General features: G+C 70.7%; 102 protein-coding genes, 3 tRNA genes and 1 pseudogene (1 of these 106 only partly in view). 42 read left to right on the top strand and 64 right to left on the bottom strand.

The genetic code is table 11. The features are described 5' to 3' along the window. Window positions 1-82: 82 nt before the first annotated feature. The 3 genes from AA23TX_RS42335 to AA23TX_RS42325 are packed head-to-tail and all read left to right on the top strand — an operon-like array spanning window position 83 to window position 7,193. A complete protein-coding gene (locus AA23TX_RS42335) occupies window positions 83-1,996 on the top strand; it encodes a hypothetical protein (RefSeq protein WP_155548553.1) in 1,914 nt (637 codons plus the stop codon). Then, on the top strand, window positions 1,996-4,833 hold the full coding sequence (locus tag AA23TX_RS42330) for an ATP-binding protein (RefSeq protein ID WP_155548552.1): 2,838 nt from the start codon (window positions 1,996-1,998) through the stop codon (window positions 4,831-4,833). Before AA23TX_RS42335 ends, AA23TX_RS42330 begins: the two co-directional genes overlap by 1 nt. Next, a complete protein-coding gene (locus tag AA23TX_RS42325) occupies window positions 4,830-7,193 on the top strand; it encodes a hypothetical protein (RefSeq protein ID WP_155548551.1) in 2,364 nt (787 codons plus the stop codon). Before AA23TX_RS42330 ends, AA23TX_RS42325 begins: the two co-directional genes overlap by 4 nt. Before the next feature lie 7 nt (window positions 7,194-7,200). Here AA23TX_RS42325 and AA23TX_RS42320 read toward each other — a convergent pair whose 3' ends face one another. Beyond that, on the bottom strand, window positions 7,201-8,106 hold the full coding sequence (locus tag AA23TX_RS42320) for a LysR family transcriptional regulator (RefSeq protein WP_155548550.1): 906 nt from the start codon (window positions 8,104-8,106) through the stop codon (window positions 7,201-7,203). An 86-nt stretch (window positions 8,107-8,192) separates the two neighbouring features. On the opposite strand from AA23TX_RS42320, the gene AA23TX_RS42315 reads away from it, so the two are divergent. Continuing rightward, the gene (locus AA23TX_RS42315) at window positions 8,193-9,521 is read left to right on the top strand and encodes an aspartate aminotransferase family protein (protein WP_155548549.1); all 1,329 of its coding nucleotides are present in this window, start codon (window positions 8,193-8,195) and stop codon (window positions 9,519-9,521) included. Between the two features lie 671 nt (window positions 9,522-10,192). Beyond that, a pseudogene (locus tag AA23TX_RS51300) lies at window positions 10,193-10,243 on the top strand (hypothetical protein); the annotation flags it as partial. Between the two features lie 116 nt (window positions 10,244-10,359). Here AA23TX_RS51300 and AA23TX_RS42305 read toward each other — a convergent pair. From AA23TX_RS42305 to AA23TX_RS42295, 3 genes are all read right to left on the bottom strand, one after another. Further along, complete coding sequence (locus tag AA23TX_RS42305; protein WP_155548548.1) at window positions 10,360-11,709, bottom strand: cellulose binding domain-containing protein; 1,350 nt, start codon at window positions 11,707-11,709, stop codon at window positions 10,360-10,362. Continuing rightward, window positions 11,706-13,337 carry a glycosyl hydrolase family 18 protein gene (locus AA23TX_RS42300; protein WP_155548547.1) on the bottom strand — a complete coding sequence of 544 codons (1,632 nt, stop codon included), beginning with the start codon at window positions 13,335-13,337 and terminating at the stop codon, window positions 11,706-11,708. Before AA23TX_RS42300 ends, AA23TX_RS42305 begins: the two co-directional genes overlap by 4 nt. Window positions 13,338-13,723: 386 nt before the next feature. Beyond that, a complete protein-coding gene (locus tag AA23TX_RS42295; protein ID WP_155548546.1) occupies window positions 13,724-13,996 on the bottom strand; it encodes a hypothetical protein in 273 nt (90 codons plus the stop codon). Between the two features lie 1,114 nt (window positions 13,997-15,110). Between AA23TX_RS42295 and AA23TX_RS42290 the strand changes: the two genes are divergently transcribed. After that, complete coding sequence (locus tag AA23TX_RS42290) at window positions 15,111-15,422, top strand: ribbon-helix-helix domain-containing protein (protein WP_230863052.1); 312 nt, start codon at window positions 15,111-15,113, stop codon at window positions 15,420-15,422. Between the two features lie 363 nt (window positions 15,423-15,785). On the opposite strand, the gene AA23TX_RS42285 is transcribed toward AA23TX_RS42290, so the two are convergent. The 5 genes from AA23TX_RS42285 to AA23TX_RS42265 all read right to left on the bottom strand — a co-directional run bounded on the left by AA23TX_RS42285 (window position 15,786) and on the right by AA23TX_RS42265 (window position 20,442). Next, window positions 15,786-15,859 (bottom strand) — tRNA-Arg (locus tag AA23TX_RS42285). Between the two features lie 46 nt (window positions 15,860-15,905). Then, window positions 15,906-15,995: transfer RNA gene (locus AA23TX_RS42280), tRNA-Ser, on the bottom strand. 65 nt (window positions 15,996-16,060) lie between these two features. Continuing rightward, window positions 16,061-17,776, bottom strand: coding sequence for a phosphatidylglycerol lysyltransferase domain-containing protein (locus tag AA23TX_RS42275; protein WP_155548545.1), 1,716 nt, complete (start codon window positions 17,774-17,776; stop codon window positions 16,061-16,063). A 37-nt stretch (window positions 17,777-17,813) separates the two neighbouring features. Next, window positions 17,814-19,793, bottom strand: a complete 1,980-nt coding sequence (locus tag AA23TX_RS42270) for an acetoacetate--CoA ligase (protein ID WP_155548544.1) — start codon at window positions 19,791-19,793, stop codon at window positions 17,814-17,816. A 19-nt stretch (window positions 19,794-19,812) separates the two neighbouring features. Next, the gene (locus AA23TX_RS42265) at window positions 19,813-20,442 is read right to left on the bottom strand and encodes a dienelactone hydrolase family protein (RefSeq protein ID WP_155548543.1); all 630 of its coding nucleotides are present in this window, start codon (window positions 20,440-20,442) and stop codon (window positions 19,813-19,815) included. Between the two features lie 145 nt (window positions 20,443-20,587). Here AA23TX_RS42265 and hisC point away from each other — a divergent pair, with 145 nt between their 5' ends. Beyond that, the gene (gene hisC, locus AA23TX_RS42260) at window positions 20,588-21,643 is read left to right on the top strand and encodes a histidinol-phosphate transaminase (RefSeq protein ID WP_155548542.1); all 1,056 of its coding nucleotides are present in this window, start codon (window positions 20,588-20,590) and stop codon (window positions 21,641-21,643) included. On the opposite strand, the gene AA23TX_RS42255 is transcribed toward hisC, so the two are convergent. After that, window positions 21,633-22,406: a sulfite exporter TauE/SafE family protein gene (locus AA23TX_RS42255; RefSeq protein ID WP_155548541.1), complete on the bottom strand. Its 774-nt coding sequence runs from the start codon at window positions 22,404-22,406 to the stop codon at window positions 21,633-21,635. The two genes, hisC and AA23TX_RS42255, sit on opposite strands and share 11 nt — an antisense overlap. A gap of 69 nt (window positions 22,407-22,475) precedes the next feature. Beyond that, window positions 22,476-23,411, bottom strand: a complete 936-nt coding sequence (locus AA23TX_RS50580) for a VOC family protein (RefSeq protein ID WP_230863109.1) — start codon at window positions 23,409-23,411, stop codon at window positions 22,476-22,478. Window positions 23,412-23,454: 43 nt separating this feature from the next. Between AA23TX_RS50580 and AA23TX_RS42240 the strand changes: the two genes are divergently transcribed. The 3 genes from AA23TX_RS42240 to AA23TX_RS42230 are packed head-to-tail and all read left to right on the top strand — an operon-like array spanning window position 23,455 to window position 26,514. Next, window positions 23,455-24,144 (top strand): FadR/GntR family transcriptional regulator, encoded by a 690-nt coding sequence (locus AA23TX_RS42240; protein WP_155548539.1) that lies wholly within the window; start codon window positions 23,455-23,457, stop codon window positions 24,142-24,144. 33 nt (window positions 24,145-24,177) lie between these two features. Continuing rightward, window positions 24,178-24,993, top strand: a complete 816-nt coding sequence (locus AA23TX_RS42235; protein ID WP_230863108.1) for a class I SAM-dependent methyltransferase — start codon at window positions 24,178-24,180, stop codon at window positions 24,991-24,993. 27 nt (window positions 24,994-25,020) lie between these two features. Further along, entirely contained in the window at window positions 25,021-26,514 is a 1,494-nt protein-coding gene (locus tag AA23TX_RS42230; RefSeq protein WP_155548537.1) for an adenylate/guanylate cyclase domain-containing protein, read from the top strand. Here AA23TX_RS42230 and AA23TX_RS42225 read toward each other — a convergent pair. Then, window positions 26,502-27,491, bottom strand: a complete 990-nt coding sequence (locus AA23TX_RS42225) for a beta-ketoacyl-ACP synthase III (protein ID WP_155548536.1) — start codon at window positions 27,489-27,491, stop codon at window positions 26,502-26,504. The two genes, AA23TX_RS42230 and AA23TX_RS42225, sit on opposite strands and share 13 nt — an antisense overlap. A gap of 212 nt (window positions 27,492-27,703) precedes the next feature. On the opposite strand from AA23TX_RS42225, the gene AA23TX_RS42220 reads away from it, so the two are divergent. From AA23TX_RS42220 to AA23TX_RS42210, 3 genes are all read left to right on the top strand, one after another. Then, window positions 27,704-28,177 (top strand): Lrp/AsnC family transcriptional regulator, encoded by a 474-nt coding sequence (locus AA23TX_RS42220; protein ID WP_155548535.1) that lies wholly within the window; start codon window positions 27,704-27,706, stop codon window positions 28,175-28,177. A 39-nt stretch (window positions 28,178-28,216) separates the two neighbouring features. Further along, on the top strand, window positions 28,217-29,434 hold the full coding sequence (locus AA23TX_RS42215; RefSeq protein WP_155548534.1) for an MFS transporter: 1,218 nt from the start codon (window positions 28,217-28,219) through the stop codon (window positions 29,432-29,434). Between the two features lie 154 nt (window positions 29,435-29,588). Then, the gene (locus AA23TX_RS42210) at window positions 29,589-29,993 is read left to right on the top strand and encodes an SsgA family sporulation/cell division regulator (RefSeq protein WP_155548533.1); all 405 of its coding nucleotides are present in this window, start codon (window positions 29,589-29,591) and stop codon (window positions 29,991-29,993) included. Between the two features lie 97 nt (window positions 29,994-30,090). Here the strand turns inward: AA23TX_RS42210 and AA23TX_RS42205 are convergent, their stop codons facing one another. Continuing rightward, window positions 30,091-31,194, bottom strand: a complete 1,104-nt coding sequence (locus AA23TX_RS42205) for a S1 family peptidase (RefSeq protein WP_155548532.1) — start codon at window positions 31,192-31,194, stop codon at window positions 30,091-30,093. A 447-nt stretch (window positions 31,195-31,641) separates the two neighbouring features. Between AA23TX_RS42205 and AA23TX_RS42200 the strand changes: the two genes are divergently transcribed. Continuing rightward, window positions 31,642-34,551 carry an ATP-binding protein gene (locus AA23TX_RS42200; RefSeq protein WP_155548531.1) on the top strand — a complete coding sequence of 970 codons (2,910 nt, stop codon included), beginning with the start codon at window positions 31,642-31,644 and terminating at the stop codon, window positions 34,549-34,551. Window positions 34,552-34,658: 107 nt separating this feature from the next. Further along, entirely contained in the window at window positions 34,659-35,267 is a 609-nt protein-coding gene (locus AA23TX_RS42195) for a hypothetical protein (protein WP_155549427.1), read from the top strand. 14 nt (window positions 35,268-35,281) lie between these two features. Here AA23TX_RS42195 and AA23TX_RS42190 read toward each other — a convergent pair whose 3' ends face one another. The 4 genes from AA23TX_RS42190 to AA23TX_RS42175 form a co-directional block, all read right to left on the bottom strand. After that, window positions 35,282-35,992 carry a G1 family glutamic endopeptidase gene (locus AA23TX_RS42190; protein WP_155548530.1) on the bottom strand — a complete coding sequence of 237 codons (711 nt, stop codon included), beginning with the start codon at window positions 35,990-35,992 and terminating at the stop codon, window positions 35,282-35,284. Between the two features lie 227 nt (window positions 35,993-36,219). Further along, window positions 36,220-37,275, bottom strand: coding sequence for an ABC transporter substrate-binding protein (locus AA23TX_RS42185; protein ID WP_196425836.1), 1,056 nt, complete (start codon window positions 37,273-37,275; stop codon window positions 36,220-36,222). A 1-nt stretch (window position 37,276) separates the two neighbouring features. Then, window positions 37,277-38,164, bottom strand: coding sequence for an ABC transporter permease (locus tag AA23TX_RS42180; protein ID WP_155548529.1), 888 nt, complete (start codon window positions 38,162-38,164; stop codon window positions 37,277-37,279). After that, the gene (locus AA23TX_RS42175; RefSeq protein ID WP_155548528.1) at window positions 38,154-38,960 is read right to left on the bottom strand and encodes an ABC transporter ATP-binding protein; all 807 of its coding nucleotides are present in this window, start codon (window positions 38,958-38,960) and stop codon (window positions 38,154-38,156) included. The genes AA23TX_RS42180 and AA23TX_RS42175 overlap by 11 nt, the downstream gene beginning before the upstream one ends. A gap of 191 nt (window positions 38,961-39,151) precedes the next feature. On the opposite strand from AA23TX_RS42175, the gene AA23TX_RS42170 reads away from it, so the two are divergent. After that, on the top strand, window positions 39,152-40,732 hold the full coding sequence (locus tag AA23TX_RS42170; RefSeq protein WP_155549425.1) for a sensor histidine kinase: 1,581 nt from the start codon (window positions 39,152-39,154) through the stop codon (window positions 40,730-40,732). Beyond that, complete coding sequence (locus AA23TX_RS42165; RefSeq protein WP_155548527.1) at window positions 40,729-41,388, top strand: response regulator; 660 nt, start codon at window positions 40,729-40,731, stop codon at window positions 41,386-41,388. Before AA23TX_RS42170 ends, AA23TX_RS42165 begins: the two co-directional genes overlap by 4 nt. A gap of 1 nt (window position 41,389) precedes the next feature. On the opposite strand, the gene AA23TX_RS42160 is transcribed toward AA23TX_RS42165, so the two are convergent. Together AA23TX_RS42160 and AA23TX_RS42155 are read right to left on the bottom strand one after the other, a co-directional pair. After that, window positions 41,390-42,016 carry a hypothetical protein gene (locus tag AA23TX_RS42160; protein ID WP_155548526.1) on the bottom strand — a complete coding sequence of 209 codons (627 nt, stop codon included), beginning with the start codon at window positions 42,014-42,016 and terminating at the stop codon, window positions 41,390-41,392. A 122-nt stretch (window positions 42,017-42,138) separates the two neighbouring features. Next, entirely contained in the window at window positions 42,139-42,957 is an 819-nt protein-coding gene (locus AA23TX_RS42155; RefSeq protein ID WP_155548525.1) for an SDR family oxidoreductase, read from the bottom strand. Window positions 42,958-43,098: 141 nt separating this feature from the next. Here AA23TX_RS42155 and AA23TX_RS42150 point away from each other — a divergent pair, with 141 nt between their 5' ends. Both AA23TX_RS42150 and AA23TX_RS42145 read left to right on the top strand, forming a co-directional pair. Next, entirely contained in the window at window positions 43,099-43,905 is an 807-nt protein-coding gene (locus AA23TX_RS42150) for a trypsin-like serine peptidase (protein ID WP_155549424.1), read from the top strand. Between the two features lie 7 nt (window positions 43,906-43,912). Further along, the gene (locus AA23TX_RS42145) at window positions 43,913-44,137 is read left to right on the top strand and encodes an RNA-binding S4 domain-containing protein (RefSeq protein WP_155548524.1); all 225 of its coding nucleotides are present in this window, start codon (window positions 43,913-43,915) and stop codon (window positions 44,135-44,137) included. Here the strand turns inward: AA23TX_RS42145 and AA23TX_RS42140 are convergent. Next, window positions 44,134-45,075 (bottom strand): Ldh family oxidoreductase, encoded by a 942-nt coding sequence (locus AA23TX_RS42140; RefSeq protein WP_196425835.1) that lies wholly within the window; start codon window positions 45,073-45,075, stop codon window positions 44,134-44,136. The two genes, AA23TX_RS42145 and AA23TX_RS42140, sit on opposite strands and share 4 nt — an antisense overlap. Window positions 45,076-45,177: 102 nt before the next feature. On the opposite strand from AA23TX_RS42140, the gene AA23TX_RS42135 reads away from it, so the two are divergent. The 3 genes from AA23TX_RS42135 (at window position 45,178) to AA23TX_RS42125 (ending at window position 46,495) form a co-directional block, all read left to right on the top strand. Further along, window positions 45,178-45,459, top strand: coding sequence for a DUF2277 domain-containing protein (locus AA23TX_RS42135; RefSeq protein WP_155548522.1), 282 nt, complete (start codon window positions 45,178-45,180; stop codon window positions 45,457-45,459). A gap of 31 nt (window positions 45,460-45,490) precedes the next feature. Then, window positions 45,491-46,330: a patatin-like phospholipase family protein gene (locus AA23TX_RS42130; protein WP_196425834.1), complete on the top strand. Its 840-nt coding sequence runs from the start codon at window positions 45,491-45,493 to the stop codon at window positions 46,328-46,330. A gap of 78 nt (window positions 46,331-46,408) precedes the next feature. Further along, window positions 46,409-46,495: transfer RNA gene (locus AA23TX_RS42125), tRNA-Ser, on the top strand. A 36-nt stretch (window positions 46,496-46,531) separates the two neighbouring features. Here AA23TX_RS42125 and AA23TX_RS42120 read toward each other — a convergent pair. After that, the gene (locus AA23TX_RS42120) at window positions 46,532-47,005 is read right to left on the bottom strand and encodes a MarR family winged helix-turn-helix transcriptional regulator (protein WP_196425833.1); all 474 of its coding nucleotides are present in this window, start codon (window positions 47,003-47,005) and stop codon (window positions 46,532-46,534) included. A gap of 507 nt (window positions 47,006-47,512) precedes the next feature. On the opposite strand from AA23TX_RS42120, the gene ypfJ reads away from it, so the two are divergent. Continuing rightward, the gene (ypfJ, locus tag AA23TX_RS42115; RefSeq protein ID WP_155548520.1) at window positions 47,513-48,442 is read left to right on the top strand and encodes a KPN_02809 family neutral zinc metallopeptidase; all 930 of its coding nucleotides are present in this window, start codon (window positions 47,513-47,515) and stop codon (window positions 48,440-48,442) included. Between the two features lie 50 nt (window positions 48,443-48,492). Here the strand turns inward: ypfJ and AA23TX_RS42110 are convergent, their stop codons facing one another. Beyond that, window positions 48,493-50,037, bottom strand: a complete 1,545-nt coding sequence (locus AA23TX_RS42110; RefSeq protein ID WP_230863049.1) for a M28 family metallopeptidase — start codon at window positions 50,035-50,037, stop codon at window positions 48,493-48,495. A gap of 82 nt (window positions 50,038-50,119) precedes the next feature. Between AA23TX_RS42110 and AA23TX_RS42105 the strand changes: the two genes are divergently transcribed. Next, complete coding sequence (locus AA23TX_RS42105; RefSeq protein ID WP_155548519.1) at window positions 50,120-51,097, top strand: NAD(P)H-quinone oxidoreductase; 978 nt, start codon at window positions 50,120-50,122, stop codon at window positions 51,095-51,097. Here the strand turns inward: AA23TX_RS42105 and AA23TX_RS42100 are convergent. Beyond that, window positions 51,094-52,293, bottom strand: coding sequence for a cysteine desulfurase-like protein (locus AA23TX_RS42100; protein ID WP_155548518.1), 1,200 nt, complete (start codon window positions 52,291-52,293; stop codon window positions 51,094-51,096). The genes AA23TX_RS42105 and AA23TX_RS42100 overlap by 4 nt on opposite strands. A 134-nt stretch (window positions 52,294-52,427) precedes the next feature. Here AA23TX_RS42100 and AA23TX_RS42095 point away from each other — a divergent pair, with 134 nt between their 5' ends. Then, complete coding sequence (locus tag AA23TX_RS42095; RefSeq protein ID WP_155548517.1) at window positions 52,428-52,982, top strand: bacterial proteasome activator family protein; 555 nt, start codon at window positions 52,428-52,430, stop codon at window positions 52,980-52,982. A gap of 153 nt (window positions 52,983-53,135) precedes the next feature. Here AA23TX_RS42095 and AA23TX_RS42090 read toward each other — a convergent pair whose 3' ends face one another. The 3 genes from AA23TX_RS42090 to AA23TX_RS42080 are packed head-to-tail and all read right to left on the bottom strand — an operon-like array spanning window position 53,136 to window position 56,002. Beyond that, window positions 53,136-54,278, bottom strand: coding sequence for an epoxide hydrolase family protein (locus tag AA23TX_RS42090; protein ID WP_155548516.1), 1,143 nt, complete (start codon window positions 54,276-54,278; stop codon window positions 53,136-53,138). Between the two features lie 3 nt (window positions 54,279-54,281). Further along, the gene (locus tag AA23TX_RS42085; RefSeq protein WP_155548515.1) at window positions 54,282-55,259 is read right to left on the bottom strand and encodes a PseG/SpsG family protein; all 978 of its coding nucleotides are present in this window, start codon (window positions 55,257-55,259) and stop codon (window positions 54,282-54,284) included. Beyond that, a complete protein-coding gene (locus AA23TX_RS42080; protein ID WP_196425832.1) occupies window positions 55,256-56,002 on the bottom strand; it encodes a cytidylyltransferase domain-containing protein in 747 nt (248 codons plus the stop codon). Before AA23TX_RS42080 ends, AA23TX_RS42085 begins: the two co-directional genes overlap by 4 nt. A 41-nt stretch (window positions 56,003-56,043) precedes the next feature. Between AA23TX_RS42080 and pseB the strand changes: the two genes are divergently transcribed. Together pseB and pseC are read left to right on the top strand one after the other, a co-directional pair. Continuing rightward, window positions 56,044-57,027 carry a UDP-N-acetylglucosamine 4,6-dehydratase (inverting) gene (pseB, locus tag AA23TX_RS42075; RefSeq protein ID WP_155548513.1) on the top strand — a complete coding sequence of 328 codons (984 nt, stop codon included), beginning with the start codon at window positions 56,044-56,046 and terminating at the stop codon, window positions 57,025-57,027. Continuing rightward, entirely contained in the window at window positions 57,020-58,153 is a 1,134-nt protein-coding gene (pseC, locus tag AA23TX_RS42070; protein WP_155548512.1) for a UDP-4-amino-4,6-dideoxy-N-acetyl-beta-L-altrosamine transaminase, read from the top strand. The genes pseB and pseC overlap by 8 nt, the downstream gene beginning before the upstream one ends. On the opposite strand, the gene pseI is transcribed toward pseC, so the two are convergent. Genes pseI through AA23TX_RS42050 form a run of 4 tightly spaced genes read right to left on the bottom strand, consistent with a single transcriptional unit; the run spans window position 58,150 to window position 60,774 of the window. Continuing rightward, on the bottom strand, window positions 58,150-59,199 hold the full coding sequence (gene pseI, locus AA23TX_RS42065) for a pseudaminic acid synthase (RefSeq protein WP_155548511.1): 1,050 nt from the start codon (window positions 59,197-59,199) through the stop codon (window positions 58,150-58,152). The genes pseC and pseI overlap by 4 nt on opposite strands. A 26-nt stretch (window positions 59,200-59,225) precedes the next feature. After that, window positions 59,226-59,678, bottom strand: a complete 453-nt coding sequence (locus tag AA23TX_RS42060; protein ID WP_155548510.1) for a GNAT family N-acetyltransferase — start codon at window positions 59,676-59,678, stop codon at window positions 59,226-59,228. A gap of 2 nt (window positions 59,679-59,680) precedes the next feature. Next, on the bottom strand, window positions 59,681-60,115 hold the full coding sequence (locus AA23TX_RS42055; protein WP_155548509.1) for a hypothetical protein: 435 nt from the start codon (window positions 60,113-60,115) through the stop codon (window positions 59,681-59,683). A gap of 32 nt (window positions 60,116-60,147) precedes the next feature. Next, entirely contained in the window at window positions 60,148-60,774 is a 627-nt protein-coding gene (locus AA23TX_RS42050) for a glycosyltransferase family 29 protein (protein ID WP_155549421.1), read from the bottom strand. A 144-nt stretch (window positions 60,775-60,918) separates the two neighbouring features. On the opposite strand from AA23TX_RS42050, the gene wzm reads away from it, so the two are divergent. Genes wzm through glfT1 form a run of 3 tightly spaced genes read left to right on the top strand, consistent with a single transcriptional unit; the run spans window position 60,919 to window position 63,602 of the window. Beyond that, a complete protein-coding gene (gene wzm / locus AA23TX_RS42045; RefSeq protein WP_196425831.1) occupies window positions 60,919-61,872 on the top strand; it encodes a galactan export ABC transporter permease subunit Wzm/RfbD in 954 nt (317 codons plus the stop codon). 6 nt (window positions 61,873-61,878) lie between these two features. Then, a complete protein-coding gene (gene wzt / locus AA23TX_RS42040; protein ID WP_155548508.1) occupies window positions 61,879-62,694 on the top strand; it encodes a galactan export ABC transporter ATP-binding subunit Wzt/RfbE in 816 nt (271 codons plus the stop codon). Continuing rightward, entirely contained in the window at window positions 62,694-63,602 is a 909-nt protein-coding gene (glfT1, locus tag AA23TX_RS42035) for a galactofuranosyltransferase GlfT1 (RefSeq protein WP_196425830.1), read from the top strand. Before wzt ends, glfT1 begins: the two co-directional genes overlap by 1 nt. Here glfT1 and AA23TX_RS42030 read toward each other — a convergent pair. The 9 genes from AA23TX_RS42030 to AA23TX_RS41990 form a co-directional block, all read right to left on the bottom strand. Beyond that, window positions 63,596-64,564, bottom strand: coding sequence for a hypothetical protein (locus tag AA23TX_RS42030; protein ID WP_155548506.1), 969 nt, complete (start codon window positions 64,562-64,564; stop codon window positions 63,596-63,598). The genes glfT1 and AA23TX_RS42030 overlap by 7 nt on opposite strands. Then, entirely contained in the window at window positions 64,554-64,967 is a 414-nt protein-coding gene (locus AA23TX_RS42025) for a hypothetical protein (protein ID WP_155548505.1), read from the bottom strand. Before AA23TX_RS42025 ends, AA23TX_RS42030 begins: the two co-directional genes overlap by 11 nt. Further along, a complete protein-coding gene (locus AA23TX_RS42020) occupies window positions 64,960-66,294 on the bottom strand; it encodes a hypothetical protein (RefSeq protein WP_155548504.1) in 1,335 nt (444 codons plus the stop codon). Before AA23TX_RS42020 ends, AA23TX_RS42025 begins: the two co-directional genes overlap by 8 nt. Window position 66,295: 1 nt before the next feature. Beyond that, window positions 66,296-67,102, bottom strand: coding sequence for a WXG100 family type VII secretion target (locus AA23TX_RS42015; protein ID WP_155548503.1), 807 nt, complete (start codon window positions 67,100-67,102; stop codon window positions 66,296-66,298). 13 nt (window positions 67,103-67,115) lie between these two features. Continuing rightward, window positions 67,116-67,616 carry a YbaB/EbfC family nucleoid-associated protein gene (locus AA23TX_RS42010; protein ID WP_155548502.1) on the bottom strand — a complete coding sequence of 167 codons (501 nt, stop codon included), beginning with the start codon at window positions 67,614-67,616 and terminating at the stop codon, window positions 67,116-67,118. Between the two features lie 102 nt (window positions 67,617-67,718). Beyond that, window positions 67,719-69,221, bottom strand: a complete 1,503-nt coding sequence (locus tag AA23TX_RS42005; protein ID WP_155548501.1) for a hypothetical protein — start codon at window positions 69,219-69,221, stop codon at window positions 67,719-67,721. 10 nt (window positions 69,222-69,231) lie between these two features. Beyond that, complete coding sequence (locus tag AA23TX_RS42000) at window positions 69,232-69,807, bottom strand: DUF3558 family protein (RefSeq protein ID WP_230863048.1); 576 nt, start codon at window positions 69,805-69,807, stop codon at window positions 69,232-69,234. 3 nt (window positions 69,808-69,810) lie between these two features. Beyond that, entirely contained in the window at window positions 69,811-70,227 is a 417-nt protein-coding gene (locus tag AA23TX_RS41995; RefSeq protein ID WP_155548500.1) for a hypothetical protein, read from the bottom strand. A gap of 123 nt (window positions 70,228-70,350) precedes the next feature. Beyond that, entirely contained in the window at window positions 70,351-71,115 is a 765-nt protein-coding gene (locus tag AA23TX_RS41990; protein WP_155548499.1) for an ESX secretion-associated protein EspG, read from the bottom strand. A gap of 105 nt (window positions 71,116-71,220) precedes the next feature. Between AA23TX_RS41990 and AA23TX_RS41985 the strand changes: the two genes are divergently transcribed. Continuing rightward, window positions 71,221-71,466 (top strand): hypothetical protein, encoded by a 246-nt coding sequence (locus tag AA23TX_RS41985; protein ID WP_155548498.1) that lies wholly within the window; start codon window positions 71,221-71,223, stop codon window positions 71,464-71,466. 53 nt (window positions 71,467-71,519) lie between these two features. On the opposite strand, the gene AA23TX_RS41980 is transcribed toward AA23TX_RS41985, so the two are convergent. Next, complete coding sequence (locus AA23TX_RS41980) at window positions 71,520-73,439, bottom strand: glycosyltransferase (protein WP_155548497.1); 1,920 nt, start codon at window positions 73,437-73,439, stop codon at window positions 71,520-71,522. 8 nt (window positions 73,440-73,447) lie between these two features. Beyond that, entirely contained in the window at window positions 73,448-73,918 is a 471-nt protein-coding gene (locus tag AA23TX_RS41975) for a GtrA family protein (protein ID WP_196425829.1), read from the bottom strand. 125 nt (window positions 73,919-74,043) lie between these two features. Here AA23TX_RS41975 and dprE1 point away from each other — a divergent pair, with 125 nt between their 5' ends. The 4 genes from dprE1 (at window position 74,044) to AA23TX_RS41955 (ending at window position 77,543) form a co-directional block, all read left to right on the top strand. Next, window positions 74,044-75,414, top strand: a complete 1,371-nt coding sequence (dprE1, locus tag AA23TX_RS41970) for a decaprenylphosphoryl-beta-D-ribose oxidase (protein ID WP_155548496.1) — start codon at window positions 74,044-74,046, stop codon at window positions 75,412-75,414. Further along, window positions 75,411-76,166: a decaprenylphospho-beta-D-erythro-pentofuranosid-2-ulose 2-reductase gene (gene dprE2 / locus AA23TX_RS41965; protein WP_155548495.1), complete on the top strand. Its 756-nt coding sequence runs from the start codon at window positions 75,411-75,413 to the stop codon at window positions 76,164-76,166. The genes dprE1 and dprE2 overlap by 4 nt, the downstream gene beginning before the upstream one ends. Window positions 76,167-76,256: 90 nt before the next feature. Then, window positions 76,257-76,871: a VC0807 family protein gene (locus AA23TX_RS41960; RefSeq protein WP_155548494.1), complete on the top strand. Its 615-nt coding sequence runs from the start codon at window positions 76,257-76,259 to the stop codon at window positions 76,869-76,871. 51 nt (window positions 76,872-76,922) lie between these two features. Further along, window positions 76,923-77,543, top strand: a complete 621-nt coding sequence (locus AA23TX_RS41955) for a VC0807 family protein (protein WP_230863047.1) — start codon at window positions 76,923-76,925, stop codon at window positions 77,541-77,543. On the opposite strand, the gene AA23TX_RS41950 is transcribed toward AA23TX_RS41955, so the two are convergent. The 5 genes from AA23TX_RS41950 to glf form a co-directional block, all read right to left on the bottom strand. After that, the gene (locus AA23TX_RS41950; RefSeq protein ID WP_155548492.1) at window positions 77,525-79,042 is read right to left on the bottom strand and encodes a hypothetical protein; all 1,518 of its coding nucleotides are present in this window, start codon (window positions 79,040-79,042) and stop codon (window positions 77,525-77,527) included. The genes AA23TX_RS41955 and AA23TX_RS41950 overlap by 19 nt on opposite strands. Window positions 79,043-79,113: 71 nt before the next feature. Further along, a complete protein-coding gene (locus AA23TX_RS50575) occupies window positions 79,114-79,533 on the bottom strand; it encodes a hypothetical protein (RefSeq protein WP_230863046.1) in 420 nt (139 codons plus the stop codon). 367 nt (window positions 79,534-79,900) lie between these two features. Beyond that, window positions 79,901-80,887 carry a decaprenyl-phosphate phosphoribosyltransferase gene (locus AA23TX_RS41940; RefSeq protein ID WP_155548491.1) on the bottom strand — a complete coding sequence of 329 codons (987 nt, stop codon included), beginning with the start codon at window positions 80,885-80,887 and terminating at the stop codon, window positions 79,901-79,903. Beyond that, a complete protein-coding gene (locus AA23TX_RS41935) occupies window positions 80,884-81,402 on the bottom strand; it encodes a phosphatase PAP2 family protein (protein ID WP_155548490.1) in 519 nt (172 codons plus the stop codon). The genes AA23TX_RS41940 and AA23TX_RS41935 overlap by 4 nt, the downstream gene beginning before the upstream one ends. Beyond that, on the bottom strand, window positions 81,395-82,618 hold the full coding sequence (gene glf / locus AA23TX_RS41930; RefSeq protein ID WP_155548489.1) for a UDP-galactopyranose mutase: 1,224 nt from the start codon (window positions 82,616-82,618) through the stop codon (window positions 81,395-81,397). The genes AA23TX_RS41935 and glf overlap by 8 nt, the downstream gene beginning before the upstream one ends. 79 nt (window positions 82,619-82,697) lie before the next feature. Between glf and AA23TX_RS41925 the strand changes: the two genes are divergently transcribed. After that, window positions 82,698-84,707: a DUF6541 family protein gene (locus AA23TX_RS41925; protein ID WP_155548488.1), complete on the top strand. Its 2,010-nt coding sequence runs from the start codon at window positions 82,698-82,700 to the stop codon at window positions 84,705-84,707. Window positions 84,708-84,843: 136 nt separating this feature from the next. On the opposite strand, the gene AA23TX_RS41920 is transcribed toward AA23TX_RS41925, so the two are convergent. Continuing rightward, complete coding sequence (locus AA23TX_RS41920; protein WP_155548487.1) at window positions 84,844-85,740, bottom strand: LLM class flavin-dependent oxidoreductase; 897 nt, start codon at window positions 85,738-85,740, stop codon at window positions 84,844-84,846. A 96-nt stretch (window positions 85,741-85,836) separates the two neighbouring features. On the opposite strand from AA23TX_RS41920, the gene AA23TX_RS41915 reads away from it, so the two are divergent. After that, on the top strand, window positions 85,837-86,634 hold the full coding sequence (locus AA23TX_RS41915) for an HAD family hydrolase (protein WP_155549417.1): 798 nt from the start codon (window positions 85,837-85,839) through the stop codon (window positions 86,632-86,634). Here the strand turns inward: AA23TX_RS41915 and AA23TX_RS41910 are convergent. From AA23TX_RS41910 to AA23TX_RS41895, 3 genes are all read right to left on the bottom strand, one after another. Beyond that, the gene (locus AA23TX_RS41910) at window positions 86,631-87,359 is read right to left on the bottom strand and encodes a lysophospholipid acyltransferase family protein (RefSeq protein WP_155548486.1); all 729 of its coding nucleotides are present in this window, start codon (window positions 87,357-87,359) and stop codon (window positions 86,631-86,633) included. The genes AA23TX_RS41915 and AA23TX_RS41910 overlap by 4 nt on opposite strands. A gap of 1,166 nt (window positions 87,360-88,525) precedes the next feature. Beyond that, window positions 88,526-90,115: a glycan biosynthesis hexose transferase WsfD gene (gene wsfD / locus AA23TX_RS41900; RefSeq protein WP_230863045.1), complete on the bottom strand. Its 1,590-nt coding sequence runs from the start codon at window positions 90,113-90,115 to the stop codon at window positions 88,526-88,528. Beyond that, entirely contained in the window at window positions 90,112-91,761 is a 1,650-nt protein-coding gene (locus tag AA23TX_RS41895) for a DUF8728 domain-containing protein (RefSeq protein ID WP_155548484.1), read from the bottom strand. Before AA23TX_RS41895 ends, wsfD begins: the two co-directional genes overlap by 4 nt. 163 nt (window positions 91,762-91,924) lie before the next feature. Between AA23TX_RS41895 and AA23TX_RS41890 the strand changes: the two genes are divergently transcribed. Next, window positions 91,925-93,811, top strand: a complete 1,887-nt coding sequence (locus AA23TX_RS41890; protein ID WP_196425828.1) for a DUF6541 family protein — start codon at window positions 91,925-91,927, stop codon at window positions 93,809-93,811. Between the two features lie 78 nt (window positions 93,812-93,889). Here AA23TX_RS41890 and AA23TX_RS41885 read toward each other — a convergent pair whose 3' ends face one another. From AA23TX_RS41885 to AA23TX_RS41855, 7 genes are all read right to left on the bottom strand, one after another. After that, entirely contained in the window at window positions 93,890-94,858 is a 969-nt protein-coding gene (locus AA23TX_RS41885) for a lysylphosphatidylglycerol synthase transmembrane domain-containing protein (RefSeq protein WP_155548483.1), read from the bottom strand. A 107-nt stretch (window positions 94,859-94,965) separates the two neighbouring features. Next, window positions 94,966-96,207, bottom strand: coding sequence for an acyl-CoA reductase (locus tag AA23TX_RS41880; RefSeq protein ID WP_155548482.1), 1,242 nt, complete (start codon window positions 96,205-96,207; stop codon window positions 94,966-94,968). Beyond that, a complete protein-coding gene (locus tag AA23TX_RS41875) occupies window positions 96,204-97,256 on the bottom strand; it encodes a LuxE/PaaK family acyltransferase (RefSeq protein WP_155548481.1) in 1,053 nt (350 codons plus the stop codon). The genes AA23TX_RS41880 and AA23TX_RS41875 overlap by 4 nt, the downstream gene beginning before the upstream one ends. Continuing rightward, window positions 97,253-98,647 (bottom strand): AMP-binding protein, encoded by a 1,395-nt coding sequence (locus AA23TX_RS41870; protein ID WP_155548480.1) that lies wholly within the window; start codon window positions 98,645-98,647, stop codon window positions 97,253-97,255. The genes AA23TX_RS41875 and AA23TX_RS41870 overlap by 4 nt, the downstream gene beginning before the upstream one ends. Next, window positions 98,644-99,375 (bottom strand): SDR family NAD(P)-dependent oxidoreductase, encoded by a 732-nt coding sequence (locus AA23TX_RS41865; RefSeq protein ID WP_155548479.1) that lies wholly within the window; start codon window positions 99,373-99,375, stop codon window positions 98,644-98,646. The genes AA23TX_RS41870 and AA23TX_RS41865 overlap by 4 nt, the downstream gene beginning before the upstream one ends. Beyond that, window positions 99,368-99,610, bottom strand: coding sequence for an acyl carrier protein (locus tag AA23TX_RS41860; RefSeq protein WP_196425827.1), 243 nt, complete (start codon window positions 99,608-99,610; stop codon window positions 99,368-99,370). Before AA23TX_RS41860 ends, AA23TX_RS41865 begins: the two co-directional genes overlap by 8 nt. 11 nt (window positions 99,611-99,621) lie before the next feature. Beyond that, window positions 99,622-100,341 (bottom strand): acyl-ACP--UDP-N-acetylglucosamine O-acyltransferase family protein, encoded by a 720-nt coding sequence (locus AA23TX_RS41855; protein WP_155548477.1) that lies wholly within the window; start codon window positions 100,339-100,341, stop codon window positions 99,622-99,624. A 149-nt stretch (window positions 100,342-100,490) separates the two neighbouring features. Here AA23TX_RS41855 and AA23TX_RS41850 point away from each other — a divergent pair, with 149 nt between their 5' ends. Both AA23TX_RS41850 and AA23TX_RS41845 read left to right on the top strand, forming a co-directional pair. Then, window positions 100,491-101,597, top strand: a complete 1,107-nt coding sequence (locus AA23TX_RS41850) for a DegT/DnrJ/EryC1/StrS family aminotransferase (protein WP_155548476.1) — start codon at window positions 100,491-100,493, stop codon at window positions 101,595-101,597. Then, complete coding sequence (locus AA23TX_RS41845; protein ID WP_155548475.1) at window positions 101,594-102,550, top strand: Gfo/Idh/MocA family protein; 957 nt, start codon at window positions 101,594-101,596, stop codon at window positions 102,548-102,550. The genes AA23TX_RS41850 and AA23TX_RS41845 overlap by 4 nt, the downstream gene beginning before the upstream one ends. On the opposite strand, the gene AA23TX_RS41840 is transcribed toward AA23TX_RS41845, so the two are convergent. Genes AA23TX_RS41840 through AA23TX_RS41830 form a run of 3 tightly spaced genes read right to left on the bottom strand, consistent with a single transcriptional unit; the run spans window position 102,547 to window position 105,207 of the window. Beyond that, the gene (locus tag AA23TX_RS41840) at window positions 102,547-103,932 is read right to left on the bottom strand and encodes a M20/M25/M40 family metallo-hydrolase (RefSeq protein ID WP_155548474.1); all 1,386 of its coding nucleotides are present in this window, start codon (window positions 103,930-103,932) and stop codon (window positions 102,547-102,549) included. The two genes, AA23TX_RS41845 and AA23TX_RS41840, sit on opposite strands and share 4 nt — an antisense overlap. Before the next feature lie 55 nt (window positions 103,933-103,987). Next, on the bottom strand, window positions 103,988-104,704 hold the full coding sequence (locus tag AA23TX_RS41835) for a hypothetical protein (RefSeq protein WP_155548473.1): 717 nt from the start codon (window positions 104,702-104,704) through the stop codon (window positions 103,988-103,990). Further along, a complete protein-coding gene (locus AA23TX_RS41830) occupies window positions 104,701-105,207 on the bottom strand; it encodes a SigE family RNA polymerase sigma factor (protein ID WP_155548472.1) in 507 nt (168 codons plus the stop codon). The genes AA23TX_RS41835 and AA23TX_RS41830 overlap by 4 nt, the downstream gene beginning before the upstream one ends. A 119-nt stretch (window positions 105,208-105,326) precedes the next feature. Between AA23TX_RS41830 and AA23TX_RS41825 the strand changes: the two genes are divergently transcribed. Continuing rightward, on the top strand, window positions 105,327-105,917 hold the full coding sequence (locus AA23TX_RS41825; protein WP_155548471.1) for a hypothetical protein: 591 nt from the start codon (window positions 105,327-105,329) through the stop codon (window positions 105,915-105,917). A gap of 201 nt (window positions 105,918-106,118) precedes the next feature. On the opposite strand, the gene AA23TX_RS41820 is transcribed toward AA23TX_RS41825, so the two are convergent. Genes AA23TX_RS41820 through AA23TX_RS41805 form a run of 4 tightly spaced genes read right to left on the bottom strand, consistent with a single transcriptional unit; the run spans window position 106,119 to window position 110,045 of the window. After that, entirely contained in the window at window positions 106,119-106,742 is a 624-nt protein-coding gene (locus AA23TX_RS41820) for an acyltransferase (protein ID WP_155548470.1), read from the bottom strand. Further along, on the bottom strand, window positions 106,729-107,925 hold the full coding sequence (locus AA23TX_RS41815; protein WP_155548469.1) for a glycosyltransferase family 4 protein: 1,197 nt from the start codon (window positions 107,923-107,925) through the stop codon (window positions 106,729-106,731). Before AA23TX_RS41815 ends, AA23TX_RS41820 begins: the two co-directional genes overlap by 14 nt. 32 nt (window positions 107,926-107,957) lie before the next feature. Beyond that, entirely contained in the window at window positions 107,958-108,887 is a 930-nt protein-coding gene (locus tag AA23TX_RS41810) for an NAD-dependent epimerase/dehydratase family protein (protein ID WP_155548468.1), read from the bottom strand. Between the two features lie 24 nt (window positions 108,888-108,911). Continuing rightward, window positions 108,912-110,045 (bottom strand): DegT/DnrJ/EryC1/StrS family aminotransferase, encoded by a 1,134-nt coding sequence (locus tag AA23TX_RS41805; RefSeq protein ID WP_155548467.1) that lies wholly within the window; start codon window positions 110,043-110,045, stop codon window positions 108,912-108,914. A 127-nt stretch (window positions 110,046-110,172) separates the two neighbouring features. Between AA23TX_RS41805 and AA23TX_RS41800 the strand changes: the two genes are divergently transcribed. Continuing rightward, window positions 110,173-112,688, top strand: partial view of an AfsR/SARP family transcriptional regulator gene (locus AA23TX_RS41800; RefSeq protein ID WP_155548466.1) — the 5' portion only. It continues 595 nt past the right edge of the window; the window shows 2,516 of its 3,111 coding nt (coding positions 1-2,516); the start codon lies at window positions 110,173-110,175; its stop codon lies beyond the right edge, outside the window.

Below are 112,688 nucleotides of genomic sequence, written 5' to 3'. Positions count from 1 at the left end.
CGGGGGACCACTGTCACTTTTGTCGGTCCCTCGGGGCACAATCGTGCGGCAACCGGGCGAATGGCGGACTCCGGAGGGGCCAGTGCAGGGGCGGGACGTTGCGGTCGGCGGCACGACCGAAATGTGGGAACGGCTCTTCGGGGCACGCGAAAACTGGGGCTGGGAGTTCACCCCGCCGGCGGCGGTCACCGTGAGCCCGGAGGCGGCGGCACCGCCGGTCGCCGAGCAGGTGTACGCACCGCACGACTACCAGTTCCGGCAGAAGCGCAGCAAGCGCGCGTGGCTGGGGCTGCTGGGCTGGCTCGCGCTCACGTTCGTCCTCGTCGTGCTGGTCGGCGGGATGATGGACGCCGTCTCGAAGACGATCCCGCTGGCCGCCGAGATCACCACGACCGTCGTGCTCGGCGTCGGCATCCTGCTCGCCGTCGTGCACTTCTTCCGGACGCGGCGGCGGTTCACCGTGATGAAGCGCGGCTACGAGTCCGACTACAACCGCGCGCTCGAGTCGTACAAGCAGGCCCACTTCGCGTGGGAGCAGCGGGTCGCCGAGCACGACCGCCGCGAGCGCGAGCGCTTCGGCTCCGCGATGCTGTGGCAGCCGGTGAAGCTCGGCTCGCGGCCGAACCGGATCGACGTCTTCGGCGGGACCGAGGACGGCTGGGCGAGCCTGCTCGCCACCAGCGGCGCTGCCCAGCTGGCCGGCGGCGCGTCGATGCTGCTGCTGGACCTGACCGACATGGCCGTGGGCGACGACCTGGCGATCGCCGCGGCCGCCAGGGGCTACGAGGTCGCGGTGCACGAGCTGCCGCGCGACCTCGGCGCGTTCGGCCTGCTCGCCGACCTCGACCCGCACGAGCTGGCCGAGGTCCTCGCCGAGGCGATGTACAACCTGAACCGGACGGCGCTGGGGCAGGACCTGCGGGGCCTGCACGCCGACCTGCTCACCACCGTCGCCGAGCGGCTGAGCGGGCCGGTCACGTTCACCAAGCTCGTCGCCGGGCTGCAGGTGCTGCGCCGGGTGTACGACGCGGGCTCCGACGAGACGCTGTCGGCCGAGGAGCTGCGGAAGCTCAACTCCTACGTGGACACCGTCGGCAACACCGAGCAGGTCCGCAACGAGCTGATCGCGCTCGAAGGTGAGATCCGCGGGCTGGCGCGGACCGAGGGCGCCGTCGAGGGCGCGCCCGCCGGGTTCCGCGCGAGCTGGCCCTCGCGCGGCCTCTCCGTCGTCGCGACCCGGACGAAGATCGGCCGGCACAAGCGGTTCCTCGACCACGTGGTCTTCCACCGCGCGCTGCAGGAGCTGCATTCCCGCGACACGACCGGCCGTGAGGTGCTGGTCGTCGCGGGCGCCGACCAGATCGGCCTCGAAGCGCTCGAAGCGATGGCCCAGCAGGCCCGGCGCGCGGGCGTCCGGCTCGTCTTCCTGCTCCGGCACCTGCGCGATGACCTGCAGAAGCTGCTGGGCAGCTCGGGCAGCGTCAGCCTGCTGATGCAGCTGGGCAACGCGAACGAGGCGGCGAACGCGGCGGAGTTCATCGGCCGCGGCTTCAAGTTCGTGCTCTCCCAGCTGACCGCCGAAATGGGCAAGACCTTCACCGAGGGCAACTCGTCCAGCACCGGCGGGTCCGTTGGCTCGTCGAACAGCCGCGGCTACAGCGTCGGCGGCAGCAGCAGCTTCAACAGCGGCAGCGGAGGCAGCGGCGGGTCGTGGTCGTCCGGCTCGAACTGGAGCCGGAACACCAGCTCGTCGAGCTCCCGCGAGAGCAACTGGCAGGACACCGTCAACCAGTCCGAGGCGATCTCGCGCAGCGAAGGCGAGACCCGGGCCCGCGTGTACGAGTTCCAGGTCGAGCCGACCGCGCTGCAGTCACTCGCGCCGACGGCGTTCGTGCTGGTCGAGGCCGGTCCGACCGGACGGCGGGTGGTCATGGGCGACTGCAATCCCGGCATCGTCCTGCTCGACCGGGTCGCCCGCGACGCGCTGCCGCGCTGATGTCCCCGCTCGACGGCTTCGGCTTCCACCGGCTGCTGTCCGTCCCCCGCGGCGACGACCTGGCGACGGGCGTCGACCGGCCGGACGAGACCGGCGGCCGCGCCCCGGCCCAGCTCTTCGCCGCGCTGACCGCGGCTCACGCCGACCTGCGCTTCCGCGGCCCGGACGCGGCGTTCGCCGTCGCCTGGGAGCGCACCGGCGGAGCGCGGCCCCTGCGCGTGCTGGTCGGCGGGCGCCCGCACTCGCCGGTCGCGCGGCCGGCTGCCGGGCCGGTGCCGATCCTCTACCCGCCGGGCAGCCTCGGCACGCCCGTGCCCACGCCGGACTGGGCGGCCCTGCCCGCGTGGACGCGCTGCGCGGGCGGTCCCGATCCACTGTGGACACCGGAGGCCGGGTCCGACGCGCCGGGCCGCGGCGGCTTCGACGACTACGTCGCCCACCTGCCCGGCGAGTTCGCCTGGCTCGTCGTCGCCGAGCCGCTGGGCGCCGAGGCCGTCGAACGGGAGCTGCTCGGGCTCGAGACGACGATCCCGCGGCTGCGGCAGCGGGAGAACTCGGAGCCGGACCGGATCGCGCTGCTGCGGGCGGAAGGCCGGTACCGGGAGCTGTCCCGGGCGCGGCCCGCGGGCCTGTGGACCGTGCACGTCCTGGTCGGCGGCCCGGACGAGGCGAGCACCCGCGCGGCGGCGGCGTTGCTGTGCAGCGCCAGCGACCTCGACGCGCTGCCGTACGTGCTGACGCCGGGCACCGAGTGCGCCTCGTTCACCTCGGTCTGGGAGACGCGGACGGCCGGTGTGCTGACCTCTCCGTTTTCGGCGACCGGCGAGTTCGTCGCCGCGATCGCGCGCCCGCCGCGACGCGAGCTGCCGGGCATCCGGATGACCGAGCCGCCGCTGTTCGACGTCACGCCGGAGTTCACCGGCGAGATCCCGCTCGGCACGGTCCTCGACGACGCCGACCAGCCGGCCGGCGAGTTCCGCGTCGCGCTCGACACGCTCAACCGGCACACGTTCGTCGCGGGCGCGACGGGTTCGGGCAAGTCGCAGACCGTCCGGCACCTGCTGGAGGGCCTGCACGCCGCGGGCGTCCCGTGGCTGGTCATCGAACCGGCGAAGGCCGAGTACGCGGCGATGGCGGGCCGGCTCGGGCCGGACGGGCGCGTCACGGTGATCCGGCCGGGCGCCCCCGACGCGTACCCGGCCGGGCTCAACCCGCTCGAGCCGGCGGCGGGCTTCCCGCTGCAGACGCACCTCGACCTCACGCGCGCGCTGTTCATGGCGGCGTTCGACGCGGACGAGCCGTTCCCGCAGGTGCTCGCGCAGGCGCTGACCCGGTGTTACGTCGACCAGGGCTGGGACCCGGTGACCGGCCAGGTCCGCGGGCGCGTCGGGCCGGTGAAGTACCCGAGCCTCGGCGACCTGCAGAAGACGGCGATCGAGGTGGTCAAGGGCATCGGCTACGGCAAGGAGGTCGCCGACAACGTCCGCGGCTTCGTCGACGTCCGCATCGGTTCCCTCCGGCTGGGCACGCCGGGCCGGTTCTTCGAGGGCGGCCACCCGCTGGACGTCGCGGAGCTGCTGCGCGGCAACGTCGTCCTGGAGATCGAGGACATCGGGTCCGACATGGACAAGGCGTTCTTCATCGGCGCGGTGCTGATCCGGCTGTTCGAGCACCTGCGCGTCCACCACGTGGCCGGCTCTTCGGGGCTCCGGCACGTGCTGGTGCTGGAGGAGGCGCACCGGCTGCTGAAGCGGGCGGAGCCGGGGAGCCCGACCGAGCACGCGGTGGAGCTGTTCACGTCGCTGCTGGCGGAGATCCGGGCGTACGGCGAAGGGATCGTCGTCGCCGAGCAGATCCCGGGCAAGATCGTCCCGGACGTCATCAAGAACACGGCGTGCAAGATCCTGCACCGGTTGCCGGCCGCGGACGACCGTTCCGCGGTCGGGGCGACCATGAACCTGAGCGAGGCCCAGTCCCGGCACGTCGTGACGCTGCCGCCGGGTCGCGCGGCGGTGTTCACCGACGGAATGGACCGCCCGCTGCGGCTTTCCATGCCGCTGAGGGAGTCTCTCGAGGACGCTTCGCTGGTGTCCACGTCACCGGCGTTGGCTGCGGTTCGCAGTGTCGCTTGTGGACAGTCATGTGCGGCCCGCCCGTGTTCGCTTCGGGAGCTGGGCGACGCCGTGCACCGCGCGGACGAGGACCCGCAGCTGGTGCTGTGGCTGGAACTGCTGACGGTCGCCCACCTGGCGGGCCGTCCCGCGCCGGCGCCGTCCGCCGCCTGGATCGCCTCACTGCGGGCGGCTTACGACGAGCGGACGCTGGAATGCGCGGTGGCGCACCGCGTCCAGACGGCGGTGGACGCGCGGTACGCGGGCATCACGAGGTACAACGCGGCGGCGGAGTTCATCGAGCACCTGGCATCGAGCGCCCGAAGGACGTTGGCCGGTGCTTCGTCGAGCTGCGACGGGACGGAGGTCCGCTGGCAGGCGGGCCGCAGCCGCTGGTTCGACGTGCTGCGGGCGTTGAAGGCGGCGGCCCCGGAGTCGGGCCCCCACCCGTCGACGCAGGATTGGGCGGCCCGCGGCCTGGTCCTCGAGGGTGAGACGAGCGCGGAACAGCTGGCGGCACTCCGCCTGCGCCCGGAGCACTGGCACGACGACGACCCGACGATCCTGGGCACCACCCACCCGACGGCGATCATGAAGGCGGCCGCTCAGCTCAGCAACGCAAGAACCGAAGCAGCCCGCTTCGCGGCGGCGACGGGGTTCTTGAACCTCGCCTTCCGCGCCGACCGAGTGCTCCGCCTGAAGGCCGACGAGGGGACCGCACGATGAGCGAGACGAGCGACGGGTCGTCGGAGGCACCGGAACCACCCCCGGAGCCGGCGGACACGGGCGAGGACCGCCCGGACGGCCCACCGGAGGACGAGGCCCCTTCCCCGGAGTCGGCCGAGTCCGGCGACCAGCCCGCCCCGGAAGTAGCGCCCGAAGACCCACCGGACGACGAACCGCACGCCGCGGAGCAGCCCGAAGACCCGGACCAGGGCGACCAGCCCCCGCCGGAGCAACCCGAGGACGACCAGGCCGCCGACGACCCACCGGACGACGAGCCAGACCCTGCCGAGCAGCAACCGGACGACGCGGATCAGCCCCCGCCCGACCAGCCGGAGAACGACCAGGCCGCCGACGACCCACCAGACCCTGCCGAGCAGCCGGACGACCCAGAGCCGCCCGCCGAACAACCGGAAGACGCCGACCAACCCCCGCCGGAGCAACCCGAGAACGACCAGGCGGCGGACGACCCACCAGACGACCAGCCCGACCCCGCCGACCAACCCGACGACCCAAAACCAGCCGACCAGCAACCCGACGAAACCGACCCCGCCGAGCAACCCGACCAAGCGTCCGACGACCCACCAGACGACCAACCCGACCCCGCCGACCAACCCGGCCAAGCCTCCGACGGCCCAGAGCCGCCCGCCGAACAACCGGAAGACGCCGACCAACCCCCGCCGGAGCAACCCGAGGACGACCAGGCTGCCGACGACCCACCGGGCGACGAACCGGACCCCACGGAGCAGCCCGAACCCGAGCGCCCGGAAAACGACGCCGAAGAGCCCGAACAACCGGACTCGGAAGAAACCGGCGCCGACGACCCGGACAACACCGAGCGCGAACGCGAACTGAAGCCGGACGACCCACGCTGGGACGGCCAGTGGAACTCGGCCGAGGCGGGAACCGAGCAACCGGCGACGGCGGTCGAGACGGAACCCGCCGCCGAGCGCGATGCGGAGGCCGAGTCCGAAGGCGACTTCGAGCGAGAACGGGAACTCACCCCGCGCACCCCGGCCGGCGACAGTCCGTCCGCGTCGGCCGGCACCCGCGTCGAGCAACCGGCGCAAAGCCAGGAAATCCCGATGGCGGACACGGGCCCGGAGATCGCCCCGGATCAGGCACGGCCGGAGGTTCCCGGCCCCGAGCGGTCGTCCGTCGAAACGCCGATGATCCGTCCCCAAGAGCAGACGATCGTCTCGCCCGCGGAGACGGAACTGGGCGCTCGACCGCACGACACGAACGGCCTCTCCCCGGAGATGTCGGCGCCGGCCGAAAAGGCCGACCCCTACGAGGGTTCCTGGGACCCCCGGACCGGAGAACTGCAACTCGGGCACCCGGACGCGACTCCCGCTCAGCCGCGCGAGCACCTACCCGGCGACACCACCGGCGGCGCGTGGCAAGAGCACTTCTCGCCGGGCGGCGACAGCGCGGCGAAGAACGAAGACGACGACGCGTCCGAAGGCGACGAAACCCACGAGGAGACCGGCGAAGAGCGCAAGACGGAACGAGCCGACGACATCGAGCCCGAGGAGACCGCGGCCAAGAAGTCCGCCGAAGACGCCGGCGACCTCGCCGAGACCGTGACAGGCCTCATCGAAGGCGCGGAGGCGGTCACCGAAAAGCACGACGAGACGCACACCGTCACCAGCCAGCAGCACGACCGCCTCGACCCGGTCACCCCGGAGTCCCAGAACGCCACCGCCGACCCGATCGGATCCCTGCTCGCAACCGGCGTCGCGCTCGCCGCGGCCATCAAGCAGAAGCTCTCCGAACGCGGCCGGGAATCGGAGACGGCCGCGCCGGAACTCGGCCGGTCACCGGAGCACGCGACAGCGGAGCCCGAAGCTCCCGGCCCGCGGGAAAACCCGGAATCGCCGGCCGGCCAGGAACACCCGGAAGACCCGCAAGGAACGCCGGACGGATCCGAGCCACCGGACACGAATCACCCCGACCAGCCGTCTCCGCGGATGTCGGCAGCTGAACCGAACGAGTCCGGCGATGCGGAGCAACCACCACCCGACGCGGCCGGCAACGACGCACCACCCGACAGCCAGGAACCGGGCGAGCCCGTCGAGGAGAAGAGCCGGCTGGCCGAAGCCCGTGACCAGCTGCTCGAAAAGGGTGGAGACGTCGCCACCCTCCTCGAGCCGGTGGTGAAAGGGCCGGCCGGGGAGATCGTCAGCGGAGTCGGCACGGGCTTCGACGTCGTGGCTCCGCTGGTGGGCGAGGCGTTCAACCACCCCGACCAGAAGAAGCTCTACGTCGAAACCCTCGTCCGCGACGCGTGGAACCGGATCTCCGGCAACGACGGCAAGGGCGAAACCCCGAAGACACCCGAGGAGGACGACGAGAAGAAGTAGCCCCCGGTTACGGGCTCCACTCCGTCAGGGCCGGGAGGTCCGGCGGCTGCCGCAGGGCGTCCAGCACCACGTTCACCCCCGCGCGCAGCGGTGTCCCCCGGCGCACCACCGCCGCGATCGTGCGCGTCACCGGGGAGGCCAGCTCGCGCGTCGACACCCGGTAGCGCCGGTCCACCGCCAGCTCCGGCAGCAGTGCGATCGACAACCCGGCCTCGACGTGCTGCAACGTCATCAGGTAATTGCTGAACCGGCACACCACCCGCGGCTCGAAACCCGACTCGCGGCACAGGCGCAGCGTCAAGTTCGCCATGTACGACCGCGGCACGTCCAGCGCCCACGGCGAGTCCGCGAAGGCGGACAGCGAAACCGGGCCGCGGGGGCCTTCCGCGGACGTCACCAGCACGATCGGGTCCGTCGCCAGCGGGACGATGTCGAGGTCCGGGCCCAGCGGCTGCTGCACGAAGTCGGTCGTCGTGATGATCACGTCCGCGTCGCCGCCGCGCAGGGCCGGGATGCTCTCGTGCGGCTCCAGCTCCAGCAGCTCGACCTCCAGGTGCGGGTACGCGCTCGCGAGCCGGGTCACCGCCGGGACCGCCATCGTGTGGATCGCGCTCTGGAACGCCCCCAGCCGGACCTGGCCGACCGGCTCCTCGCCGAGGCTGCGCAGCTCCGCCTCGACCGTGTCCATGTGGTCGAGGATCGCCCGCGCGCGCCGCGCCAGCATCAGCCCGGCCGGCGTCAACCGGACTCTACGACCGGTGCGTTCCAGCAGCTGGGTGCGGGTTTCCGCTTCGAGCACGGCCAGCTGCTGCGACACGCTCGACGCGCTCAGGTTCGCGTCCTGCGCCACCGCGCGGACCGTCCCCAGCGTGTCGAGCCGGCTCAGCAGCCGCAGGCGCCACGGGTTCAGCATCACCCCATTCTTGTGCGGAAGAACCGAACAAGAAAGCCGGAATCGTGAGATGGACGTGACGCTCACGCCGGACTTACCGTCGATGCATGGCTGCTCCGACCTCCGAACTGTCCACGTCCGACGCCTTCTGGGCCGACGCCGACAAGCACCTGGTGCGCTACGGCGGCGCGTTCACCCACGAGATCATCGACCGCGCCGAAGGCAGCTTCGTCTTCACCGAAGACGGCCGCCGCATCCTCGACTTCACCTCCGGCCAGATGAGCGCGATCCTGGGGCACTCGCACCCGGAGATCGTCGACACCGTCCGGCGGCAGGCCGCGAAGCTCGACCACCTGTTCAGCGGCATGTTGAGCCGCCCGGTCGTCGACCTCGCGCGGCGCCTCGCCGAGTCGCTGCCCGAACCGCTGGAGAAGGCGCTGCTGCTGACCACCGGCGCCGAGTCCAACGAGGCGGCCATCCGGATGGCCAAGCTCGTCACCGGCAAGCACGAGATCGTCTCGTTCGCGCGGTCGTGGCACGGCATGACGCAGGCCGCGGCGAACGCCACCTACAGCGCCGGCCGCAAGGGCTACGGCCCCGCCGCGCCGGGCAACTTCGCCATCCCGGCGCCGAACGCGTACCGGCCCGACTTCACCGACGCCGACGGCAAGCTGGACTGGCGACGCCAGCTCGACTTCGCGTTCGAGATGATCGACGCGCAGTCGGTCGGGAGCCTCGCCGCGTGCATCGTCGAGCCGATCCTCAGCTCCGGCGGCATCATCGAACCGCCCGTCGGCTACTTCGCCGCACTTCAGGAGAAGTGCCGGGAACGCGGCATGCTCCTGATCCTCGACGAAGCCCAGACCGGGCTCTGCCGCACCGGGAACTGGTACGCGTTCGAGCGCGACGGCATCGTCCCGGACATCCTGACGCTGTCGAAGACGCTCGGCGCCGGGCTGCCCCTCGCGGCCCTGCTGACCAGCGCCGAAATCGAGCAGACGGCCCACGAGCGCGGGTTCCTGTTCTTCACGACGCACGTCGCGGACCCGCTGCCGGCCGCCGTCGGCAACACCGTCCTGGACGTGCTGCAGCGCGACCACCTCGACGAACGCGCGCTCCAGCTCGGAAGCCTGCTCCGGCACGGACTCGAGCGCATCGCCCACCGGCACGAGGTCGTCGGCGACATCCGCGGCCGCGGCCTGCTGGCCGGGCTGGAGCTGGTCGTCGACCGCGAGACGAAGCGCAGCTCGGACGAGCTGGGCGCGCGCGTCACCGCCCGCTGCCTCGAGCTCGGGCTGCACATGAACATCGTGCAGCTGCCCGGGATGGGCGGGGTGTTCCGGATCGCGCCGCCGCTGACCGCGTCCGAAGAGGAGATCTCCCTGGGCCTGTCGATCCTGGACGAGGCCATCGGGGACGCCGTCAAGACGCTCTGATCGAGGAATCCGCCAGCCGTCGTCTGTCTGTGGGTCTGTCGCGAAGGAACCACGCCAAGCCCCTCGGCGTCCGCACAACCGGCTCCCCGCACAGTTGTCCACAGCCCAGGAAGGTTGTGGGCAACTGCGGCCCCACAGGCCGCGACGAACACTTTCGTCGGTGTGTGCCGATACGCTGGACATGGGCACGCCCCCCTAGGGAGGGCGGGTGGCCGCCTGTGGCGAGCCGGCCCAGTGATGCACTTCGGGGGCGCGGCCCGGCTTGCCGGTTTCTGCCGCGACAGCGTCCCGATGGCGGTCACGATCTCGGCGATCGGTGTGGTCCCGCTGTTCGCGGAATGGCGCGACCCGTCGCTGCCGGTGGACCGGCCGGTGCCGCACCGGGCGTGGCTGTGGTCGGCGGTGGTGCGCGTGGGAGCTGCTGTCGTTCGTCTACGAGCAGGCGGCGGGCGGGCTGTCGACGACCCACCCGACGATGAGCGACCTGGTCGACCCGCTGTTGACCAGCCGCTGGGTCCAGGCACTGGCGATCATGGGCTGGTTCGCGGCCGGCCTGGCGATGTTCCGCGCGGCCGCCGCGGCGAGGCGGCCGTGAACAGCCGGATCATCACCGAGCTGGGCTTCAAGCTGATCGTCCTGGCGGCGATCGGGCTGGGCGTGGCGAGCCACGTGTGACCAAAGGGGTCCCGACGCTGACGAGCGTGCTCGCCGTGGTGATGCGGCGGCGGAGCGCGCGGATCGCGTTCGTGCTCGCCTGGTGGGGCATTGAGAGCGGGGCACTGAAAAGCCCCCTTGCCGGCCCGGGGAGCCGGCAAGGGGGCTTTCAATCACGACGACGTCAGAAGCCCGCCGTCACCTTCGTGAAGTCCCAGTCGTTCTGGGCGATGCCGCTGCAGGCCGACTGCACGCCACCGCCAGGACAACCACGATCCCGGTTCACCGACCAGAACGCCAGCCTGCCGAGGTGATTCGTCTTGGCCCAGTTGGTGATCTGGGTCCAGGTCGACAGATCGGTCAGCTCCTGCTGGTCGGACAGGCCGTTCATGCCCGAGATGCCGACGTGGCTGTACGCCGTGGCGTCGCTCCACCCGAACGTTGACTTCAGCTTGTCGCGCAAGCCGTTCGCCGCGTTCACCGTGCTCTGGTACATGTTCGAGCCGCCGCCGAAGTCGAACGGCATGATCGTGTACACGTCCACGTTCGCGCCGAGGGCCTTCGACTGGTCGATGAGCCGGTTGCCGTAGTAGTTCGGGCCGGTCGTCGACGTGCCGAACGTCAGGATGGTCTGCACGCCCGGGTTGTTCTGCTTGACGATCTTCAGCGCGCCCAGGATGCGGTCCTGCACGGCCTCGTTCTCGAACTCGTCGGAGTTCTCGATGTCGATGTCGATCGCCTTCAGCCCGTACGCGTTGATCACCTGCTGGTACGCACCCGCCAGCGCGGCCGGCGTCGAGCAGTTCGGGCCGAGCTTGTTGCCGCTCCAGCCGCCGAACGACGGGACGACCTGGCCGCCCGCCGCCTTGATCTGCGCGATCGCGTTCGCGTCCGCGCTGCCCGAAAGCGGACGGCTGCTGTCCCACGCCGGGTTGCAGCCACCGGAGGCGTTGATGAACGCCATGGTGAACCACTTGACGCCGGTCGCGTTCATCACCGTCTGCGGGTTGGGCGGGCTGCCCCAGCCCATGTAGAGGTACGGCGCGCCCTTGCCACCGGTCCCCGGCGGCGGGGTCGTGGTCGGCGGGGGCGTCGTCGTAGGCGGCGGTGTGGTGGTCGGGGGTGTCCCCCCGGCCGCACACGACCCACCGTTGAGCTTGCAGTTCGACGGCGCGACGTACGAACCCGAGTACGCGACGTTGAAGCCGAAGCTCGCGCTACCGCCGTTGCCGACGTTGCCGTTCCACGTGTTCTTGACCGTGACGTGCTGGCCGGACGCCGTGTAGCTGCCGTCCCACAGCGACGAGATCTTCGCGCCGCTCGGCAGGTCGAACTCGACGGTCCAGGTCGCCAGCGTGGAACCCGAGCCGTTGGCGATCGTGTACTTGCCCTCGTAGCCGGTGCCCCAGTCGGAGCCCTTCGCGAAGGTCGCGGACACGCCACCCGCCGCGTTCGCCGGAGCGATCACGAACATCGCGCCGATCGTGGCGGCCGCGGCCGCCAGCCCGAGTGCGGGCAACCACCGGCGCGTCACGACAGGCCGTTCTTCATCGCGGAGATGAGCTCGCCGCCGGTCGTGTCCCCGGTCAGCTCCCAGAAGAAGGCGCCGCCGAGACCCTGCTGCTTGGCGTAGGACATCTTCCCGCCGATGGTCGCCGGGGTGTCGTAGCTCCACCAGTTGCTGCCGCACTTCGCGTACGCGGTGCCGGCGAAGGTGCCGGTCGACGGGCAAGTGTTCTTGAGGACCTTGTAGTCCTCGATGCCCTGCTCGTACGTGCCCGGCGCGGGGCCGGTCGCGGTGCCACCCGGGGTCGACTGCGTGACGCCGGTCCAGCCGCGGCCGTAGAACCCGATGCCCAGCAACAGCTTGCTCGACGGGACGCCCTTGCTCTTCAGCTTCTGGATCGCCGCGTCGGAGTAGAAGCCCGGCGTCGGGATGCCGCTGAAGTTGGTCAGCGGCGAGTGCGGAGCCGTCGGACCCTGCGCCGCCCAGGCGCCGAAGTAGTCGTAGGTCATGACGTTGTACCAGTCGACGTACTGCGCGGCGCCGCCGTAGTCGGCGACGTCGAGCTTGCCGCCGTTGCTGCCGTCGGCGGTGATCGCCGAGGTGATCAGGAACGACGAGCCGAACTTCGAGCGCAGCGCGCCCATCAGGTTCTTGTAGGCCGCGGCACCGCTGGTGTCACAGGAAAGGCCGCAGGAGTTGGGGTACTCCCAGTCGATGTCGATGCCGTCCCAGATGTCCGCCCAGCGCGGGTCCTTGAGCAGGTTGTAGCAGGACTGCGCGAACGCGGCCGCGTTCTGCGACGCCTGGCCGAAGCCGCCGGAGTAGGTCCAGCCGCCGAACGACCAGATCACCTTGAGGCCCGGGTGCAGCTTCTTGAGCTTGCGCAGCTGGTTGAAGTTGCCGGCGACCGGCTGGTCCCAGGTGTCGGCGACGCCGTCGACGCTGCCCGCCGCGTCGTAGGTCTTCTGGTAGTCGGCGTACGGGTCGTCGTTCGCCGTGCACTGACCGTTCTTCACGTTGCCGAACGCGTAGTTGATGTGCGTCAGCTTGCTGGCCGAACCCGACGTCTCGATGTTCTTGACGTGGTAGTTGCGGCCGTAGACGCCCCACTGCACGAAGTAGCCGACGTTCTTCAGGCCACCCGGCGGGGGCGGCGTGGTGGTCGTCGGCGGTGTGGTCGGGGTGGTCGGCGTCGTCGGGGTGGTCGTCGGCTGGGTCGGCGTCGTCGGCGTCGTGGTGGGGGTGCCACCGCCGGCGTCGCAGGAGCCGCCGTTCAGCTTGCAGTTCGCCGGCGCGGAGTAGGTGCCGGAGTAGCTGACGTTGAAGCCGAAGCTGGCGGTCGAGCCGTTGCCGACGTTGCCGTTCCAGCTGTTCTTGACGGTGACGTGCTGGCCGGCCGCGGTGTAGCTGCCGTCCCAGAGGGAGGCGATCTTCGCGCCGGACGGGAGGTCGAACTCGACCGTCCAGGTGGCCAGCGTCGAGCCGGAGCCGTTGTTGATCGTGTACTTGCCTTCATAGCCGGTGCCCCAGTCGGAGCCCTTGGTGAAGCTGGCGCCAACACCACCGGCGGCGCTCGCCGGCACGGTGACGAGACCGACCGCGATCGCGCCGACCGCGGTGAATAGACCGAGGAGGTGCCATCTCTTTCTGGACATCGCTCTCCTTTGAACCAGGTAAGGGAACGGCGTGACCACCACAGGCGGGGACCGGGTGGTGTTTATGCACCGTTTGCGAAGACGTTACGTGGTCCAGACCAATTAGGGAAGCACAACCACGGAGAGTGCCGAAGGGCAGCTGAACGACTGAAACGAGTGATCGGCGGAGCCGCCTCACTGGTCCAGTCCAGTTACAGAACGCCGCGCGGCCCCGACCGCGCGGCGATTCGATCCCCAGGAGACAGCGGTGACAAGACGGGAAGCCCGGGCCCCGAGCACCGGGCACGACCCGCACGACGAGCCGAGGTCACGCACCCCGGCCCCAGAGCAGTGGTGTTTCACCGAGGCCGACCGCCACCCCCGCGGCCATGTGGCGGCGCGGACACTCAGCCTTTGCGCACCTCCTTCGAGAAGAAGACAAGAGCGAGAACCAGGACGATCATCGTGCCGACTCCGCCGGTCACGATCAGCCAGCCCGGTTGCCCCGCGAGAGCCAGCACTCCGGCCACACCCAGACCGGGCACAGCCGAGCCACACAGGACCTTCACCATGTGGCCGAGGTCGATACCGAAACGGCCGTCCCCTTGCGCCTCGATCGTCCCGCGCGCGTAGGCCTCCACCCCGGCGGCGCTCTTCTTGAACCCGATCTCGCCTCCCATTCGCAGCGGGATCCGCTCCCCCTCGTGCGGAACCGCGCGTTCACCGCGGCCGGACGGGAGCTGAGGGAGCTCCGTCCGACGCGCTACTTCGTCTGCCATTGCCGCGCTGCCTTTCATCCTGCTCGTTCATCGCGACCGCTGAGCAGTCGCCGGGGTGAACCTGAGGCAGGGTGACGTCCACGACAGCTGACCTCACCCCGCGTTGACCATACCACTCACGCATCCAACATACGGGTGACACTCATACGATGACCTGATGAAGATCCATATCTTGAGCGCGTTATGCACGCGCAATGGCAAGTTGCAGGTGATGAGAGCCCACCGGAGCGCCGACGACCTGCTGTCGAACCTGCCCCCTCGGCACCCACCCTCGCCCGAAATGGTGCCACGGACCACCCGGGACCGCACCAGCCCGAAGCGGCAGGTCATCGCCTTCGCCCACGGACGGCACGATGTCAACGTTGTCGCACCTCAGATCGCCCTGACCTGGACCTACATGACAAAAACAAGACAGTTTGTGACAAGATCACGAGCTGGCCGATGTCGCCGTCTCCCGCGGGGATCGACACCTGTTCACCACTGCAAGTGCACCTTGACGCTCTTACGCAAAGTATCCAAATGAAGCTCTAAGTCACTCCTTGTGATGACGAGCCTTAGTCGGACGTTGACCTTGTAACGGCATAGCGACCAGGCGCGACCTAGCATGAGTCATGCATCTCATATGCAGCTCATAGCTGTATCTTGGGTTGACAACTCAGCAGTAACAGACGCAAGATGACAGCACCTCTAGTCGGTGGATGGACCGGCTAGGGGAAACTCGGTACGTCGCCGGGAAGCGCGGCCTGACAATCGAATAGCAGCAGCCGAAAAGGATCGCAGCCGAGGTGTGCCATGTACGCGAATGACCCGTACTCCGGGCCGTCGACGTGTCGGCAGTTGCGGTTGGCCACGCACCTGCTCGTCGGCATGCGCGGCAGCGAGCACCACTCGAGGATGTCGAGAATGACGCAAAAGTCCCGCCCGTCGAGAGGTTTCCCATTCATCCTTCTCACACGAGGGCGAATACCGAATCCGGAACGGAAAACTGGATTCGCGATGAGGAGAGGTAATAAAAATGCCTGACGGGATGGTCGATGAGCAGGTCGAGGACCAGACGGTGTCCTCGAAGACAGGTCCGGGGAAGCAGCCGCCCGAAGGTCGGGGCGGCGGGGGCGGCGGTCTGGAACGAGTCACCGTCAATTTGGCTCCACGCGCGTCTCGAGCGCTGGAGAAGGCGGTCGCGCTGACCGGTGACTCGAAGACGGACACGATAAACCGGGCACTCCAGGTGTACGCGTACCTGGAGGAAGTCTGGGCAAAAAATGGTCAAGTGCTCGTGCGCAGCAGCCCAGACGACGACCAAGTGACTGTGCTGCAGTTCTTCTGACCCGAGTGCGCCACGAGGCGCCCCCGCAACAGAGCCGGCAAGATCCCGGAGATCGGCGTCGCCGGTCGGAGGAGTCCGGGCCCTCGGACACACTTGGACGTCTTGGATCGATCAGCCACCACTGGGGGTTACGGCTGACGCGTCACCACGGCCGTGGGCGAGACCGCACCAGATCGCGAAGTCGCCGCAAGGCCGGACGGCATTACCCGACGTTTTGATACTGGCGGAACGTCACAGACCCCGACGGGGGCCCCGTACCGGCGGGGCCCCCACGCACCGCCGTCGGCGACTCGGATGTGGTCGAGACCAATGAGAAAGGCCCCTCCGGCGAACCGGAGGGGCCTTTGCTGTCTCAACCAGACGTGCGCCCGAAGGGATTCGAACCCCTGACCTTCTGATCCGTAGTCAGATGCTCTATCCAGCTGAGCTACGGGCGCGTGTTCAGTTGTTCTCTAACCTAGCACCCGGCGAACCGGGTACCAGCGGAGGCTCCGGGATTTGAACCCGGGAGGGGGGGTTACCCCCAACCGCATTAGCAGTGCGGCGCCATAGACCAGACTAGGCGAAGCCTCCTGGGCCCAACGACCACTGCTCAGATAGGTTACACACCCCCCGATCACCCTCCGACAGCACCCCCCTCACGCTCGTTGCAGCAGCCTGAGCAGGCGCGGGGACCTTCCGCCGAGGCCTTCCGCCTCGAACGTCGCGATGCCCACCCGGGGCAGTTCGCGCACTCCCGGGTACACCAAGTACCGGGGCACCCAGCGCGGCTGGAACTTCTCGTTGAACTTGTACAGCGTCTCGATCTGGATCCAGCGTGAAAAGAAGTGCAGCACCTTGGCGGACATGCGCGCCACCGGGCCGGCGCCGATGCGCCTGCCCTGTTCCATCAACGAGCGGAACGCCGCGAAGTTGAGCGACACCTGCTCGACGCCGTGCTTCTCCGCGGCCAGCAGGAGCTCCGAAATCATCAGCTCGTTGACGCCGTTGTCGGCCGTGCGGTCGCGGCGCATGACGTCCAGCGAAAGGCCCGTCGCGCCCCACGGCACGAACTGGAGCACGCCGCGCACCTGCCCGCCCTGCTCGGCCGTCACCAGCACCGAACCCGCGTCGCCCATGCGGCCCAGCGCCATCGAAAAGCCACGCTCGGTGTCCGTGCCGCGCCACTTCGCCGCCAGCGTCACCAGCTCGGCCAGTTCACCGGGTCGCAGGTCCTCGGCCCGGCGCACCAGCACCTTGTAGCCCGCGCGCTTCGTGCGGGCCGCGGCCTGGCGGACGCCGCGCATGACGCGTCCGTCCAAGGTGAAGTCCCCGACGTCGACGACCGCTTCGTCGCCGATCTCCAGTACCTCCAGGCCGAACCGGGCCCAGACCGTCGCGCCCAGCTCCGAGACGCCCATCGCCGCCGGGACCCAGCCGTTGCGGCGGCAGACTTCCAGGTACTCCTCGATCGCGCCCGGCCACGCCTCGTGGTCGCCGAGCGGGTCGGCCGAGCACAGCGCCACCCCGGCGATCACGCGGTAGGTCACCGCGGCCTTGCCCGTCTTCGAGAACACCGCGAACTTGTCCCGCCGTAACGCGAAGTAGCCGAGCGAGTCCCGGTCGCCGTGCTCGTCCAGCAGCTTGCGCAGGCGGCCGACCTCCTCGTCGGACAGCCGGGGCGCCGGCTCGGCCGAGCGCAGCAGGAAGTACGCCGAGACCAGGGTCGCGGCGAGCCCGAACAGCAGCCCGACGGCCGCGGTCATGTCCTCCAGCCACATCTGGTGGAACACCGCGGGCCCGCTGGCGCCGACCAGCGCGAGCGCCGACTCCGCCAGCCGGTCCGGGAAGCTCATCGGCTCGAGCACGGCCCGGGACGCCACCGACAGCAGGATGACGTTGATCGCGAACCCGGCCAGCGCCAGCTGCAGGAACACCCGCACCGCGCGCCAGCGGCCGACCACCGGGTCCGGCTTCGCGACGAAATAACGCCGGCTCGCGATCAGGCCCACCAGCAGCACGACCGACACCAGCCCGGCGCCGAAGACGTGCCGGAGCCCGATGTGCGACACCGTGAGCAGCACCGTCGCGCCGATCGCCAGCTGCCAGGCTCGGCGCTTGCGGCGTCGCAAGCCCGCGGCCAGCAGCACCAGCAGCACGCCCGTCACCAGCGCGACGGTCGCGGCCGCGACCGTCGCCTCCTGCGGCAGCTCCAGCCACTCCGACAGGTGCCCGCGCAGGTTCCGGCGCCCGGCCGGCACCAGGACCGACACGAGTGTCATCAGTCCGGCCAGTCGGGTCACCCAGGTGATCACCCCCACGGTGGTGGTCCCCGCCACCCGCCAGGTGGTCTGCGCGCGTGTCGCCGTCACCACCTGTGCAACCCGTTGTGGACGATCATGCTTCCCCCATTCACCCCCCGGCGAGCTCCACGAACGGCGTCAACGCCGCCGGGTTGGCCAGCGCGTCACGGCTGACCGCCCGGTCAGGAGCCACACCGGCCAGGATCTTCTTCACCGGTACCTCACACTTCTTACCGTTCAAGGTACGAGGAATCTCCTGAACCACGACGAACCGATCGGGTACATGCCTCGGTGACAGCGCGCTACGGAGCTCCTTCTTCAGCCGGGGCTCGACGTCTTCGAGCGCGGCGCCGCCGGTGAGCACCAGGAAACAGATCAGCTGCCCGTCGTCGTTGCCGGCCGCCGAGGTGTCCACGACCAGGGAATCCGCGACCTCGTCGTAGCCCTCGACGACCCGGTAGAACTCCGCCGTGCCCATCCGGACGCCGCCGCGGTTGAGCGTCGAGTCGCTGCGGCCGTAGATCACCGCCGAGCCGCGGCCGGTGACGCGGATCCAGTCGCCGTGGCGCCAGCGGCCCGGGTACATCTCGAAGTACGCCTCACGCAGGCGCGAGCCGTCCGGGTCGTTCCAGAAGTACACCGGCATCGACGGCATCGGCTTCGTGATCACCAGCTCGCCGACCTGCTCGACGACGGCGTTGCCGGCCTCGTCGAACGCGTTGACCGCGGCGCCCAGCGCCGGGCAGGACAGCTCCCCCAGCCACACCGGCACGTCGGGCGCCGACGCGACGAACGCCGCGCACAGGTCGGTGCCGCCGGAGACCGAACAGATCTGGACCTTCTTCCCGACCTCGTTCACGATCCAGCGGAAGCCCTCGACGCTCAGCGGCGCCCCGGTCGAGCCGAGCGCGCGCAACGCCGTCAGGTCGTAGCGCTCCGCGGGCTTGATGCCCGCCTTCAGGCAGCTCTGGATGAACGGCGCCGACGTCCCGAAGTACGTGACGCGGTGCTGCTCGGCCAGGTGCCACAGCGCGTTGAGGTCGGGATGCCCGGGACTGCCGTCGTAGAGCACGATCGTCGTGCCGACCAGCAGGCCGGAGATGAGGAAGTTCCACATCATCCAGCCGGTGGTGCTGAACCAGAAGAACCGGTCGCCCGGCCCGAGGTCGGTCTGCAGCGCGAGGGCCTTGAGGTGCTCCAGCGTGATGCCGCCGTGGCCGTGCACGATGCCCTTGGGCAGGCCGGTGGTGCCGGAGGAGTAGAGCACCCACAGCGGGTGCGCGAAGTCGACCGGCTCGAACAGCAGCGGCGCGCCTTCGTTCGCCGCGAGCAGCTCGGCCCAATCGAGCGCGCCGTCCATCCGTCCTTCGCCGACGTACTCGACGAGCACGGTCGCGGCCAGCGACGGCAGCTTCGCCTGCAGGTCGGCCACCGTCGTCCGGATGTCGAACTGACGGCCGTTGTACGCGTAGGCGTTGACCGCGAAAAGCACCTTCGGCTCGATCTGCACGAAGCGGTCGGCTACCGCGCGGACGCCGAAGTCCGGCGAGCACGACGACCAGATCGCCCCGATGCTCGCCGCGGCGAGGAACGCGACCAGCGTCTGCGGGCAGTTCGGGGCCAGCGCGACGACGCGGTCGCCCTTGCCGACGCCCAGGTCCAGGAACGCCGCCCGCGCGGCCGCGACCTGCGCGCGGAGCTTGCCGTACGTCAGGTGCTCCGCGAAGCCGTCTTCGCGGTGGAAGATCACCGCGGTCTCGTCGTCACCCTTCGCGGCGCCCGCGACGCCGGGGGTGAGCGCGTGTTCGGCGTAGTTCAGCGTGGCGCCTTCGAACCAGACGGCGTCCGGCATCTCGCCGGAGAGCACCTCGCGCGGCTGGTCGTGCCAGCGGACGCCGAGGAAGTCCGCGACCGCCGCCCAGAACTCCGGGACGCGCTCGACCGAAAACTCCCAGAGCGTGCGGTAGTCGTCCACCTCGACGCCGCGCTCGGCGCGCAGCCACTGGCGGAAGGCATCGATCTTGGTGTCGGCAACGTGGCTCGGCTCAGGGCGCCAGAGCACTTCGGGGGCGTCGGCGGTGTGCGTCACCTCACGACTGTAATCCCGCCTACCGCAGGTGCGCGTCGAACCAATTCAGGGTGCGCTGCCAGGCCTCGGCGGCCGCGCCCGGGTCGGCGTCGAAGCGGTGGTTCGCGCCCGGGTAGTGGACGACGTTCGTGGCGACCTTCGCCGACGCCGCGGCGTCGCGCAGGCGCTCGACCTCGGCGCCGCCCGCTTCGTCGCCGGCGTCGCCGTACATGCCGAGCCACGGGCTGGTGAGCTTCCCGGCGATCTCGACCAGCGCGGGCAGTTCCGCGGCCTGCTGCCCGCCGACGCTGACGGCGGCACCCAGCCTGCGGTGCGAAGCGACGACGAGCGCCGCGGTGCCGCCGAGGTCGAACCCCATGACGCCGAGCAGATCCGCCTCGACGCCGCGTTCGACGAGCCAGGCGAGTGTGATGTCCGTCGCGTCGAGCAGGTCCTGCTGCGTGAGCTCCGCGTTTTCGAGGTGCGGGGTGACGGTCAGCCAGCCCTCGAGGGCGAGGCTGGCGAGGAGCATCTTGACGCCGTCGGTGACCCCGTCCGCCTCGTGCAGCACCACCAAACCGCCGCGTAGCGCGCCTTCGGGTGCCGAGAAGGTGAGGCGCAGCGCGCGGCCGTCGGTGCGCTGGTAGTCCACGGTGCTGGTCGACGTCATACGTCACTCAATCACTTCGAGGTGAACGGAAGGAACCCATTCTGTCAGCCCTGCCGGTCACATACCGCCTGAAGGGAGTCGCGGGGCGGCGGGCGGAAAAGATACGGTGACCGGGTCGTCCCGTTCAATCGGAGGAGCGCCGAAGATGTCGTCCGTGTCCCCTCGTGCCGATCTCGAATCGTTGCCGAAATACATTCCCGGCCGGACGATCGAAGGCGCGATCAAGCTGGCGAGCAACGAGGTGCCCGGCGGTGCGCTGCCGAGCGTCGCGCGGGCGATCGCCGAAGCCGCCGCGGGCATCAACCGCTACCCGGACACCGGCTCGCAGGCCCTGCGCGAGCGGCTGGCGCGCGACCTGGACGTGCCGGTGGAACGCGTCGCCATCGGCTGCGGCTCGGTCTCCCTGTGCCAGCAGACGATCCAGGCGGTCTGCGCCCCCGGCGAAGAGGTGATCTTCGCTTGGCGCTCGTTCGAGGCGTACCCGATCGTCACGCAGGTGGCGAACGCCGTGTCGGTGAAGGTCCCGATCACCGAGGGCCAGGAGCTCGACCTCGACGCGATGCTCGCGGCGATCACCGAAAAGACGCGCGTGGTCTTCGTCTGCAACCCGAACAACCCAACCGGCACGGCGGTGCGGCGCGCGGAGCTGGAGCGGTTCCTCGACGCGGTCCCGGAGCACGTGCTGGTGGTGCTGGACGAGGCTTACAAGGAGTTCGTCACCGACCCCGAGGTGCCCGACGGCGTCGAGTACACGCGGACGCGCTCGAACGTCATGGTGCTGCGGACGTTCTCGAAGGCGTACGGCCTCGCGGGTCTGCGCGTCGGATACGCCGTCGCACCCGAGCCGATCGCCGACGCGCTTCGCCAGGTGTACGTCGCCTTTTCGGTGAACATGCTGGCCCAGGTGGCCGCGCTGGCGTCGCTCGACGCGGCGGACGAGCTGCTCGCGCGCTGCGACGAGATCGTCGCCGAGCGCGGGCGGGTGCGGGACGCGCTGCTCGAAGCCGGCTACCGGGTGCCCGAGACGCAGGCGAACTTCGTCTGGCTGCCGCTGGGTGACCAGGCGGTGCCGTTCGCCGAGCACGCGCTCGACCGCAAGCTCGTGGTGCGCCCGTTCGCCGGCGACGGCGTGCGCGTGACGATCGGGACCCGCGAGGAGAACGACCTCTTCCTGGCCGCGGCGCGCGACTTCAGCCGCTGAACTGCTTGATCACCAGCTGGATCACGGCGGCGACGCCGATCACGACGATCACGCCACGCAGCACCGCCGGCGGCAGCTTCCGGCCGATCTTCGCGCCGAGGAAGCCGCCGGCGGTCGACCCGACGGCCAGCCAGAGCACGACGGGCCAGCTGATCGGCGCGACGAACGCGTAGATCACCCCGGCGACGACGTTCACCACGGCGGCGAGGACGTTCTTGACGCCGTTGAGCTTCTGCAGCGGTTCGGACAGCAGCATCCCCATGACCGCCATCAGCATCACGCCCTGCGCGGCGGTGAAGTAGCCGCCGTAGATGCCGATGAGGAAGATGAGGAACATCAGCAGCGGGCCGGCTTTGTGCTCGGCGCCGTTTTCTTCGCGCCGCTTCGCGACCCACTTCGACACCTTCGGCTGCACGATCACGAGGATCACGGCCAGGCCGACGAGCACGGGCACGACGGCCTCGAAGGCGTCCTTCGGCAACGACAGCAGCAGGATGGTGCCACCGATGGCGCCGAGGAAAGACGCGACGGCGAACTTCGCGACCTGCGGCCAGTAGCCGGCCAGCTCGTGCCGGTAGCCCCAAGCACCGCTGAGGGTCCCGGGCGCGAGACCGATGGCGTTGGACGTCGTCGCCGTCACCGGCGGATACCCCAGCGCGACCAGGACAGGGAAGGTGACGAGAGTCCCCGACCCGACGACGGCGTTGATGGTGCCCGCCCAGATCCCGGCGACGACGATGATCGCCGCGTGCCACCACGTCATGAAGCATTCACGTGCGGAGCCTAAGCATCGTGAGCCTGTCCCGCGACGCAGATGTGTCCGGTCGGACACTCACCGCGGCGTGAAGACGCAGAACTCGTTGCCCTCCGGATCCGCCAGCACCTCCCATTCGATGTCGTCGTCGCGTTCGCGGACCAGCGTCGCGCCCAGTTCGAGCAGCTCGGCGGGGTCGCCGAAGACGTCCAGGTGCAGGCGGTTCTTGACCGTCTTCTTCTCCGGGACCGGATTGAGCCAGATCAGCGGTCCCTTGCCCGCCGGGTCGACGATCGGGACGGGCCAGTCGTCCGGGCGTTCGTCGCCGGTCAAGGAGTCGCGGCGGACGTAACCCATGGCCCGGCACCACCAGTCGGCCAGGGACTGGTGGTCGTTCGCGTCCAGGGCGAGGTCCTTGAACCGTGCGGTCATTTCGATCCTTCCGATACGTGAGCGGGGACGACGTCGGACTCCACGCGCCAGCCCAGCGCGCCGTACAACCCTCGCCCCGCTTCCGAGGCCAGCAGGACGCTCGACTGTGCTCCGGCCGCGACGCCGGTGTTCGGGCTCCGTGACGATCCGGTCGAACACCGCCACCCCCGATGCCACCGCGACCCAGCCGCGCGCGGCCGGCGCGCCCTCGGCCGTCACCGATGCCTCCCACACCGGGCCCTCGCCGGTCACCGCCACCGAGTACCCCGCCGGAACCTCGGCGGGCACGAAGGCGCCGTCGAAGGTCATCAAGTATTCCGTCGGCCTCGCCTCCCATTCCGCCGTCAGGCCCTCGATCACCGCGGCCCGCGAGCCGCACACCTTCAGCCACGTACCCGGCGCGGCCACCGTCCGCGCCCGCCTGGCCACCGTCGACGGCGACCGCAGCAGGTAGCGGACGCGGTGCCGCGGCAAGCCCACGTCGACGCGGAAGCCGTCCGGCTCCTCCACCGGCGGCGGCACCTCTCGCGACACCGCCCAGCCCCGCACCCACGCCCCCAGGATGTCCATGCCGGTGATCATGACAGTCACCACCGACAGTTTCCGGAGCTGAGAAGATGGGCGCGTGGACACCGAGCAGGTCTGGAGCGCGACCGTCGACCGGCTGCGGTCGCTGATCGACTCCGGGAAGCTGCCGCCGGGCTCCCGGCTGCCCGCCGAACGCGTCCTGTGCGAGGACCTCGGCATCAGCCGCGGTTCGCTGCGGCAGGCGCTGCGCGTCCTCGACTCCATCGGCTACGTCCGGATCCGGGCCGGCTCCGGCACCTACGTCCGTGAGCAGCAGGAACAGCCGCTGCGCACCTGGTTCACCGAGCACGACCAGCTCGTCGAAAAGCTCTTCGACCTGCGCGCGACCGTCGAGCCGACCCTCGCCGAACGGCTCGCCCGGCAGGCGACCGCGAAGACCGTGAGCCGCCTCGAGGACAACGTCGCCGAGATGGCGCGGGCCGCCGAAGACGGCGACATGCTGCACGTCATCGCCGCCGACGCCGAGTTCCACCGGGTGATCGCGCAGAACGCCGGCAACGACGACGTCGCCGGGCTGCTGCGGTCCGTGCTCGCCCTGGTCGGCGAGGAGCGGCGGGCGGCGCTGCGGCTGCCCGGCCAGATCCGCAAGGCCGTCGACGACCACCGCGCGATCCTCGACGCCATCCGCCGGTCCGACCCCGCCGCGGCCCGTGAGCTGACCCTCAAGCACCTGGTCGACGCCAAGACCTACGCGCACGACTTCGCCGCGCACCCCGAAGAGCGCTAGACTTTTCACAACATTGTGAAAGTTTTGGGGGTCGTGATGGAGAAGGTGCACTTCACCGAAGAAAAAGCCACCATGCTGGCCACGCTCTACGGCCGCGCGCTCGACAGCCGCGAGGCCGACCCGGTGCTCGGCGACCACGCCGCCGACGAAGCCGTCCGGCAGATCGACTACGACTTCGCCAAGCTCGGGATCACTCGCGACAGCGCCGCGAGCGTCGTCCTCCGGGCCAAGCCGATCGACGAGTGGGCCGCCGAGCACCTGCGGCAGCACCCGGACGCGATCGTGCTGCACCTCGGCGCCGGCATGGACACGCGCTTCCAGCGGCTCGCCCCGCCGGAGACGGTCCACTGGTACGACGTCGACTACCCCGAGGTCGTCGAGCTGCGCGAGAAGCTCTACGCGGCCGCGCCGAACCACACGAACATCGGCACGTCGGTGACGGATTTCGGGTGGCTCGACCAGGTGCCGTCGGACCGCCCGGCGCTGATCGTCGCCGAGGGCCTGACCATGTACCTGACCCCGGAGGACGGCACCGAGCTGATCCGCCGGCTGGTCGCGAAGTTCCCGTCGGGCGAGCTGATCTGCGACGTCTTCAGCAAGTTCGGCATCAAGGCCCAGAAGCTGAACACCCCGGTCCGGCGCGCGAAGGCGACCCTGCACTGGGGCATCGACGACCCGCGCGAACTGGAGCGCCTCGGCCTCGACCTGATGTCCTCTTTGGACGCGTCGCACTGGGCCGACCCGGAGGTGATGGCCCGGCTGCGGGCGTCCACCCGGTTCCAGCTGCGGATGCTGAAGTACTTCCCGCCACTGGCGCGGATGGCCCACATCGTGCGGTACCGCTTCTGACGCGGCTCCGCCCGTACGATCGAGGCCGTGCGCAAGATCGGCAACTTCCGGGTGGTGTTGCGCACCAGCCTGGGCTTCGCCGGGCTCGGGCTCGGCTCCAGCGTCGCCGGGTCCGCGGTCGTCGCGCTGCTTCTCCTGCTGCAGGGCCTGCCCGGCGACGTCGGCGACCGCGGGTGGATCCTCGGGCTGACCGCCGCCGGGATCGTCGCCGTCTCGCTGCTCGCCGGGACGCTGTGGACCGCTTGGCTGCAGCGCCGCACCGCGATCTGGTTCGTGCTCGGCCGGCCGCCGTCGGAAAGCGAAGCCAAGCGCGCGCTGCGGCTGCCCGTCGACATGGCCGTCGTCAGCGGCACCCTCTGGCTGATCGGCACCGTCGTCCTCAGCGTGCTGGCCGGTGTGCTCGGCTCCGGCGAAGACGCGGTCGGCATGGCCACCGTCATCGGGCTCGGCGGCCTCACCACCGTCGGCCTCACCTACCTCGCCGCCGAGTGGGTGGCGCGGCCGGTGATGACGATCGCGCTGGAGGTCCTGCCGCCGAGCGGGTCGCTGCCGGTCACCGTGCTCACCCGGCTCGTCGTCACCTGGGCGCTGGCCAGCGGCGTCCCGTTCGTCGGCGTCCTGCTCGTCGCGACGCCACCGGAACTCGGTTCCGGCAACCACACCGCCAGCCTGATCATGCTGTCGGTGATCGGCCTCGGCGTCGGCGCGATCGGCACCGCCCTGCTGGCCAGGGCCGTCGCGGCGCCGCTGCACCGGCTGCGCGTCGCCCTCGACCGGATCGCGCGCGGCGACAACGACGTCACCGTCGACGTCGACGACTCCAGCGAGATCGGCCTGCTCCAGACGTCGGTGAACCAGCTCGCCGCCGGCCTGCGTGAGCAGGCGCGGATGCGGGACCTCTTCGGCAGGCACGTCGGGGCCGACGTCGCCCGGCACGCGCTGGAGTACGGCGCGTCCCTGTCCGGCGACGTCCGCGAGGTCACGGCGTTGTTCGTGGACGTCGTCGACTCGACCGCGCTCGCCTACCGCACGCCTCCGGAGGAGCTCGTCGAGAAGCTGAACCGGCTGTTCGCCGCGGTCGTCTCCGCGGTCGGCGCGCGCGGCGGGCTGGTCAACAAGTTCCAGGGCGACGCCGCGTTGTGCATCTTCGGCGCGCCGACGCGGCTCGCGGACGGGCCGACCGCCGCGCTGGCCGCGGCCCGCGCGATCCGGGACGCGGTGTGCGCGAACGGCGAGCTCGACCTGGGCATCGGCGTCTCGAGCGGTCCGGTGTTCGCCGGGCAGCTCGGCACCAGCAGCCGGCTCGAGTACACCGTGATCGGCGACGCCGTCAACGAGGCCGCCCGGCTGACCGAGCTGGCCAAGGCGGTGCCGTCACGGATCCTGGCCAGCGACGCCGTCGTCTCGGCGGCGCTGCCGAGCGAAGGCGCGAACTGGGTGAAGCACGGCGAGCTGGAGCTGCGGGGCCGCCAGGAGCCGACGCCGACTTGGACAGCCGGCCCGGAACGTCAGGACAGCTGACCCAGGTCCGGCCAGCGCAGCACCGTCGAGCCCCAGGTCAAGCCCGCGCCGAACGCGCTGAGCAGCACGCGGTGCCCGGCGACGAGGGTGCCGTCGGCCCGCGCGTCGGCCAGGGCGAGCGGGATGGACGCGGCGCTGGTGTTGCCGACGCGGTCGATGTTGGCGACGACGGCGTCGGCCGGCATGCCGAGCTGCTTCGCCGTCGCCTGGAGGATCCGGATGTTCGCCTGGTGCCCGACGAACCGGTCGACGTCGCCGACCATCCAGCCCGCGCGCTCCAGCACGGTCCGCGACGACTCCGCCATCCGCGCGCAGGCGTGCCGGAACACCGCGGTGCCCTGCATCGCGAGGAAGCGGTCGCTCGGCTGGTCGGACAGCCGCCGTCGCGCGCCGCCGGCTTCGACCCACAGCAGGTCGGCGAGCTCACCCTCGCTGTGCAGGTCGAACGGCCCGAACGCGCCGGGCTCGTCCGCGTCGCCGGCCCGCAGGAGGACCGCGCCCGCGCCGTCGCCGAAGATCGGGACGGTCGTGCGGTCTTCGGGGTCGATGAGCGTGGTGAAGGTGTCGGCGCCGATCACGAGCACGCGCTCGGCGATGCCGCCCGCGATGAACCCCGCCGCCGTGGCCAGCGCGTAGACGAACCCACTGCAGACGGCGTTGACGTCGAAGGCGGCGGCCGTGCCGAGCCCGAGCCGGGCCGCGACCTGCGGCGCGCTGGCCGGGCAGGGCTGGTCGGGGGTCGACGTGGCGAGGACGACGACGTCGGCGGAGCCCCCCGCGAGGGCTTCGCGGCCCGCCCCGACCGCGAGGTCCACAGTGGACTCGTCGGGTCCGGCGACGCGGCGCTCCCGGATGCCGGTGCGGGTCCGGATCCACTCGTCGGTGGTGTCGAGCCGGGCGGCGATCTCGTCGTTGCCCAGGACCGTCGTCGGCAACCACGAACCGATTCCGGTCAGCACGGCGGCAGGTGCGGGCACGGGAGAGCCTCCCCACGCCGGGGGTTGGCGGAGCGACCGGCTGGTCTTCCACTTCTATGCGCTACCCCCTGGTAGACCCGTGAGTTGTGTTCCAGGTCACTGAAAAAGTTGTTTCACTTTCCCCTCGAACGGAGTAGTGAGCGACGTCACGCAAGAGTGAGCGCGCAGCGAACGCCCGGCGGATTGTCGGAGGTCCCGGCTAGCCTGCTGGAGTGCAGACTCCCGACCTCGACCAGCTGGACATCGCCATCCTCGCCTGCCTCCAGGAGGACGCCCGCACCATCGCCGAGACGATCGGTGCGAAGGTCGGCCTCTCCGCCGCGGCGGTGCAACGGCGGATCAAGCGGCTGCGCGAAGCGGGGGTCATCGAGCGCGAGGTCGCGGTGCTGTCGCCGGAGGCGCTCGGGCTGAGCATGACGTTCGTCGTCATGGTCGAGATGGAGCGGGAGAACCTCGCGGTCCTGGACGCGTTCCGCCGCCAGATCCTCGCCGACGACTGCGTCCAGCAGTGCTACTACGTCACCGGCAACGCGGACTTCGTGCTGGTCGTGACGTGCCCGGACATGGCGGGCTTCGAGGCGTTCACCCGGCGGATGTTCTTCGACAACCCGAACGTCCGGCACTTCACGACGAGCGTGGCGATGGACCGCGTGAAGGTCGGGCTCGGCCTGCCGCTGGGCCCGTAGCGAAGCGATATCCTGGAGTGCTTTCCACCTGGGGGACGCATGCTTCGGAATCGCCGGATCTTCCTGATCGCGACCTTGATCGACGCGCTCGGCAGCGGGCTCTGGGTGCCGTTCGCGCTGCTGTTCCTGGTGCACGGCCAGGGCATGGGCCTGATCGACGCCGGGACGTCGCTGAGCACCGGCGCGCTGCTGGCGCTCGTCAGCGGCCCGGCGACCGGGGCGGCCATGGACCGGTTCGGGCCGCGGGCGCTGCTCGTCGCCGGGAACGTCGTCCGGCTCGTGGCCTTCAGCGCGTACCCACTGATCCACACCAGCTGGCAGGTGATCGCCGTGTCGGTGGTCGCCGGCTTCGGCGACCGGCTGTTCTGGACGTGCAACGCGCCGATGGTCGCCCGGCTCACTTCGGGCCGCGACACCGACCGCATGCTGGCCACCCAGACGGTCGGACGCTTCGCCGGCGCGGGCATCGGCGCGGCGGCGACCGCGGTGCTGCCGACGATCACGAGCCCGTGGGCGTTCCACTTGCTCGCGTACGTGAACGCGGCGAGCTTCGCCCTCGCGGCGGTCCTGATCCGGCTGCTCCCGCCAAGCGGCGGCCCGGAAGCCGAGCTTTCACGGGAAAGCTCGGCTTCCGGGAGCTGGCGAGCGGTGCTGACCGACCGCCCCTTCATGGGCTTCTGCGTCACCCACACGGCTTTCACGCTCGCCAGCGCGAGCAAGTTCGCCGTGCTCCCCATCGTCGTGCGGGATCTCCTGCACGGTCCACAGTGGATCGCCGGGACCGCGATCACGCTCGGCACCGTGGTCGTCGTGACCACGCAGCGCCCGATCGTCGCCCTGCTCGCCGGGCGCAGCCGGACCGCGGCGCTCATCGGCGCCGCGACGCTGTTCGCGGTTTCCTTCGCCCTGCTGATCCCGTTGGAAATGGTCCCCCTGCGCGTCGCCGCCGGGCTGATCCTGGTGACGAGCCTCGGCTTCTCCGTCGCGGAGGCGATGTTCGGCCCCACCGGCACCGCGACGGCGGCCGCGGCCGCGCCGGCCGGCGCCGAAGGCCGGGCCAGCTCGATCTTCCAGCTCTCCTGGGGCCTGCCGGTGGCGCTCGCCCCCGGCCTGCTGGCCGTCCTGCTCAGCGTGAGCAACGCGCTGACCTGGTCGGTACTGGCCCTGACCTGCGCGGCGGCGATCCCGGCGCTGCTCGTGCTGCGGAGGAAGCTCCCCGGCGCCCTGCGCGAACCGTCACCAGCAGTCGCCGCCTGAACGCAAGGGGTATGTGCCGGGCGTTACACCACAATGGACGGATGCAACCGATCAAGTGAACGTGAGAGTTTCTCCGTCATGACCGCAGGGCCTGGTCATCTCCTCCTCGAACAGTTCGCGCCGCGCGAACCGCCACCGGACTCCAGGAGGGGCCATGCAGACCGACGCCGTTCACCAGAGCCAGTTCGTGGTGCTGAACGAGAGCACCACGCCCGTCCTGTCCCGCCTCTCCTACCACGCCGACGAGCCGTTCGCGGTCACCGTGGCGTTCCGGACCGAGCGCGGCCGGTGGATCGAATGGACCTTCGCGCGTGACCTCCTCGTGTCCGGCCTCGACGAGCCGGCCGGCCTGGGTGACGTCCGGGTCCGCCCGGACCTGTCCGACGACGAAGACTTCCTCACCCTCGAAATCGAGTCACCGGACGGCTATGCGTCGTTCGAGCTGGAGATCGAAGACATCCGGACGTTCCTCGAGGCGTCCTACGAGCTGGTGCCGCTCGGCGAAGAGAGCGCGCACTTCGACGTCGACGGGCTGATCGAGGAGATCAGCAACGTCTGACCCCTGAACCTCCCATTCCCGCGGCGAGGACGAAGGGCGGGTTTCGAGTGCGCTGGAGGCACTCGAAACCCGCCCTTTCGCTGTTTTCCGGGAGGGATCAGCTGGTCTTCAGCGTGGTGCCGGTGCCCGAAAGCGCGCCGGCGATCGGGTAGAAGTACGTCACGCTCGTGTTGCCGCCGGACAGGACGCCCTGCGCGTAGTTGCCGGCGATGAAGCCGCCGCCGGAGTCACCGGCCGCCGAGCGGACGTTGGTCGCGGTCATGCCGTTGACCGTGCCCTCGGCGTAGCGGACGCTCTGGTTCTTCGCGCCGATGGTGCCGCAGGTCCAGCCGGTGGTCGAGCCGGCCTTGCAGACCGACGAGCCGGTCGCCGCGTTCGACGACCCGCGCACCGCGGTGCCGTTGTTCATCTGCGCGACCGGGGTCCAGCTGCTGTTGGTCCGGACCGCGGCGTAGTCGACGCCGGGGAAGCGGTAGGTGATCCAGCTGCCGAGCGCCGCGCCGTTCGAGCCTGTCAGCGAGCCGCCGCCGGTGAGCGCGCCGCAGTGTCCGGCGGTGACGAACCCGGTGGTCGTAGCGAAGCCGACCGAGCAGCGTGACGAGCCACCGATGTAGTAGGCGTCACCGCCGCGGATGTTGGCGTGCAGCGTCGGCTTCGAAGCCGTCTCGAGGATCGTGACCGACGACTTGTCCACACCGGACTGGGTGAGGAACGTGTCGGCCGCGCCGCGCTGGCCCTGCAGCACCGAGACCGTGACGCGGTTGGTGGCGGCGTCGACGCCCCAGCCGGTGATCGCGTACGGGGCCGCGCTGTCGCGGGCGTTCAGGGTGTCCACAGTGGAGTCGAGCTGGCGGGCGCCGAACTTCACGACCTCCGCCTCGGCCCCGGACGCCTGGATCTTGGCGACGTCGGCGGCGTTCGTGGTCTGGATGTGCGCCTTGCCCGTGGCGGCGTTGTAGGTGGCGCCGCCGAACGCGTCGCCGAGCGTCGCGCTGACGGCCTCGGTGACCTTGGTCGCGACGTCCTCGTTCTTCAGCCGCGTCAGCACCTGGTCGTGCGTCAGGCCGAGGTCGCGCTGCATGGCGGGCACGATGTCCGGGTTCAGCAGGTCCTGTCCCGACGCGGGGACGGCGATCGCGACGAGCGCGCCCGTCGTCATCACCGCGGCGGCAGCGGCACCGAAGAGTCTGGCGATCTTCATGCTTCTCCCTAGGTGGTTACGCGCGGCTCTGCACCGGCCACGCAGTGGTACTCCCCCGGGTGAGGGTCCCCGCAGTGGGCGTTACGGTGCAATCCGGGCACCCGGCGAATGGGTATACGCATTCACCCCGGACGTATCCCCTGCTCCAAGCGGTCCCGGCCGCGCGTTGTCACCCGGTCGGACAGGTCCTTAAGTAGGGTTTCCGTAGACTACTTTCGGTAGTCGTCACCCCTCCCGGAACGCGTTATGTACGGCCGGAACGGGCTGCGCACCGGCGTTTCACACGCGCTGTGTCCCGGGAGCGGCGAATCCCGTGGCAAACCGGTGACAGCCGGTAGGCGGACGTGTGAGGGCGGTACCGACCACCTATTCGGTTAATGGTTTACGGACCGATCAACGCTGCTTAGGCTCCGCGCACAGCCCCCGGTGTACGTCGAGGAGGTCCGTATGTGGTTGACGGCTCCCCGCCCCACCTCGGTGTCCGTCCGGTCGGGACCCGCCCGGCTGACCGGCCGCGACACCGAGCTGGACGCCATCGTCGACGTGCTGAAGCGCCGCCCGGCCGCGGTCCTGATCGAGGGCGAGCCCGGCATGGGCCGCACCCGGCTGCTGGCCGAGATCGGGCGGCGCAAGGAGTTCGAAGGCAGCCGCGTCCTCACCGGCGCTTGCCAGCCGTTGCGGGAACCCTTTCCCTACGGGCCCGTCCTGGAAGCGCTTCGCGCGGTGGGTGACACGCCGCTCGGCCCGCTCAGCCCGGTCGCCGGCGTGCTGCGGCCGCTGCTGCCGGAGCTCGCGGAAGCGCTTCCCCCGCGGCCCGAGCCCCTCGCCGACCCGGTCGCCGAACGCCACCGCGTCTTCCGCGCGGTGCGGGAGCTCCTGCGGGCGTGCGGACCGGCACTCGTGCTGATCGACGACCTGCAGTGGGCCGACGAGGACACCCGCGACCTCATGCGGTTCCTCGCCGGCACGATGCCACCGGAACTGGCGGTGGTCGCCACCTTCCGGTCGGCGACCGACGTCCGTCCCGGCCCGCTCGGTGCTCCTTTCCGGACCGACCCGGCCGTCCACTCCGCGCGTGTCGCGCTGGGCGCGCTCGACGTCACCGCGGTGCGCAAGCTCGCGGTCGAAATCCTCGAACTGCCCCGCGTCACCGACGAGTTCGCGGCGAAGCTGCACGAATGCACCGCCGGGATCCCGTTCGTGGTCGAAGAAACGCTGCGGGCCCTGCGCGAAGCGGCCGAGCGGCTGCCGGTCGGTGAGATCCTCTCCGACCGGATGCTGGAGAACCTCGAAGTCCCGGTGTTGCTGAGGGAAGCCGTCACCGAACGGCTTTCCGCGCTGCCGGAGCCGGCGGTGCGGCTGGCCGGCGCGGCCGCGGTGCTCGGCGTCGGCGCCGAAGCCGGCGTGCTCGGCGAGCTGGCCGGGCTGCCGGACGACGTCCTCCGCACCGCGCTGCTCGCGGCGTTGTCCGGCGGAGTGCTCGGCGAGGTCGGCGACGGCAAGTACGGCTTCCGGCACCCGTTGGCGCGCAAGGCGGTCTACGACACGGTGACCGGCCCCGAGCGCGCGTTGCTGCACGCGCAGGCGATCCGCGTGCTCGCCGCGCAGCCGTCCCCACCGCTCACGCTGCTGGCCCGGCACTCCCGCGCGGCCGGCCGCGTCGACCAGTGGCGTCACTACGCCGAAGCCGCCGCGGACGAGGCCGTCACGCGCGGCGAGACGTCCCGCGCGATCGACCTCCTGCAGTCGGTGCTGGCCGAACCCGGTCCCGCGCAGTCCGACGCCGGGCGCGTTGCCGGCAAGCTGAGCCAGGTCGCGCTGCGGGGGTTCCGCCCCGACGTGATCGGCACGCTCGAGCGCGTCCTCGAAGAGGTGACGCTGCCGCCGTCGGTCCGCGGCTCGATCCGGCTGAGCCTCGGCATGCTGCAGGTCCGGACCCTCGGCGGGCTCGGCCGCGGCCGCCTCGAAGTCGAGCGCGCGATCGGCGAGCTGACCGACCGGCCCGACCTCGCCGCGCGCGGGATCACGCTGCTCGCGCAGCCGATCGACGGACTGACGCCGTTGTCGTGGCACGAATCCTGGCGCGCCCGCGCGGGCGAGGTGTACGAGCGGCTCGACGACCCCGAGCTGCGGCTCGCGCTGACGGCCGATCGCATCGCGGCGGCGTCCCACGTCGGCGACGGCTCGGCGTGGACGGAGTTCGAAGCGCTGCCGGACACCGTCGGCACGGTCGCCGAGCGCGTCCAGCTGGCCCGGCTGTGGTGCAACCTCGCCGACGGCCAGTCGTGGGCCGGTCACCTCGACCGGGCGGAACGGCTGGTGACCGAGGGCGTCCGGCGCGCGACCGACGCGGGCGCGCTGTACGCGATCGGCCTGATCCAGGGCACCCGCGTCCGGCTGGACTGGGTGCGCGGGCGCTGGAGCGGGCTCGCCGAAGCCGCGGAACAGCTGCGCGACAGCTATCCGGAGCTCGGCCCGATCGTCATGGAGTCGTCGCTCGTGCTCGGTGGGCTGGCGGCCGTGCGCGGCGAGTTCGCCGCCGCGCAACGGCACCTGACCGCGGCGAGCGTGCACGCGCCGGACCGCGGGCCGATCCCGGTGGTGCTGTCGGCGGCCGGCGTCCTGATCACGGTGCTGCTCGCGACCGACGACGTCGACGGCGCGTGCGCGGCGGCCGACACGGCGGTGGCCGCGGCCGGGCGCAAGGGCGTCTGGATCTGGGCGGCGGCGCTGGTCCCGGCGGCGGCGCAGGCGTACGCGCGGGCCGGGCGCTGGCCGGAAGCCGACAACGTGGTCGAGGCGTTCGCCCGCGGCATCGAAGACCGCGACGCCCCGGTCGCGACGGCGGCGTTGATCGCCGGCCGGGCGGTGTTGCTGGAGGCACGCGGCAAGCAGCTGGCCGCGGCGGCGCTGTTCGACGAAGCGGCGGCGGGGTACGCGGCCTTGCCGATGCCGTACCCGGCGACGGGCATGCGCGAGCGGGCGGCGATGTGCCGCCTGGCGGCGGGCAACCGGGACGCGGTCGAGGAGCTGACGGCGGCGGCCGAGGCGTACGAACAGCTGGGCGCGACGCGGGATGCCGGCCGGTGCCGTCACCAGCTGCGCGAACACGGAGCTTGGGCGCCTTCGCAACGCGGACGGCGCGGGTACGGGAGCGAGTTGTCTCCGCGGGAGCGCGAAGTGGCGCGGATGCTGGCCGAGGGCCGGACGAACCGGGAGATCGCGGACGGGCTGTTCCTCTCGCCACGGACGGTGGAACAGCACGTGGCGAAGGTCCTGCGCAAGCTCGGCGCGCGCTCACGCACGGATGTCGCGCGCAAGCTGCCGGGCGAAGTCACCACGGCCCCGGCCGGCTGAGCTACGCGTTGGCGCGGTGGGCGGGAGAGTCCTAACGTGGGCCGGTGACTGAAGCTGCCCTTCCCGCGTGGCGCCGGCGGACCTCCGGCGAAACGCGCTGGCCCGCGATGGGCGTCGTCGTCGCCACGCTCGTGCTGCAGGTCGTGCTGCCCGACGACATGGCGCTGCACCCGCGGTGGCTGCTGCCCTCCGTCTCCGTGTTGCTCGTCGTCGCGCTGCTGCTGGTCAACCCGGGCCGGATGTCGCACTTCAGCGCCGTCGAACGGGCCATCTCGCTGCCGCTGGTCGCGACCGTCACCGCGGTGAACGGCGCGTCCGCGGCGCAGCTCGTCTACGGCATCGTCACCAGCTCGATCGGCGACCGCGCCGGGGCCGTGCTGGTAACCGGCGGGATCGTCTACTGGACGAACATCGTCGCCTTCTCGCTCTGGTACTGGGAGTTCGACCGCGGCGGCCCGGGCCGGCGGGCCGCAGGCCGGGCCGAGTTCCCCGACCTGCAGTTCCCGCAGATGGCCGACCCGGACCTGGCGCACCAGGACTGGGAACCGTCCTACCTGGACTACCTCTACTTCTCGTTCACCAACGCGGCCGCCTTCAGCCCCACCGACGTCATGCCGCTGCGGATCTGGGCGAAGATGACGATGATGCTGCAGGCCGTCATCTCCCTCATCCTGGCGGTCATGGTGGTCTCCTGGGCCATCAACAACCTCAAATGACCGCTTGGGCCAACTCAGTGCCGAGAGATCGTGAAGCTCTGGCCGTCCGAACCGATCGCGCCCGGGATCCACGTGTTCGTCCCGCGGTCGTCGGCGTTCAGCGCGGACGGGCTGGTCGAGGCCAGGTTCGTCCCGTTGAACTTGACGCCGGTGAACGTGATGCCGCCGGAGATCGTCGGGTAGGAGTCGGTCGGCGACTCGATGATCGCCTCGGCCGACGCGTGCTTCGACGTCAGCGACTTCGTGGTCGTCTTGGTCCAGCCCTTGGTGGTGTCGGACAGGTCGAGCCGGTAGGTGTTGGTGGCGGTGCGCGTCACCGTCGCCGTGATGTGGTCGCCCGCGCTCACCGACACGTTGTAGTACACCGGCGCGGCCGGGTACATCTCGTACCAGGCCGAGTACACCGCACGCCCGCTGGAGCAGTCCGTCTCGACGCCGGTCTGTTCCACTGTGGACGATCCGTCGCCGTCGATGCCGACCCACGGCGCGAAGAGGTCGTTGCTCGACCGGCAGGTCACGCTCGGCTCGGTCCAGCTGGCCGTCGCCGTGGTGAAGCTGCCGAAGCTGACGTATCCGCCCCAGTTGCCGCCGGAGAACTGGTGCCCGTGGAAGTGCGAGCCGTACTCGACCGCCGCATGGGCGGTACCCGAGACGGCCAAGCCGGCGGCCGCCGCGGCAACCGCCGTGAGGACGCGGACAGCGCGCGACGCAAGGATTCTGGACATGCGGGGACTCCGTTCACCGATGGGGACCGGGAAAACCGTGTCCCCAAGTGTTGGAGCAACCCCAAAAAGAAGGTAGCTACTTTCGAAGGGTCTTCACATTCCGGGAAATACTCACGATTTGCCGGATTTGCTCCGGAAAAGACGAAAAGACCCGTGAAGGCCTCCGCGGGGGAAGAGGCCTTCACGGGTCGATGTCGCTCACCCACCGCCCGGTGAGGTGAGCGGGGCTACTGCTGGGCCTGCGCGCGAGCCGTGTCCACGAACTTCGTCGTGTACGTCTGCGACAGGTCGATCTTGTCCTTCTTCGGCTTCACATTGCTGGACGACTCGCCCAGCACCTTCAGCACGTTCTGCGCGCCCGCCGGGTCCATCCGGCCGTCCTTCGTGAACATCGGCAGGCTGTCCTTGAGCGACTTCACGTACAGCGCCTTGTCCCCGCCGGCGAACGACGGCGGCATCACGTCGGCGACCTGTTCCGGCGTGTGCGTCGAAATCCACTTCAGGCTTTCGACGTACGCGTTGGCCAGTTTCTGCACGATGTCCGGATACCGCTTCACGATTTCGCAGCCCATGTACAGCGAACTGGCCGGGTACAAACCACCCAAAGCGGCTTTCGTGCCTTCGACCGTGCGCATGTCGTAGAGCACCTTCGCCTGACCGGTGTTGGTCAGCTGCGCGATCGTCGGGTCGGTGGTCATCCCGGCGTCGATCGAACCCTGGTTCATCGCCGAGATGAACGTCTGCCCGGCGCCGACCTTGACCGGCGTGTACTCCTTCGAGCTGACGCCACCGCGCGCGGCCAACGCCTTCGTCAGGAAGTCCGTCGACGAGCCCAGCGACGTGACGCCGAGGTTGCGGCCCTTGAAGTCCGCACCCGACTTGATCTCGCCGGCCTTGCCGGTGGCGACCATCTCGGCCTCGCCCGGCACGTTCGCGAACTGCACGACGCTCTGGATGCACTGTTCCTTGGCCTGCAGGTCGATCGTGTGGTCGTAGAACCCGACGACCCCCTGCACCTCGCCGGCGAGCAGCGACGTCTCGGCGTTGGCCCCCGACGGCTGGTCGAACAGCTCGACGTCGAGCCCCTGCCGCTTGTACGCGCCGATCTGCTGCGCCAGCTGGCCCGGCAGGTAGATGACCTTCGAGATGCCGCCGATCATGATCTTGATGTGCGGCTGGCCGGAGGTGCCGATGGCGATCTCCCGCGAGTCGCGGCACGCCGTGACCCCGGCCATCGCGACCGCGAGCGCGGCCACCACGCCGACTGTCCTCTTCAAGCGCATGTCAGACCACTCCGTGCGCGGCGTCGGCGGCGGACGGCGGGCGCCACCGCAGCAGCCTGCCCTCCAGCGAACTGATGCCCCACTCCGCGAGCAGCGCGACCACGGTGATGATCAGCATGCCGGCGTACACGCCCGCGGTGTCGAACGTGCCCTGCGCGTTGGCGATCAGGAAGCCCATGCCGGCCTTGGCGCCGGTGTACTCGCCGACGACCGCGCCGATCAGCGCGAACCCGAAGGCGACGTGCAGCGAAGACAGGATCCACGACGTCGCGCTCGGCAGCACGATCGACTTGAGCACCTGGCCGCGCGTCGCGCCGAGGATGCGGGCGTTGTCGATCAGGTTCCGGTCGACCTCACGGGCGCCGGTGAAGGCGTTGAAGAACACCGCGAAGAACACGAGCACGACGACGGTCGCGACCTTCGACGACAGCCCGAGCCCGAACCAGATCACGAACAGCGCGGCGAGCACGATGCGCGGCAACGCGTTGGCGGCCTTGATGAACGGCGCGAGCACCTGGGCCAGGTACGAGCTGCGGCCGAGGATGACGCCGAACACGACCCCGGCGATGGCACCGATGACGAAGCCGATCGCGGCCTCCTCGACGGTCACCAGGATCTGGTACCAGATCGAGCCGAAGTCGGTGCCGGCGCCGAACCACTCGACCAGCCGCTCCCAGATCTTCGACGGCTTCGAGTAGAAGAACGGGTCGATCCAGTACGTCGCGGTCAGCTCCCAGCTGCCCAGCCAGACGACGACGATAGCCAGGCGCAGCAACCAGATGTTGCGCTTGCGCCGGGAAGAAGCCTGCTTCGCGCGGGCCAGGATGTCCTGCTCGGTCTCCAGGACCGGGAGGGGGGCGGAGGTGGCCGCCGGCGTCTCAAGCGACATTGCTCGCTCCCTTCTCACGGGCCTTGTCGACCTCGCTGCGCAGTGATTCCCAGATGTCGGCGTAGAGCTTGCGGAACTCCTCGGTGAGCCGCAGCTCCTCGACCTTCCGCGGCCGCTCCAGCGGGATCTCGAAGACGTCCTTCACGGTGGCCGGGCTGGAAGTCAGCACGACGACCTTGTCCGCCAGCGCGATGGCCTCGTCGAGGTCGTGCGTCACGAAGATCACCGCGGCACCGGACCCGGACCACAGCCGCAGCAGCTCGTCCTGCATCAGCGCCCGCGTCTGGACGTCGAGCGCGGAGAACGGCTCGTCCATCAGCATGATCTTCGGCTTGGTGACGAGCGTCTGGGCCAGCGCGACGCGCTTGCGCATGCCGCCGGAGAGCTGGTGCGGGTAGTACTTCTCGAACCCGGCGAGCCCGACGCGGGCGATCCAGTCGACGGCCTGCGCGCGGGCCTCGGCCTTCGGCACCCCGCGGAAGCGCGGGCCGGAAGCGACGTTCTCCAGCACCGAGCGCCACGGCATAACGGCGTCGGTCTGGAACATGTAGCCGACGCCGTCCGGGATCGACTTCACGTCCTCGCCGTTCACCTGCACCCGGCCGGCGGACGGCGGCTGCAGCCCCGAGACCAGCGAGAGCGTCGTCGACTTGCCGCAGCCGGTGGGGCCGACGACGGCGACGAACTCGCCGGGCTGGACGGTCATGGTCAGGTCGCGGACGGCCGTGTGCACGGAACCGGACCCGCTCGGGAACCGTTTGGTGGCTCCGGTGAGTTCGATCAGTGGGGGAACCATGGGGAGGTGACTCCTTCGTCACGTGGTGCCTGTCACGTTGGGAAGGGACGTTAAGTACGCGTGGCGCTCGCGTGAAGCTTGTCGACGTTCTGCGTGCGAGCCGCGCGTTCTGAATGTTTTGCTCGTTTAGCGCACGGCCGTGAGCTGGGGGTATGTTCCCAGCCATGCCAAAGTGGGCGCTCTTCCCGCGGATGCGGTTCAGCAGGCAGGTGCTGCTGCTGCAGATCGGCGTGGTCGCCCTGGTGGTCGGGATCGGGGTGGCGCTGGTCAGCGTGCTCCTGTCCCGCACGCTCACCGACCAGTACGGACGCCGCGCGCTGGCCATCGCGAAGTCCGTCGCCGCGGACCCGGTCGTCGTCTCGAACGCGGCCGCGAAGCTCCCCGCCGGCCCGCTCGAGGAGCGCGTCCTCGCCGTCACCAAGGCCAATGAGGCGCTGTTCGTCGTGATCACCGACGACAAGGGCATCCGGCTCGCCCACCCGACACTGTCCGAGATCGGCAAGCCGGTCAGTACTCCGGCGGACCGGGCTCTCGCCGGGGAGGACGAGATCAGCGCGGTGCAGAGCGGCACGCTCGGCCTGTCCGTGCGCAGCAAGACCCCGATCCGGCAGGGGCAACGCGTGGTCGGCGAGGTCAGCGTCGGCTTCGAAGTCGGCGACCCGACCGGCGACTTCAACCGCCTCTTGGCGATCACGCTGGTGTTCGCGGGCGGCGCGCTGCTGCTCGGCGCGGGCGCGTCGGCGCTGCTGAACCGGCGGCTGCGGCGCGTCACGCACGGCCTCGAACCGCACGAACTCACCGAGCTGCTCTACGAACGCGAAGCCGTGCTGCACGGGATCGGCGAGGGCGTCCTGGCGGTCGACGAGGCGAACCGCGTCTCGGTGCGCAACGACGAAGCCGAACGCCTGCTCGGCACCGAGCTCCCGATCGGCGCGGCGATGGCCGAGCTGGAGCTCAGCCCGCGGGTGCACAAGGCCGTCGCCGAAGGACGGCCGGTGGACAACCTCCTGGCGGTCGCCGGAAACCGCGTGCTCGTCATCAACAGCCGGGCTGTGCACCTCGACGACCGGCCGATCGGCACCGTGCTGACCTTCCGCGACCGCACCGACCTCGACACCGTCACCCGCGAGCTGGACGGCATCCGCGCGCTGTCCGACGGCCTGCGCGCCCAGCGGCACGAGTTCGCGAACCGGCTGCACACGCTCTACGGGCTGCTCCAGCTCGGCCACCACACCGAAGCCGTCGAGTACCTGCAGACGCTGACGGATTCGACGTCGGCGCGGCCGAGCGAGCTGGGCGACGCCGTCGCCGACCCGTACCTGCAGGCCCTGCTCGTCGCGAAAACCGAGCAGGCGCAGGAAAAGGGCCTCACGCTCAGGCTCGCCGACGACACCTGGGTGCCGACGACGGTGACCGACCCGATCGCCGCGAACACCGTGATCGGCAACCTCGTCGACAACGCGCTGCACGCCGCCCGGATGGGCCCGCGCCGGCCGGCGACCGTCGAGGTCAGCCTGCTCGCCGAGGGCGGCACGCTGCACCTGTCCGTTGTGGACAGTGGGCCCGGGGTGCCCGAAGAGCTGCGGCGGACGTTGTTCGACGAAGGCGTCTCGACGAAGATCGCGCCCGGCCACGGACTCGGGCTGGCGCTCGCCCGGCAGGCGGCCCGCGCCCGCGGTGGCGACGTCTGGCTGGCCACCGGTCCCGGCGACGGCGAGACGGGTGCCCTGTTCGTCGCGAAACTGCCCGGAATGCTGACGGAGGACGGATGATCCGCACGCTCATCGTCGACGACGACTTCCGCGTCGCCGGGGTGCACGCCGGGTTCGTCGAGGAGGTCGACGGCTTCGCGGTGGTCGGCACCGCGCACACCGCGGCGGAGGCCCGCGCCCGCGTCCGGGAGCTCGCGCCGGACCTGATCCTGCTCGACGTCTACCTGCCCGACGAGTCCGGCCTCGCGGTGCTGCCGGAGCTGCAGACCGACACGATCGTGCTGTCCGCGGCGACCGACAGCGCGTCGGTGGCGGCCGCGATCCGGGCCGGCGCGCTGAACTACCTGATCAAGCCGTTCACCACGCGCCAGCTCGCGGAACGGCTGACGTCGTACGCCCGCTTCCGCGGCCTGCTCGCCGAAGACCGCGCGCTGGGCCAAGACGACGTCGACCGCGCGTACCGGGTGCTGCACGACCAGGACCGGACGTCCGCGCCGAAGGGCCAGTCGACGGCGACGTCCCGGCTGGTCTCGGAGCAGCTGTGCCGGGCGGGCCGCCCGCTGTCGGCGGCGGAGGTCGCCGGCGAGCTGGGCATGGCGCGGGCGACGGCCCAGCGATACCTCACGGCGCTGGCCGAATCGGGGTCGGTCCGGATGCGGCTGCGCTACGGCGCCACCGGGCGCCCGGAGCACGAATACCGCTGGTCCGACGCCTGACTCAGCGCCGGACGGTCGTCGTGTCCACGCGGTACTGCTGCATCATGCTTTCGGCGACGTCCACCCAGGACTGGACCGGGTTGGCCTTCGACGGCGTCGGCGACGGCAGGTCGGCGCGCACATCGTCTTCCTCGGGCACGGTCTTCTTCGCCTGCGGTTTCGCCTGCGCCTGAACGTTCTTCGGGGCCGGCTTGGCGGGCACCGGCACGAACACGGTCGTCGGGGCCGGCGTGGCCACCGGCGCCTGCGGGGGCTGCGGGACCCGCGGCTGGTGCGCGGGTGCTTCGGCGACGGCCGGGCGCGCGTCGAGCTGGGCGACGTCCCGGTTCGGGGCGAACAGGCTCCCGGTGGCCATCCCGCCGGCCAGCCAGCCGACCGCGACGAGCAGCACCGCGGCACCGCTGCCGAGCCACGTGCGGGCGCGGCGCCGGATCACCACGGACTTCGGGCGGAGGTCCTGATCGCACACCGGTGGCCGCGTGTAGATCGGCTCGGCGGCCGCCACGTCGTCGTCGGTGCGGCGCCGCCGCGGCAGGCTCGCCGCGACGATGCCGGTGCGATCCAGCAGCTCCCCCGCGGTGCGGTCGCTGGACGGACGGGTCGCACTGCGCTGTGCGGTGCGAAGCATCGGAGACCTCCGGTACGGGGCGCGCGGACCCCAAGCATTCTGGACCATTTCGGACGGCCCTGTCAGAAACGCAACTCCATTGGGTGAAAGGCCGGGTCCGGAATACGCACCCTGAAAGCGATTCAGCTTTCCATCTGCTTGAGCCCCCGGCGCGCCAGGATCGCGAGCGGCCGCTGGTAGGCCGAGCCGAGGACGCGCGGGATGGCGTCGATGACGTAGGCGTCCGGTCCGATGAGGATCCGCGCCGACTTCCGCTCGATCCCGCGCAGGATCGTCTGTGCCGCCTTCTCCGGCGTCGTCTTCGCGATCCGCTCGAAGCCCTGCGCGGCCTGCTCCTGGTCGTCGGAGATGCTGCGCGCGTTGCGCACGATGTTGGTCTTGATCCCGCCCGGGTGCACGCAGCTCACCGCGACCGGGTGCCGCGCGATCAGCATTTCTTCGCGCAGTGCTTCGGTGAATCCGCGCACCGCGAACTTCGCCGCGTTGTACGCGCTCTGCGTCGGGACGCCGACGAAGCCGAACACGCTGGAAATGTTCACGACGTGCCCGTCACCGGACGCGATCAGGTGCGGCAGGAAAGCCTTCGTGCCGTTCACGACGCCGCCGAGGTTGATGCCCATCAGCCAGTCGTAGTCCTCGAACTTCATCTCTTCGACGGTCGCGCCGAGCGCGACACCGGCGTTGTTCACGACGACGTTGACGCGGCCGAACTCCGCCGCGACCTCCTCGGCGTGGGCCAGCACGGCGGCACGGTCGGCGACGTCGAGGACGTACGGGCGGGCGTTGTCGCCGGCCAGCTTCGCCGTCTCCTCGGCGTTCGCGGCGTTGACGTCGGAGAGGACGACGCGCGCCCCGCGCCGGGCGAACTCGAGCGACAGCGCCCGCCCGATCCCCGAGCCCGCTCCGGTGACCACCACGACCTTGTCCGCGAACTGCTTCATCGGCCCTCCCAGTGCTACACAGTGTTACCCCGAGTCACGGATATTAGCGGCTGTGAGCTTGCTGTGGGTGTGCTGATCGTGTCGGTGCGGCACCTTAAGGTGATGGGGTCGACCGACCCGGGGGCGAGTGAAGAGGAGGCGATGCGCGTGCGGCGGCCCGCCGTCCTGTTGCTCACCCTCGCCGCCGTCCTGCTGCTCGGGGCGGCCTTCGTGGTCTTCGCGGCCCGGCAGCCGCGGTCCGCGAACGCGGCCGGCCCGGACACCGGGGTCGTCGAAGCGGCGCCGGTGTCGACGCCCGACCTGCCCGCGGTGTCGAGCCCGGCGGTCGGCGCGCTGTTCCTCGACGGGTCGCACTACTGCACCGCCAGCGTCGTCCACAGCGACCAGGGCGACGTGCTGCTGACCGCGGCCCACTGCATCCACGACGGCGAGGGCGGCGGCTACCTCACCGGCGTCACGTTCGCGCCCGCCTACCACGACGGCGTCGCGCCGTTCGGCTACTGGACGGTGTCCGACGAGCTCGTCGCGCCCGGCTGGGCGACGTCGTCGGACCAGGACCTCGATGTCGGCTTCGCCACCGCGCACCAGGCGGGCGCCACGAAGACCCTGGAAAGCCTGGTCGGGGCGAACACCCTCGCGACCGGCACCGAGTTCGAGCAGGCCATCACGCTCACCGGTTACCCGGACGACTCCGAGGCCCCGGCGGTCTGCCGGAACACGACGACCCGCCAGGACACGTACCAGCTGAAGGTGGACTGCGCCGGCTTCCCGACGGGCACCAGCGGCGGCCCGTGGGTGACCGCGCCCGACCCGAAGACCCGGCTCGGCACGGTCATCGGCGTCATCGGCGGCTTCGAGTACGGCGGCGACGACCCGGACACGTCGTATTCGAGCTACTTCGACACGGACGTCCAGGCCCTCTACCGGCAGACGACGGCCCGGGCATGATGCGCGTATGAGTGATCCCGTCGACGTACCCATCACCGGCGAGCCGATCCGGCTCGGCCAGTTCCTCAAGCTGGCCGGCCTCGCCGAAGACGGCTCCCACGCGAAGGACCTGATCGACGCGGAGGAGGTCACGGTCAACGACGAGGTGGAGACCCGCCGCGGCCGCCAGCTGACCGACGGCGACGTCGTGGCGGTCGGCGGCAACCGCGGCAAGGTCATCCTCGTGCGCTAGCCCACGCTGGTCAGCGGCGGCAGGCCGATCGACGCGGCCAGCGCGTCCAGCTCCCGGCGCACCGGGCCGGACAGGGGCACCCCCAGAGCCCGGCACTGCTCCAGGTGCTGGGCCTCGCGCCAGCCGGGGTAGCGGATCGGCGCGCCGCCGTCCCAGCCGAGCATGCTGCCGAACAGCGCGCTGGCCGCGCGGTAGAAGCCGTCGGCGCTGCGCAGCGTCGTCGGTGCGATCGCGAGCACCAGCAGGCCCGTGTCGTGCTCGTGGTCGGCGACGCCGGAGAGCACTCCGGCGAGGACCTCGACCAGCAGCGTCAGCCCGGCACCTTCCGAGCCGGAGCGGTCCATGTCGAAGACGAACTCGGGGTACGCGCCGCCGGGCGCGGCCATGCCCAGGGGGTTCATCGGCTGGCCGGGTTCGCCGCCGGCGGCGAGCACCAGCCCGATCATCGCGTGCGGCAGGGCCCGCGCGGCGTGGTGCCCGGCCCGGCCGAAGGGGCCGACGCCGCGCAGCGAGACGAGCCCTACGCCGAAGCGGCCGGCCCGCGTCACCGCCCGGTCCATCGCGTCGCCGACCGCCCAGAGGCCGGACGCGCGGCGGTAGTCGATCAGCGCGGCGGCGCCGCGGTCGGCGATCATCAGCGGCTCGGCGTGCGGCACGACGTGCCCGGTCTTCAGCATCGGCAGGTGGATCCGGGTCAGGTCGGCGACGCCGGTCTCCGGTGAACCGGTCAGGTCGCCGTGGCACAGGGCTTCCGCCGCGATGCGGGCCCGTGCTTCGGGAAAGCCGTGGGCGGCGAAGACGTGTGCCACGAGGGTGACCAGCTCGTCGGCCCGCACGCGCGGCCAGGCCTGTTCCGGGATCGGGGTTTCGGGGATTTCTTCTTGGGCGATCACGGGTTCGGGGCGGGCGGATCGGAAGGGACGCGGTCTGAGAGGCACTTCCCCGACACTGCCCAACGGCGGGAACCGGCGTCAACGCGCCGGGGCCGGGCCTACCCGACCGTGTGATCGGAAGGTCCGAAGAGTCGTACCCTGGGCGGCATGTGCCGAAACATCACCACCCTCAGAGGGCTTCAGCCGTCCGCGACGGGCGAGGAGATCGAGGCCGCGGCTCGCCAGTACGTGCGCAAGGTGACCGGCGTGCAGTCGCTGTCGGACGCCACGCGCGAGCCGTTCGAAGCGGCGGTCGCCGAGATCACCGAGATCACCGCGCGGCTGCTGGAACAGCTGCCCGAACGCCGTCAGCCGCCGGCGACGATCCCGCCGTTGCGCCGCCCCGAGGTCCGGGCGCGGATGGCGGCTCAGGCGCTCAAGCGCCCCTGAAACTGTCGGACCCCGCCGATAGGCTGGCCGCATGGGCGGACAGGGTTTGGTACTGGGTGGCGGCGGGGTCGCCGGGATCGCGTGGACGACGGGGCTGCTGGCCGGGCTGGCCGCGCACGGCCAGGACCTGACGGGCGCGGACCTGCTGGTCGGGACGTCGGCGGGGTCGGTGGTCGCCGCGCAGGTGACGAGCGGTACTCCGCTCGACGAGCTGTACGCGCGCCAGGCCGACCCGGCGCGCCACACCCCGGAGATCCCGGCCGAGATCGACTTCGAGAAGTTCGCGGCCGAATTCGGCGGCGCGGTCACCGGCTCGACATCGCCGGCCGAGGTCCGGCGCGCGGTGGGCCGGTTGGCGCTGGCGGCCGAAACGGTGTCCGAAGGGGAACGCCGCGCGGTGATCGAGGCGCGCCTGCCGGTGCACGAGTGGCCGGAGCAGCGCTTGGTGATCGTGGCGGTCGACGCGGAGACCGGCGAGCCGCGCCGCTTCGACCGCGCTTCCGGGGTGTCCCTGGTGGACGCGGTGGCGGCGAGCTGCGCGGTCCCCGGCGTCTGGCCGGCGGTGACGATCGGCGGCCGCCGGTACGTCGACGGCGGCGTCCGCTCGGCCGAGAACGCCGACTACGCGACGGGCTGCACCCGCGTCACCGTGGTTTCGCCGCTGGGCCCCGATGCCCCGCTGCCGATGGAGAAACCGCTGCTCGCGGTGCTGGACGACCTGCGCGCGGCGGGCGCGGAGGTCACGCTGGTCGCCCCGGACGAGGCGTCGGTGGCGGCGATCGGTGAGAACCCGCTGGACCCGGCGACCCGCCGGCCGGCCGCGGAAGCGGGGCGCGCGCAAGGGGCGGCTCTGACGCTCAGCTGGACGTAGGCCTGACGCGGGGACGGCCGCGCTCGCCGGGCCGGGCCCCCGGTGTCCCGGACTCCGTCGGCTACCCTCGTGGGGCGAGGTAGCGTGTCCGAGCGGCCGAAGGAACATGTCTTGAAAACATGCGAGGGGGCAACCTCTCCGTGGGTTCGAATCCCACCGCTACCGCTCCGGGCCCCGGGCGCGAACCAGCCGCGCCCGGGCTCAGCCCTCCGCCTCGGACAGGTGACCCAGCACCCGGTCGAACGCCGCGGCGATCGTCGCCTGTTCCACGGGACTCAGCAGGTCGATCAGGTGCTCGCGCACCCCTTCCACGTGCGTCGGCGCCGCCTTTTCCAGTAGCGCCTTGCCGTCTTCCGCCAGCTCCGTGATGACGCCGCGCTTGTCCTCCGGGTCGCGCACGCGCCGGACCAGGCCCGCGACCTCGAGCCGGCCGACCTGGTGGGACAGCCGGCTCTTCGTCGAGCCCATCAGCACGGCCAGCTCCGACATCCGCATCCGGTGACCGGTCTGCATTTCCAGGCACACGAGCACTTCGTAGTCGGTCAGCGACACGTCGTGCCGGTCGGCCAGTTCGCGGTGCAGCCGCTGCCGCAGCTTCAAGGTCGCCACGATGTAGGAGCGCCACGCCGCCATCTCGGCATCGTTCAACCAACGCACAGGCCGCTCCTCGGTCATAAGGCAGCCTAGAACGCTGATCAAGGGACCGCGCGGTCCGAGTCCGAACTGCAGGCCGGTAAAAATGCCGTCGCAACATCACCCGGAGGTGGGGTTACGAAAAGGTTGAGACTCGGCCGGAAAAGGCGCATTCTGCTTGTCTGCGGATGGTCGGTCAGGGTATGGCGCGACGACGGTGACGCGCCGGCCCGGCCCCCCGCCGGGAGAGGTCAGGTGGTTGCGTGGCGGGTGATTCTCGCGGTTGACCGCCTGCTGTGTCCCCGCGACCGGAACGGCTCACGAACGGGCCGGGCGCGACTTGTGAACAGCACCGCGCGGGTTTCCATGCGTTCACGCATACGGCGTCGATCGGGCCTGTATCGGGTCACGACCTCGGCAGTCGTGACGACAGCGCCTGAACGCCGGCCCCACTCGCGGCCAACCGCCGACCAAAGACACAACCTCGGTACTGAGCCTGGGTGTGGCCGCCAGCGCGACGGCCGCGCCCAGGCTCGTTATATTCGCCGGGTGAGATTCGACGACGACGCCGGCCTGGATGCCTCCGAGGTCCAGGACCTGCGCGGAAGCGGTGGAGGCGGCGGCGGCGGGATCGGCGGCCGCGTTGCGCTCGGCGGCGGCGGACTCGGCGTCGTCGGGCTGATCATCTACTTCGTGCTCTCCCAGCTCGGCGGGGTGAGCCCCGGCGGCAGCGGCCTGAGCGGCGGGCTCGGCAGCGTCGGCTCCGGTCAGCAGGTCGACAACACCAAGCTGTCGAGCCAGTGCAAGACCGGCGCGGACGCCAACAAGAACCACGACTGCGCGATCGTCGCGATCGTGAACTCCGTCCAGGACTACTGGGCGCAGCAGTTCGCGCGCTCCGGCTCGACCTACCAGAAGGCGCCGACGAAGTTCTTCAACGGCGGCGTGCGGACCGGCTGCGGCAGCGCCACGTCGGACACCGGGCCGTTCTACTGCCCGGCCGACTCCGACGTCTACATCGACCTTTCCTTCTTCGACGAGCTGAAGACCCGCTTCGGCGCGCAGGGCGGCCTCTTCACCGAGGCCTACGTCCTCGCGCACGAGTACGGGCACCACGTGCAGAACCTGCTCGGCACGTCGAAGAAGGGCACCGGCACCGGCCCGACGTCCGGTTCGGTGCGCCTGGAGCTGCAGGCCGACTGCTACGCCGGCGTCTGGGCCAACCACGCCTCGACGACGCCGACCGAGAGCGGCAAGCCGCTGATCACCGACGTCACCCAGGACGACATCAACTCCGCGCTGGACACCGCGTCCCGCATCGGCGACGACTACATCCAGGAGAACCTCGGCGGCGGCCAGGTCGACCGTTCGAAGTTCACCCACGGCACGTCCGCGCAGCGCAAGAAGTGGTTCACCACCGGCTTCCAGACCGGCGACCCGGCCCGCTGCGACACCTTCGGCGCCAGCAACCTCGGGTGAGACGCGGAGAAGGGGCCGTCCCGGTGCGGGACGGCCCCTTCTCCGTGTGGTTACGCGGTCAGCGCGTGCGGGTCGTGACCGGCGACGGCGCGCGCGGAGAAGTTCCGCTGCGCACCGCGTTCGGCGGCCTTCTGCTTGGCCGCCTTGCTCTTGCCCGGCTGCACGCCGTTGACGCTCTCGGTGCTCGTCGCGTAGACGCCGAGGGCCCAGGCGACGCCGTCCGCGTTGCGGTCCAGCGCGACCCGGTCGATGTTGCCCAGGTTGTCGCAGGCCTGGTGGTAGCACGGGTCGAACGCGATGCCGGCCGTGCCGCCCCACTTCGCCGCCTGCGCCGGGGTCTTGACGACCTCGGCGCCGGTGTCCAGGCCGCCGGCCGGGATGCCGACGGCGATGAACTCGCCGTAGTCCGAGCGGCCGGTGAAGTCGGTGCCCTCCAGGGACACGCCTCGCGCGGCCTGCAAGTAGTCGACGAGGGTCTTCTCGATCTGCGCCGAGCCGTACGGGCCGGGGCCCGCGCCGACGCCGTCGGAGTTGTCGCCGTCGTAGGCGAAGTACCCGGCGTTCGGCGAGCCGATCATGTCGAAGTTCAGGTACAGCGCGATGTCGAGCTGCTGCTCGAAGGTCAGTGAGTCGACGTAGTAGGTGGAGCCGATCAGGCCGAACTCCTCCGCACTCCAGAAGCCGAAGCGGACGCCGTTGTTGACCTTCGGGCTGCTCCCCAGCTGCAGCGCCGTCTCGAGCAGGGTCGCCGAGCCGGTGCCGTTGTCGTTGATGCCCGGGCCGGCCGGGACGCTGTCGAGGTGCGACCCCAGCATCACGACGTTGTCCTTGCGGCCGGTCTTGGTCTCGGCGATGACGTTGTAGCTGGTCCGCGCCTCCTGCAAGGCGCGCAGCTCCAGGGTCACCGGCTGCCCGGCGAGGGTGGCCAGCTGCGCACCCGCGGCCGCGGTCACGCCCCCGGTCGGGATCTTCGCGTTGGCCGGGTCCCCCAGGGTCCCGTTCAGGTCGCCGTCGGTGTTGTTGTAGACGATCGCGCCGATCGCGCCGGCCGCCGCGGCGGTCTGCTGCTTCTGCGCGAACGAGCAGCCGCCGCGCTTGATCAGCGCGATCTTGCCGGCGACGTCGGCGGTGTAGTCGGTGGCCTCGCAGCCGCTGGTGTCGTCGACCGCGACCACGGCGAGCGGTGCGGTGATGCCGCCGACGGGCGTCGAGACGGTGTACTCCATCGCGATGACCGGGACGTTCTGACCGCCCGCGGTCAGCTTTTCGGCCAGCGTTTCCGAGTAGGTGAACGGGAACTCCTGGCGCGTCACCTGGAAGCCGGCCGCCTCGAGCTTGGTCGCGATGTACTCGGCGGACTTCTTGTGGCCTTCGGTGCTCGCCGCCCGCGTGCCGCCGTTGGTGTCGGCGATGCGCTGGAGGGCGATCAGGTGCCGGTTGACGCCGTTGACGTCGACCTTCTTGACGAGCTGCTTCGCCAGGGCGGGACCGTCGGGGACCGTGTTCGCGGCGGCGGCCGGGGTCAGGCCGAGCACCAGCGTCGCGCCGGCGGCCAGGGCCATCGGCGGGAGGAATCTCTTTCGGAAGAGTGACATGGTTGCTCACCTTTGTTCCGAATGAGAAGTACGTCAATGCGTCATTCGGCGGGAACTTCGTCAGCCGGTATACAGTCGACACATGTACGCGATCACCATCCGTGAGCCAGGTGACCCGGACGTTCTCGAGTGGACGGAGGTCCCGGACCCGCGTCCCGGCCCCGGCGAAGTGCTGCTGGACGTCGCGGCGAGCGCGGTGAACCGGGCGGACCTCCTGCAGCGCCAGGGCCACTACCCGCCGCCGCCCGGCGCCAGCGAAACGATCGGCCTGGAGTGCTCCGGCACGATCGCCGAACTCGGCGAAGGCGTCGAGGGCTGGAACGTCGGCGACGAGGTCTGCGCGCTGCTCGCGGGCGGCGGTTACGCGGAGAAGGCCGTCGTCCCGGCCGGGCAGCTGCTGCCGGTGCCGGGCGAGATCGACCTGATCACCGCGGCCGCGCTGCCCGAGGTGGCGTGCACGGTGTGGGCGAACGTCGTGATGCACGCGAAGCTCACCGAGGGCGAGGTGCTGCTGATCCACGGCGGCGCCGGCGGGATCGGCACGCACGCCATCCAGGTCGGCAACGCGCTCGGCGCGACCGTCGTCGTCACCGCGGGCTCGGAAGACCGGCTCGACCGCTGCCGCCAGCTCGGCGCCGACATCGCGATCAACTACAAGGAAAAGGACTTCGTCGAGGTCGTCAAGGCGGAGACCGGCGGCGCGAACGTCATCCTCGACAACATGGGCGCGTCCTACCTCGGCCGCAACGTCGACGCGCTGGCGCCCGACGGCCGGCTGGTGATCATCGGCATGCAGGGCGGCATCAAGGGCGAGCTGAACATCGGCACGCTGCTCGGCAAGCGGGCTTCGGTATTCGCGGCGGGCCTGCGCTTCCGGCCCCTGGACCAAAAGGCGGCGATCGTCGCCGACGTCCGGGAACGCCTGTGGCCGCTGGTCGCCGACGGTCTCGTCAAGCCGATCGTCGGCCAGGTCGTGCCGATGGCCGAAGCCGCGTCCGCGCACCGCGCGCTCGAAGAAGGCTCGGTGTTCGGCAAGATCCTGCTGGCCGCGAAGTCCTAGCGGAGTTCTTCGAGGACGCGCACGAGCTGGTTGATCTCGAAGACGTTGGAGTAGTGGGCGAGCCCGATCCGCACGGCGCCGCCCACTTCCCCGACGCCGAGTGACGCGAAGACGCCCGCTGCCCCGTCGTCGGCGAAGGCGCACAGCCCTTGCGACGCCAGGTACTCGGCGACTTCGGGCGATTTCTTGCCGGCGACGGCGAAGGCGAGCGCGGGGATGCGGCGCATCGCGTTGCCGATGACCATGATGTGCCGCAGCGACAGCAGCTCCGTCGACAGCTGGGCGAGCAGCCCGGCGTGGTACGACTTCGCCGAGCCGAGCGAGGTGACCAGCCGCTCGCGGCGCGACCCGGACGCGGCGTCGTCGAGGCCCGCGAGGTAGTCGATCGACGCGATCAGCCCGGCCAGCAGCGGGTAGGCGTGCGGACCGAGTTCGAGCCGGGCCGCGCCGCGCGCTCCCGGGTCGAGGGAGACGGACGCGATCCGCTCGATCAGCTCGGGGTCGCGGAAGACGAGCGCTCCCACCGAAGGCCCGCCCCAGGCCTGGGCGGACACGACCATGACGTCGGCGCCGAGCGCGTTGATGTCCAGCGGCAGGAACGGCGCGGCGTAGGTGGCGTCGACGACGACCAGCGCGCCGACCCGCTTGGCGAACTCGATGATCGTCGGGACGTCCGGGCGGGTGCCGACGGAACCGGACGCGAGCGTGACCGCGACGGCCTTCGTGCGCGCCGAGACGAGCTGCTCGTACTGCCACGCGGGCAGTTCGCAGGTCTCGATGTCGATCTCGCCCCACCGCACGACGGCACCGACGCGCTTCGCGGCGCGTTGCCACGGCGCGAGGTTGGCTTGTTCGTCGAGCCTCGACACGACGACTTCGTCGCCGATGGTCCAGCGCTCGGCGAGCGCGTCGCAGAGGCGACGCAGCATCACCGGCGAACTCGGCCCGAGCACGACACCGGCCGGGTCGGCACCGACCAGGTCGGCCACGGCCCGGCGGGCCGCGGTCACGATGCTTTCCGCGCGCTGTGAGGCCGGAAACGCTCCACCCGGCCCGGACACCGGGGCGCGCATCGCCGTGGAAACGGCCGAAGCGACCTGTTCCGGGACCAGCATTCCGGCGGCGCCGTCGAAGTGAATCCAGCCGTCACCCAGCGCGGGAAAGAGCCCACGGATACGAGCGACGTCGAACGCCATGGGGACACCGTACGGACGTGCGGTTTCGCCGTGCGTCCGGGGTTGGGTGGAGAGCCACCGGGAACCCCGATAGCCGCTACGCTCGGAGACGGACACCCCGCAGGTGTCGCGGAGCGTGTCGAAGGCGAGCCAGGATGGAGCACATGACCGAGCCGAACTTCACAGCCGGTGACCCCGATCAGGAATCTTCACCCCACGTGGTGGTAGTCGGCTCCGATGGTTCACCTGTCGACGGCGCGGAGCACGCCGAGGCGGTGGGCGAGCTCATCGAAGAGCCGGCCAAGGTGATGCGGATCGGCACGATGATCAAGCAGCTCCTGGAGGAGGTCCGCGCGGCCCCGCTGGACGACGCGTCCCGCACCCGGGTCCGCGAGATCCACCAGACATCGGTGAAGGAGCTGGCGGCTTCGCTGGCCCCGGAGCTGCAGGACGAGCTGGAGCGCTTGGTCCGGCCGTTCACGGACGACTCGACGCCTTCGGACGCGGAGCTGCGGATCGCGCAGGCTCAGCTGGTGGGGTGGCTCGAGGGGTTGTTCAGCGGAATCCAGACGGCGCTGTTCGCCCAGCAGATGGCGGCTCGAGTGCAGCTGGAGCAGATGCGGCGGGGGTTGCCGGCCGGGCCTTCGGCGGCCGGGCACGGGCCCGAGGGGCACGGGCCGGGGATCTCGGGGACGGGCCAGTACCTCTGACGGTTGTCCCGGGGTTGTCCACAGACCCGAGGGGATGTGGACAACCCCTGTGGACAACTCGCGTTCCGGCAGTTTTGTCCGAGGGCACCGATAGACTGGCCAAGGGGACGCCCCCCAGGGAAGGGCGGGGGCTGCTGTCCGGCCCCCTGGCCCTCAGGGGCGCAGCTCGGTGAAGAACTTCCGGATGTCGCCGATCAAGGCGTCCGGTTCCTCCAACGCCGGGAAGTGCCCGCCTCGGGGGAACTCCGTCCAGTGGACGATCTTGTCCGTCCTCTCCGCCAGCGCCCGGATCGGCAGACCGATGTCGTCCGGGAAGACCGCCACTCCGGTCGGGACCGTGTTCGGTGCCGGCGGTGCTCCCCAGCCTCCGCTCAACGCCGCGTACAACCGCGCCGAGGAGTTGGCCGTCTCCGTGAACCAGTAGATCGACACGTCCGCCAGCAGGTCGTCGCGGTCGATCAGGTCCGTCGCCGTGTTCGAGAACGACCGGAACTTCTCCGCGATCCAGGCCAGCTGCCCGGCCGGTGAATCGTGGAGGCCGTACGCAAGCGTTTGCGGCTTGGTCGCCTGGATGATCGCGTAGCCCGTTCCGGACGCCGAGAACGCCTGGCCCTTCTCCAGCGAGCGGCGGCCGGCCTCCTGGTCCGGCAGCTCCGCCAGGTCCGACGGGGTCCGCACCACCGCCGACGCCAGCATCGTCACGTGGATCCCCAGCAACCGCGACGGGAACTGGACCGCCAGCTCCCGCGAGATGGTCGCGCCCCAGTCGCCGCCGTGGGCGCCGAATCGCTCGTAGCCCAAGCGGGTCATCAAGGTGGCGAACGCGCGCGCGATCCGGTCCGGGCCCCAATCCGGGGTCGGCGTCGGGCCCGAGAAGCCGTAGCCCGGGATCGACGGGACCACCACCGTCAACGCCGACGCGGGATCGCCGCCGTACGCGCGCGGGTCCGTCAGCGGGCCGATGATGTCCAGGAACTCGACGATCGAGCCCGGCCAGCCGTGCGTCAGCAGCACCGGCGTCGCCGACGGCTCCGGCGAGACCACGTGCAGGAAGTGGACCTTCGTGCCGTCGATCGTCGTCGTGAACTGCGGGAAGCCGTTGATCCGCTCCTCCTGCGCCCGCCAGTCGAAGCCCGTGCGCCAGTATTCGGCCAGCTCACGCACGTAATCCACCGGCGCACCGAGCCGCCAGCCGGCGTCGGCGGGCTGGTCGGGCCAGCGTGTGTTCGCCAGGCGCGCGCGGAGGTCGTCGAGGTCGGCCTGCGGGATGTCCACACGGAACGGGGTGATGGTCATGCCTCAACGATAGGAAGCATCGCGGACAGATCCGGTCCTCGATTCGAGACGATCCAGAACCCGATCCACCCCACGTCCGTCCACTGTGGACGACGCCGCGGCCGACAACCGCTCCCGGAGTGCCGGGTCGGACAACAGCGAACGCAGCACCGCCGTCACCGAAGGCAGCCGCTCCGCCAACGACTCCGCGGGACCGAGACCGGCCGTCAGGCCGAGCTCCACGGCGGCCCGGTAGCCCGGCTCCTGGTTGTCCACCAGCCGCACCGCCGCCGTCGGGACGCCGAGGCAGCACAACTCCACGAACGTCACGCCGGCCGCGCTCACCGCGACGTCGGTCGTCGCGAACAGCTCCAGCAGCGCCGGGCTCGGTGGCGAAACCCGGATCGACTGGCCCGGAAGCAGCGCGGGGAGCGAAGGCTCGCCGCGCACCAGGACGTCCGCCGCGAACGGCAGTTCCGTGTCGCGAAGCGCGCGAAGCAGCAACCCGACTGTGGACGCCCACTGGTCGCCGCCGCCCAGGGCCACCGTGACGCGCGGCGGCGGCCCGGACGGCACTCGGCGCGTAGCCCGCACGACGTCCCGAAGCGGCGCGTACGCGATTCCCCTCAGCAAGACGTCCGAGCCGTCGTCAGGCCGGGCGGAAACCGCGAAGCCCGAGTCCACGACGATGTCCGCGGGCCGGCGCCCGAACACGTCGTCCTCGATCGAGACGAGCTGCGCGCCCGCCGCGTTGACCTCTTCGCGCAGGTCACCGAGGCCGTAGTGGTCGACGACCACCGCGTCGAACCCGGAAGCGTCGAAGGACACACGCGCGACGCCCAGCTCGTCGAACCGCGAGGCGAGCCATTCGGCGTTGTCGACCCGGCCCGAGAACGCGACCGAGAACCCCCGCGCCACCGCGCGCTCGGCGTAGGCGACCATCCGCGCGACGTGCCCGGCGCCGATCGACGCCGACGCGTCCGCGCGCAGGAGCAGCCTCACGAACCGACCTTCTTCTGCTCGACGTGCGCGTTCAGCGCCACCAGCTCCGGCCGCGACCGCAGCAGCGCGACCACCGCGCGCCAGTCGCCGACGCCGTCCCCCAGCTCGGCCACGAGCGCTTCGAGCACAGCCCAGTCCTCCGCGGTGTCCAACGTCACGCGCAGGTCGTCGGCCGCCGGACTCACGACGACACCACTGCACGAATAGCGCGTGGGCTGCGAGTAGATGCCCGAGGTGACGTGCTCGCGGTGCGCGCCCGTCGCGCTGGAAACCTGCTCGAGAAGCACAGCGGCCCGCACCAGCTCGGCGTCGAAGCCGCGCGGGAGGGTCCGGACCAGCGTCGTGCTCACGTAGTCCAGCGACGGCTGGGCCCGCCACAGCGTCACGAGCTGGCCGATCAGCGACGGGTCCAGCAGCGGGCAGTCGGCGGTGAGCCTGATCACGGCGTCGGCGGGGTGCTCGCGCACCGCGACCGCGAACCGCTCCAGGACGTCGTCGAGCGGGCCGCGAACCACAAGAGCCCCGCAGCGGGCGGCTTCGGAAGCGACGTCGTCGTCCGAAGCGTCCGAAGACGTCGCGACCACGACCTGGTCGACGCCGGGTGCGGCCGCCGCGGCCCGGACGACCCAGCCCAGCACGCTGCGGCCGCCGAGCGGGCGCAGCACCTTGCCGGGGAGCCTGGTCGACGTCGACCGGGCCTGGATGACGGCGTTGACCACGGGCGCTGCGCACATGGGTGACATGATGGCCGACGGCCACAGTCACCGAACCGCGGAGGTCAACGATGTCCGAGCTGGATGGCTCCAGCATCCTGCTCACCGGCGGGACCGGTTCGTTCGGCAAGGCGTTCATCGCGCACGCGCTCGCCGAACTGAACCCGAGCCGGCTGGTCGTGCTCTCCCGCGACGAGCTGAAGCAGTACGAAGCCCGGCAGTTGTTCAACGACGACCCGCGCCTGCGCTGGTTCATCGGCGACATCCGCGACCGGCGCCGGCTCGAGCGCGCCATGCACGGCGTCGACTACGTCGTGCACGCCGCCGCGCTCAAGCAGGTCGACACCGGCGAGTACAACCCGTTCGAGTTCGTCCAGACCAACGTCATGGGCTCGCAGAACGTGATCGAGGCCGCGATCGACACGGGCGTCAAGAAGGTCGTCGCGCTGTCGACGGACAAGGCGTCCAGCCCGATCAACCTCTACGGCGCCACCAAGCTGTGCGCCGACCGGATGTTCATCAGCGGCAACCACTACGCGGCCGCGCACGTGACGCGCTTCTCCGTGGTCCGCTACGGCAACGTGATGGGCTCGCGCGGCAGCGTCATCCCGTTCTTCCGCAAGCTGGCCGAGCAGGGCGAGTCGCTGCCGATCACGCACAAGGACATGACCCGGTTCTGGATCACGCTCCCCCAGGCCGTGCAGTTCGTCGTCGACTCGTTCGACCAGATGCACGGCGGCGAGCTGTACGTGCCGCGGATCCCGAGCATGCGGCTGGTCGACCTGGCCCAGGCGATCGCGCCGGGCAGCGAGATGCACGAGGTCGGCATCCGCCCGGGCGAGAAGCTGCACGAAGAGATGATTGCCCCGGACGACGCTCGCCGGACCGTCCAGCTCAAGGACCGCTACGTCGTGCAGCCGCACCTCGCGGGCTGGGGTTACCAGGAGCCGCAGGGTGGGACGCCGATGCCGGAGGGCTTCGCCTACCGCTCGGACACCAACGACCTCTGGCTCAACGGCGAGGAGCTGCGCGAACTGGTCGAGCAGCATGCCTGACTTCCTCCCTTACGGACGTCAGTCGATCAGCGAAGAGGACATCCAGGCGGTCGTCGACGTCTTGCGCGGCGACTGGCTGACCACCGGGCCCGCCGTCCAGCAGTTCGAGAACGACCTCGCGGCGCACACCGGCGGGGCCCCCGCGGTGGCCGTCACGTCGGGTACGGCGGCCCTCCACGTCGCCTACGCGGCGGCCGGGCTGAAGGCCGGTGACGAGGTCGTCGCGTCGCCGATGACGTTCGTCGCGACCGCCGCGACGGCCGCGCTGCACGGCGCGAAGGTGGTCTTCGCCGATGTCGAACCGGACACCGGCAACCTGGACGTCGAAGCGGCGAAAGCCGCGATGACCGACCGGACGAAGGTCGTCGCCGCCGTCGACTATGCCGGCCACCCGGCCGAGCTGGACGCGCTCGCCACGATCGCGCACCACGCGGGCGCGCTGCTGCTGGAGGACGCGGCGCACTCCGTCGGCGGCTCGTGGCAGGGCCGGCCGGTGGGCTCCATCGCCGACCTGACGACGTTCTCGTTCTTCCCGACGAAGAACCTCACGACGGCCGAGGGCGGCGCCGTCGTCACGCCGGACGCGGGCCTGCTCGACCGGGCGCGGAAGTTCCGCAACCACGGCCTGGTCCGCGACCGCGCCGAGCAGCGCTACCCGGACGAGGGCGGCTGGCACCAGGAGGTGCACGAGTTCGGCCTGAACTACCGCCTGCCGGACGTCCTCTGCGCGCTCGGCAGCAGCCAGCTGAAGCGGCTCACGGAGTTCAAAAAGCGCCGCGCCGAGATCCACGCCCGCTACAGCGCGGCGTTGGCCGACGTCGACGGCGTGGCGACTCCGCCGAGCCGCCCGGGCGCCGACCCGGTGTGGCACCTCTACCCGCTGCGGGTCCTCGAAGGCCGCCGCAAGGCGCTGTTCGAGCACCTGCGCGGGGCCGGCATCGGCGTCCAGGTGAACTACATCCCGGTGTACTGGCACCCGGTGTTCGAGGACCTCGGGTACCGGCGCGGGCTCTGCCCGAACGCCGAGGCGTACTACGAGCAGGAGCTCTCGCTGCCGTTGTTCCCGTCGCTGACGGACGCCGACGTCGACCGCGTCGTCGACGCCGTGCGCACGTTCTTCGGCTAGATCAGGTCCCAGGTCAGGGGCGTGCCCTTCGCGGCGTCGACGCGGAAGGTGCGCCCCACGACCTTGGTGATTTCGGCCGGGGCCAGGCCGCCGGCGGGCCGGATCGACCGGACGTTCGCCGCGGTCACCTCGTCGCCGGCACGCACGTCCTCGACCACGTAGAGGGACCGGCGCAGCCGCAGGCCCTCCTTCTCGCTCTCCCGCGGGCCCAGCACGGCCTGCCCCAGCGCCTCCCACGCCCGGTGCGTCTCGGTGACCAGGGCGGCCAGCTCCGACGGCTCCAGCGAGAACTCCGAGTCGACGCCGCCGTCGGCCCGGGCCAGCGTGACGTGCTTCTCGATGGCCACCGCGCCGAGCGCGACGGCCGCGACCGGCGCCCCGATGCCCGGGGTGTGGTCGGAGAGGCCCACCAGCGTCTGCGTCAGACCGGCCAGGAGCGGCAAGCCGCGCAGGTTGCTCTCGGACGGCGACGCCGGGTAGCTCGCCGTGCAGCCGAGCACGATGAGCTGGTCGTTGCCCGCTTCCCGCGCGGTGCGCACCGCCGCGTCGATCTCGGCGACGTTCGCCATGCCGGTCGAGATGACCAGCGGCTTGCCCGTGCGAGCGCACAGCTCGACCAGCGGCAGGTCGACGATCTCGGACGACGCGATCTTGTACGCCGGCGCGTCCAGCGACTCCAGCAGCTCGACCGCGGTCGGGTCGAACGGGCTGGAGAAGATCTCCAGGCCGCGAGCACGGGCGCGCTCGAAGAGCGGTTCGTGCCACTCCCAAGGCGTGTGGGCCTTTTCGTACAGCTTGTACAGGTTTTCGCCGCCCCACAGGGAATGCGAGTCACCGATCCGGAACGCCGGGGTGTCGACGTCGATGGTGATCGTGTCCGGGCGGTAGGTCTGCAGCTTGACCGCCTGCGCGCCGGTCTCCGCGATGGCGTCGATGATCTGCAGCGCCCGGTCGAGGTCGCCGTTGTGGTTGCCGGACATCTCGGCGATGACGAACGGCGCGTGGCCGGGGCCGATCAGGTGCGCGCCGAACCGGATGTCGTGCATGGTGCCTCCCCGGGGTGGACTGCGGGTCAGCTCAGAGTCTTGCGCAGCTGCCGGAAGCCGCTGACGGCAGGCGCGGCTTCGGCGTACCCGGCGTGCTCGAACAGCTTCGCCGAAGCGGTGTTGTCCTGGTGGACGGCGGCCAGCACGACCCGGACGCCGAGGCGCTCCCACGCCGCCCGCTCCCCCTCGGCGAGCACCGCGCCGGAGAGACCACGGCCGCGGCTCTCGGGGGCGAGCGTGATGCTGACCTCCCAGCCGTCGCCGTCGCGCCGGTCGAACCGGACGGTGCCGACCGGCGCGTCCTCGTGCTCGACGACGAGCAGCAGCCGGTCCGGGTCCGCGAGCACCCCGCGCAGCCACGCGAGGTGCTCGTCCAGGGCCACCACGGCCGTCGAGCGCGACGACTGCCGCGTCCGCGGGTCGTTGCGCCAGCCCAGCAGCAGCTCGGCGTCCGTTTCGGTGGCTTCCCGGGCGTGCAAGGCTACTGGCTGACGGGCTCTTCGACCCGGTCCTCGAGGCGCCGGAGCCGGTCCTCGTAGCGGGAGATGCCGGCGAGCCGGACGCGGATCTGAGCGTGCTGGCGCTGGATCTCCTCGATCAGCGTGCGGGCCTCGGCGGTCTGGGCGCTGTCGGTGTTCGGCACCAGCGACATCGACTCGCGCAGCGTCTCCAGGCGGCCTTCCTGCGCGGCCACGTGCGGGATCAGGCGGTCGAGCTCGGCACGGGTCCAGCGCAGGTCACCACGGGCCTGCTCCAGGCTGTGCTCGGCGTTGTCCAGCCGGCGCCGGTGGTCGGCGGTGGCGTGCTCGAGGTTGTTGACGCGATCGGCCAGTCCGCGGGTGCGGTCGTCGACCCGGAAGTCGATGAGCCGGGCGATCCGGCCGACGAGGCCTCTGCCGAGCTTCTGCATTGCCATGGGTGGTCCTTACGTGGGGTGGGGACGCGCGTCTAGCGCAGGAGGGTGGTGTCACCGGTCTTGGTCCAGGAGTCCAGCAGCCGCCCTTCGGCGGCGATCTGGTGCTCCGGCCCGACGATGCAGGAGTCGCCCGCGGCGTGCTCCCAGGAGGTCTGGTCCGGGTTGTCGATGAACGAGAACCCGGTGAGCACGAGCTGGGCTGTCGGGAACGACGTCCGCGCGATCCAGGCGGCCAGCGTGCCGGTGGTCGACCACGTCGGCTCGTCGCGCGTCGGCAGGCCCAGCGCGTCCGACAGCGGCAGCACGACCTCGCGGTTCGACACCGGGACCGCGCCGAGGTCGGCGGGCCACCAGCCCGGCACGTCCTCCGGCTCCCAGTGCATCCGGCCGGGCTCGACCAGCAGGTAGAGCCGCCTCCGGTAGTCCTGGAAGACGAACGGGGTGGCCCGGATCGCCCGGTTGAACACCACGACGTGCGTCCGGGAGCCGACGACCTCCTCGCCGGGCTTGTCGACGACGAAGCCGTTGACGCGGATCACGAGGTCGCACGCGTCGATCGCCTTCGCCCGCTGGGGGTCGGGTGGGAGCGGCTGGTTTCCGACGACGGCCACGGAACGGGGGTCCGGCCGGTCGGCGTACGCCGCGAGCAGGTTGACCATCAAGCTCGCCGCGCCGAGAGCAGCAGTCATAAGCCGAGAAAGTACCAGCACGCAGGACACACCCCGCCGCGTAGCGGTCCCTAACCTCTACCACACGGGCGGGGTGGCCCGGACGCCGCTCATCCCATCGGTACCCTCGTCCACGTGCATGCCACCAGCACGGTTCAGGCCGCGGACTCGCCCGTGACGACCTCGGCGCCGCCGATGTCGGACAGCAAGACGTTCGCGCGCGCCTTCGCCGACATCCAGGCCGGTTTCAACGCTCGCGAGCTGTGGGGTCACCTCGGCTGGCAGGACATCAAGCAGCGCTACCGCCGGTCGGTGATCGGGCCCTTCTGGATCACGATCAGCCAGGCGGTCATCGCACTCGGGCTCGGGCTGCTGTACTCGCAGCTGTTCCACTCGCCGATCGAGGTGTTCCTGCCCTACCTGTCCACGGGTTTCATCCTGTGGGGGTTCATCAGCGGGTGTCTCGCCGAGGGCATGGAGACGTTCATCTCCAACGAGGGGCTGATCAAGCAGCTCCCGGCGCCGCTGAGCGTGTACATGCTGCGCACGGTGTGGCGCCAGACGCTGCTGCTGGCGCACAACATGATCGTCTACATCGTCATCCTCGTGATCTTCTTCAGCGCGCTGGACAACCGGTACTCGCTGGGCTCCGCGGACGGCCTGTGCCACGCGGACCTGTACTGCCACCCGGGCCTGAGCTGGAACATCCTGCTCGCCATCCCCGGCTTCGTCCTGCTGGCGCTGAACGCGGGCTGGGTGACGCTGCTGCTGGGCATCATCTCGACCCGGTTCCGCGACATCCCGCAGGTCATCAACTCGCTGATCCAGCTGCTGTTCTACGGCACGCCGATCGTCTGGCCGGTGGACCAGCTGCTCGGCGGCGGGGCCCGCGCGAGCATTTCGTGGGTGCTGCCGATCATCCAGCTGAACCCGCTGTACCACTTCATGCAGGTGGTCCGGGCGCCGCTGCTCGGCCAGTCGTTCACCCCGGGCAACTGGATCGTGGTCGGCTCCATCACCATCGTCGGCTGGGCGCTCGCGCTCGTCGCGATGCGCAACTACCGTGCCCGCGTCTCCTACTGGGTGTGACACAAAATGGTCAGCATTGACGTCCACAACGCCTTCGTCGACTTCCCGATCTTCGACGCGAAGACCCGGTCGATGAAGAAGAAGGTCCTCGGCAAGGTCGGCGGCAAGATCGGCACCGACACCAAGGTGCCCATCATCGAAGCCCTGCACGACGTGACGCTTTCGCTGCGCGAAGGCGACCGGGTCGGCCTGGTCGGGCACAACGGCGCGGGCAAGTCCACGCTGCTGCGGCTGCTCGCCGGCATCTACGAGCCGACCCGCGGGTCGTCGCGGATCCAGGGCAAGATCGCGCCGGTGTTCGACCTCGGCGTCGGCATGGACCCGGAGATCTCCGGGGTCGAGAACATCATCATCCGCGGCCTCTTCCTCGGCATGACGGCCAAGGAGATGGAGAAGCGGGTCGACGACATCGCGGAGTTCACCGAGCTCGGCGACTACCTGCAGATGCCGCTGCGGACGTATTCGACGGGCATGCGCGTGCGGCTCGCGCTGGGCGTCGTCACCTCGATCGACCCGGAGATCCTGATCCTCGACGAGGGCATCGGCGCGGTCGACGCGGCGTTCCTCAACAAGGCGCGCGACCGCCTCAAGGACCTGGTCAAGCGCTCCGGGATCCTGGTGTTCGCCAGCCACTCGGACGAGTTCCTGTTCGAGCTGTGCGACTCGGCCATCTGGATGGACGAAGGTCACCTCAAGCAACAGGGCTCGTTGCGGGACGTCCTCACCGGGTACAAGGGCCGCGACCCGTTCGCGGACATGAGCAAGGAAACGCTGCAGCGACTCGGCATCGAGCCGGTGGCGACGACGAACGGCGGGGAATGATGACCAGCGAGACCCGGCAGCTGCCCGACGGCGCGGTCGTCGGCGTGGTCGTCACGCGGCACCGGCGGGAGCTGCTCGCGGACTCGCTGAAGATCATCGCGGCCCAGACCCGGCCGGTCGACCACCTGGTCGTCGTGGACAACGGGCCGGACGACTCGGCCCGTGAGGTCGTCGAGAACTACCCGCTGCCGCACACGTACCTGCCTTCGCACCGCAACCTCGGTGGCGCGGGCGGGTTCGCGCTGGGCATGCTGCACGCGCTGTCGCTGGGCGCGGACTGGGTCTGGCTGGCCGACGACGACGGGCGCCCGGCCGACGAGAACGTGCTGGAGATCCTCCTGGCGGAGGCGGACAAGCGGAACCTGGCGGAGATCTCGCCGGTGGTGTCGAACATCGACGCACCGGACAAGCTGGCGTTCCCGCTGCGCCGCGGCCTGACGTGGAAGCGGTCGCAGTCCGAGCTGGGCGTGGACTTCCTGCCCGGCATCGCGTCCCTGATGAACGGCGCGCTCTTCCGCGCGTCCACTTTGGACGTCGTCGGGGTGCCGGACCTGCGCCTGTTCTTCCGCGGCGACGAGGTCGAGCTGCACCGCCGCCTGGTGCGTTCGGGCCTGCCGTTCGGCACGTCGCTGAAGACGAAGTACCTGCACCCGGACGGCTCGGACGAGTTCAAGCCGATGCTGGGCGGCAAGTTCCACGCGCAGGACCCGGAGAACGAGGTCAAGCGGTACTACACGTACCGCAACCGCGGATACCTGTTGTCCCAGCCGGGAATGCGCAAGATCGGCGCGCTGGAGATCGTCCGGTTCGGACTGTACTTCGTGGGCGTGAAGCGTGACCCGAAGGCGTTCCTGCAGTGGCTGAAGCTGGTCCGGCAGGGCCGGGCGGAGAAGTTCTACCGCTACTGAAACTGCCCTTCGAGCGGCACGGGGACAGCTTCGGTCCGGACGTCGGTGAGCTCGGCGGCGGGCACGGTTTTCCGCCAGACCCGGTAGTCCACTTCGGACAGTCCGAGGTCGCGCGCGAGCAGGTAGTCTTCGTCGACCAGGTGCACGTCGGCGGTGTCGCGCGTCCGGGCGAGGAGCTCGAAGGTGCCCCCGCGCCACCGGCACAGGGTCCGCACGAAGCTGAGCTCGTCCAGCTCGACCTGGTCGACGGCCTTCATCCGGAAGCCGTAGGTCTCCCCGAAGTCGGCCGGCGCGACGGCACCCGGCAAGGGGTGCAGCACGAGCCGGGCCGGCCCGGCGAACTCGGCGTCGAAGTCGCCCCCGCGGTACCGGGCGGTGTAGCCCCGCCGCACGAGCGGCGGCAGCGGCACGGGCGGCGGGAAGAACGTGGCCTCGCCGAACGCGTCCTTCTGCTCGGGGATCCAGCCGACCTTCCGGCTGTGGTACTGCGCCAGCCGCTCTTCGGTGTTGTCGGCGCGACGCACGAGGAGTTCGGCACCGGCGGGGAGTTCGATCAGCCGCAGGACGTATTCGGGCAGCGGGTGGTCGACGCCGGGGAAGTACCCGGTCCCGAGGTACGGCGGCGGGTACACGCGGGCCGTCCCCAGCTCGTGGGCGATTTCCCGGTCGGTCGATCCGTAGGAGGTGCGGAACGGGAAGGTGTGCCCGGCGGTGAAGCGGAGCAGGTACAGCTCGTCGAGCGGGCCCCAGCCGGGGATCTTCGCGAGGCCGTAGTTCCGGACGGCGGCCGCGGTGTCCAGCTCGGCGACGTCCTCGGCGCGGCCGGCGAACCCTTGGACCCGGTGCGGTTCGAAGCGGCCGGGGACGATGACGTTGCCCAGGTAGAAGCCGACCAGGCCGGGCTTGACCGGCAGCTGGACGACCGTGCTGCCGAGGAGACCGGCGGGAGCGTCAGGACTCACGGGATTCACGCTCTTCCTGCTCTTTCCGCCACGGCCCGAGGTTGTCGACGCGCTCTTCGCGGAGGTTACTCACCATGTGCTTCGGAGCCACCGCCGCGAACGTCATCCGGTCCATCCGCTGGAACTGCACCTCGGGGTGGCGCTCCGGCTCGGCCCAGACCCGTTCCGCCCACTTGCCATCGCCGGCTGTCATGAAGAGGGAGTAGCGGCCGTCGCGCTCATCCGCCACCTCGAACTCGTGCTCGAGGAAGGTGCCCCACGTGCGAACCGTGTACCACTCGTCGAGTTCCCCGATCGGTACCTCGGCGACCAGGACATCACCGTCGTAGAGCGCCATCCGGCCCGGCGGGCGCCCGGACGCCTCGTACTCCTTGCCCTGGTGGACAGCGTAACTGTCAGCCATCGGAACCCCCTCGGCCGCGCACGTCGAACCACCCTCTCTTCTCCAGGTAAACGCCCGCCAGCACTTCGGTGCCGTCGGCCCGCACGAGCCACATCTCACCACGCCCGGCGTAACCGCGGGGCGCGTGCAGCCACTCGGGCACCCCGCCGCCCGTGTACCCCGTCCCCAGGAACGGCGGCTTCCACTCGCGGGGGTTCGCCTGTCCGGACGCCACCTGCATGTCGTGCGCGGACCCCGGATCCGTACCGCCGTAGCTGATTTCCATCGCCTGGCGATCGTCCAAAGCCGGGAAGCGCAGCTGGTAGGCCTCGTTGGCGCCCGCCTTGATCGGGGTCCAGCCGGCGCCCTGGTCGTCCAGGGCGAGCTTGTCGCGGAACTCGGCCGGAGTGCCGTGCTGCGCCGTATCGCTGCCGCGGGCGATCGATCCGGCCACCGAGTTCGGGTAGTTCGTCTCCGTCTTGCCGGTGTGGCGATCCACGTAAGTGGTTTCGTTGCCGAGGGTGGCCTCGCCGATCTCGGGTTTGACCACCTTCGTCATGAACTCGCCCGGGTTGGCCTTCAGCTCGTTGCGGACCGCCACGATCTCCGCGCGCTGGGCCGGGGTCAGGTCGGCTGTCGGCTGGAGGGTCATCGCCAGGTGCTGGTCCGGGTCGTAGCCCAACCTGCTTGCCGCGTCGCGGATCTGGTTGTCCGTCGAGGTCGGGCGCGTCTGCATCGACTCGCGCGTGTACTGGCCGCGCAGCTCGTCATCCGATGCGTGGTGGCCCTGGTTGTTGTGCATTCCGCCGCCGTCGTCCGGCAGGCGGGGTGGGGGGTTCGAGCCTGGTGGGGGCGGGTTCGAACCACCGCCGGCTGCCTTTGTCGGCGGCGCGTCGACCGCCTTGCCAGCCGAGGCGATCGTGGCCGCGTTGTTCGCTTCCGTGGTCTCGTAGTGCTCGCGGACCGCCTTCGTGCGCGCTCCCGCGTCCTCGACCGCCTTGCCCGCTCGGGCGACATGCTCTTTCGCCGCGCTCACCGTTCCGTTGAGCGTGCCGGTCATGCCCGACCCGATCACGCCCATCGACTTCGCGCCGAAGTTCGCGCTCGCCACCGTCTGACCGACCGCGTGGACCTTGTCCTTCGTGCGGCCGAGGTGGCCCTCCATCGTGCCGAGCGAGTCCGTGTGGACCCCGTACCCGCCGCTGTGACCGCCCGCCGGGGCGTGGGACTCGTGCGCCGGACGCGGCTCGGTGGGGTGCGTGTTCGGCGTCTCGTGGTGCGTCGGCGACGTGTCCGTGTGGTGCGGCGTGCTGGTGTGGTGCGGCGTGCTCGTGTGGTGGGTCGCCACGTCACGCCTCCGTCTCGTACGGCTTCGCGGCCTGGTACGCGCCCATCGCGAGACCGCCGACCGTCGAGAACCGGTCGAGGCCCTTGGTCAGCTTCTCCATCGCCTCCATCAGCTTGGCCAGCCGGCCGCCTTGGCGCGCGAAGCCTTCGAGGAGCTTGCTGATCTTGCCCGCGATCTTCGACGCCGTCGCCGCGGCGCGCGCCGAGGCCACCCCGCAGAACGCCGCGATCGAGCCACCGAAGGTGACCACCGCCGAGGCCGCCGCGATCAGCGCGTCGCGGATCAGCTCGGCGATCACCGACGAGATGAGCCCGAAGACGATGCCGCGCAGCGTGCAGACGAGCATGCCGGAGATGCCCGCGACCGCAGCGGTCCCGTCGAGCGTCTTGCCGAGGGATTCCAGCTCCTCGGCCATCTTCGTGAGGCTGTCGCGGTACGCGTCGGCGGCCTGGCCGGTCCATTCGGCGACGCTGCGGAGGTCGTCGCGGTGTTCTTGGGCGAGCGTGTGCATCTCGGCCGCGGCGGACTTGAGCTGGTCGACGTTGGCGTTGATCTCGTCGGGGTTGCCGAGCAGCGCGTCGAGCGGCTCGCGCAGGAAGCTGATGTGCTCCAGCAGCCAGCCGACACCGGCGTTGAGGACGGCGCCGAGCGGGTCGATCGCGGCGCCGACGGTGTCGACGACCGCGCCGGCCGCGCTGACCGCGACGCCCAGGACGTGTTCGCCTTCGGACTCGGAGTCCGACTTGATCGAGTCGACGAGCCCGGCGTAGGTGTCGACGATGCCGGCACCCGAGGTAGCGGTGGTCATGGTTGCGGTCCCCTCAGTCCCGGCGCAGGAACGTGTTGTCCCCGAAGTCGTCATCGTCGTCGCGCGGCGGCCTCGGCGGGCGGCGCACGGGTGGCGGCGGCGGGGTTTCCGGCTCGTCGTGCTGCCAGAGCCGGCGTTCCCGCGACGGCTCGGGCGCGACCTGCTCCTCGGGCTCCTCCGGCGGCAGGTAGCCGGTGACCATGTGCATCGCCTCGGTGTCCCCGCCCAGCGGCGCGAAGGCGGCGGCGACGTTGACGGCGGCACCGCGCTGCGCCTTGCGCGCGAGCTTGAGGATCTCCTCGGCGAGCTTGGCCCCGGACTTGCCGGTCAGCGCCGAGTCGGTGAGCTGCAGTTCGGTGAGTGAGCCGTTCGGCGCGACGCCGACGCGGATGGTGCCGTCGGGCGACGCGACGGTCGTCCCGGAGGCCTCCAGCCCGGCCCGGAACTCTTCCGCCTTCTCGCGCACGTCGGCGATCTTCGTTTCGAAGTTCGCCAGCCATTCCTCAGGGGTCATCTTCGCCTCCGCGGTCTCCGACGCGCAGCGAAGGTTACGGGTTCCACGTCCGGCTTGAACGCGAAACGGCCCCGGTCGCCCGGGGCCGTTCGCCGTTGTCCGCTATTCGCCGATGACCGGCGGGGCGGTGCGCAGGTCGGTGCCGAAGACCTCGTCGGGGTCGCCCTCGACCAGGTACGTCGGGCGCGAGTGCTCGGTGTCCTCGTCACCCTCGCCCTTCTGGCCGCGGCCCATGCCGCCACCGCCCATGCCGCCACCGCGGCCGGACGCGCTGCCGGAGCCGAGGCCGCCCATCCCGCGCCCGGCGGCCGCTTCGGCCGCGCCGATGCCACCCGGCCGGGCCGCGCCCGAGGCGGAACCCGCGCCCGTCGAGCCACCGGCCCCGCCCGAGCCACCGGGGCCGAAGCCGCTGCCGCCGCGGCCCGCACCGCCGCCGACCTTGGAGTTGTAGGCCTCGTCGCCGCCGAAGTTCATGCCGCCGCCCATGGGCATGGGGCTCATCGGCGGCATGCCGCCGAGCGACTGGTTCGGGTTCGGTGCCGACCCACCCTGGACCGACCCCGGCGTGAAGCCCGACGGCGTGGTGGTGCCGGCCGGGAGCAGGCCCGCGCCGGTGGTCGAGCCGGGGCCGGAGAACTGCGGCGTACCGGTGGTGCCGGTGGTGCCGGTACCGGGGATGGCGCCGGTGGTGAAGTTGTTGGTGCTGCCACCCGGCGTGTTCACCGAGCTCGAGCCCGGCATGTCCACACTGGACGGGGTGTTGATGCCGTTCTTGTCCCCGGTGCCATTGGGGTCACCGGTACCCCCACCGGTGCTGAAGCTGGGCGGCGGCGCGAAGGCCGGCTGCTTCGACGCGGCCTGGTAGAGGTTCTTGTCGTAGGTCGCCATGACGCCCGCGGCCTCGTCGTGCGCCGCCTGGCTGTCCTTCTGCTTCTGGAGCGACTTGTCGACGTTGTCCGGCAGGCTGAAGGGGTTCGAGGTCGCCCAGGACTTGAACTCGTCGCCCCACGAGAACGGAATGGGGGCAGGCATGGAGTTCTTGGCCGTCGAGGCGGCTTGGCCCTGGTCGTAGATGGTCTCGGAGGCCAGCTTCGCGTTCTGCGAGTTCGCGTCGGACCACGTGCCCAAGCTGGTGAAGTACTGCTGCGCGTTGGTTGCCGCGGTGCCTTCCCAAGTGCCCTTGGAGGCGTTGACCGCGGTGTTCATCGAGGTGGCGAACTTGTCGAAGACCTGGTGGACGTCATGGTAGGCCGTCGAAAGCTCCGAAACCTGATTGACGTCCAAGTTGGTGTCCAGGTATTGCTTGAGCTGCTTGTGGTCGCTGCCCTTGTAGTCCGCGCCCGACGGGTTCAGGCCCTGCACGTACTCGACATCGCGGCCTTCGGTGGCGTCCTTGATGTTCTTGTCGCCCATCTGCTGGGCCTGGTTCTTCGCCTTGGCCTGGGCCACCCACTGCTGCACCGGCCCGAACAGCCAGCTGCTCGGGTCGACGCCTTCCTCGGCCTTCTGCTGGAGGTAGGCGTCGCGCTCGGCGGGCGCCATGTCCTGAACCTGCTCGGGTGTCTTGTCCGCGGTCTTCGGCGGCGGTCCCTGTCGCGTCGTCATCTGGGTTCCCCTATCCCTTCGGCAACCGCGGTTCGACAGCGGCCTTCGCAACCGCCTCGGCGATCTGACAAGCCTCGTCCGCCGAGCCGGCGCCGAGCACCTCCACGTCCACCCGCGACGAATCACCCACCGGCAGAGCGAGCGTGCATCCCGCGACGGATGCGCCGCCGGACGCCTCCTTCGCTTGCCGGCCGTTGATGTCCTTGTCGACCACTCCGCCACCCGTGTCGTTCACCTGCGCGACCGACGCGGTGTCGCGGATGTTCGCGCCGATCACCTTCTGGTCATCGCTGGCCGAGGCGATCTTCTGCTGGAACCTGCAGGTTCGCACGCCCCCGACCGTGCCCTGGACCGGCTCGTTGAACTCGCCATAGCCACTCAGGTCGCTTGTTTTCAGCAGCGAGCACGCATCGGTGATCGACTGGGTCCCGCCGCCCCCTGAAGACGGACTTGCCGAAGCTTCCGACTCACTCGCCGAGGACGACTGGGCGGGCGACGCCGTTCCCCCCTGCGTCGTGGTGCACCCGGTGAGCAGCGCGCCACCAGCCACGAGCGGAAGGAGAACCCGAACGAGAAGTTTCGTCATACCTCAAGCCTGCTTGGTCTGGAGAGCGGAGAAGGCCTGGTTCTCCGCCTCCTTGTAGAGGCCCGCGGCCCTGGCGAGCGCCTCGTCTGCCTGCTTCGCGACCTGCTTGAGCTGCTCGAGAACCTGGGTCGCCTTACCTGCCGCCGTCGAGTCGTGCTTGGCGACGGTGTGCCCGTAGGGATGATCGCCGAGCTGGGGGTTCTGGTCCAGCAGGTAGCTCTTGTACTGCACGTCGGCGAGGCCGTTGACCAGTTCGGTCAGCGCGTCCCGGATCGGCTTCACGCCCTCCGGGGTGATCTTGAAGCCGCCGCCCTTGGCCGCGTCGACCAGCTTCTGGGTCTCCGCCGTGACGCCCTGGATGGCGCCGAGGTTCATGACGTCCGCGAACGAGCCGCCACCACCGCCATCGGCAATCAACATCGCTGTTCCACCCCGTATCACTCAGCCAAGCGTGTGCACCCGGAAGTCTACTAGCCGGGCACCCTGCGCAACTGCCGTTCACCGATCTTCACCTGTGACGCGGGCGGGCGCTGAGCGGTTCCCTCAGAACTGGCCTTCGAGCTGCGCGTACAGCTGCTGGGCCAGCCGGGCGTTGTCGGCCGGGGCGTACGTGATCCAGCGCTGGCCGTCCGCGGCCGCCCGGGAAGACATCAGCCAACGGCCGGACGGGGTGTCGAACCAGGCCAGCGGAGGGAACGTCCCGCCTCGGGTCTGGGCTGTGAACTGCCCCACGCGCTTCTTCGGCTCCTGGAACACCCGCTCGATCATCCGGAGCTGCGGACCGCCGCCGCTGCCGGCCGAGCGCGGGCCGCTGACGCCGGCGAACGGGTCGTACGCGTCGTCGCGGCGCTGGTGGCGGGGCTGCTCCGCCGGGCGGGCGATCGTGACCGACTGGCCCGGCGCCGCCGGGGTCAGGGGGAGGAGGTCGACGATCGCCGGGACGATACCCGTCGGGCGGACCTCCTCGAAGACGATCAGGTTCTCGTCCTGGCGCGCGAGCACCGCGAACTGGCCGTCGGACGCGACGCGGGCGAAGAGGTGGCGGTCGCCCAGCTCGGCGGCCGCGTTGATCACCACGCTGCCGCGGACGAACGTGGCCAGCGCCAGCTCGGCATCCGCGTCGAGCCGGCCGCGGCTCCACAGGTTGCGACCGGTCAGATCGCGGACGACGGCGTCGCGGATCATCGCGCGCTGCTCGACGGTCGTGCCGACGTGCGGGACCTCGAACGGGGTCGGCGCGCGGCCGAGCCCGAGCTGCTCCAGCAGGATGTCCACCGCTGCCAGTGACAACGAGAACGAGTGCGGCATCGCTTCCATCCCCCCGCGGGTTCTTCCGGACCGGGAAAACGGTAGTCCATCCGCTCTCGGCGAACCCGCTTGCCCGGGAAAGATCCCCGCTGGTCCGATGGACGCATGGCCGATCCGAAACCCGCACTCGTGCTGCACCTCGCCACCGGCGGGGAACCGCTGCTGTTCGCACTGACGACCGAAGGATCCGGTGAGCTGGCGGGCAAACTCGCCCAGCTCGTGAAGACCGGCGCGGTCGAAACGGTGACCACCAAGGACCACTCGGAGGTCGCGATCAACTTCGCCCACGTGGCCGCCGCGTACGTCGACGACCTCACCCGGAAGAGCACCGTCTTCGGCATGCACGGCTGAACCGGCGAAGGCCGCCTCACGACGAACGTGAGACGGCCTTCGGGAAACACCGCTCAGAGCTTGTACAGGCGCTGCCAGTTCTCGCGCGAGGTCAGCTCCGGCATGGCGCGCTTGTACTGCTCCTGCACCGCCGCGCCTTCCTTGCGCAGCCGCTGGACCACCTTCGCGCCGCGCTTGGCCAGGTCGAACATCTTGACCTTGTCGTACGACCGGACGCGGACGCCTTCCTGGTTCGCGTCGGTCACGACCGCGGTGTCGAACAGCGCGATGTGCCACCAGTTCGCCTCGTCGATCGGCACCGCGCCGAGACCGAAGCGGCTGCGGCCGAGGACGCGGTCGAGCACGCGCTTGATCAGCACCAGGCGCTGCATGCTGGGCCGCGGCGCGCTGTTGATGATGCCGATGTCGTTGGAGGCGATGCCCGGGACGTCGGTGGCCTTGTGCCGCTTGGTCTCCGGGTACTGGTCGCGGATCCGGCGGATCTCCTTCATCGCCTCGACCCCGCCGTCACGCAGGATCTCCGGGCCCTCCAGGAAGTCCTCGACCGCCTTGATCAACGTCGCCGACAGCCCGTACTGCATCCCCAGCAGATACCGCACCAGCTGCGCGAGCAGGACCCGCGAGAGCAGGTTGAGGTTGAACGGCGAGTGCAGCGCCGCGGTGATGATCGAGTTGCGCAGGTTGAAGTACCGGTGCCACTCGTCCCAGTCCTTCATGTGGAAGTCCGCGTGCCACACCCCCGCCCCCGGCAACGTCACCGTCGGGAAGCCGTGCGCGCGGGCCCGGTAGGAGTACTCCGCGTCGTCCCACTGGAAGAAGAACGGCATCGGATACCCGGTGGCCTGCACGACCTCGTACGGGATCAGGCACGACCACCAGCCGTTGTACCCGGCATCCAGGCGGCGTTCCTGCCGGTTCGGCTTCAGGGTCTCCTCGTCCACGCCGAGCAGGTCGGCGGTGGTCAGGGAGTGCTCGACCGGCTGGCCCGGCTCGAGGGTGTTGAGGCGGGCGTACTCGGCGCCGACGTGCAGCTGATTGGGGTGGAACAGGTTGAGCATCTGCCCGCCGACGATGATCGGGTTGGCGGCGCGGTTGGAGAACGCCGTCATCCGGATCACCAGGTCCGGCTCGAGCAGCACGTCGTCGTCCATGAACAGGACGTTCGCGTGCTCGGTGGCGGTGTGTCCGGCGACCTCGTAGAGGCCGCGGGTGAAGCCGCCGGCGCCGCCGAGGTTGGGTTGCTTGATGTAGTGCAGCTTGTCGGCGAGGTCCTTGGCGACCTGCTCGAACCCGTCGCGGGATTCGACGAGGTCGGTGCCCTGGTCGGCGACGTAGATCGCGTCGAGGGTCTCCAGCGAGGAGACGTCCGCGGCGAGGGCCTGCAGGTTTTTCAGGCAGTCGTCGGCGCGGTTCATCGTGCAGATCGTCACCGCGGTCGGGCGGATCTTCTCCGGGGCTTCGACGGTCCAGCGGACCTGCTCGACGCGCAGGGTCTGGCCGCCTTCGGTTTCGAGGTCGAGCCACAGCGCGCCGCCGTCGTAGAACTTGTCCAGCTGCGCGGTCAGCGTGACCTTGGTCTGCTTGACGTCGGCGACCTGCTCGGCGGCGACGACGCGGGGTTCGCCTTCGACGTCGGAGGCGCCCATCGACAGCAGCCCGGTGCCGGTGACGACGGCCTCGACCGACACCTCGGTCACCGTCGACCAGCGCTGCCAGTAGGAGGCCGGGAACCGCCCGAAGTACGTGTTACCCGACACCTTGGAGGCGGGCTCGATGGTGATCACCGCACGTTCCCGCACCGCGGAGCCCCACTCGAGCTCGGCGTAGAGGTCCTTGCTGACGATCGGCGCCGGACCGGCGTAAAGACCGCGCTGCGCCGTCAGGCGACCCTGCGGAGTGTGCTCGGTGAACCGCGTCTCGGCGGCCGCGCCGGCTTGGGTGGTCGGCGCCGGGGTGGCTGTTTTACCGGGCATTGAGTTCCTCAGTTCTCCTCGGTCGACGGCTCGCGGAAGACGACCCACTTGAGCATCACGAAATTGATCACGGTGGCCGTGGCCTGCGACACGGCCCAGCACAGTGTGTGCTGCCACGCGGACTCCGGCAGCACCTGGAGCATCAGCTGGTTCACCCCGACCGCGACGAAGAACGTCACGGTGTAGAGCAGGACGAACGAGCCGACCTGCGCCTTCCCGTCACGCCGTCCGCCCGAGAAGGTGAACTTGCGGTTCAGGAAGAACGCCGTGGTGGTGCCCACGATGAAACTGATAGCGCGAGCGACGTCGACCCACGGTGAAGTGGCCATCCCGGCCACCTGGGTCAGGAGCGTGTACGTGCCCAGGTCGACCAGGGCGCAGAAGCCGCCGATCAGGGCGAAGCGAATGAGCTGCCCCAGCAGTCCGATGTCGGACGGCTGAGCAGCTGCGATGTCGGCTTGCGGATCGGTCGCCACCACTGCATTACCTCGTTGCCTGAGTCACGGTCACCCGCGCGGGCGCTTGTGCCTTGATGCGCAAAGTGTAGAAGCGGGCACTTCAGGGTCACGTTCCGGGCGTCGTTCGGCGTGGCTACCCTGGTCGGGTGACCCAAGCACCCGATACACAGCGTCGCACGCTCACGGGCTGGGCGCGGACCGCTCCGACGACCGCAGACGTGCTGAGCACCGCAGACGTCGAAACCATCGCGCGCGCCGTGACCCAGGCCGGTGAACGCGGTGTCATCGCGCGCGGCCTCGGCCGGTCCTACGGCGACCCGGCGCAGAACGCGGGCGGTCTCGTCGTCGACATGACGGCGCTGAACCGGATCCACTCGATCGACCCGGACTCGGCGCTCGTCGACCTCGACGCCGGCGTGAGCCTCGACCAGCTGATGCGCGAGGCGCTGCCGCACGGCCTGTGGGTCCCGGTCCTGCCCGGCACGCGCCAGGTGACCATCGGCGGCGCGATCGCCAACGACATCCACGGCAAGAACCACCACAGCGCGGGCAGCTTCGGCAACCACGTCGTGTCGATGGACCTGATCACCGCGGACGGCCGGATCCGCACGCTGACGCCGGAGGGCCCGGACGCCGAGCTGTTCTGGGCGACCGTCGCCGGCATCGGCCTGACCGGGATCATCGTCCGGGCGACGATCCGGATGACCAAGACCGAGACGGCGTACTTCCTCGCCGACAACGAGCGCACGAACAACCTCGACGAGACGCTCGAGCTGGTCAGCAACGGCTCCGACGACAAGTACACGTACTCGTCGGCGTGGTTCGACACGATTTCCACCGGCTCGAAGCTGGGCCGGGCCGCCTTCGGCCGCGGCTCGCTCGCCAAGCTGGACGAGCTGCCGCCGAAGCTGCGCGCGAACCCGCTGAAGTTCGACGCCCCGCAGCTCGCGACGCTTCCGGACGTCTTCCCGAACGGCCTGGCCAACAAGCTGACCTTCGGCACGATCGGCGAGCTGTACTACCGCAAGACGCCGAAGGACGCCCGGGGCGTCATCCAGAACCTGACCGCCTTCTACCACCCGCTGGACATGTTCGGCGAGTGGAACCGGGCGTACGGCTCGAAGGGCTTCCTGCAGTACCAGTTCTCGACGCCGCTGGGCGCGGCCGAGCCGCTGCGCAAGATCGTCAAGAAGATCGCCGAGTCGGGGCACGTGTCCTTCCTCAACGTCTTCAAGCGGATGGGCGAGGGCAACGCGGCGCCGCTGTCGTTCCCGCACCCCGGCTGGATGGTCTGCGTCGACTTCCCGATCAAGAACGGGCTCAGCCGGTTCTGCCAGCAGCTCGACGAAGACGTCCTCGAGCTGGGCGGACGGCTGTACACCGCGAAGGACTCGCGCACCTCGCCCGAGACGTTCGCGAAGATGTACCCCCGCCTCGAAGAGTGGCGCAAGGTGCGCGCCGCCGTGGACCCCGAAGGCGTTTTCGCCTCTGACATGAGCCGGAGGCTCGAGCTGTGATCGACGCTGTTGGCAACCCCCAGTCCCTGCTGCTGCTCGGCGGCACGTCCGACATCGCGCTGGCGATCGCCGAGAAGTACCTGGCCGAGAAGCCCCTGCGGGTCGTGCTCGCGGCCCGGCCGTCGCCGCGGCTCGACGCGGCCGCGCAGCGCCTGAAGGACAAGGGCGCCGAGGTCTCGACGGTCGACTTCGACGCCAAGGACATGGCGTCGCACCCGGGCGTGCTGGACAAGGCGTTCGAGAACGGCGACATCGACGTCGCCGTGGTGGCGTTCGGCCTGCTCGGCGACCCCGAGGAGCTCTGGCAGGACCACGCGAAGGCCGTCGAAGCGGCGACGGTGAACTACACCGCCGCGGTGTCCGTCGGCGTCGCGCTGTCGGAGAAGCTCAAGGCCCAGGGCCACGGCACGGTGATCGCGCTGTCGTCGGTGGCCGGCGAGCGCGTCCGGCGGTCCAACTTCGTCTACGGCTCGACCAAGGCCGGTTTCGACGGCTTCTACCTGGGCCTCGGCGAGGCCCTCAAGCCGCACGGCGTGAAGGTGACGGTCGTCCGTTCCGGCCAGGTCCGGACGAAGATGACCGACGGCCTCAAGGACGCCCCGCTGACCCAGAACGCCGACCAGGTCGCCGAGCAGGCCGTGGCGGCGGCCCGGGCGGGCAAGGACCTGATCTGGGCGCCCGCGCCGTTCCGGCTGGTGATGTCGGTGCTGCGGCACGTCCCGCGGCCGATCTTCCGCAAGCTCCCGGTCTGAGGCTCTACACCCCAGGGTTGAACCGGAGTTCCATCCGGGCTCGGTCCGCACGCCGATGTGGTCGACAGGCTGCCTCAACAGACTCTCACCATGACGACCACGAACAGCAAACAAGCCGGGCTCACGCTGCTCCTGCGCGACGTCGCGCTCCCGATGGCCCTGTTCTACGTCCTGCGGTCCTTCGACGTCGACGCGGTGTGGGCGCTGCTGGTCAGCGCCGTGCCGCCGGTGCTGCGGACCGGGTACGTCCTGGCGCGGCACCGGCGGATCGACCCGGTCAGCGCGTTCGTGCTGGCCGTGCTGCTGGTCAACGGCGCGGTGGCGGTCTTCTCCGGCGACCCCCGGCTGCTGCTCGTCCGCAGCGCGTGGCTCACGCTGCCGTTCGGGGTGGCGATGCTCGCGAGCTTGCTCGTCGGGCGCCGGCCGTTGCTGTTCCGGGCGGTCTGCACGCTCCAGCCCGCCCGTGCGGGTGAGCTCGAACAGCTGTGGGGCCTCTCCTCGGCGTTCCGGCAGCGGTGGCGGTCGGCGACGCTGGGGTGGGGCACCGGGTGCGTGGTGCTGGCCTGCGCCGTCGTGGTGATGGCATTCACGCTGCCCGTGGACGTATTGCCGGTCCTCGACACGGCGCTGACCGTCGGGAGCGTGCTGCTCGGGGTGAAGCTCACGCGCAAGCGGATGGACATCCACCGGACGGTTGATGCCTGACCGCCGGCTCGACGATGGTCCGGGCGGCGCTCGTCCCTGATGCTCGGGGACATGCTCGGCACGCTGCTCTGCGACATCGCCGCCCCGGTCGGCGGCTACTACCTGCTGCGGGCGTTCGACGTCGCGCCGATCTGGGCGCTGACGCTCAGCGGCCTGCCGCCGGCGCTGCGCGTGCTCTACCTGGCGGTGCGGCACCGGCGGGTCGACGGCATGGGCGTGTTCGTGCTGGCCATCGTCGCGCTCGGGTTCCTGACGTCCGTGCTGACCGGCGACGCGCGGCTGCAGCTGGTCCGGGGTGCGTGGTTCAGCGTGCTGATCGGCGTGTGGATGCTGGCGAGCCTGCGCGTCGGCCGCCGCCCGACGACGTACCAGGCGACGCTCGCGCTGCTGCCGGGCCGTGCCTCGACGCTGGAGGCCCGCTGGGCGGACACGCCGTCGTTCCGGCGCGTGTGGCGGGTGCTGACGGTCGTCTGGGGCGTCGGCGGGCTCGTGCACAGCGCGGGGAGCATCGCGATGGCCTACACGTTGCCGGTGGACGTGGTGCCGGGGCTCGACACGGCGTTGTCGATCGGGAGTTTCGTGGTCCTGCAGGTGATCACGCAGGTGCTGCTGGCCCGGGAGGGCACGATGAACCGGATGTTCCGCGGCCGTGCTCAGCTGCCGGCGGCGTGAGCGGGCATCAGGTACAGGTTCTGGGTGCCCATCCACGGCGAGTCGATGCGCCAGCTCGCCAGCGCCGTCGGGGGCGGGGTCCGCCGCGTGGTCGCCAGGACCAGGTCCGGGCTGATCGGGGCCACGCTGTGGTCGAAGTTGTGGAAGTTGGCCTCCAGCAGCGCGCGGCCGAGGTCGCCGCTGCGGCGCTTCGTCTCCGCGATCGCCGGGTCGACCGCGCCGCGGTCGGAGAACTCGTCCACCAGCTCGCAGTCGCACGCGTACGCCAGCGCGCCGATCTCACCCGCCGTCTCGACCGTGCGGCCGTGGGCGATCGAGGCCAGCTCCTGGCCGATCTCGCGGTACTCCGTCGTCGAAGCGTGGTTGCTCGTGATCGGCGCGAACTGGCGCGGCAGGCCCGGCAGCGCGTACACGACGAGGCTCGCCACGAGGACTCCGCCGACGACCGTCCCCGTCGCGCGGCGGACGCGTTCCGGCACCGCGCACGCGCAGGCCGCCAGGAAGATCGTCGCGCCGATGATGCTCGGCGCGTAGTACCAGTGGTACGGCGGCACACCGAGGCGGCTGTACGCCACGTAGTGCAGGGCGGCCGCGACGGCCAGCGCCGCGAACGGCGTCAGGCGGCGGGCGGTCTCGGACCCGCGGCGGTACTGGACGAGCCAGAGCACGCCCACCAGGCCCGCGAGCGGCAGCGGCAGGAACGACAGCGCGGCCTCGGCGGGGAAGTTCCGCCAGTACAGGAGCGGGCCGTTGGTGAAGCTGAACGGCCCCCACGACTGCTGGCTGATCTTGATGACCAGCGTGTCCGGCACGGCCGAGCCGAGGACGAACCAGCTGAACCCGAACCACGGCAGCGTCACGGCCAGTGCGGCGAACACGGTGCGCCAGATGCCGGTCCAGAACTCGCGGCGGGCCGCGAACAGCACCGCCGCGAAGAGCAGCAGGTCGATCCGGACGAGCGCGAGCAGCCCGATCACGACACCGAGCCGGCCCGCCTTGCGCTCCCCCGCGTAGACCAGCGTCCAGACGACCCCGGTGGCGCCGAGCGCGACCTCCAGCCCGACCGATGACAGCAGCAGCGGGTTGACCAGCAGCAGCGCGAACGTCACCGGCGCGAACGCCGCCGGCAGCCCAGTGCGCTCACCCAGCCGGCGCAGGCCGAGGACGAGCAGCACCTGCGCGGCGACGAACACGATCCCGGCGGCCAGCACGGCGTCGCGGACGAAGAACGTCACCGCGGCCAGGGCCAGGACGTTGAGCGGGGACGTCGCGGTGTTCGCCGTCCCCTGCTCGATCAGGCCCCAGTGGACGTGGAAGGCGAGGTTCTTCGCGTAGGACAGCGTGATGTACGTGTCATCGATGAGATGGCTGCTGACCAGGGCGAACATGAGCGCGGAAGCCGTCGCGGCCCCCGCCGGCAGGGCCCACGAGCGGGCGACGGGCACCGCCGTCCACAGCGCGGTGGCGGCCTTCGGGAGTTCTGCGGAGGCGCTTCGCATCCCGGAAACGGTACCTCGCCCGTGATGATTCTGTGATCTGAGCGAGGTACGCGTGGCCCAGACCACACCGGTCAGATGCCGTCGCCCGCACCGGTGTTGCCGGAATTACCCGAGTTGCCTGAGTTGCCGCCGCCACCGCGGCCGGGGAACCCGCGGCCGTCGAAGCCCTGGCCACCCCCGGGACCGGGGACGGCGTGCTGGCGGTGGATGCCGGGACGGCCGTCGCGAGGACCGTGGCTGGTCGCGGCGGCGATCCCGCCGACGATGCCGCCGCCGATCAGCACGCCGAGAACGCCGACGGCGACGAGCTGGGTGGCGCGGTGGCCGACGAACCGCCGGAAGCCGCCGGGCTGCCGTGCGGCGGCCGGGGGCGGGCCCCAAGCACCGTAGCCCGGCCCGGGACCGGCCTGGGCGAGCTGAGGGGTGGGCGGGCCGGGCATCTGCTGGCCGTGCGCGGCGGTCTGGTCGCCCGCCTGCGCGGCGTTCGGCAACGCGGTGCTCTCGGCTTGGCCCTGTGCGGCGTTCGGCAGGGCCGTGTCCCGGCCGGAGCCGGCTCACCTTGTGCGGCGTTCGGCAAAGCCGTGGTCGCGGGCTCGCCCGGTGTGGGAGCGGACTCTCCCTCCGCGGCGGCCGGCACCGCCGGCTGCCGCGTGGTGGGCTGGTCGGCCGCGGCCTGCGCCGCGGGCTGCTCGACGGTCGGGTGGTCGGCCCCCTCCGGGGCCTTCTCCTCGCGCGGCTGGTCGTTCATCGTGGCTCCCCTGGTCATGGGGACGGGCGCAGTGCCCGCCCCCACCACCTCAGCGTGCGCCACTCAGCTGTGCGTCACCTGAAACGAACCTGTCGATCCGCCATGAGAACTCACAGGTAGAACGCCAGGAACAGGGTGATCACCCAGGTCGCGCCCAGGACCTGCAGGATGCGGTCCTTGAGCGCGATCTCCTCGGGCTCGCCCGCGATGCCGCCGTCGACGTCGACCGCGTAGCGCAGCACGGCCACCACGAACGGCACCATCGAGATGAGCGCCCACACCGAGTTGTGCTCGGTCTGGCGGATCTCGAACGCCCAGAGGCAGTACGACATGATCAGGATGGCCGCCGACGTCGCCCAGACGAACCGCAGGTAGCTGGCCGAGTACTTCTTCAGCGACGAGCGGATCTTCGCGCCGGTGCGCTCGAAGAGCATGATCTCCGCGTAGCGCTTGCCGGCCACCATGAACAGCGAGCCGAACGCCGTGACCAGCAGGAACCACTGGGAAAGCGCGATCCCGCCCGCGACACCGCCGGCGATCGACCGCATCAGGAAGCCCGAGCCGACGATGGCCAGGTCGACCACCGGCTGGTGCTTCAGGCCGAAGCAGTAGCCGAGCTGGACGGCCTCGTAGACCCCCAGCACCACGGCGAGCTGCCAGCTGGCGAGGAACGACACGCCGAGGCCAGCCAGGAAGAACACGACCGCGGCCCCGTACGCGACGGTGACCGGCACGACGCCGGCCGCGATCGGCCGGTTGCGCTTGGTCGGGTGGGCCCGGTCGGCCTCGACGTCGATGGCGTCGTTGATGAGGTAGACCGAGCTCGCCACCAGCGAAAACGCCACGAAGGCGACGATCGCGTCGAGCAGCAGGCCCGTGCGGTCGGTCGACTTCGAGAAGGCGAAGAACGGGGCCGCGAAGACCAGCACGTTCTTGACCCACTGGCGCGGCCGCGCCGTCTTGATGACGCCGCCGACAAGGCCCAACGGCCCCCGGGCGGCCGTCGCCGTCGACGTCTCACCGGTCACCGGGGTCTCCGGTGCCTCAGGAGTCACGGCCGCTTCGTCGCTGTTGCGCTGCTCGGTCGTCTCGCTCATGGGTTCTTCTTCAGCTTCCGTCGTATCAGACCACCGACGAGCCCCCCGAGAGCTGCACCGGCCAAAACGTCTGTCGGATAGTGAACGCCGAGTACGAGCCGCGAGGCGAGCATCGGCGGTACCAGGGCGGGCACCAGGTTACGCCCGGTCAATCCGGAGTAGAGCACCGCCGCCGCCGTCGTGGACGTCGCGTGCGACGACGGGAAGCTCAGCTTGCTCGGCGTGCCGACCAGAACCTCGACGCTCGGGTGGTCCGGTCGCGGCCGCCTGACCACGCGTTTCACCGCGATGGACGCGGCGTGCGCGCCGACGACACCCGCCGACGCGACCAGCCAGTCCTTGCGTCGCTTCTTGTCGACCACGGCGCCGAGCAGGCCCAGGCCGAACCAGCCGATGGCGTGCTCACCGAAGTGCGACATGCCGCGCGCGGCTTTCACCGAAGCTTCACTCTTCAGAAAGCCCTGAGCCTTCGCCAGGACCGCCACCTCTCCGGTGGGCTGCCCCTTCTCAAGCATCGAGGGACCCGTCGAGCGGCGCGCCGTCGGTCAGGTGCGGGGCGATCTTGTTGTCGAACGCCGACAGCGCCGACCCGATGGCCATGTGCATGTCGAGGTACTTGTAGGTGCCCAGCCGGCCGCCGAACAGCACGTTCTTCTCGCGCGCCTCGGTCTTGGCCAGCTCCCGGTAGGCCTCGAGCTTCTCGCGGTTCTCCGGGGTGTTGATCGGGTAGTACGGCTCGTCTTCCTCGTTCGCGAAGCGCGAGTACTCCCGGAAGATGACCGTCTTGTCCTTGGGGTAGTCCCGCTCCGGGTGGAAGTGCCGGAACTCGATGATCCGGGTGTAGGGCACTTCCTGGTCGTTGTAGTTGATGACCGGGGCGCCCTGGAAGTCACCGGTCTGCGCGACCTCGGACTCGAAGTCGACGGTGCGCCAGGTGAACCGGCCCGCCGAGTAGCCGAAGTAGCGGTCCAGCGGCCCGGTGTAGACGGTCGGGGTGCCCGCCGGGATGTGCTCGCGGACGTCGAAGTAGTCGACGTTCAGCCGGATGTCGATGTTCTCGTGCTCGGCCATCTTCTCGAGCCACGCGGTGTACCCGTTGACGGGCAGGCCCTCGTAGGTGTCGTTGAAGTACCGGTTGTCGTAGGTGTAGCGGACCGGCAGGCGCGTGATGATGTTCGCGCCGAGGTTCTTGGGGTCGTTCTCCCACTGCTTCGCGGTGTACCCGCGGATGAAGGCTTCGTAGAGGGGACGGCCGACCAGCGAGATGGCCTTCTCCTCGAGGTTCTCCGCGGCGTTGGTGTCGAACTCGGACGCCTGCTTCGCGATGAGCTCGCGGGCCTCGTCCGGAGTGTGCGCCTTGCCGAAGAACTGGTTGATCAGGCCGAGGTTCATCGGGAACGAGTAGACCTGGTCCTTGACCCGCGCGAAGACGCGGTGCTGGTAGCCGGTGAACTCGGTGAACCGGTTGACGTAGTCCCACACGCGCTTGTTCGAGGTGTGGAACAGGTGCGCACCGTACTTGTGCACCTCGATGCCGGTCTCGGGCTCGGCCTCGGAGTACGCGTTGCCGCCGATGTGGCTGCGCCGCTCGAGGATGAGGACCTTCTTGCCCAGCTCGGCCGCGGCCCGTTCGGCGACGGTCAGGCCGAAGAAACCGGACCCGACGACGACGAGGTCGTAACCTGCGAAATCGTCTTCAGTAATCTGTGCGGGGTTCGTGTGCGCGCTCACGGGCGTCGAGGGTACGCAGGTCGGTCACACGGCTCGCACCCGACTATCACATTTCGGCCTACGACACACCTGGAAAGCAGTGCCTGCACCCGAAGACTTCTGGAGCTACTTCACCGCCGTGGCCACCTACCTGGCCGTGCTGGCGGTGCCCGGCGGCGTCGTGGGCTGGGCCGCCGGCGTCCGCGGCTGGGCTCTGGCCGGGCTCGCGCCGCTGCTCAGCTACGCCATCACCGGCCTGGCCGGCCCGTGGCTGGCGATCGCGCACGTGCCGTACGGCCCGCCGAGCGTCGCCGCCTGCACGCTGCTGCTCGCCGCCGCGCTCTACGGCCTTCGCCGGCTGTCGATCGCGCGCGGCTGGATGACGCCGGGCGCCGAGGAGCCGGCGCAGGCGTGGTCCCGCCGGGCCCACCTGGCCGTGGGAGCGTGCGTGGCGGTCGCCACGGCCGTGTCGATCGCCGTGGTGGTCACCGGCCGCGGCGGGACGACCGCGGTGTTCCAGCGCTGGGACACCGTCTTCCACGCGAACGGCATCCGCTACATCGCGGAGACCGGCGACGGCTCCCTGACCGGCATGGGCACCATCAACTGGTACCCGGACGGCTCCTTCTACCCGAACGCGTACCACCTGGTCGGCGCCCTGGTCTACCAGCTGTCGGGGACCTCGATCCCGGTCACGCTGAACGCCGTCACGATGCCGATCGCCGGGGTGTTCGCGCTGGCCATGGTCGCGCTGGTGCGCCAGCTCGGCGGCCGCGCGGTGTTCGCCGGCAGCGCGGCGCTGGTCGCGGGCGGCGCGACGACCGGGGCGTACGAGTCGGTGTCGAGCGGGCTGCTGCCGTTCGCGCTCGGCATCGTGCTGACGCCGCTGGCGGTGGTCGCGCTGCAGCGGTTCGTCGTGCGGCCGGGCGTCGACACCGGCGCGGTGCTGGCACTGAGCGCCACCGGCCTGCTCGCCGCACACTCGAGCGCGTTGTTCGGCGCGCTCCTGTTCGCGTTCCCGCTGGTCGTGCAGCGCTGGTACCGGGCGCTGCGCGGCAAGCGCCTCGACGGCGTGCCGGAGGGCCGCGCCGCCTGGCGCGTCGTCGGTGGAGACGTCCTCCGGATGCTGCCGGTGATGGTGGCGGCCGGCCTTCTGGCCGCGCCGATGATCCTCGGCGCGCTCACCTTCACGTCCGGGTCGTACCCGTACCACCCGTGGGGCTCGCACATGCCCGTGTGGAAGGCACTGGCGATGCTGGCGACGTTCAAGCAGGTGCTGCCGGTGCCACAGATCTGGCTGACGGTGTTCCTGGCCCTGGGCGTGCTGACGCTGGTGCGGCTGCGGCGGATGCGCTGGGTGGTGCTCTCGGCGATCGGGCTGTCGGCGTTGTTCGTCGTGGTCGCGTGCTTCGGCGGCGAAGACTGGGTGATCAGCCTGTCGCGGCCGTGGTGGAACGACCGGTTCCGGCTGATGGCGCTGGCCGCGATCCCGATGTGCCTGCTCGCCGCGCACGGGATGAGCGAGACCCAGCAGTGGCTGGCGAAGCTCGCGAGCGGACGTGCCTGGGTGCGCGCGCGGCCGTGGCTGACCGGCCGGGTCGGGCTGGCGACGGCGGTGCTGCTGGTGGTCGCGATGGGTGTGCTGACCGGCGGGTTCTACCGCGCGGCCAACGCCAAGACGGTGTCGCTGCTGTACTACAACGGCCTGCCCGGCGAGACCGTCCCGCCGGTGAGCCAGGACGAGATCGACGCGATGGACCACCTCGGCACGCTGGGGATCCCCGCCGACCAGAAGGTGCTCAACGACCGCATGGACGGCACGGCGTGGATGTACGCGCTCACCGGCGTGCACCCGGTGGCCGGCCACTACGACGCGGGTGTCGCTCCCCCGGACGCGCTCTACCTGGCCCTGCACTTCGGCGACTACGACAGCGACCCCGAGGTGCGCGCGGCGACGCGGCGGCTGAACATCCACTACGTGCTGGTCGGCAGCGGCACGATCCGCCGCGACACCCCGATCGCGCCGGGCCTGCGGCACCTCGACGGGCACGACTTCGTGCGCGAGGTGTACCGGAACACCGGCGCGGTGATCTACCAGATCGTCAAATAGCGAAGCCCTCGTGGCCGCGGCGCCCCGTGCCGCGGCCACGAGGGCCCTCCGTCCCCCAACCACCCCCGGGGTGATCTCTGACGTCTGAGTGATGGACGCCCGAGGGACGGCAATCGGTTTCCCGGCTACCCGGATGTCACCCGTTCGGACTAGCGTGCAGTTCCGGCAGGACGTCGCTCGCGACCTGCTCCAGCACCGCTTCGCGGCCTTCGTAGGGCGACGACGACCGCGGCCAGTGCGCGATGACGTCGGTGAAGCCCAGCTCGCCCGCACGGCCCGCCGCGTCGCGGAACGCCTCCACGCTGCTCAGCGAGAAGACCGGGGACGCGTCCAGGCTGAGGTGCCGCTGGATGCTCGCCCGCTCGCGGCCCGCGTCGTCCAGCCGCTGGTCGAAGAGCTCGGTGAGCTGCTTGATGCCGCCCCACCACTCGTCCTCCGTCTTGCCGCCCCGGCCCGTCGTGACCCAGCCCGCGCCGAACCGCGCGGCCAGGGTCATCGTGCGGGGGCCGTTCGCCGCGACCACGAACGGCAGCCGCGGGCGCTGGACCGTGCCCGGCAGGTTGCGGGCCTCGCGAGCCCGGTAGTACTCGCCGTCGAAGTCGAACTTGTCGGTCATGAGCAGCCCGTCGAGCGCCTCGACGAACTCGGTGAACCGGTCGGCGCGCTGCTTCGCCGTCAGCTCCGGCGCGCCGAGCACCGCGCCGTCGTAGTGCTGGTGGTCGACGCCCGCGCCGACGCCCAGGACGAACCGGCCGTCCGAGATGTCGTCCAGGGTGGTCAGCTCGCGCATGAACGGCACCGGGTGCCGCGCGACCGGGGACGCCACGAACGTGCCCAGCCGGATGCGGGACGTCACCATCGCCGCCGCCGTCAGGGTCGGGACCGCGGAGAACCACGGGCCGTCGACGAGGTTCCGCCAGCCCAGGTGGTCGTACGTCCACGCGTGGTCGAAGCCGTATTCCTCGGCGGCACGCCACTTCGGCTCGGCGGCCCACCAACGATCTTCCGGGAGAATCACGATGCCTACTCGCACACTGCCGGACCGTACTGGTACCCACCGACAATCGCTCGGATGGGGACGAGGGCACCCGAACGTGTCAGGGACAATGGCGGGGTGGAGAGACCTCAGTTGATCGCGTCCGATGTCGACGGCACCCTGCTCGGCCCCTCCGAATCGCTCAGCGCCCGCACCATCGCGACCGTCCGCCGGGCGATCGAGGCGGGCGTCCCGTTCGTGCTGGCCAGCGGCCGTCCGCCGCGCTGGATCGCACCCGTGGCGAAGCCCCTGGACCTGACCGGGTACGCGGTGTGCGCGAACGGCGCCGTCCTGTACGACTGCGGCCGCGAGGAGGTCGTCGCGGTGCACGGGCTGCTGCAGCCCGAGCTGCTCCACGACATCGGGCACGCGCTCGACAAGGCCGTCCCCGGCTGCCGGCTGGCCGCCGAGCGCGTCAGCACCGACGCCGACCACGAGATGCGCAGCTTCGTGATCGAGCCGAAGTACCACAACCCGTGGGGCGACGGCGAAGGCCGCACGGCGCCGCGCGCCGAGGTGCTCGGCCACCCGGCGATCAAGCTGCTGGTCAGCCACATCGGGATGTCGTCGGAGGAGATGGCGGACGCGGTCAACGCGCTGTTCGACCGCGAAGTCGACGTCACCTACTCGTCGTCGGGCGGGCTGGTGGAGCTGTCCGCGCACGGCATCACGAAGGCGACCGGCCTGGCCGACGTCGCCGAGCGGCTGGGCGTCGCGCAGGAGGGGGTGATCGCCTTCGGCGACATGCCCAACGACGTCGAGATGCTGCGGTGGGCCGGCCACGGCGTCGCGATGGAGAACGGGCACCCGCGGGCGCAGTCGGTGGCCGACGAGATCACCGGCCCGGCCGGTGAGGACGGCGTCGCGCAGGTCCTCGAGCGCTGGTTCTAGCGCCGGTCGAGCTCGGCCGCCTCGGCCGGGGTCGGCGCGGTCCCGCCCAGGTGGGCGGGCAGCCACCAGCGTTCCTCGTCGGAGGCGGGCTGGTCGGGGTAGCCGGCCTGGGCCCGGTCGAGCAGCGCGCTCATCCGGGTGCGCAGCTCCTTCGTCACGACGTCCCAGTCGTCGCCCTTGGCCGGGTGCATCGGCTCGCCGATGAGGATCGAGACCGGCACGTGCCGCCGGGTCAGATCCTTCGGGCGGCCCTTCGTCCAGAGGCGCTGGGTGCCCCACAGCGCCATCGGCACGACCGGGACGTTCGCCGCCGCGGCCATCCGGACGGCGCCCGACTTGATCTCCTTGACGGTGAACGACCGGCTGATCGTCGCCTCCGGGAAGACGCCGACGACCTCGCCGGCCTGCAGCTTCCCGAGCGCCTCGCGGTAGGACGCCAGCCCGGCCGAGCGGTCGACGGAGATGTGGTGCATCCCGCGCATCAGCGGCCCGGCGATCTTGTTGTCGAAGATCTCCTTCTTCGCCATGAACCGCGTCAGCCGCTTGGCCGGGCGCGCGCCGAGGCCGCAGAAGATGAAGTCCAGGTAGCTGACGTGGTTGCAGGCGATGACCGCACCGCCCTGGCGCGGGATGTGCTCCGCGCCCTCGATCGTGATGCGGTTGTCCAGTACCCGGAACATCGTCCGGGCCGCCGCGATCACGGGCGGGTACACGAGGTCAGCCATCGCGCCAGGTTACGGGACCGTAGGTTCTTGGCGGCTGTTCAGCGGTGAAGGCCACAAACCGGGCGAAGCTCACGCCGAACGAACGACCACTAGGCTTTCGGCGTGGGGACAGTGATCGAATCGCCTGTACGACGAGCCGGCCACCGAGTCGCGGTGTACCTGGGCCTGGCCACGGTGACCCTGCTCAACCTCATCTCCTACGCCCCCGTGCAGCCGAACGCGCACGAGAAGGCGTGGGGCGACGCCGCCGAGTACTACGCGATGTCGGTGCAGACCGGCGCCCAGGTCGACAACCCGTTCGCCTTGCGGATGCTCAGCCCCTGGCTCGTCCACACCGTCAACCGGTTCACCGGCATCTCCCTCGACTCCGTGTGGCTGGCGTTCACCTTCGCGCTGGTCCTCGCCGCGGCGATCGTCTTCTTCGAGTTCCTCTGGGTCCGCCTGGACCTGCGGCTGTACACCTCGGCGCTCGCCGCGACCGCGCTGGCCTGCACGTTCTGGTACGCGCCGTACGCGTTCAGCAACCCGTACCTGGTCGACCCGCTGAACAACCTGCTCTACCTGGTCGCGCTGTGGCTCCTGTTCGACCGGCGGCTGATCTGGTTCGCGCTGGTGATCGTCGTCGGCACGATCAACAAGGAGACGACGCTGCTGCTCGCGCCGCTGTACCCGCTGGCGGCGTGGTCGCGGTCGCGGTCGCTGCGCGACAAGCAGGTCATCGGCGGGCTCGTCGCCGTCGTGGTCGCGGGCGGGCTGTACTTCGCGTTCCGGCTGTGGGCCCAGTCGCTGATCGGCGGCGACTACGGCTTCGGGGCCGGGCAGGCCAACAGCGGCCTGCTGAGCAACATCCGCTTCGCCCTGTCTTCGAACAAGGGCGTCGACCAGGCGGCCCTGTACAGCACGTTCGGCTTCTTCTGGCTGATCTTCGCCTACGGCCTCTACCGCGAGTACCGACGGCAGGGCACCCGGAGCCTGCTGCTCGTGTCCGGCGTCTGGCTGGGGCTGTGCTGCCTGGCCGGGCGGATGGTCGCCACGGACACCCAGCGCGTCTTCGTGATGCTCGCACCGCTGGTCATCGGGCTGGTCGCCGTCGTGCTCGACCGGCACCACGGCGAAGCCCGGCGCATCTGGGTCGGCGTGGTGTTCTTCCTGTACTTCGCGGTGAACTACAAGCTGGCGTCGTCGTCGACGATCTTCCTGGTCGGCTTGGCCGGGCTGCTCGTCTTCGTGCTGCTCGAGGTGCCGCCGTTCTGGCCGAAGCCGCCGGCGAAGCGGGTTGGGCAACACGATGTCGACGGCCCGCCGACCGAGGAGTTCCTGCCCCACCGGGGCTCGCTCGACCGCGACTGAGGCAGCGCCGCCAGCACGAGGGCCAGCAGGATCGTGAAGAGTGCGACGGACTGGTGCTTGACGCCCTCGATGCCGTCGCCGAGGGCCGCGGCGCCGAACTGCGTCAGCGACACGGCGAACAGGAACGCCAGCACGACCCCCAGCGCGCCACGACGCTGCGTCCATGCTCTGACCAGCACGAACAGCCAGATCGGCACCAGCGCGAACAGGCCGAGCGGGCTGAGCAGGCCGGTCAGCCACGACACCACCGGCACCCGGTACTCCTGCGCGTGCGGCGCGAAGCCCGCCTCCTGGTCGAAGCTGCCGAGGTAGTCCGGGCGGGCGGTGAGCTGGTCGGTCGCGGCCCGGTTCAGCACCTCCAGGGTCCGGCCGGGGTGGCTCGCGAAGTACGCGACGACGTTCTCGCGGGTCATCTGCCCGCGGTAGCGCTGGTACAGCGGGTCCGTGGTCGCCGGATGCGGGTGCCACCAGCCGTTGCCCGCGTACTGCGCGAACGACGGCGGCAGCCCGAGCTCGGCCAGGTCGGCCTGGGTGTCGTGCTCCCCGTCGACGATGTTCAGAAAGATCGAGTTGAACACGTTGATCTCGCGCGAGTCGTCGCCCGGGAACTCGCTGTACGTGCCGTCGGGCGCCCGGGCGGGTTCGACGCTCTGCTGCGCGAGCAGCGTGACGCCGCCGAGAGCGCCGACGACCAGCACCGCCGCCGCCCACCGCTTCGGCCCGCGCAGCGCGCCCGGCCGGACCAGGAACACCGCGAGCGCGAGGATCGGGAAGATCGTCAGCGTCTGGACCTTGGCGTTGACCGCGAGCACGCCGCCGGCGAACGTCACCGCCATCCCCGCGTAGCTCCACCGGCCCTCGCGCGCGGTCAGCAGCAGACCGCCGGCGATCAGCAGCAGGCCCAGGAAGGCGGCGCCTTCGCCGAGTATCGCGGCGAAGTACCCGAAGAACGCCGAGTCGGCGACGACCAGCAGCAATCCGGCCGCCGCGGCCAGCCGGACGCGGCGGGAGCACGGCAGGCCGAGCACGATCGCGGCGATCGCCGCCGCGGCGACGAGGCTGCTCAGCAGGCCCAGCACGACCAGGCTGAGCGTGCCGGGCAGGCCGATCAGCCTGCCGATCCGCACGGCCAGGTCCGCGAGCCAGCTCTGCGTGAGCAGGTAGGTCGGCCGGCACGGCGGCACGCCGGGCGCGGGCGTGTACGCGAGGTGGACGAAGGCCTCCGGCAGGCCCTTCCAGGTGATCCCGGCGCCGCAGAGCACGCGGCCGCCGTCGCCGTTGTTGGACATCGCGACCGGGCGCGGCACCAGGAACCGCAGCACGAACAGCGCGAACGACGTCCCGAAGACCCCGATCCCGAGCTTCGCTTCGGCACCCAGCCGGCGTTTCGGGACCTCGAGCTTCACGAAGGACAGGGTACGTAGCGGAAGTCCGGGCCCTTGTCGAGGTCCGTGACCACCGACTTCGCCTGCTCCGCGCGCGGGTACACCGAGACCCAGTAGGGCGTGCCGACGCGGCGGAACGTGGCGACCTCGTACTTGCCGGCGTAGACCGGGTCGATCGCGCAGTGCTGGCGGTCGGCGTAGCCGCCGTCGGCGGGCACGGCGACGGTCGGGCGGCGGCCGTTGACGACGTAGTCGTAGTCGGTCGCGATGCCGCCGTCGTAGCGTCCCTCGCGGGCGATGTGGTCGTCGGTGCGGCCGAGGACGTCGATGATGAGCAGCTGCCCGCCGTGGGCCGCGAGCGCGCCGGGCGCGGAGCCGCTGACGACCGACCCGGGCGGCAGGTACCGGCCGAGCCAGCCGCCGATCTCGCTCAGCTCGGTGCCGTGCGCGCGCCAGTCGCGCACGCGGTCGAGCATGTCGGGGCTGAACACCGAGACGAGCACCGCGATGCCGGCGAGCCCGCAGGCGGTCACCGGGACGAGCCGGGTCGCGGCGGGCCACGCCCTCGGCCGCGGCGACGGCTTCGTGCCGGCGTCGACGGTGAGCACGCCGTACGCGCTGACGGCCGCCACGGCGATCAGCGGCGGAACGGGGGCCAGCAGCCGCCACGACGGCCCGGGGTCGCCGCCGATCAGCACCGCGGCGGTGGCGACGACGGCCGCGATCGCGAACAGCAGCCAGATCAAGGCGCGCGCCTCGACGGGTTCGCTGCGACGCAGCAGCAACGCCACCGCCGCGACCAGGCCGAGCAGCAGGAAACCCTGGTGCGCCAAGGCGAACCCGGACAGGTACGGCCAGCCGGCGGCGACCTGCGAGCCGAACGGCCCGCCGAGCTTCACGGCCAGCGGCGCGGGGACGAAGTGCTGGTAGAACGTCGCGCGCCAGGCGAGCCGCGGGATCAGGAACACGAGCGCGCCGAGGACGTAGCCCACCGGCGCCCACCAGCTGTGCTTCTTCTTCAGCGCGGCACCGGCCAGCCAGAGACCGCCCAGCACGGCGACCACCAGCCCCTCCGGGCTCGTCATCACGCAGAACGCGGCGAGCACGCCGGCGACCACCGGGCGGCGCGCCGCGAGCGAGTAGCAGACGGCGAGGAGGAGCAGCACGAACAGCGGGACCTCGGAGCCGGACGGCCCGTAGACGGCGAGGCCGCCGGCGCTCGCGGTGAGCACCGCCGCGGCGACGCCGATCGCCGGCCGCGGCTCGGGGTCGGCCGCCGCGACGATCCGGTTCACCAGGAGGTAGGCCACGAGCACGCACCCGAGCGCGGAGAGGACGCCGAACGCGACGGCGGCGGTCTGCACGTCGACGCCGAACGCGGCCCGCGGCAGGGCGATGAGAATAAGCCACAGGAAGTTCGTGTATCCCTCGACGCGTTCACCGGGGTTGAAGACCGGGCCGTTTCCGTCGGCGATGTTCTGCGCGTAGCGAAATGAAACGAGCGCGTCCTCGGTGATGGTCGCGAACAGCAGCTGGTGCAGCAGCGAAAGGCCGAGGGTCAGGGTGAGGACGAAACCGCGCCAGCCGCGGTCGGTGTCGAGCCGCGTCCAGGTCAGAACCACGATCGTGGCGAGGACCAGCCACGCCACCACGACCGCGTAGACCACCCGGCCCCCTTGTGAAGATCGCTCCGCCCGGCGTCAGTCAAGCAGGGAAACGCACGCGTCAATATAACCCGTTCGTGTATCGCGAAGGGACATTCGTGAATCGTCCCGATCGGACTGCTCACCCCGCGGCGGCCGACTGATCGTTGTCGGCTTAGTCTCCAGCGTGCTCTCCGTCTGCGTTGCCATTGTCGTCATCGCCGTCCCGGGCCTCCTGACGGGACTCGCCGCGGGAGTGCGCGGCTGGGCCCTGGCCGGCTTGGCGCCGCTGCTGAGCTACGCCATCGGCGGACTGACCGGGCCGTGGACGGCGGCGGTGGGATGGTCGTTCACGCCGGTGACCTACGCGGTTTCGACCGTCGTGTTCGTCGCGATCGCCTACGGCGTCCGGAAACTGACCGTCCGGCGCTGGGCACCCGAGCCGGAACCGGGGTTGTGGGACCGCCGCGGGCACCTCGCGGTGGGCGCGTGCCTGCTGTTCGGGGCGGCGGTGGGCGGCTACGCGACGCTGCGCGGCCTGGGCCACATCGGCGCGCTGCCGCAGGGGTTCGACGCGGTGTACCACGGGAACGCCGTCCGCTACATCGCCGACACCGGCGACGGCAGCCTGTTCGGCACGGGTCACGTGAACTGGTACGGCGACGCGGCGCCGGTGTTCTACCCCAACGCCTACCACCTGCTGGCGGCGGTGACGAACCGCCTGAGCGGGGCGTCGATCCCGGCGACGCTGGACGCGAACACCCTGCTGCTGCCGGGTTTGCTGGCGTTGTCCCTGGTGACGCTGGTCCGCGAGTTCCGCGGCCGTGCGGTGCTGGCGGGCGCGGTGGCACTGACGGCGGTGGCGCCGGTGATGGGCGTCTACGAGTCGATGGACCGCGGGCCGCTGCTGCCGTTCGCGCTGGGCGTGACGCTGACCCCGCTGGCGGCGGTGGCGTTGCGGCGGTACCTGGAGCGCGTCGCGCCGGACACGGGGTTCGTGCTGCTGCTGGCGGCGGTGGGCTTGCTGTGCATCCATTCGTCGACGTTGTTCGGCGGGATCCTGTTCGCCGGCCCGATGCTGGTCCAGCGCTGGCTCGAGGACTGGCGCCGGACCGCCCGCGACCTCCTGGCGCTGCTGCCGATCGCGGTGGTGTCGTTCCTGGTGGCGTGGCTGCAGCTGTTCGGGGCGTTGGGCCTGGCGACGAGCGACCTCCCGTACTACGGCTGGCCGAGCGAGTGGCGCGCGTCGACGGCGCTGGGGGCGTTGCTGGGGTTCCAGCACTTCGAGGCGCACCCGCAGGTGTGGCTGTCGGTGGCGCTGTTCCTGGGGATCGTGTTCTTCGCGCGGGCGGGAGCGTTGCGCTGGATCGGCTTGACGGCGGGGGTGACGGGCCTGGCGTACATGGCGGTGGCGTCGTCGAACGCCCCGCTGGTGATGGCGTTGTCCCGGCCGTGGTGGGACGACCCGTACCGGTTCTTCTCGATGGCGGCGATCCCGTTGTGCGTGCTGGCCGCCCACGGGTTGGCCTCGACCCAGGCGTGGTTGCGCGAGCGGCTGCCCGCCCGCGTGCCGGCGGTGGCCGTCGCGGTGGTGGTTCTGCTGGGTTTCACGGTGCTGACGAACGGCTTGTACTTCCGGTCGAACGGCGCCCGCGTGTACACGGGCTACCAGGCCGCGGACCCGTCGAAGCTGCACGTGACGCCAGGCGAGGAAACGGCGATGGAGGAGCTGGGCAAGCTGGCCGCCCCGGGCGAGTGGGCGATGAACGACCGCTTCGACGGGACGGCGTGGACGTACGCGCTGTCCGGCGTCCGCACGGTGGCGGCGCACTACGACCAGACATCACCGCCTTCGGACGCCGTATTGCTGGCTCAGCGTTTCCGGGATTACCGGACCGACCCTGCGGTGCGGGCGGCGGTCCAGCGGCTGAATGTCCATTGGGTGATCCTGGGTGACCCGGTGGCGGCTCCGGAACCGCCTTATCAGCCCGGGTTGATCGGGCTGGCCGAAGAGCCGTTCTTGAAGGAAGTCTGGCGCAATTCGGACGCGGTGATCTACCGGCTGGTCGCCTGAAGCGGCGCGGGCAGCCGGAGTTGTCCACATGTGCGTAACGGCTGTGGACAACTTGGGGACAGCGGGTGGACAACCCGCTCAGGCGGGAGTGACCGCCGGGCTGGTCGAGCGGGCCGCTACCGCTGCCAGGCCCGCCGTCAGCAGGTCGGCCACCGTGAACATCACCCGGGACGCCACCGCGAACGCCGTTGCCTGGCCGACCGTCAAGCCGCTTGCCGTCAGGACCGCTACCTGGGCCACCTCGCGGACGCCCACTCCGCTCGGGAGGATGAAGGCGAACGTCCCCACCGTCATGGCCACCGCCATCGCGCCCACGCAGAGGACGAAACCGCTGAAACCGGGCGTTCCGACCGAGTTCGCCAGGAGCCACAGGTGGATCCCCTGCAGGCACCACGCCGCCGTCGAGGAGCCGAAGACCTTGCCCACCACGCGCCAGCTCAGGGGATGGACCAGTGGGGGGCGGCGCAGCAGCTTCAGCACCAGGGACGTGCCCCACGTCAGGATCTTCGGGTGGAGCATCGCCAGGCCGACCGGGATCAGGACGAACAGCCACAGCGCGCGGGGGCTGTTGCTGAACACCGCCGGCGCCGCCAGGAGGGACACCACCAGGGCCGACACCACGCCCACGCCCAGCTGGATCAGCGAGCCCGTGAAGATCCGGGCGCGGGCGAGACCCGCTTTGCGGCCCAGCTCCATCTGCAGCAGGTACGCCCAGACCGACCCCGGTACGTACTTGCCGAGCGAGCCGACCAGGCAGATCTGGGCTCCCCTGGCGTAGCCGATCGGCTTGCCCAGGTCGTCGACCATCACCTGCCAGCCCCAGGTCGACACCATGATCGCCGCGACCAGGGCCGCCAGGCTGAGCAGCGACGACTGCCACGCGACGTCGTGCAGGGTGCGCCAGAACTCGCCCCAGTTGGAGGCCAGCTGCTTCGCCGCGAAGCCGATGACCAGCAGGATCGCGACCCATCTGACGACGTCGAGGATCTTCGCCTTGGCGGACTTCGGCGGCTTGCCCGCGGCAGGCAAGTCCTCAACTGTCGTCATCGACGGTCTCCTCAGGTCTGAGGCTTATTCGGGTTAGGCCGCCGCGGGCCGCTCGCACGGTGCTGATCACCGCAGAAGTCATGCGGCGGCCGACGGCTGAATAAGCCTCACTGCACCGTGACCAGGCGGCTGAATTCGGCCAGCAGATCGTAACCGTCCCACACCGCGGAGAACGTCAGGGCCGAGCCGAACGGCACTATCCGGTCGACACCGCGGCCCGCCAGCTCGTGCGCGAACGCCGTCAGCTCTTCGGCTGTGAAGCCGAACTGGCCGACCGTCTGGTCCTTGCGGAGGACGATCGGCACCAGGTCGGACAAAGTGGACACCCGCGCGTTCGCGAACGTGCCCGCGCCGAGCCATTCGCGGGGCAGGACCGCCGGGTCCGCGAGCTCCAAGGTGGCCAGCCCGTTGCCGTCGAACGCGATCTCCTTGACCAGCCCGTCGACCGCCGCGCCGTACGCCGAGACGCGCTTCTGGACCGCCATCGCCGGCTCGGTGACGTGCTGTTTCGTCGCCAGGACCGCCGCCAGCAGTGTGCGGAACTCCTGGCCCGCGGCCTGCGCACCCGCGGCGTCACCAACCCAGAACACCGCACGCGGGGACGAGCAGGCGGCCTGGTCGAACCAGTACGAGTCGTTGTAGAAGCCTTCGGCGGCCGCGCGACGCTCCGCCTCGGACGCCCGCTGCCAGCCCGCCACCGACGCGATGGCGAACGACGAGCGGTCCGGGAACGTCAGGTCACGCGCGTGCGGCGCCAGCGGGTACTTGCGCAGCGCCGCGACCGAGCCGTCGCCGCCCCAGATGACGCGCAGGTCGGCGGCCAGGGACAGGGCGCCGCTCACCTCGTCGCTGCGGTCGTAGGTCACCATGCGCTGGGTCGCCGTGATGGCCGCCGCCACCGAAGGGTCCACTTCGGACAGTGCGGCGTTCAGCGCCTCCAGCACCGCTTCGGCGGCACCCGCGGAGCGCGACGACACCCGCACGACGTTGTGGTTGCCCGCCAGCGCGGACAGCGCCCACGAGTAGACGAAGATCGTGTCGACGTTCGCCGGCGGCACGTGGAACACGAGCCCGCGCGGGAACCGCAACGCGCCGCCCGTGGTGTCCAAAGTGGACAACGCCTTGGCGATCTCGCCCTTGCGCAGGAAGAAGCCGAGCGACGCCAGCTCCGGGAACCGGCGCGCGGTGGCCGGGGCCAGCAGCTTGCGGGCGAACTTCGTGACGAACTCGACGACGCGCGGGTCGCCGACGCGCAGCCGGCCACCCGGCGGCTCGGCGCGCAGCTCGGAAACCAAGTCGCCGACCGAAACAGCTTCCGACAAGGGGAAACGCTGGGTCAGAACGCTCATGCCGCCGCTCCTGAGAACGTGTCCGAGCAGCCGCGGGCCTCGGCCTTGGGCAGCCGGCCGAGCACGGAGAAGTGCTTGCCCGGCCAGTCGCCGTCGTCGATCCCGTTGTAGACGCCGAGGTCCTCGGTCAGCAGCACGTGGCCCGGGTACGACCGCGGCAGCGTCGAGACGACCTCGATGACGCCCGGCTTCCCGACCGGCTGCTCTTCCCACGTCTCCGGATCGCGGATCACGACGTCGGCGAAGTCCGGGCAGTACAGCGAGTTCCCGGACGGGCCTTCGAGGAAGACCGTGCCGATCTGCTCGATCATCCCGTAGTAGTTGTGGATCCGGGTGAGCCCGGTGTCCTCCTTGAAGCGCCGTCGGAACTCGGTGTTGTCGACCGCGCGATCGATCAGCTTCTTCCAGCCACCGGAGTGGATGAGGATGCCGTTCGACAGGTCGAGACCGTTGTCCCGCGCGACCTCGTACAGGTACTGCCACACCATGAACGTGAAGCCGAAGATCAGGAACGGCTTGCCGCCGTACTCGGCGAGGAACTTCTTGACGGCCTCGACGTCCGGCCGGTCGTTCTCGTCGAGCACGTACGTGTGCTTGCGGCCGAAGTTCGCCATGCCCAGCACCCCCGCGCCGCGCGCGGAGAACGAGCGGCGGTTCTTGATGATGCCGATCGTGTCGACCATCAGCATCGGCAGCCGCTCCCCGCCGAGGACCTCCTGCAGGGTCGCGCCGAGCTGCTTGGTCTGCGCGCCCGCCGCCTCCTTGTCCAGGTAGATCCGCGACGCGCCCGCGCCGGTGGTGCCGGACGACGTGAGGGTCTTGAACACCTCGCTGTCCGGCACCGACTTCAGGTCGTGCGTCTTGAACATCCGCACCGGCAGCCACGGCAGGTCCGCGATCGTGGCGAAGTCGGCGTTCGGCGCGATTCCCAGCGACGACAGGATCCGCTCGTAGCCTTCGGAGTTCGCCCGGTGGTGGGCCGTCAGGTCGACGAGTTCGGGCAGCAGCAAGGCCTCCCGGTCAGCCTGCGACCGAGTGAACACGCTCATACCTTCGCCTCCAAGGACCGGTAGTCGATCTTTCCGCTGGCCAGCAGCGGCACGGTGTCGATCGGGCGGACGTCGAACCCGCTGACGTGCAGGTGCAGCCGCTCGGACAGCGCCCGCGACGCGTCCTTGCAGATGTCCTTGTCGACGCCCTCGGCGAACAGCACCACCTTGTCGCCGGCGGGCACCGCGGCCACCACGTCGATCCCCACCGCCGCCGCGCGGGCGGCGTTTTCGAGGTCGTCGAGGCTGACGCGGTTGCCGAACACCTTGCCGATGCGCTTGAGCCGCCCGGTGATGAACAGGTACCCCTCTTCGTCGAGGTAGCCGAGGTCACCGGTGGCGAGCACGCCGGCGTATTCGTCGCCCTTGGCCAGGCCGGACTCGTCGTCCGCGTAACCCAGCATCACATTGGGCCCACGGTAGACGACCTCACCGACAATTTTCGGGTGCGTGGTCTCCGACCCGTCGTCGCGACGGACGGAGAACTTCCCGCCCGGCAGCGCCGGCCCGGCGGAACCGAGCTTTTCGGCCAGTCTTTCCGCGGGCACCGTGGTCATCCGCGGCGCGGCCTCGGTCTGGCCGTACATGACGTACATCCGGCCGTCGACGGCCAGCATCTTGTCGTTGAACTCGGCGATCAGCTCGTCGCGCAGCTTCCCGCCGGCCTGCGTCAGCGTGCGCAGCGTCGGGTACTTCGCGGGGTCGAACTTGAGCCGCCGCAGCATTTCGTAGTGGTACGGGACACCCGAGAGGGACGTCACACCGTACGTCGTCACCGCGTCCCAGAAGCCGCGGCCGAGCACGCCGGACGGCTCGATCACGACGGTCGCGTCGCGCACCAGGTGCGAGTTCAGCACCGAGAGCCCGTAGCTGTAGTGCAGCGGCAGGCAGGTGGGCGCGACCTCGTCGGCGTCGATGTCGAGCACCTGCGCGATGGCGTCGGCGTTGGCCAGGATCGCCTGCCGCGAGAGCCGGACGAGCTTGGGGTTGCCGGTCGACCCACTGGTCGGGAGCAGCACGGCGAGGTCGGGGTGCGGCGTCACACCGTCAGCCGACGAGCGGACCCAGTCCGACCCCTGCGCGGTGTACCCGTCGGGCGCGTCCCCCGAAGCCGACAGCACGGCCGCCGGCCGGAAGCGCGAGACCAGCCCGGCCAGCACGTCGGCGTCCAGCGCCGGGTCGATCAGCGCGATCGCCCGGCCGGACTCGAACGCGCCCAGGTAGGTCAGCACGCTCGGCAGGTCGACCGACATCCGCGCGAACACGACGCCGACCGGCAACGCGGCCAGCTCTTCCATCCGCTTGCCGACCTCGGCCGACAGTTCCGCGCCCGCCAGCGTGCGGCCCCCGGCCACGTCCACCAGCCGAGCTCCCGCACCCAGCAAAGTCACAGCACCAAGCCTCCGTCGACGCCCAGCACCTGTCCGGTGACGAAGGAAGCTTCATCACTCACCAGGAACCGGATCGCGTTCGCCACGTCTTCCGCCCGGCCGAGCCGCCCGAGCGGCGTCTTGCCGGCGTTCTCCGCCTTCGCGTCCTCGCTCAGGCCCGCGGTCAGGTCGGTCTCGATCACGCCCGGCGCGACCGCGTTGACGCGGATGCCGGACCGGCCGAGTTCCTTCGCCGCGGACTTCGCGATGTTCGCCACCGCCGCCTTCGACGCCGCGTACACCGTCTGACCAGCGCTTCCGTACTCGCCGACGATCGAGGCGAGCACGACGATCGAGCCGGTCTTCTTGCGCATCATCGCCCGGGCCGCGGCCTGGACGGTGTGCAGCGTGCCGGCGACGTTCGTGCTCAGCGTCGTGTCGACGAGCTCCTCGCGGATCATCCCGAGGAGCGCGTCCTCCATGATCCCGGCGTTCGCGACGACGATGTCGAGCTTGCCGTGCTCCTTCGCGACACCTCTGACCAGCGAAGACACGGCCTTCGCGTCGGTGACGTCGAGCGCGAGCCCGGCCGCCGCGCCGGCCGCCGAAGCCGCTTCTTTCGCGCGGGCCTCGTCGCGGCCGGTGAGCACCACCGTCGCGCCCGCATCGACCAAAGCGCGCACGGTGGCCAAGCCGATCCCCCGCGTCCCGCCGGTGACGAGCGCGACGCGACCGGACAGATCAGTCATTCTTCGCCTGCAGCTCGGTCACCATGTCCACGGCGACCTTGAAGCTCGACATGTCGATGACCTGGTCGGTGTCGAACTCGACGTCGAACTCGTCCTCGATGGCCGCGACCAGCGCCATGTGGCCGACCGAGTCCCACGCCTCGAGGTCGCGGTACTTCAGGTTCTCGACGTCCACGTCAGCGTCGAGGTCCAGCGCCTCGACGAAGACCTCGCGCAGCTTGGGGGCAACCGACATAGCCATGACTCCTAGTGCTCTTCGCGCGGGCGGGCGTCCCACGCCTTTACCAAGGTAGAGAGGTCGCCGGGCAGGGTGGCGTCCGGGAGACCTTCCTTGCCCTTCAGCCACGGCCCCAGCGCCTCGATCGTCGCCTCGTCGACGCCGCGGCGCGACAGGCCGACGACGTTGATGCCGGTGACGCGGGCCGGGTTGCCGACGGCGATGGTGAACGCGCCGATCTCGCGCCGCACCGCCGAGCCCATCCCGATCATCGCGCCCGGGCCGACCACGACCTTCTGGTGCAGGATCGCGCCCATGCCGAGGTTGGCGCCGTCCCAGATGTGGCAGTGCCCGCCGGTGACGGCGTTGGACGCGATCGTCACGCCGTCGCCGACCAGGCAGTCGTGCGCGATGTGGGAGTTGCGCAGGAAGTAGCCGTCGCTGCCGATCGTCGTCGTCCGCCAGGTCCCTTGGTGGACACTCACGTACTCGCGGATCCGGTTGCGGCTGCCGATGACGACGCCGTGGCCGTCGTGATCCGGGTCACCGATCGGCGTCTCGTCCCAGGCCGCCGGGTGGGGGCGGCCGCGGTCCTCGCCGGGCGTGCCGATCGTCACGTGCGGGCCGATCCAGTTGCCGTCACCGATCCGGGCCGGCCCGACGATCACGGCGAACGGCCCGATCACGTTGCCGTCGCCGAGTTCGACGCCTTCGCCGAGGACGGCGGTCGGGTGGATGCGGTTGGCCACGGGCGGGTATCCGTTCGTCGGCGGCTGGGTACTGGGCGTGCTACCGCGCCCGGTAACGTGAGGCCCGCGTTCATGCAGGGCGGCCGGGCGCAGAACCGGCGGCTCACTGTACCGGACGCGCCGAAATCGCCTTCCGAGAGAGACTGCCCATGATCCCCATCACTGTGGTCGACGTCCGCGACGCGGAGGACCTCGTCGTCGAGGTGCTGCGCTCCGGCGCCATCGCACAGGGACCGATGGTCAAGCGCTTCGAAGACGCCTTCGCGGCCGTCTCCGGCACGAAGCACGCGATCGCCGTCAACAACGGGACGACCGCCCTGGTCGCCTCGCTCCAGGTGCTCGACCTGAAGCCGGGTGACGAGGTCATCACCTCGCCGTTCACCTTCGTGGCGACGCTGAACGCGATCCTCGAAGCCGGCGCGACCGTCCGCTTCGCCGACATCCGGCGCGACGACTTCGCGATCGACACCGACGCCGTGGCGAAGGTGGTGACCGACCGCACGAAGGTGCTCATGCCGGTGCACCTCTACGGCCAGACCGCGGACATGGGCAAGCTCGCCCCGCTGGCCGCCGAGCACGGCCTCCAGGTCATCGAGGACTCCGCGCAGGCCGTCGGCGCGTCGTTCGAGGGCAAGCAGGCCGGCTCGTTCGGCATCGGCTGCTTCTCGCTGTACGCGACGAAGAACATCACGACCGCCGAGGGCGGCGTCATCACGACGGACGACGACGCGCTGGCCGACAAGCTGCGCGTGCTGCGCAACCAGGGCATGCGCGCCCGCTACCAGTACGAGGTCGCCGGGCACAACTACCGGATGACCGACCTGCACGCGGCGGTCGGCATCCCGCAGCTGGCGAAGCTCGACCAGCTGACCGCGGCCCGCCAGGCGAACGCGAAGCGGCTGTCGGAGGGTCTCGCGGGCACTCCCGGCCTGGACGTCCCGCAGGTGCTGCCGGGCCGCGAGCACGTGTGGCACCAGTACACCGTGCTGGTCGGGCCGCACGCGTTCCTCTCGCGTGACGAGCTGGCCGCGGCGCTCACCGAGCGCGGTATCGGCAACGGCATCTACTACCCCAAGATCGTCTTCGACTACGACTGCTACGCGGGTCACGACCTGATCCCGGGCGCGCGCGTCGAGGACTTCCCGGTGGCGCAGGCGGTTGCCGCGCAAGCGCTTTCGCTGCCGGTGCACCCGCACCTGACCGAGTCCGACCTGGACACCATCATCGAAACCGTTCGCGAGGTACTGGGCGCATGACGCATCGGATCGCTCTTGTCGGTACCGGGAACATGGGTTCCCTCCACGCTCGCGTGCTCGCCGGGAACGAACGCGTGGACCTCGTCCGCGTGATCGATCCGCGCGAGGAAGCGGGCAAGGCCGTCGCCGAGCGGTACGAGACGAAGTGGACGCCCGAGCTCGGCTCACTGTCCGATGTGGACGCCGTCGTGCTGGCTTCGGCCACCGAGGTGCACTACGACCTCGCGCAGGAGATCCTCGGCCAGGGCAAGCCGATGCTGGTCGAAAAGCCGGTGTGCAACAGCTTCGAGAAGTCGCAGGAGATCGTCGCGCTGTCGAAGAAGCAGGGCGTCGCGCTGATGTGCGGGCTGCTCGAGCGCTACAACCCGGCGGTCATGACCGCGCGGGCGCTGGTGCAGGAGCCGATCCACCTGATGGCCCGCCGCCACGGCCCGTACGCGCCCCGGATCAAGACCGGCGTCGCATGGGACCTGCTGGTGCACGACGTCGACCTGGCGATCCAGTTCTTCGGCGGCGCGACGCCGGCGCGGGTGACGTCCGGCGCGGGGTACTTCCACCCGCAGTCGGTCGACGGCGCCGAGGACACCATCGAGACGGTGCTGTCGTTCCCGACCGGCCTGGCCACGGTTTCCGCGTCCCGCTTGGGGCAGAAGAAGGTCCGGTCGCTGGTCGTGTCGGAGCTCGACCGGCTGATCGAGATCGACCTGCTCCGCCGCGACGTCACCATCTACCGGCACATCTCGCACGACTCCGTCACCCCGGACGGCCTCGGCTACCGGCAGCAGACGGTCATCGAGATCCCCGAGCTGATCACGGCGCGCGAGCCGCTCGCCTCGCAGCTGGACCGGTTCTGCGACCTGCTGGAGGGCAAGGTCGACGCCGACACCGAGCGCGACCTGATCCTGCCGTCGCACCACGTCGTCGAGCAGGTACTGACGCAGGCCGCGGCCTAGCTCACCGGCACCGGGAACGCGGCCGGGCTCCGGAGTCCGCCGGGGCCCACCGCGCGGACGGCGAAGAAGACGTTGTCCTTCGACAGGTCGATCTTCGCCGTCAGCGCCGGGCCGACGTCGAGCGCACGCGTCCAGTCCGGCGCCGTCGTCTCGCGCCAGAGGACTTCGTAGCCGGCCGCGCCCGGCGTCGCGTTCCACAGCAGTTCCGAATCGTTCGTCAGCGCCGCCGTGCGGATCTTCACGCCCTTCGGGGTGCCCGGCGCCGTCGCGAGCGACCACAGGGCGGCGCCGTTCACCCGGGCGACCCGGGCGATGAACGGGAAGTCGCAGAACTCCGGCAGGTCGCCGTACTGGACGCCGTTCTCCACGCGGACGTCCTGGTGCTGGTGCGCGAAGTCCTCGGCGGGCTCGGTGAACCGCGCCGCCGGGTAGCCCTGCTCCAGGAAGCCGATGTGGTCGCCGCCGCGCAGGTAGCGGTCGCGGCGGTAGATCACGCGGACCGTCATGCCGGTCGCGTCGTTCTCCGCCACCGACTTCACGAACCGGGCCAGCTGCCGCGGCGGTGAGTCGTTCTCGCCCCCGATGCTGCGCCGCAGGTTCGCCTCGGCCGGCGTCTCCGCGGTCGGGACGCCCTCGGCGAACAGCCGGATCGTCGTCGGGTCGCGCGTGCCGTCGTCGGCGCGGCTGGAGCCGACGATGTCGTCGGTGAACATCGCCTGGACGTCCGTGCCGGCGGCCTTGAACTGCTGCGCGAGGTACCGCGCGCCGTAGAGGCCCTGCTCCTCGCCCGCCACGGCGGCGAAGACGATCGTCGCGGCCGGCTGCCGGGTCGCGAAGACCCGCGCGAGCTCCAGCGAGACCGCGACGCCCGAAGCGTCGTCGTCGGCTCCCGGCGCGTCGCCGGTGAAGTCCATGACGTCGGTGCGGCGCGAGTCGTAGTGCCCGGAGACGACGTACACGCGGCCGGGATCGGTGGACCCGCGCAGCGTCGCGACGACGTTCGTGATCTTCGTCGGCACCGGGATCCGGTCGGCGGGCGGCTGGACGTACGACTGCAGCTCGACGGTCATCCGGCCGCCGGACGCGGCCGCGACCTGCTGGAACTGCGCGAACAGCCAGTCACGCGCGGCGCCGATGCCGCGCACCGGGTCGTCCTGGGCGGACAGCGTGTGCCGGGTGCCGAACGCGGCCAGCCGCCGCACGGTCGCCTCGATCCGGCGCTCGTCGACCTGCCGCAGCAACGCTCGCAGGTCCACGCCGGGGCGCTGCGGCCGGACGGGAACGCCTGGGCACCCGGGGGACGCGGCCGCCGCCGGAACCCCCACCGCGGACACCACCACCGAAGTCGCCGATGCGGCGAGGAACGCTCGTCGAGAGGTCACGGATCCGGTCTTACGCCCGCGCGGGGCCGCCGTGTACCGCCGACCGGACGCGCGGCTACTTGGTGAGCCGCTTGCCTCCGCCGTCGTAGGCGATCAGCGGGGTCAGGGACGCGGAGTCCGGCACCGCGACGGGGTCGAACCAGAAGAAGACCACGTTCGGGTCCTCGGTCCACTTGGCCAGGGTGGCCTCGACGGTCTTGCCGTGGACGGTCGTCGTGATCCGCGTCGCCGGGCCGGCGAAGTAGCCGAAGACCGGGATGAGCTGGTCCTGGAGGACCTCGCCGCCGTCGGTGGCGTGGAAGCCGAACGACCGGTCGGAGCCGCGGACCTCGTTCGTGGCCAGCGCGGCCTGCAGCGCGGTACCGGAGCGGAAGCCGGCGACCAGGCCGAAGTGGATGCCCGGCAGTGCCTGCGGCTCGTCGATGGCCCGCGCGAAGAACACGATCTCGCCTGCCTTCGTCAGGATCCCGGTGCCGACGACGTCGCCGAGCGGCGGCCGTTCGGACGGCCCGGTGGTCGAGGCGGGCACGGACAACGTCGGCGGGGCAGGCGGCTGCGCGACCGGCGCCGGGGCGGGCTGCCGCAGCTGGACGGCGAACACGAACACCAGCACGACGACGGCCGCGGCGGCGAGCCCGGCGGTGGTCGTCAGTGCACGGCGGCGACGCCGGAGGCGCGTGCCGCCGGCCATGATCGCCGCCAGGTCGGGCTCGGCGAAGGGTTCGGCGGGCGGCTGCCGGAGGGCGGCGCGGAAGTCGTCGAGGTCGTTCATCGCCCGCTCCCTCCGATCAGCGTGTCCTCGCCGGCCTCGATGCGCAGCTTGGCCAGCGCGCGCGAGTTGGTGCTCTTCACGGTACCCAGCGAAACGCCGAGCTCACGGGCCACGTCGGCTTCGGGCAGGTCGAAGAAGTGGCGGAGCACGACGACGGCGCGTTCGCGGGCGGTCAGCGTCCGCAGCACCGCGGTGAGCCACGCGCGCTGGGTGACGGCCTTGTCGACGTCGAGCCGGTCCGGCTGGTCGGGCATCGCCTCGGTGGCGTACTCGCGGATCGGGCGCCGCCAGCCGTCGATGACGTGGTTCATCAGGACGGTGCGGGCGTAGCCGTAGGCGTCCTTGTGCCGGACTCGCGACCAGGCCGCGTACGTGCGCGTGAAGGCGGTCTGCGCGGCGTCTTCCGCCTGGTGGCGGTCACCGGTGAGCAGGTAGGCGGCGTGGGTGAGCCGGGCCGAGGAGGCGCGCACGAAGTCCGCGAACTCGTCGTCGCCGCGCGCCATGGGTCACCTCGATCCGTCTCTCCCCAGCGACGGCCGGGCCGCGGAAAGGTTGCTCTCAACCTTTCCGAGCGTACGCCCGTCGTTCCTCCGGACGATCTTGTCGCCGAGGGAGGAAACGCATGAGAAAACGCCTCGTCATCGCCGGTACCGCCGTCGCCGCGTGCGGCGCGCTGGCCGTGTCCGGCGTGCTGACCAGCGCGAACGCCGCGCCTGCGACGCCGGTCGCGCCCGCCGCCCTCGCTGCCGCGCCGGTACCGCCGGCCCGCGCCGCCGCGCCCGAGCACGAGGTGCTGGGTGACGTGATCCCGTCGGGCATCGGCGACCTGGTCTTCTACGGCGTCAAGCTGCGGGAATCGCGGCTGCCGCAGACGACGTTCGGCATCATGGCGGGCGTTCGTGACGCGTCGGGGCTGAAGGACCTGGTCGTCGCGAACGAGACGTCGGGCTCCGACAAGGCGCCGGGCTTCCACTCGGTGACCGGCGGCATGAACGCCGACGGCCACGACGTTCCCGGCTTCGGTTACTACGTCGGCCCGGCCGCGAAGATCACCAGCTCGGTGGGTGTCGCGCACCAAGCTCGCTGGAGCGCGGACCCGAACGTGGTCGTGTTCTGGTTCGACCTGGGCACGCCCGACCCGGCGCGGCTGAAGGCCTACGACGCGGCCGGCAACAAGCTGCCCGGCGGCACCACGGACGTCGGCCACGGCTGAAACGTTGCGTAACCGCAATCCTGCGCTCGGTTACCGCGGGCTAGATTGTCTTGCGAGCGCTTCATCGGGGGAATCTTCGCCGCCGCATGCCTGCTGACCTGCGTCACAGCGCACCGGGGCGGTTCCACGACGGCGGCGCCGGCGACCACGTCGGCGCCGCCGTCATCCACTTCGGGGAGCGGGCCGAAGCCGGGAACCGGTCTACTCGGAGAAGTCACCGGAGGGCGCGCCCCAGCCGGGAGCCTGACCGCGTTCCTCGGCGATCTCCCGGCGGCGCGCGTTCTCCGCGCGGACCCGGTCCACTTCGGACTGGATGTACTCCTCGTCGTACCGCTGGAACACGCGCGCCGGGTTGCCCGCCACCAGCGTCCGCGGCGGGACGTCCTTCGCCACCACCGAGTTCGGCTGCACCGTGGCGAAGTCGCCGATCGTCACGCCGGCCATGATCACCACCAGGCCGCCGATGAAGCAGCCCTTGCCGATCTTCACCGGCTTGCGCTCGATCAGGTCGCTGCCCGAATGGTTCTGCAGCGTCATGTTCGCGAGCCAGCTCGAGTGCGTGAAGATCAGCGTGTTCAGCCCGATGCTGGTGTGCTCGCCGATCTCCAGGCCGCCGCTCGCGTCGAGCGCCGCGCCCTCCCCGACCCAGCAGTGGTCGCCCATCGTGAGGTTCTCGGGGCTGATGATCTTGACTCGCTCACGCACCCGGCACGTCGACGGGAGCCCGTAGAACTGGGCCCGCTCGGCGTCGTTCATGTACTGCGAGACGAGCTCGGTCAGGATCTGCGGGCGCAGCCGGTGGCTGCGCTCGTCATCGAAGAACATCCGCTTCCGACACCAGTTTCTCGAACGTACGGAGGTGTTCCTCGGCGACGACGTCGAGGCCGAAGTTCGACCGGACCATCTCGCTCTCGCGCTGCGCGATCAGGGCCCGGCGATCCGGGTCGTCGAGCAGCTCGATCACCGTGCGCGCCACGGCCTCCGCGTCGTCCGGGCGCACCAGCAGCACGTTCTCGCCGTTGCGCAGCTCGATACCGGGGTAGTTGTCCTCGGTGACCGATGCGATCGTCGCCGTGCCGGACAGCATCGCCTCGAGCGACGCCGTGCCGCAGCCGCCGTTGAGGTCGTGCGTGACGATGTCCGCCGCCGCGAAGTACGCCGGGACGTCCGCCTTCGGCACCGCGCCCGTGACCACCAGCGCGTCCGAGACGCCCAGTTCCGCGGCGCGCTTCAGGAACGCGTCGTGGTAGACGCGGCCGACGACCAGCACGCGGACGCTCGGGTGCTTGTCCAAAATGGACGGCAGCGCCTCGATGAGCGGCAGCCGGTTGCGCAGCGGGATGACGTGCCCGAGCGAGACGATCAGCGGCGCGTCACCGATCTCGTGCTCCGCGCGGACGTCCTTCGTCACCGGCTTCGCGAAGTGGCCGGTGTCGACCGCGATCGGGAAGTACTCCGAGTTCGCGTCGCTGGTGCCGTAGCGCTCGACGCAGTAGTCGACCCCGAGCTTGTCGAGGATGACGTAGCGAGGCCGGATGTAGCGCAGAATCGGCTTCACGAGCACCGCGTCGAGCATCCGGAACACGCTGCCGTACAGCTTGTTGTCGCTGATCAGGAGCGTGTGGATGGTCAGCAGCACCGGGATGTTCCGTCGCCGCGCGTAGATGCCAGCCAGCCACGACAGGTCGAAGAACTGGCCGTGCAGGTGGATCGCGTCCGGCTTGAACTCGTCCAGCAGCTTCCACAGCCGCCGCCAGTTGCCCGGCCGCGGCGACGCGAAGCTCATGTCGAAGTCGATCGACAGCCCGACCTGCGGCATCTTCACCGCCGCGAGGCGCACGACGCGGTAGCCGTCGCGCTCCTCGTCGGCCGGGGCGTCGGCGTAGGCCGCCGTGATGGCCAGGACTTCGTGCCCGGCCTCGACGAACTGCGCCGCCAGCGACGCCGACATGTGCGCGCTCCCGCCCACCCGGGGCGGGAAGAAGTTGTTCACCACCGCGATGCGCATCGCACGTCCTCGGGCAGGGCCCGCGGTGGCACTCACTCTGAGTCCTCGACCAGCTGCCGCATGCCTTCTTCGACAGTGATCCGCGGCTCCCAGCCGAGCACCTCGCGGGCGCGGGTGATGTCGGCGGCGCGCCGCGAGACCAGCACGTCACGCTCGTTGAACAGCGGCTCGACGTCGACGCCGACGGCCTCGATGAGGATCTTCGCCAGCGCCGCGATCGACGTGTCGATGCCGGTGCCGATGTTGATCGGCAGGTTCGCCCGCTCCGACTCCAGCGCGGCGACGACCGCGCGCGCGAGGTCCCAGACGTGCACGAAGTCCATCGACTGGTCGCCGCGGCCGTCGATGATCGGCGGCTGGCCGGCGCGCAGGCGCTGGATGAAGTGGTTGATCACCGACGTGTAGTAGGCCTCGATCTTCTGGCCGGGGCCGTACACGTTGAAGAACCGCAGCGCGTTCCAGGACAGGCCCTTCTGGCGCTCGTAGAAACCGAGCAGGTCCTCGCCGGCGCGCTTCGAGATGCAGTACGGCGTGAGCGGCTTGAGCTCGTCGTCCTCGTGCATCGGCAGGCGCTTCGGCTCGCCGTAGACCGACGCGGTCGAGGCGAACACCAGGCGCTCGACGCCCTCGTCGGCGGCCGCGGCGAACACGTTGTGGTTGCCGATCATGTTGATGTCGATCGACTCGTGCGGGTCGGCGATCGACTTGTTGATCGACACCGTCGCGAAGTGGATGACGTGCGTGCAGCCGCGCATGGCCTCACGCACCGCACCGCCGTAGCGGACGTCCTTCTCGACGAGCTCGACCTTGCCGGTGGCGACGAACTCGTTGACGCGGGCGCGGTCGCCGCGGGTCATGTTGTCGAAGATCCGCACCGTGTAGCCGCCCTCGATGAGCAGCGGGATGACGTGCGCGGCGATGAACCCACCTGCCCCGGTGAAGAGCACCTTCTTGTCGGACACCAATTTCTCCTCGGTAGGGCGGCTTCAGGACAGGGACTGCACGGCTTCGCGCACAACCTCGCCGACGCGGGTGACTTCGGCGTCGGTGAGGTTGGCGTGCATCGGGATCGCGAGCTGACGCGCGAACGCGTCCGCCGAGACGGGCAGCGGGGCCTGGGGACCGTAGATCGGCTGCAGGTGCGAGGCGTAGGTGCCGAAGTTGCACTGCACGCCCGTTTCGCGGATGCGCAGCGCGAGGGTGTCGCGGCTGACCTCGGGCGCCACCGTGAGCAGGTAGGCCTGCCACGGGTGCTCGCGATCGGGCAGTTCCACCGGGACGGTCAGCGCGTCGACGTCCGCGAAGGCCTCGTGGTAGCGCTTCGCGACCGAGCGACGTGAAGCGAGGAGATCCGGCAGCCGGTCGAGCTGGACGTTCATGATCGCGGCCTGGACGTCCGACATGCGGAAGTTGTAGCCGAGCTCGTGGAACTCCGGGATCGGCAGCGTGTTCGAGCCTTCGCGGCTGATCGCCGGCTCGATGCCGTAGGTGTGCAGCTTGCGGGCGTGCGCGATGAGGTCTTCGCGGTCGGAGACCAGCGCGCCGCCTTCGCCCGCGGTGATGCCCTTGCGGCCGTGGAAGGAGAACGCGGCGAGGTCGGCGAGGCTGCCCGCCGGGCGTGTCTTGTACGTCGCGCCGGCGGCGCACGCGGCGTCCTCGAACAGCCAGAGGCCGTGCTTGTCGGCGATCGCGCGGTATTCGTCGAAGTCGCCCGGCTGGCCGGCGACGTCGACGGCGAGGATGCCGACGGTCTTCGGGGTGATCAGGGACTCGACGTGCGCCGGGTCCGCGCTGAAGACGTCCGGGCGGATGTCGGCGAACACCGGGGTCGCGCCGGCCTGCACGACGGCGTGGCCGGTGGCCGGGAACGTGTAGTCGCCGACGATGACCTCGTCGCCCGGCCGCACGCCCAAGACCTTGAGCCCGAGGAAGAGCGCCGAACCGCAGTTCGCGGTCGTCAACGCGTGCGCGGTGCCGGTGACCTGGGCGAACCGCTCTTCGAAGCGGCGGCACGCCGGTCCGGCGCCGGCCAGCCAGCCGGACCGGAAGACCTCGGCGACGGCGGCGAGCTCCTCTTCACCCACGGTCGGCTGACCAAGGGCAATGCTGTCGGTCGACATACCTCTCCCATTGCGTGGGGACCCGGCGAAGTGTATATACGCTCGCTCAGGTGATTCACAGGCCCACGCCGAAGACCACCTTCGAGCGACAACTTCCCCAGGTCGGGCGACGTCTTAGGGTGGGTCCATGCGATTCGGGGTGCTGGGGGCCGTCGCCGCGTGGCGTCCGGACGGCACGCAGGTGGCGGTGGGCGGCCCCCGGTCGCGAACCCTGCTGGCGTTGCTCGCCCTGGAAGCCGGCCGGTTCGTGCCGGCCGAGCGGCTGATCGACGGCATGTACGGGGACTACCCACCGGACGGCGCGGCCAACGCCCTCCAGTCGCAGGTCTCCCGGCTGCGGACGGCGCTGAAGGAGCTGGCGCCGGTCGAGTTCACCGCCGCTGGGTACCGCTTGGTCGTCGAACCGGACGAAGTGGACGTTCACGCTTTCGAAAGCCTTGCGCGCGAAGGCCGGACGCTGCTGAAGAACGGCGAGCCCGCCCGAGCGGCGTCCACCTTGGACGAAGCGCTGGCGTTGTGGCGCGGGCCCGCGTTCACCGACCTGGCCGACGCGCCGTTCGCCGCGGCCCGGTCCACCCGGCTCGAGGAGCTGCGGGCCGACGCGGCGGACGACCGCGTCGAAGCCCGGCTGGCCCTCGGGCACGCCGAAGACGTCCTCGCCGAGCTGAGGGAGACCGTCGCCGCGCAGCCGCTGCGGGAACGGCCGCGCGCGCAGCTCGTCCGCGCGCTCACCGCCGCGGGCCGGCCGGCCGACGCGCTGGCCGCGTTCGAAGACGCCCGCCGCACGCTGGCCGACGAGCTGGGCGCCGACCCTGGTCCAGACCTCGCCGAAGCCCACCTCGCCGTGCTTCGCGGCGAGACGGAGAGGCCGGCGATCCCCGCGTTGCCCGCGCAGCTGACCAGCTTCGTCGGGCGGGACGGCGAGCTGCGGCAGGTGGCCGAGCTGCTGGAGCGCAGCCGGCTGGTGACGCTGACCGGGCCGGGCGGCACCGGCAAGACGCGGCTGGCCGTCGAAATCGCCGCCGCGGAAGCCGGGCCGGTCGCGTTCGTCGAACTGGCCCCGCACAGCGGCCCCGGTGTCGCCGGGGCGGTGCTGGGCGCGCTCGGCCTGCGCGAGAGCACGCGCGGCGGCCCGCAGGACCCGGCCGATCGGCTGATCTCGGCCCTGCGCGACCGGGCGGCGCTGCTCGTGCTCGACAACTGCGAGCACGTCGTCGACGTCGCGGCCCGGCTGGCCGCGCGGCTGCTCGGCGCGTGCCCGGGGCTGCGGGTGCTGGCCACCAGCCGTGAGCCGCTCGGCATCACCGGCGAGCAGCTGGCGCCGGTGCCGCGGCTGGCCGTCCCGCCGCCCGGGACTCCCGCCGCGGAGGCGCTGGCCTACCCGGCGGTCCGGCTGTTCGCCGACCGCGCGGCCGCGAGCGACCCGGCGTTCACCGTCGGCGAGGCGACGATCGGCGACGTCCAGCACATCTGCGCGGCCCTCGACGGCCTGCCGCTGGCGCTGGAGCTGGCCGCGGCGCGCGTCCGGAGCCTGGACCTCGGGGAGATCGCGGCCCGGCTCGACGACCGGTTCCGGCTGCTCGCCCGCGGCAGCCGGACGGCCGAGGAGCGCCACCGCTCGCTGCGCGGGGTCGTCGAGTGGAGCTGGGACCTGCTCGGCGACGACGAACGCGAGCTCGCCCGGCGGCTGACGGTCTTCCCCGGCGGCGCGACGCTGACCGCGGCGGCCGAGGTCTGCGGGGCCGACGCCGATCTCCTTCTCGAGCTGGCCGACAAGTCGCTGGTCGAAGCCGTCGGCGGCCGGTTCCGGATGCTCGAGACGATCCGCGCGTTCGGCGCCGAGAAGCTCGCCGAAGCGGGCGAGACCGAGACGTTCTCCCGTGCGCACGCCGAGTACTTCCTGCGGTTCGCCGAAGAAGCCGACCCGATGCTGCGGACCGCGGCGCAGCTGGACTGGCTGGACCGGATCGACGCCGAGTACGACAACCTCCTGGCCGCCCTGCGCTGGGCGACCGAGCACGACGTCACGCTCGCGCTGCGGCTGGTGCCGCTGCTGGCGATGTACTGGTGGATGCGCGGACGCCGGTTCGAGGGCGCCGGTCTGTCCCTGGCCGTCGTCTCACGGACCCCGCCGGAGCTGCGCGAGGAGTACGCCGAGGAGTTCCTGGTGTGCGTGCTCGGGGCGCTGTCGGGGGCGCCGCACGAGTCGCTGGAGCAGTACCTGCCGCTGGTCCGGCGGTACGCGGCGGACGGCGACTGGGCGCCCCGCAACCCGATGCTGGTGATGCTGCTCGGCGTGGTCGTGGGCCCGCCCGGCGACGACGAAGAGCTGACGGGCCGGGGCGAGGGCCTGCTGGCGGCCGGGGACGCCTGGGGCTGGGCGCTGCTGCCGACGGGCATGGGCCTGCGGGCGATGATGACCGGCGACCTGGCCGGTGCCGAGGAAGGGCTGCGCGAGGGCGCGACGCAGTTCCGCGCGCTGGGCGAGCGGTGGGGCCTGTCGATGGCCTTGGACCACCTGTCCCAGCTGCTCACGTGGCGCGGCGAGCACGATGCCGCCCTGCCGCTGATGGACGAGGCGCTGGGGCTGATCCACCAGATCGGCGCGACCGACGACGCCGCCGACCTCATCTGCCGCCGCGC

Origin of the sequence: Amycolatopsis camponoti (assembly GCF_902497555.1) — a bacterium.
In the GTDB taxonomy this organism is placed as follows: domain Bacteria; phylum Actinomycetota; class Actinomycetes; order Mycobacteriales; family Pseudonocardiaceae; genus Amycolatopsis; species Amycolatopsis camponoti.
The sequence above is the reverse complement of the archived record's forward strand: the minus strand, read 5'-3'. Positions and strand labels throughout refer to the sequence as shown.

What these genes read in the sequence shown, in the direction of transcription:
- AA23TX_RS41985 (WP_155548498.1), top strand. Translation starts at nt 71,221, where the DNA reads ATGGCCGATCCGAAACCCGCACTCGTGCTGCACCTCGCCACCGGCGGG.
- AA23TX_RS42010 (WP_155548502.1), bottom strand. Translation starts at nt 67,616, where the DNA reads ATGACCCCTGAGGAATGGCTGGCGAACTTCGAAACGAAGATCGCCGAC.
- AA23TX_RS42145 (WP_155548524.1), top strand. Translation starts at nt 43,913, where the DNA reads ATGAGTGATCCCGTCGACGTACCCATCACCGGCGAGCCGATCCGGCTC.
- AA23TX_RS42160 (WP_155548526.1), bottom strand. Translation starts at nt 42,016, where the DNA reads ATGCTTCGCACCGCACAGCGCAGTGCGACCCGTCCGTCCAGCGACCGC.
- AA23TX_RS42315 (WP_155548549.1), top strand. Translation starts at nt 8,193, where the DNA reads ATGGCTGCTCCGACCTCCGAACTGTCCACGTCCGACGCCTTCTGGGCC.
- AA23TX_RS41845 (WP_155548475.1), top strand. Translation starts at nt 101,594, where the DNA reads ATGACGCATCGGATCGCTCTTGTCGGTACCGGGAACATGGGTTCCCTC.
- AA23TX_RS42055 (WP_155548509.1), bottom strand. Translation starts at nt 60,115, where the DNA reads ATGGCAATGCAGAAGCTCGGCAGAGGCCTCGTCGGCCGGATCGCCCGG.
- AA23TX_RS41805 (WP_155548467.1), bottom strand. Translation starts at nt 110,045, where the DNA reads ATGTCGACCGACAGCATTGCCCTTGGTCAGCCGACCGTGGGTGAAGAG.
- glfT1 (WP_196425830.1), top strand. Translation starts at nt 62,694, where the DNA reads ATGACCAGCGAGACCCGGCAGCTGCCCGACGGCGCGGTCGTCGGCGTG.
- AA23TX_RS41950 (WP_155548492.1), bottom strand. Translation starts at nt 79,042, where the DNA reads ATGCGAAGCGCCTCCGCAGAACTCCCGAAGGCCGCCACCGCGCTGTGG.
- AA23TX_RS42215 (WP_155548534.1), top strand. Translation starts at nt 28,217, where the DNA reads ATGCTTCGGAATCGCCGGATCTTCCTGATCGCGACCTTGATCGACGCG.
- AA23TX_RS42185 (WP_196425836.1), bottom strand. Translation starts at nt 37,275, where the DNA reads ATGCGCTTGAAGAGGACAGTCGGCGTGGTGGCCGCGCTCGCGGTCGCG.
- AA23TX_RS41940 (WP_155548491.1), bottom strand. Translation starts at nt 80,887, where the DNA reads ATGAGCGAGACGACCGAGCAGCGCAACAGCGACGAAGCGGCCGTGACT.
- AA23TX_RS42300 (WP_155548547.1), bottom strand. Translation starts at nt 13,337, where the DNA reads ATGTCCAGAAAGAGATGGCACCTCCTCGGTCTATTCACCGCGGTCGGC.
- AA23TX_RS42150 (WP_155549424.1), top strand. Translation starts at nt 43,099, where the DNA reads ATGCGCGTGCGGCGGCCCGCCGTCCTGTTGCTCACCCTCGCCGCCGTC.
- AA23TX_RS41980 (WP_155548497.1), bottom strand. Translation starts at nt 73,439, where the DNA reads ATGCCCGGTAAAACAGCCACCCCGGCGCCGACCACCCAAGCCGGCGCG.
- AA23TX_RS41935 (WP_155548490.1), bottom strand. Translation starts at nt 81,402, where the DNA reads ATGCTTGAGAAGGGGCAGCCCACCGGAGAGGTGGCGGTCCTGGCGAAG.
- AA23TX_RS42090 (WP_155548516.1), bottom strand. Translation starts at nt 54,278, where the DNA reads ATGACCATCACCCCGTTCCGTGTGGACATCCCGCAGGCCGACCTCGAC.
- AA23TX_RS42110 (WP_230863049.1), bottom strand. Translation starts at nt 50,037, where the DNA reads ATGTCACTCTTCCGAAAGAGATTCCTCCCGCCGATGGCCCTGGCCGCC.
- AA23TX_RS42155 (WP_155548525.1), bottom strand. Translation starts at nt 42,957, where the DNA reads ATGAAGCAGTTCGCGGACAAGGTCGTGGTGGTCACCGGAGCGGGCTCG.
- AA23TX_RS42265 (WP_155548543.1), bottom strand. Translation starts at nt 20,442, where the DNA reads ATGACGTCGACCAGCACCGTGGACTACCAGCGCACCGACGGCCGCGCG.
- pseB (WP_155548513.1), top strand. Translation starts at nt 56,044, where the DNA reads ATGTCCGAGCTGGATGGCTCCAGCATCCTGCTCACCGGCGGGACCGGT.
- AA23TX_RS42170 (WP_155549425.1), top strand. Translation starts at nt 39,152, where the DNA reads ATGCGGTTCAGCAGGCAGGTGCTGCTGCTGCAGATCGGCGTGGTCGCC.
- AA23TX_RS42330 (WP_155548552.1), top strand. Translation starts at nt 1,996, where the DNA reads ATGTCCCCGCTCGACGGCTTCGGCTTCCACCGGCTGCTGTCCGTCCCC.
- AA23TX_RS41830 (WP_155548472.1), bottom strand. Translation starts at nt 105,207, where the DNA reads ATGGCGCGCGGCGACGACGAGTTCGCGGACTTCGTGCGCGCCTCCTCG.
- AA23TX_RS41820 (WP_155548470.1), bottom strand. Translation starts at nt 106,742, where the DNA reads ATGTTCTTCGATGACGAGCGCAGCCACCGGCTGCGCCCGCAGATCCTG.
- AA23TX_RS42205 (WP_155548532.1), bottom strand. Translation starts at nt 31,194, where the DNA reads ATGAAGATCGCCAGACTCTTCGGTGCCGCTGCCGCCGCGGTGATGACG.
- AA23TX_RS41835 (WP_155548473.1), bottom strand. Translation starts at nt 104,704, where the DNA reads ATGAACGACCTCGACGACTTCCGCGCCGCCCTCCGGCAGCCGCCCGCC.
- AA23TX_RS42025 (WP_155548505.1), bottom strand. Translation starts at nt 64,967, where the DNA reads ATGGCTGACAGTTACGCTGTCCACCAGGGCAAGGAGTACGAGGCGTCC.
- AA23TX_RS41815 (WP_155548469.1), bottom strand. Translation starts at nt 107,925, where the DNA reads ATGCGCATCGCGGTGGTGAACAACTTCTTCCCGCCCCGGGTGGGCGGG.
- AA23TX_RS41860 (WP_196425827.1), bottom strand. Translation starts at nt 99,610, where the DNA reads ATGTCGGTTGCCCCCAAGCTGCGCGAGGTCTTCGTCGAGGCGCTGGAC.
- AA23TX_RS42180 (WP_155548529.1), bottom strand. Translation starts at nt 38,164, where the DNA reads ATGTCGCTTGAGACGCCGGCGGCCACCTCCGCCCCCCTCCCGGTCCTG.
- AA23TX_RS42210 (WP_155548533.1), top strand. Translation starts at nt 29,589, where the DNA reads ATGCAGACCGACGCCGTTCACCAGAGCCAGTTCGTGGTGCTGAACGAG.
- pseI (WP_155548511.1), bottom strand. Translation starts at nt 59,199, where the DNA reads ATGCACGACATCCGGTTCGGCGCGCACCTGATCGGCCCCGGCCACGCG.
- AA23TX_RS41955 (WP_230863047.1), top strand. Translation starts at nt 76,923, where the DNA reads ATGCTCGGCACGCTGCTCTGCGACATCGCCGCCCCGGTCGGCGGCTAC.
- hisC (WP_155548542.1), top strand. Translation starts at nt 20,588, where the DNA reads ATGTCGTCCGTGTCCCCTCGTGCCGATCTCGAATCGTTGCCGAAATAC.
- AA23TX_RS42105 (WP_155548519.1), top strand. Translation starts at nt 50,120, where the DNA reads ATGTACGCGATCACCATCCGTGAGCCAGGTGACCCGGACGTTCTCGAG.
- AA23TX_RS42080 (WP_196425832.1), bottom strand. Translation starts at nt 56,002, where the DNA reads ATGTCACCCATGTGCGCAGCGCCCGTGGTCAACGCCGTCATCCAGGCC.
- AA23TX_RS42255 (WP_155548541.1), bottom strand. Translation starts at nt 22,406, where the DNA reads ATGACGTGGTGGCACGCGGCGATCATCGTCGTCGCCGGGATCTGGGCG.
- AA23TX_RS42000 (WP_230863048.1), bottom strand. Translation starts at nt 69,807, where the DNA reads ATGACGAAACTTCTCGTTCGGGTTCTCCTTCCGCTCGTGGCTGGTGGC.
- AA23TX_RS42050 (WP_155549421.1), bottom strand. Translation starts at nt 60,774, where the DNA reads ATGGTCAACCTGCTCGCGGCGTACGCCGACCGGCCGGACCCCCGTTCC.
- AA23TX_RS42295 (WP_155548546.1), bottom strand. Translation starts at nt 13,996, where the DNA reads ATGGGAGGCGAGATCGGGTTCAAGAAGAGCGCCGCCGGGGTGGAGGCC.
- AA23TX_RS41880 (WP_155548482.1), bottom strand. Translation starts at nt 96,207, where the DNA reads ATGAGCGTTCTGACCCAGCGTTTCCCCTTGTCGGAAGCTGTTTCGGTC.
- AA23TX_RS41990 (WP_155548499.1), bottom strand. Translation starts at nt 71,115, where the DNA reads ATGCCGCACTCGTTCTCGTTGTCACTGGCAGCGGTGGACATCCTGCTG.
- AA23TX_RS42195 (WP_155549427.1), top strand. Translation starts at nt 34,659, where the DNA reads ATGGGCGTCGTCGTCGCCACGCTCGTGCTGCAGGTCGTGCTGCCCGAC.
- AA23TX_RS42320 (WP_155548550.1), bottom strand. Translation starts at nt 8,106, where the DNA reads ATGCTGAACCCGTGGCGCCTGCGGCTGCTGAGCCGGCTCGACACGCTG.
- AA23TX_RS41865 (WP_155548479.1), bottom strand. Translation starts at nt 99,375, where the DNA reads ATGACTGATCTGTCCGGTCGCGTCGCGCTCGTCACCGGCGGGACGCGG.
- wzt (WP_155548508.1), top strand. Translation starts at nt 61,879, where the DNA reads ATGGTCAGCATTGACGTCCACAACGCCTTCGTCGACTTCCCGATCTTC.
- AA23TX_RS42015 (WP_155548503.1), bottom strand. Translation starts at nt 67,102, where the DNA reads ATGACCACCGCTACCTCGGGTGCCGGCATCGTCGACACCTACGCCGGG.
- AA23TX_RS42095 (WP_155548517.1), top strand. Translation starts at nt 52,428, where the DNA reads ATGGAGCACATGACCGAGCCGAACTTCACAGCCGGTGACCCCGATCAG.
- AA23TX_RS41995 (WP_155548500.1), bottom strand. Translation starts at nt 70,227, where the DNA reads ATGTTGATTGCCGATGGCGGTGGTGGCGGCTCGTTCGCGGACGTCATG.
- AA23TX_RS42200 (WP_155548531.1), top strand. Translation starts at nt 31,642, where the DNA reads ATGTGGTTGACGGCTCCCCGCCCCACCTCGGTGTCCGTCCGGTCGGGA.
- AA23TX_RS42135 (WP_155548522.1), top strand. Translation starts at nt 45,178, where the DNA reads ATGTGCCGAAACATCACCACCCTCAGAGGGCTTCAGCCGTCCGCGACG.
- AA23TX_RS42190 (WP_155548530.1), bottom strand. Translation starts at nt 35,992, where the DNA reads ATGTCCAGAATCCTTGCGTCGCGCGCTGTCCGCGTCCTCACGGCGGTT.
- AA23TX_RS41850 (WP_155548476.1), top strand. Translation starts at nt 100,491, where the DNA reads ATGATCCCCATCACTGTGGTCGACGTCCGCGACGCGGAGGACCTCGTC.
- AA23TX_RS41825 (WP_155548471.1), top strand. Translation starts at nt 105,327, where the DNA reads ATGAGAAAACGCCTCGTCATCGCCGGTACCGCCGTCGCCGCGTGCGGC.
- AA23TX_RS42130 (WP_196425834.1), top strand. Translation starts at nt 45,491, where the DNA reads ATGGGCGGACAGGGTTTGGTACTGGGTGGCGGCGGGGTCGCCGGGATC.
- AA23TX_RS42005 (WP_155548501.1), bottom strand. Translation starts at nt 69,221, where the DNA reads ATGACGACGCGACAGGGACCGCCGCCGAAGACCGCGGACAAGACACCC.
- AA23TX_RS50580 (WP_230863109.1), bottom strand. Translation starts at nt 23,411, where the DNA reads ATGATCACCGGCATGGACATCCTGGGGGCGTGGGTGCGGGGCTGGGCG.
- AA23TX_RS41875 (WP_155548481.1), bottom strand. Translation starts at nt 97,256, where the DNA reads ATGAGCGTGTTCACTCGGTCGCAGGCTGACCGGGAGGCCTTGCTGCTG.
- AA23TX_RS42325 (WP_155548551.1), top strand. Translation starts at nt 4,830, where the DNA reads ATGAGCGAGACGAGCGACGGGTCGTCGGAGGCACCGGAACCACCCCCG.
- pseC (WP_155548512.1), top strand. Translation starts at nt 57,020, where the DNA reads ATGCCTGACTTCCTCCCTTACGGACGTCAGTCGATCAGCGAAGAGGAC.
- AA23TX_RS42175 (WP_155548528.1), bottom strand. Translation starts at nt 38,960, where the DNA reads ATGGTTCCCCCACTGATCGAACTCACCGGAGCCACCAAACGGTTCCCG.
- AA23TX_RS41960 (WP_155548494.1), top strand. Translation starts at nt 76,257, where the DNA reads ATGACGACCACGAACAGCAAACAAGCCGGGCTCACGCTGCTCCTGCGC.
- AA23TX_RS41910 (WP_155548486.1), bottom strand. Translation starts at nt 87,359, where the DNA reads ATGGCTGACCTCGTGTACCCGCCCGTGATCGCGGCGGCCCGGACGATG.
- AA23TX_RS41885 (WP_155548483.1), bottom strand. Translation starts at nt 94,858, where the DNA reads ATGACGACAGTTGAGGACTTGCCTGCCGCGGGCAAGCCGCCGAAGTCC.
- AA23TX_RS42100 (WP_155548518.1), bottom strand. Translation starts at nt 52,293, where the DNA reads ATGGCGTTCGACGTCGCTCGTATCCGTGGGCTCTTTCCCGCGCTGGGT.
- AA23TX_RS42290 (WP_230863052.1), top strand. Translation starts at nt 15,111, where the DNA reads ATGCCTGACGGGATGGTCGATGAGCAGGTCGAGGACCAGACGGTGTCC.
- AA23TX_RS42120 (WP_196425833.1), bottom strand. Translation starts at nt 47,005, where the DNA reads ATGACCGAGGAGCGGCCTGTGCGTTGGTTGAACGATGCCGAGATGGCG.
- AA23TX_RS42165 (WP_155548527.1), top strand. Translation starts at nt 40,729, where the DNA reads ATGATCCGCACGCTCATCGTCGACGACGACTTCCGCGTCGCCGGGGTG.